The organism is Pseudoalteromonas sp. MMG006 (assembly GCF_018101025.1).
Taxonomy (GTDB): domain Bacteria; phylum Pseudomonadota; class Gammaproteobacteria; order Enterobacterales; family Alteromonadaceae; genus Pseudoalteromonas.
In genome coordinates this window covers 1-115,343 of record NZ_JAGJEJ010000009.1, presented here as the reverse complement: position 1 = coordinate 115,343, position 115,343 = coordinate 1, and the positions used below count along the sequence as shown (strand labels likewise).

The 115,343-nt window shown below is 39.1% G+C and carries 99 protein-coding genes, 1 tRNA gene, 2 pseudogenes and 1 riboswitch (1 of these 103 running past the window's edge); of the genes and pseudogenes, 71 read left to right on the top strand and 31 right to left on the bottom strand.

The window, feature by feature from the left end:
* The 7 genes from folK to J8L73_RS10855 form a co-directional block, all read left to right on the top strand.
* Positions 1-306 carry the 3' portion of a 2-amino-4-hydroxy-6-hydroxymethyldihydropteridine diphosphokinase gene (gene folK / locus J8L73_RS10885; RefSeq protein WP_211017012.1) on the top strand. It extends 183 nt beyond the left edge of the window, so 306 of the gene's 489 nt are visible here — the last part of the coding sequence; its start codon lies off the left edge, out of view; its stop codon occupies positions 304-306.
* Positions 303-1,103 (top strand): undecaprenyl-diphosphate phosphatase, encoded by an 801-nt coding sequence (locus J8L73_RS10880; RefSeq protein ID WP_211017010.1) that lies wholly within the window; start codon positions 303-305, stop codon positions 1,101-1,103. Before folK ends, J8L73_RS10880 begins: the two co-directional genes overlap by 4 nt.
* A gap of 173 nt (positions 1,104-1,276) precedes the next feature.
* On the top strand, positions 1,277-2,632 hold the full coding sequence (gene mpl / locus J8L73_RS10875; RefSeq protein WP_211017009.1) for a UDP-N-acetylmuramate:L-alanyl-gamma-D-glutamyl-meso-diaminopimelate ligase: 1,356 nt from the start codon (positions 1,277-1,279) through the stop codon (positions 2,630-2,632).
* Position 2,633: 1 nt separating this feature from the next.
* The gene (locus tag J8L73_RS10870) at positions 2,634-3,254 is read left to right on the top strand and encodes a flavin prenyltransferase UbiX (protein WP_211000880.1); all 621 of its coding nucleotides are present in this window, start codon (positions 2,634-2,636) and stop codon (positions 3,252-3,254) included.
* On the top strand, positions 3,254-4,183 hold the full coding sequence (locus J8L73_RS10865; protein WP_211017007.1) for an ABC transporter ATP-binding protein: 930 nt from the start codon (positions 3,254-3,256) through the stop codon (positions 4,181-4,183). Before J8L73_RS10870 ends, J8L73_RS10865 begins: the two co-directional genes overlap by 1 nt.
* On the top strand, positions 4,184-4,951 hold the full coding sequence (locus J8L73_RS10860) for an ABC transporter permease (RefSeq protein ID WP_058548677.1): 768 nt from the start codon (positions 4,184-4,186) through the stop codon (positions 4,949-4,951). It abuts the gene before it with no gap.
* Positions 4,951-5,616, top strand: coding sequence for an SAM-dependent methyltransferase (locus J8L73_RS10855; protein ID WP_211017005.1), 666 nt, complete (start codon positions 4,951-4,953; stop codon positions 5,614-5,616). Before J8L73_RS10860 ends, J8L73_RS10855 begins: the two co-directional genes overlap by 1 nt.
* Here the strand turns inward: J8L73_RS10855 and J8L73_RS10850 are convergent.
* Positions 5,613-7,496, bottom strand: a complete 1,884-nt coding sequence (locus J8L73_RS10850; protein WP_211017003.1) for a GGDEF domain-containing protein — start codon at positions 7,494-7,496, stop codon at positions 5,613-5,615. The two genes, J8L73_RS10855 and J8L73_RS10850, sit on opposite strands and share 4 nt — an antisense overlap.
* 266 nt (positions 7,497-7,762) lie before the next feature.
* Between J8L73_RS10850 and panP the strand changes: the two genes are divergently transcribed.
* Positions 7,763-9,391 carry a pyridoxal-dependent aspartate 1-decarboxylase PanP gene (gene panP / locus J8L73_RS10845; protein ID WP_211017001.1) on the top strand — a complete coding sequence of 543 codons (1,629 nt, stop codon included), beginning with the start codon at positions 7,763-7,765 and terminating at the stop codon, positions 9,389-9,391.
* Between the two features lie 65 nt (positions 9,392-9,456).
* On the opposite strand, the gene argE is transcribed toward panP, so the two are convergent.
* Positions 9,457-10,608 (bottom strand): acetylornithine deacetylase, encoded by a 1,152-nt coding sequence (argE, locus tag J8L73_RS10840; protein WP_211016993.1) that lies wholly within the window; start codon positions 10,606-10,608, stop codon positions 9,457-9,459.
* 224 nt (positions 10,609-10,832) lie between these two features.
* Here argE and argC point away from each other — a divergent pair, with 224 nt between their 5' ends.
* The 9 genes from argC to J8L73_RS19335 all read left to right on the top strand — a co-directional run bounded on the left by argC (position 10,833) and on the right by J8L73_RS19335 (position 20,679).
* Positions 10,833-11,843, top strand: coding sequence for an N-acetyl-gamma-glutamyl-phosphate reductase (gene argC, locus J8L73_RS10835; RefSeq protein ID WP_211016991.1), 1,011 nt, complete (start codon positions 10,833-10,835; stop codon positions 11,841-11,843).
* Positions 11,844-12,611, top strand: a complete 768-nt coding sequence (gene argB, locus J8L73_RS10830; protein ID WP_211000873.1) for an acetylglutamate kinase — start codon at positions 11,844-11,846, stop codon at positions 12,609-12,611.
* 7 nt (positions 12,612-12,618) lie between these two features.
* On the top strand, positions 12,619-13,551 hold the full coding sequence (locus tag J8L73_RS10825) for an ornithine carbamoyltransferase (RefSeq protein WP_211000872.1): 933 nt from the start codon (positions 12,619-12,621) through the stop codon (positions 13,549-13,551).
* Positions 13,548-14,750, top strand: a complete 1,203-nt coding sequence (locus tag J8L73_RS10820) for an argininosuccinate synthase (RefSeq protein ID WP_211016989.1) — start codon at positions 13,548-13,550, stop codon at positions 14,748-14,750. Before J8L73_RS10825 ends, J8L73_RS10820 begins: the two co-directional genes overlap by 4 nt.
* A gap of 51 nt (positions 14,751-14,801) precedes the next feature.
* Positions 14,802-16,667 (top strand): argininosuccinate lyase, encoded by a 1,866-nt coding sequence (gene argH, locus J8L73_RS10815; protein WP_211016987.1) that lies wholly within the window; start codon positions 14,802-14,804, stop codon positions 16,665-16,667.
* Between the two features lie 289 nt (positions 16,668-16,956).
* The gene (locus J8L73_RS10810; RefSeq protein WP_211016985.1) at positions 16,957-17,157 is read left to right on the top strand and encodes a hypothetical protein; all 201 of its coding nucleotides are present in this window, start codon (positions 16,957-16,959) and stop codon (positions 17,155-17,157) included.
* A 1,751-nt stretch (positions 17,158-18,908) separates the two neighbouring features.
* Positions 18,909-19,352, top strand: coding sequence for a hypothetical protein (locus J8L73_RS10805; RefSeq protein ID WP_211016983.1), 444 nt, complete (start codon positions 18,909-18,911; stop codon positions 19,350-19,352).
* Positions 19,352-19,864 (top strand): hypothetical protein, encoded by a 513-nt coding sequence (locus J8L73_RS10800; RefSeq protein WP_211016982.1) that lies wholly within the window; start codon positions 19,352-19,354, stop codon positions 19,862-19,864. The genes J8L73_RS10805 and J8L73_RS10800 overlap by 1 nt, the downstream gene beginning before the upstream one ends.
* Before the next feature lie 599 nt (positions 19,865-20,463).
* Positions 20,464-20,679 (top strand): hypothetical protein, encoded by a 216-nt coding sequence (locus J8L73_RS19335; protein ID WP_247659630.1) that lies wholly within the window; start codon positions 20,464-20,466, stop codon positions 20,677-20,679.
* Positions 20,680-21,000: 321 nt separating this feature from the next.
* Here the strand turns inward: J8L73_RS19335 and coaD are convergent, their stop codons facing one another.
* Positions 21,001-21,492, bottom strand: a complete 492-nt coding sequence (coaD, locus tag J8L73_RS10790) for a pantetheine-phosphate adenylyltransferase (protein ID WP_211016980.1) — start codon at positions 21,490-21,492, stop codon at positions 21,001-21,003.
* Positions 21,493-21,666: 174 nt separating this feature from the next.
* On the opposite strand from coaD, the gene J8L73_RS10785 reads away from it, so the two are divergent.
* Both J8L73_RS10785 and thiI read left to right on the top strand, forming a co-directional pair.
* Positions 21,667-22,320: a TetR/AcrR family transcriptional regulator gene (locus J8L73_RS10785; RefSeq protein WP_211000865.1), complete on the top strand. Its 654-nt coding sequence runs from the start codon at positions 21,667-21,669 to the stop codon at positions 22,318-22,320.
* Between the two features lie 97 nt (positions 22,321-22,417).
* Positions 22,418-23,875, top strand: a complete 1,458-nt coding sequence (gene thiI / locus J8L73_RS10780) for a tRNA uracil 4-sulfurtransferase ThiI (protein ID WP_211016971.1) — start codon at positions 22,418-22,420, stop codon at positions 23,873-23,875.
* Between the two features lie 38 nt (positions 23,876-23,913).
* Here the strand turns inward: thiI and J8L73_RS10775 are convergent, their stop codons facing one another.
* Together J8L73_RS10775 and J8L73_RS10770 are read right to left on the bottom strand one after the other, a co-directional pair.
* Positions 23,914-24,816, bottom strand: a complete 903-nt coding sequence (locus J8L73_RS10775; protein ID WP_211000863.1) for a 2-dehydropantoate 2-reductase — start codon at positions 24,814-24,816, stop codon at positions 23,914-23,916.
* On the bottom strand, positions 24,809-25,162 hold the full coding sequence (locus tag J8L73_RS10770) for a VanZ family protein (RefSeq protein WP_211016969.1): 354 nt from the start codon (positions 25,160-25,162) through the stop codon (positions 24,809-24,811). The genes J8L73_RS10775 and J8L73_RS10770 overlap by 8 nt, the downstream gene beginning before the upstream one ends.
* A gap of 151 nt (positions 25,163-25,313) precedes the next feature.
* On the opposite strand from J8L73_RS10770, the gene J8L73_RS10765 reads away from it, so the two are divergent.
* From J8L73_RS10765 to J8L73_RS10755, 3 genes are all read left to right on the top strand, one after another.
* Positions 25,314-25,796, top strand: a complete 483-nt coding sequence (locus tag J8L73_RS10765; protein WP_004588518.1) for a YajQ family cyclic di-GMP-binding protein — start codon at positions 25,314-25,316, stop codon at positions 25,794-25,796.
* A 169-nt stretch (positions 25,797-25,965) separates the two neighbouring features.
* Positions 25,966-26,754: an ABC transporter substrate-binding protein gene (locus J8L73_RS10760; RefSeq protein ID WP_211016967.1), complete on the top strand. Its 789-nt coding sequence runs from the start codon at positions 25,966-25,968 to the stop codon at positions 26,752-26,754.
* A gap of 88 nt (positions 26,755-26,842) precedes the next feature.
* A riboswitch (cobalamin riboswitch) is annotated at positions 26,843-27,009 on the top strand.
* A gap of 36 nt (positions 27,010-27,045) precedes the next feature.
* On the top strand, positions 27,046-28,875 hold the full coding sequence (locus J8L73_RS10755; protein WP_211016965.1) for a TonB-dependent receptor: 1,830 nt from the start codon (positions 27,046-27,048) through the stop codon (positions 28,873-28,875).
* A 125-nt stretch (positions 28,876-29,000) separates the two neighbouring features.
* Here J8L73_RS10755 and msrA read toward each other — a convergent pair whose 3' ends face one another.
* From msrA to J8L73_RS10740, 3 genes are all read right to left on the bottom strand, one after another.
* The gene (gene msrA, locus J8L73_RS10750; protein ID WP_211016963.1) at positions 29,001-29,537 is read right to left on the bottom strand and encodes a peptide-methionine (S)-S-oxide reductase MsrA; all 537 of its coding nucleotides are present in this window, start codon (positions 29,535-29,537) and stop codon (positions 29,001-29,003) included.
* A gap of 85 nt (positions 29,538-29,622) precedes the next feature.
* Positions 29,623-32,721 carry an efflux RND transporter permease subunit gene (locus J8L73_RS10745; protein WP_211016961.1) on the bottom strand — a complete coding sequence of 1,033 codons (3,099 nt, stop codon included), beginning with the start codon at positions 32,719-32,721 and terminating at the stop codon, positions 29,623-29,625.
* Between the two features lie 3 nt (positions 32,722-32,724).
* Positions 32,725-33,777, bottom strand: coding sequence for an efflux RND transporter periplasmic adaptor subunit (locus tag J8L73_RS10740; protein ID WP_211016960.1), 1,053 nt, complete (start codon positions 33,775-33,777; stop codon positions 32,725-32,727).
* 246 nt (positions 33,778-34,023) lie between these two features.
* Between J8L73_RS10740 and J8L73_RS10735 the strand changes: the two genes are divergently transcribed.
* The 6 genes from J8L73_RS10735 (at position 34,024) to J8L73_RS10710 (ending at position 39,509) form a co-directional block, all read left to right on the top strand.
* Positions 34,024-34,728 carry a DUF2982 domain-containing protein gene (locus J8L73_RS10735; RefSeq protein WP_211016957.1) on the top strand — a complete coding sequence of 235 codons (705 nt, stop codon included), beginning with the start codon at positions 34,024-34,026 and terminating at the stop codon, positions 34,726-34,728.
* A 21-nt stretch (positions 34,729-34,749) separates the two neighbouring features.
* On the top strand, positions 34,750-35,082 hold the full coding sequence (locus tag J8L73_RS10730; RefSeq protein ID WP_211000855.1) for a hypothetical protein: 333 nt from the start codon (positions 34,750-34,752) through the stop codon (positions 35,080-35,082).
* Between the two features lie 68 nt (positions 35,083-35,150).
* Entirely contained in the window at positions 35,151-36,803 is a 1,653-nt protein-coding gene (locus J8L73_RS10725) for a DUF1566 domain-containing protein (protein ID WP_211016955.1), read from the top strand.
* A gap of 9 nt (positions 36,804-36,812) precedes the next feature.
* Positions 36,813-37,331 (top strand): DUF1566 domain-containing protein, encoded by a 519-nt coding sequence (locus J8L73_RS10720; RefSeq protein ID WP_211000909.1) that lies wholly within the window; start codon positions 36,813-36,815, stop codon positions 37,329-37,331.
* Positions 37,332-37,515: 184 nt separating this feature from the next.
* Positions 37,516-38,433, top strand: a complete 918-nt coding sequence (locus J8L73_RS10715) for an AAA family ATPase (RefSeq protein ID WP_211016953.1) — start codon at positions 37,516-37,518, stop codon at positions 38,431-38,433.
* Positions 38,434-38,444: 11 nt separating this feature from the next.
* Positions 38,445-39,509, top strand: coding sequence for a general secretion pathway protein GspB (locus tag J8L73_RS10710; RefSeq protein ID WP_211016951.1), 1,065 nt, complete (start codon positions 38,445-38,447; stop codon positions 39,507-39,509).
* Between the two features lie 67 nt (positions 39,510-39,576).
* Here the strand turns inward: J8L73_RS10710 and J8L73_RS10705 are convergent, their stop codons facing one another.
* Together J8L73_RS10705 and putA are read right to left on the bottom strand one after the other, a co-directional pair.
* The gene (locus tag J8L73_RS10705) at positions 39,577-40,770 is read right to left on the bottom strand and encodes an HD-GYP domain-containing protein (protein ID WP_211016949.1); all 1,194 of its coding nucleotides are present in this window, start codon (positions 40,768-40,770) and stop codon (positions 39,577-39,579) included.
* A gap of 118 nt (positions 40,771-40,888) precedes the next feature.
* Entirely contained in the window at positions 40,889-44,692 is a 3,804-nt protein-coding gene (gene putA / locus J8L73_RS10700) for a bifunctional proline dehydrogenase/L-glutamate gamma-semialdehyde dehydrogenase PutA (RefSeq protein WP_211016947.1), read from the bottom strand.
* Positions 44,693-44,861: 169 nt separating this feature from the next.
* Here putA and J8L73_RS10695 point away from each other — a divergent pair, with 169 nt between their 5' ends.
* Positions 44,862-45,344 (top strand): winged helix-turn-helix transcriptional regulator, encoded by a 483-nt coding sequence (locus tag J8L73_RS10695; protein WP_211000849.1) that lies wholly within the window; start codon positions 44,862-44,864, stop codon positions 45,342-45,344.
* Positions 45,345-45,397: 53 nt separating this feature from the next.
* Here J8L73_RS10695 and J8L73_RS10690 read toward each other — a convergent pair whose 3' ends face one another.
* From J8L73_RS10690 to J8L73_RS10675, 4 genes and pseudogenes are all read right to left on the bottom strand, one after another.
* Positions 45,398-46,228: a mechanosensitive ion channel family protein gene (locus tag J8L73_RS10690; RefSeq protein ID WP_211016938.1), complete on the bottom strand. Its 831-nt coding sequence runs from the start codon at positions 46,226-46,228 to the stop codon at positions 45,398-45,400.
* A gap of 39 nt (positions 46,229-46,267) precedes the next feature.
* Positions 46,268-46,987 carry an LrgB family protein gene (locus J8L73_RS10685; RefSeq protein WP_211016936.1) on the bottom strand — a complete coding sequence of 240 codons (720 nt, stop codon included), beginning with the start codon at positions 46,985-46,987 and terminating at the stop codon, positions 46,268-46,270.
* Positions 46,980-47,333 carry a CidA/LrgA family protein gene (locus J8L73_RS10680; protein ID WP_211016934.1) on the bottom strand — a complete coding sequence of 118 codons (354 nt, stop codon included), beginning with the start codon at positions 47,331-47,333 and terminating at the stop codon, positions 46,980-46,982. Before J8L73_RS10680 ends, J8L73_RS10685 begins: the two co-directional genes overlap by 8 nt.
* A 71-nt stretch (positions 47,334-47,404) precedes the next feature.
* Positions 47,405-48,195: pseudogene (locus J8L73_RS10675) on the bottom strand (crotonase/enoyl-CoA hydratase family protein).
* Positions 48,196-48,536: 341 nt separating this feature from the next.
* Here J8L73_RS10675 and J8L73_RS10670 point away from each other — a divergent pair.
* Genes J8L73_RS10670 through J8L73_RS10660 form a run of 3 tightly spaced genes read left to right on the top strand, consistent with a single transcriptional unit; the run spans position 48,537 to position 50,225 of the window.
* Positions 48,537-48,857 carry an HI1450 family dsDNA-mimic protein gene (locus J8L73_RS10670; RefSeq protein ID WP_211000844.1) on the top strand — a complete coding sequence of 107 codons (321 nt, stop codon included), beginning with the start codon at positions 48,537-48,539 and terminating at the stop codon, positions 48,855-48,857.
* Between the two features lie 43 nt (positions 48,858-48,900).
* Positions 48,901-49,713 (top strand): DUF481 domain-containing protein, encoded by an 813-nt coding sequence (locus J8L73_RS10665; RefSeq protein ID WP_211016932.1) that lies wholly within the window; start codon positions 48,901-48,903, stop codon positions 49,711-49,713.
* Positions 49,714-49,736: 23 nt separating this feature from the next.
* Entirely contained in the window at positions 49,737-50,225 is a 489-nt protein-coding gene (locus J8L73_RS10660) for a hypothetical protein (RefSeq protein WP_211000842.1), read from the top strand.
* Positions 50,226-50,262: 37 nt separating this feature from the next.
* Here the strand turns inward: J8L73_RS10660 and J8L73_RS10655 are convergent, their stop codons facing one another.
* Both J8L73_RS10655 and ygfZ read right to left on the bottom strand, forming a co-directional pair.
* Complete coding sequence (locus tag J8L73_RS10655; protein ID WP_211000841.1) at positions 50,263-50,748, bottom strand: peptidylprolyl isomerase; 486 nt, start codon at positions 50,746-50,748, stop codon at positions 50,263-50,265.
* 12 nt (positions 50,749-50,760) lie between these two features.
* The gene (gene ygfZ, locus J8L73_RS10650; RefSeq protein ID WP_211016930.1) at positions 50,761-51,672 is read right to left on the bottom strand and encodes a tRNA-modifying protein YgfZ; all 912 of its coding nucleotides are present in this window, start codon (positions 51,670-51,672) and stop codon (positions 50,761-50,763) included.
* 164 nt (positions 51,673-51,836) lie between these two features.
* On the opposite strand from ygfZ, the gene J8L73_RS10645 reads away from it, so the two are divergent.
* A complete protein-coding gene (locus tag J8L73_RS10645) occupies positions 51,837-52,088 on the top strand; it encodes a succinate dehydrogenase assembly factor 2 (RefSeq protein WP_211016928.1) in 252 nt (83 codons plus the stop codon).
* Positions 52,089-52,474: 386 nt separating this feature from the next.
* Here the strand turns inward: J8L73_RS10645 and nadB are convergent, their stop codons facing one another.
* On the bottom strand, positions 52,475-54,085 hold the full coding sequence (gene nadB, locus J8L73_RS10640) for an L-aspartate oxidase (protein ID WP_211000837.1): 1,611 nt from the start codon (positions 54,083-54,085) through the stop codon (positions 52,475-52,477).
* A 246-nt stretch (positions 54,086-54,331) separates the two neighbouring features.
* Here nadB and rpoE point away from each other — a divergent pair, with 246 nt between their 5' ends.
* From rpoE to pdxJ, 10 genes are all read left to right on the top strand, one after another.
* Positions 54,332-54,913 carry an RNA polymerase sigma factor RpoE gene (gene rpoE / locus J8L73_RS10635; protein WP_058548740.1) on the top strand — a complete coding sequence of 194 codons (582 nt, stop codon included), beginning with the start codon at positions 54,332-54,334 and terminating at the stop codon, positions 54,911-54,913.
* Between the two features lies 1 nt (position 54,914).
* Entirely contained in the window at positions 54,915-55,532 is a 618-nt protein-coding gene (locus tag J8L73_RS10630) for an RseA family anti-sigma factor (RefSeq protein WP_211016919.1), read from the top strand.
* Between the two features lie 4 nt (positions 55,533-55,536).
* Positions 55,537-56,487 (top strand): MucB/RseB C-terminal domain-containing protein, encoded by a 951-nt coding sequence (locus J8L73_RS10625; RefSeq protein ID WP_211016917.1) that lies wholly within the window; start codon positions 55,537-55,539, stop codon positions 56,485-56,487.
* Positions 56,488-56,506: 19 nt separating this feature from the next.
* Entirely contained in the window at positions 56,507-56,956 is a 450-nt protein-coding gene (locus tag J8L73_RS10620; protein WP_211016915.1) for a SoxR reducing system RseC family protein, read from the top strand.
* A 276-nt stretch (positions 56,957-57,232) separates the two neighbouring features.
* Complete coding sequence (lepA, locus tag J8L73_RS10615) at positions 57,233-59,020, top strand: translation elongation factor 4 (RefSeq protein WP_211016912.1); 1,788 nt, start codon at positions 57,233-57,235, stop codon at positions 59,018-59,020.
* A 16-nt stretch (positions 59,021-59,036) separates the two neighbouring features.
* On the top strand, positions 59,037-59,972 hold the full coding sequence (gene lepB, locus J8L73_RS10610) for a signal peptidase I (protein ID WP_211000832.1): 936 nt from the start codon (positions 59,037-59,039) through the stop codon (positions 59,970-59,972).
* A gap of 2 nt (positions 59,973-59,974) precedes the next feature.
* Positions 59,975-60,652 carry a ribonuclease III gene (rnc, locus tag J8L73_RS10605; RefSeq protein WP_211000831.1) on the top strand — a complete coding sequence of 226 codons (678 nt, stop codon included), beginning with the start codon at positions 59,975-59,977 and terminating at the stop codon, positions 60,650-60,652.
* Positions 60,642-61,574, top strand: coding sequence for a GTPase Era (gene era / locus J8L73_RS10600; RefSeq protein ID WP_211016903.1), 933 nt, complete (start codon positions 60,642-60,644; stop codon positions 61,572-61,574). The genes rnc and era overlap by 11 nt, the downstream gene beginning before the upstream one ends.
* Before the next feature lie 20 nt (positions 61,575-61,594).
* A complete protein-coding gene (gene recO / locus J8L73_RS10595; protein WP_211016895.1) occupies positions 61,595-62,287 on the top strand; it encodes a DNA repair protein RecO in 693 nt (230 codons plus the stop codon).
* A gap of 22 nt (positions 62,288-62,309) precedes the next feature.
* Entirely contained in the window at positions 62,310-63,041 is a 732-nt protein-coding gene (pdxJ, locus tag J8L73_RS10590; protein WP_211016887.1) for a pyridoxine 5'-phosphate synthase, read from the top strand.
* A 79-nt stretch (positions 63,042-63,120) separates the two neighbouring features.
* Here the strand turns inward: pdxJ and barA are convergent, their stop codons facing one another.
* Positions 63,121-65,895: a two-component sensor histidine kinase BarA gene (barA, locus tag J8L73_RS10585; protein WP_211000828.1), complete on the bottom strand. Its 2,775-nt coding sequence runs from the start codon at positions 65,893-65,895 to the stop codon at positions 63,121-63,123.
* A 110-nt stretch (positions 65,896-66,005) separates the two neighbouring features.
* Here barA and rlmD point away from each other — a divergent pair, with 110 nt between their 5' ends.
* From rlmD to eno, 5 genes are all read left to right on the top strand, one after another.
* On the top strand, positions 66,006-67,331 hold the full coding sequence (gene rlmD / locus J8L73_RS10580; RefSeq protein ID WP_211016879.1) for a 23S rRNA (uracil(1939)-C(5))-methyltransferase RlmD: 1,326 nt from the start codon (positions 66,006-66,008) through the stop codon (positions 67,329-67,331).
* 8 nt (positions 67,332-67,339) lie between these two features.
* Complete coding sequence (gene relA, locus J8L73_RS10575) at positions 67,340-69,496, top strand: GTP diphosphokinase (protein WP_211016871.1); 2,157 nt, start codon at positions 67,340-67,342, stop codon at positions 69,494-69,496.
* Between the two features lie 2 nt (positions 69,497-69,498).
* Positions 69,499-70,296 (top strand): nucleoside triphosphate pyrophosphohydrolase, encoded by a 798-nt coding sequence (mazG, locus tag J8L73_RS10570; protein WP_211016869.1) that lies wholly within the window; start codon positions 69,499-69,501, stop codon positions 70,294-70,296.
* A 162-nt stretch (positions 70,297-70,458) separates the two neighbouring features.
* A complete protein-coding gene (locus J8L73_RS10565) occupies positions 70,459-72,093 on the top strand; it encodes a CTP synthase (RefSeq protein WP_211000824.1) in 1,635 nt (544 codons plus the stop codon).
* A gap of 275 nt (positions 72,094-72,368) precedes the next feature.
* Complete coding sequence (gene eno / locus J8L73_RS10560; protein ID WP_058548611.1) at positions 72,369-73,667, top strand: phosphopyruvate hydratase; 1,299 nt, start codon at positions 72,369-72,371, stop codon at positions 73,665-73,667.
* 693 nt (positions 73,668-74,360) lie between these two features.
* Here the strand turns inward: eno and J8L73_RS10550 are convergent.
* The 3 genes from J8L73_RS10550 to mutH all read right to left on the bottom strand — a co-directional run bounded on the left by J8L73_RS10550 (position 74,361) and on the right by mutH (position 76,079).
* Positions 74,361-74,762, bottom strand: a complete 402-nt coding sequence (locus tag J8L73_RS10550) for a hypothetical protein (protein ID WP_211016867.1) — start codon at positions 74,760-74,762, stop codon at positions 74,361-74,363.
* Between the two features lie 296 nt (positions 74,763-75,058).
* Entirely contained in the window at positions 75,059-75,241 is a 183-nt protein-coding gene (locus J8L73_RS10545; protein WP_211016865.1) for a hypothetical protein, read from the bottom strand.
* Between the two features lie 166 nt (positions 75,242-75,407).
* On the bottom strand, positions 75,408-76,079 hold the full coding sequence (gene mutH, locus J8L73_RS10540; RefSeq protein ID WP_058548610.1) for a DNA mismatch repair endonuclease MutH: 672 nt from the start codon (positions 76,077-76,079) through the stop codon (positions 75,408-75,410).
* 530 nt (positions 76,080-76,609) lie between these two features.
* Here mutH and rppH point away from each other — a divergent pair.
* From rppH to J8L73_RS19325, 18 genes and pseudogenes are all read left to right on the top strand, one after another.
* On the top strand, positions 76,610-77,128 hold the full coding sequence (gene rppH / locus J8L73_RS10535) for an RNA pyrophosphohydrolase (RefSeq protein WP_002958704.1): 519 nt from the start codon (positions 76,610-76,612) through the stop codon (positions 77,126-77,128).
* Between the two features lie 30 nt (positions 77,129-77,158).
* A complete protein-coding gene (gene ptsP, locus J8L73_RS10530) occupies positions 77,159-79,423 on the top strand; it encodes a phosphoenolpyruvate--protein phosphotransferase (protein WP_211016863.1) in 2,265 nt (754 codons plus the stop codon).
* A gap of 71 nt (positions 79,424-79,494) precedes the next feature.
* A complete protein-coding gene (locus J8L73_RS10525; RefSeq protein WP_211016861.1) occupies positions 79,495-80,304 on the top strand; it encodes a sulfite exporter TauE/SafE family protein in 810 nt (269 codons plus the stop codon).
* A 13-nt stretch (positions 80,305-80,317) separates the two neighbouring features.
* Complete coding sequence (gene lgt / locus J8L73_RS10520; RefSeq protein WP_211016859.1) at positions 80,318-81,121, top strand: prolipoprotein diacylglyceryl transferase; 804 nt, start codon at positions 80,318-80,320, stop codon at positions 81,119-81,121.
* A gap of 9 nt (positions 81,122-81,130) precedes the next feature.
* Positions 81,131-81,982 (top strand): thymidylate synthase, encoded by an 852-nt coding sequence (locus tag J8L73_RS10515; protein ID WP_211016857.1) that lies wholly within the window; start codon positions 81,131-81,133, stop codon positions 81,980-81,982.
* A gap of 20 nt (positions 81,983-82,002) precedes the next feature.
* Positions 82,003-82,881 (top strand): UTP--glucose-1-phosphate uridylyltransferase GalU, encoded by an 879-nt coding sequence (galU, locus tag J8L73_RS10510; protein WP_211000817.1) that lies wholly within the window; start codon positions 82,003-82,005, stop codon positions 82,879-82,881.
* 346 nt (positions 82,882-83,227) lie between these two features.
* The gene (locus tag J8L73_RS10505) at positions 83,228-83,902 is read left to right on the top strand and encodes an SPOR domain-containing protein (protein ID WP_211016856.1); all 675 of its coding nucleotides are present in this window, start codon (positions 83,228-83,230) and stop codon (positions 83,900-83,902) included.
* Between the two features lie 60 nt (positions 83,903-83,962).
* On the top strand, positions 83,963-84,556 hold the full coding sequence (locus tag J8L73_RS10500) for an SPOR domain-containing protein (RefSeq protein ID WP_247659629.1): 594 nt from the start codon (positions 83,963-83,965) through the stop codon (positions 84,554-84,556).
* 129 nt (positions 84,557-84,685) lie between these two features.
* Positions 84,686-85,276 (top strand): DUF4402 domain-containing protein, encoded by a 591-nt coding sequence (locus tag J8L73_RS10495; RefSeq protein WP_211016854.1) that lies wholly within the window; start codon positions 84,686-84,688, stop codon positions 85,274-85,276.
* Positions 85,277-85,313: 37 nt separating this feature from the next.
* A complete protein-coding gene (locus J8L73_RS10490) occupies positions 85,314-85,763 on the top strand; it encodes a DUF4402 domain-containing protein (RefSeq protein WP_211016852.1) in 450 nt (149 codons plus the stop codon).
* A 21-nt stretch (positions 85,764-85,784) separates the two neighbouring features.
* Positions 85,785-86,609 (top strand): fimbria/pilus periplasmic chaperone, encoded by an 825-nt coding sequence (locus tag J8L73_RS10485; RefSeq protein WP_211016850.1) that lies wholly within the window; start codon positions 85,785-85,787, stop codon positions 86,607-86,609.
* Between the two features lie 24 nt (positions 86,610-86,633).
* Positions 86,634-89,606 carry an MSCRAMM family adhesin SdrC gene (locus J8L73_RS10480; RefSeq protein WP_247659628.1) on the top strand — a complete coding sequence of 991 codons (2,973 nt, stop codon included), beginning with the start codon at positions 86,634-86,636 and terminating at the stop codon, positions 89,604-89,606.
* A gap of 18 nt (positions 89,607-89,624) precedes the next feature.
* Positions 89,625-90,359 carry an SPOR domain-containing protein gene (locus tag J8L73_RS10475; RefSeq protein ID WP_211016840.1) on the top strand — a complete coding sequence of 245 codons (735 nt, stop codon included), beginning with the start codon at positions 89,625-89,627 and terminating at the stop codon, positions 90,357-90,359.
* A 48-nt stretch (positions 90,360-90,407) separates the two neighbouring features.
* Entirely contained in the window at positions 90,408-91,001 is a 594-nt protein-coding gene (locus J8L73_RS10470) for a FlgO family outer membrane protein (RefSeq protein ID WP_211000810.1), read from the top strand.
* Between the two features lie 13 nt (positions 91,002-91,014).
* A complete protein-coding gene (locus J8L73_RS10465) occupies positions 91,015-91,707 on the top strand; it encodes a FlgO family outer membrane protein (RefSeq protein WP_211016838.1) in 693 nt (230 codons plus the stop codon).
* Positions 91,708-91,714: 7 nt separating this feature from the next.
* Positions 91,715-92,383 carry a FlgO family outer membrane protein gene (locus tag J8L73_RS10460; RefSeq protein ID WP_211016836.1) on the top strand — a complete coding sequence of 223 codons (669 nt, stop codon included), beginning with the start codon at positions 91,715-91,717 and terminating at the stop codon, positions 92,381-92,383.
* 71 nt (positions 92,384-92,454) lie between these two features.
* Positions 92,455-92,529, top strand: a tRNA-Arg gene (locus J8L73_RS10455).
* A gap of 294 nt (positions 92,530-92,823) precedes the next feature.
* Positions 92,824-93,194: pseudogene (locus J8L73_RS19325) on the top strand (transposase); the annotation flags it as partial.
* 35 nt (positions 93,195-93,229) lie between these two features.
* Here J8L73_RS19325 and J8L73_RS10445 read toward each other — a convergent pair.
* The 5 genes from J8L73_RS10445 to J8L73_RS10425 form a co-directional block, all read right to left on the bottom strand.
* Positions 93,230-93,385, bottom strand: a complete 156-nt coding sequence (locus J8L73_RS10445) for a hypothetical protein (protein ID WP_211000806.1) — start codon at positions 93,383-93,385, stop codon at positions 93,230-93,232.
* 60 nt (positions 93,386-93,445) lie between these two features.
* On the bottom strand, positions 93,446-93,868 hold the full coding sequence (locus J8L73_RS10440; RefSeq protein ID WP_211000805.1) for a hypothetical protein: 423 nt from the start codon (positions 93,866-93,868) through the stop codon (positions 93,446-93,448).
* A 371-nt stretch (positions 93,869-94,239) separates the two neighbouring features.
* Entirely contained in the window at positions 94,240-95,172 is a 933-nt protein-coding gene (locus tag J8L73_RS10435) for an exopolyphosphatase (RefSeq protein ID WP_211016832.1), read from the bottom strand.
* A gap of 315 nt (positions 95,173-95,487) precedes the next feature.
* Positions 95,488-96,936, bottom strand: a complete 1,449-nt coding sequence (locus J8L73_RS10430; protein WP_211016830.1) for a dihydrolipoyl dehydrogenase — start codon at positions 96,934-96,936, stop codon at positions 95,488-95,490.
* An 81-nt stretch (positions 96,937-97,017) separates the two neighbouring features.
* Complete coding sequence (locus tag J8L73_RS10425; RefSeq protein WP_211016828.1) at positions 97,018-97,746, bottom strand: glutathione peroxidase; 729 nt, start codon at positions 97,744-97,746, stop codon at positions 97,018-97,020.
* 109 nt (positions 97,747-97,855) lie between these two features.
* Here J8L73_RS10425 and J8L73_RS10420 point away from each other — a divergent pair, with 109 nt between their 5' ends.
* The gene (locus tag J8L73_RS10420) at positions 97,856-98,758 is read left to right on the top strand and encodes a LysR substrate-binding domain-containing protein (RefSeq protein ID WP_211016826.1); all 903 of its coding nucleotides are present in this window, start codon (positions 97,856-97,858) and stop codon (positions 98,756-98,758) included.
* A gap of 5 nt (positions 98,759-98,763) precedes the next feature.
* Here the strand turns inward: J8L73_RS10420 and J8L73_RS10415 are convergent, their stop codons facing one another.
* Positions 98,764-99,957: a flagellar assembly protein T N-terminal domain-containing protein gene (locus J8L73_RS10415; protein WP_211016824.1), complete on the bottom strand. Its 1,194-nt coding sequence runs from the start codon at positions 99,955-99,957 to the stop codon at positions 98,764-98,766.
* A 144-nt stretch (positions 99,958-100,101) separates the two neighbouring features.
* On the opposite strand from J8L73_RS10415, the gene J8L73_RS10410 reads away from it, so the two are divergent.
* From J8L73_RS10410 to J8L73_RS10400, 3 genes are all read left to right on the top strand, one after another.
* Positions 100,102-100,560, top strand: a complete 459-nt coding sequence (locus tag J8L73_RS10410) for an LPP20 family lipoprotein (protein WP_211016822.1) — start codon at positions 100,102-100,104, stop codon at positions 100,558-100,560.
* A gap of 196 nt (positions 100,561-100,756) precedes the next feature.
* The gene (locus tag J8L73_RS10405; protein ID WP_247659627.1) at positions 100,757-101,407 is read left to right on the top strand and encodes a transglutaminase-like cysteine peptidase; all 651 of its coding nucleotides are present in this window, start codon (positions 100,757-100,759) and stop codon (positions 101,405-101,407) included.
* Positions 101,407-103,368 (top strand): LapD/MoxY N-terminal periplasmic domain-containing protein, encoded by a 1,962-nt coding sequence (locus tag J8L73_RS10400; protein ID WP_211016818.1) that lies wholly within the window; start codon positions 101,407-101,409, stop codon positions 103,366-103,368. Before J8L73_RS10405 ends, J8L73_RS10400 begins: the two co-directional genes overlap by 1 nt.
* A gap of 2 nt (positions 103,369-103,370) precedes the next feature.
* On the opposite strand, the gene J8L73_RS10395 is transcribed toward J8L73_RS10400, so the two are convergent.
* The 4 genes from J8L73_RS10395 to J8L73_RS10380 form a co-directional block, all read right to left on the bottom strand.
* The gene (locus J8L73_RS10395; protein ID WP_211016815.1) at positions 103,371-103,958 is read right to left on the bottom strand and encodes a response regulator transcription factor; all 588 of its coding nucleotides are present in this window, start codon (positions 103,956-103,958) and stop codon (positions 103,371-103,373) included.
* A 24-nt stretch (positions 103,959-103,982) separates the two neighbouring features.
* Positions 103,983-105,404: an HlyD family type I secretion periplasmic adaptor subunit gene (locus J8L73_RS10390; protein WP_211000795.1), complete on the bottom strand. Its 1,422-nt coding sequence runs from the start codon at positions 105,402-105,404 to the stop codon at positions 103,983-103,985.
* Positions 105,401-107,539 (bottom strand): type I secretion system permease/ATPase, encoded by a 2,139-nt coding sequence (locus J8L73_RS10385; protein WP_211016813.1) that lies wholly within the window; start codon positions 107,537-107,539, stop codon positions 105,401-105,403. Before J8L73_RS10385 ends, J8L73_RS10390 begins: the two co-directional genes overlap by 4 nt.
* A 140-nt stretch (positions 107,540-107,679) precedes the next feature.
* Complete coding sequence (locus J8L73_RS10380; RefSeq protein ID WP_211016812.1) at positions 107,680-109,659, bottom strand: TolC family outer membrane protein; 1,980 nt, start codon at positions 109,657-109,659, stop codon at positions 107,680-107,682.
* A gap of 239 nt (positions 109,660-109,898) precedes the next feature.
* On the opposite strand from J8L73_RS10380, the gene J8L73_RS10375 reads away from it, so the two are divergent.
* Positions 109,899-115,343: retention module-containing protein (locus J8L73_RS10375; RefSeq protein WP_211016810.1), on the top strand; the 5,445-nt coding region annotated here is incomplete at its 3' end.

The following is a 115,343-nucleotide window of genomic DNA, read 5'->3' as shown; positions in this document are numbered from 1 at the left end:
CCACTTGAAAATGTATGTAAGTTATTAAAGCAAATAGAGCGAGATAATGGGCGTAACGCGCATGATAAAAAGTTTAGCCCTCGTACTCTCGATTTAGACTTATTATTTTACGATGATGTTATTTGCGACTCTCCAGCACAATTACCACGTGACGAAATTACAAAAAATGCATTTGTTCTTCAGCCATTGTCTGAAGTGGCGCCAAACTTTTATCACCCTGTAGCTAAGCAAACCATAGCCAAGCTTTGGAGTGAGTATAACAACCCTAAACAAAGGCTATGGAAGGTGGAGTTTTCTAACCCATGAGTATTATAGAAATAATTGTTTTAGCCCTGATACAAGGGTTTACTGAGTTTTTACCTATCTCAAGCTCAGCACATTTAATTTTACCTTCGCAAATATTAGGCTGGGAAGATCAAGGTTTAGCTTTTGATGTGGCAGTACATGTAGGTACATTAATCGCCGTAGTCATTTATTTTAGAAAAGAAGTTGCCGATATACTGGGTGCTTGGTTTAAATCGTTTGGTGAACAAGGTACTACAGATGATAGTAAGTTAGGTTGGTGGATTATTCTTGGTACTATTCCTGCTGCTATATTGGGCTTGCTTTTAAAAGACTTTGTTGAGCTTTATCTTCGCAGTGCTTGGGTAATAGCAACCACCACAATCGTATTTGGTTTATTGCTTTGGTACGCAGATGCTAAGGGCAAGCAAATTAAAACGATTTATCAGCTTAACTGGAAAACGGCACTTATTATCGGCTTTGCACAAGCTGTTGCCATGATCCCAGGAACTTCTCGCTCAGGTATCACCATGACTGCTGGTTTAATGCTAGGCATGAATAAGCAAAGCGCCGCGCGCTTTTCATTTTTATTAGCAATACCTATTATTTCTATGATGGGCCTTTATTACACTGCTGAGCTTGCGCTAGGTGACCACGTAGTTGATTGGAGCACATTATTACTAGGTGTAGTGCTTTCGTTTTTATCAGCTTATGCATGTATATTTATGTTTTTAAAAGTAATTGAGCGAATGGGAATGTTGCCATTTGTGATTTACAGGTTGTTACTTGGTGTAGGGTTAATTGTATTTTTAACGCTGTAGTTTAGCTTAAAAGTAAAAGCCCTCTTTGTTAAGAGGGCTTTTTTATTTCTAATTAGCCGTATTTAGGCATTAGTGAATTGTGTATACGTGCATAGTAACTAAGCGCGAAATTTGGCATTATAGCGCCATTAAATTTGCAGATGTGCAAAGCAGTGAAGGATTAAATAAAAGTTATGCATATACATATTTTAGGCATTTGCGGCACCTTTATGGGCGGTATAGCAGCTATAGCTAAATCACTTGGCCATAAGGTAACTGGGTCGGATCAAAATGTTTATCCGCCAATGAGCACGCAACTTGAAGAGTTAGGTATTGAGCTGACTCAAGGTTACAACGTAAACCAGTTAGAGCCCAAGCCAGATATGGTGGTAATTGGTAATGCAATGAGCCGTGGTAACCCGTGTGTAGAGTATGTGTTAGATAATGGCCTACCTTACACATCAGGACCTGAGTGGCTTAAGCATAACTTACTGCAAGACTCTTGGGTGCTTGCGGTTGCTGGTACGCATGGCAAAACTACGACAGCGAGTATGCTGGCGTGGATACTTGAATATGCAGGTTTAAAACCAGGTTTTTTAATTGGTGGCATAGTTCAAAATTTTGGTGTGTCGGCCAAAGTGGGCGAAACTCCGTTTTTTGTAATTGAAGCCGATGAATACGATACCGCCTTTTTTGATAAGCGTAGTAAGTTTGTTCATTATTTACCGCGTACGCTAATTTTAAATAATCTAGAATTTGATCACGCAGATATTTTTGAAAATTTAAATGCAATTAAAAAACAATTTCATCACTTAATGCGTACATTACCCCAAAGCGGCAAAGTTATTTGGCCACAGCAAGATATAGCACTGAGCGATGTTATTAATCAAGGCTTGTGGAGTGAAAGTGAAACACTTGATGGCGATTGGACGTACGAGTTATTAAAAGCTGACGGTAGTGAATTTAATGTACTGTTAAATAACGAAAGCCAGGGCACTGTTAATTGGCAGGCAATTGGCGAGCATAATGTAAAAAATGCGATTATGGCTATCGCTGCTGCGCGCCATGTAGGTATTGCTATAGAGAATAGTATTGCTGCGCTTGGGGAGTTTATTAGCCCTAAAAGGCGAATGGAGCTCAAAGCAGATATAAGTAACATTAAAGTTTACGATGATTTTGCGCATCACCCAACAGCCATTAAAACCACACTTGCTGGGCTTCGAGCAAAAGTGGGCGATGAAAAAATTATCGCTATTTTAGAGCCCCGTTCAAATACCATGAAAATGGGCGTGCATCAGCATACATTGCTAGATTCGCTACGCGATGCTGACGATGTGCTTTTATTTGAGCCAGATAACTTAAGCTGGTCACTGAAAGAGCAAGCTGATAAGGCTGGTATGCAATGCATTAACAGCACAAAAGCAATTGTTGATATAGCGCTTGAAAACATACAGCCTAATCAACACATTTTAATTATGAGTAACGGCGGTTTTAATGGTTTACATCAACAACTAGTTGACGGTTTATCCAATAAATTCAGCGGAGAATAGTGTGCAATTTAAAGATAAAATTACCCTCGCATTTAGTGGTGCCTCAGGTGCCCCTTACGGTTTAAAATTGTTAGAAGTATTGATTGAACAGCAATTTCAAGTATATGTACTCATATCAAGTGCAGCGCGAGTGGTACTTGATACTGAATCAAACATTAAATTATCAGGCAACGAAGACAAAGCAACAGAGCAGCTAAGCACGTTATTTAACGCTAAAGCTGAGCAATTAAAAGTATTTGGTAAAGATAACTGGTTTAGTCCGGTAGCCTCCGGCTCTGCTGCACCTAAAAAAATGGTAGTATGCCCATGTAGTGCAGGCTCTGTTTCGGCAATTGCAGTAGGCGCATCAGATAACTTATTAGAGCGTGCTGCCGATGTGGTTATTAAAGAACGCGGACAGCTAATTTTAGTACCTCGCGAAACGCCATTCAACGAGATCCATTTGGAAAATATGCTTAAGTTATCTCGTTTAGGAGTGACTATTATGCCCGCTGCGCCTGGTTTCTATCATAAACCGCAAAGCATTGAAGATTTAGTTGATTTTATGGTGGCGCGAATTTTAGATCATTTAAACATTGAACATAACCTAACAAAACGTTGGGGTTATGGTGAGGGTAAATAATGAGTAAGCAAAATATTGCTTTAAATATAGAAGGCCTGACCAAGGTTTATAAAAATGGCGTAGAGGCTATTAAAGGGGTTGATTTACAAGTTAATGAGGGCGATTTTTTTGCTTTATTAGGCCCCAATGGCGCGGGTAAATCGACCACCATAGGTGTTATATCGTCTTTGGTTAATAAAACAAAAGGCAAGGTTGAAGTATTTGGGCACAATATTGATACAGACTTAGAGGCAGCTAAAGCGCATTTAGGGCTTGTTCCGCAAGAGTTTAACTTTAGCCAGTTTGAAACGTTAGGCCAAATACTGGTTAACCAAGCCGGTTATTACGGTGTTACTCGCAGCGAGGCGCACAAACGCGCTGATAAGTATTTAAAGCAACTAGGTTTACTTGAGAAAAAAGACAAGCAGGCACGCACGCTTTCAGGTGGCATGAAGCGCCGATTAATGATTGCTCGCGCACTTATGCACGAGCCAAAGCTACTTATACTTGATGAACCAACAGCAGGGGTAGATATAGAGCTTCGTCGTTCAATGTGGGAATTTTTACGTCAAATTAATGAGCAAGGCGTTACCATTATCTTAACAACCCATTACCTTGAAGAGGCAGAGTTGTTGTGTAAAAACATTGCCATTATTGATACTGGTCGCATTGTTGAAAACACGACGATTAAAGCGCTGCTTGCAAAGCTTGATAAAGAAACCTTTATTTTAGATTTAAAAATGCCAGCCAACCCAGTAACGCTTGCAGGTTATAAATTTACAATGACGGACGATCATACAATTGAAGTCGAAGTAGCTAAGTCACAAGGCTTAAATGCAGTATTTAGTGCGCTTACTGAGCAAGGTAATACGGTATTAAGCATGCGTAACAAAGCAAACAGATTAGAAGAGTTATTTGTAGGATTACTAGAGCAAGGGCGGGGCGAATAAATGTTTAAATATGGCGTAGCGCTAAAAAGTTTATGGATTAAAGAGTGTATTCGTTTTTTACGTATTTGGGTGCAAACCCTAGTACCGCCAGCAATTACGATGAGCTTGTACTTTGTTATTTTTGGTAATTTAATTGGCTCACGCATTGGCGACATGGGCGGTTTTAGCTACATGGAGTTTATTGTACCTGGGCTTATAATGATGTCGGTCATAACTAACTCCTACTCCAATGTGGCCTCTAGTTTTTACTCCACTAAATTTCAAAAAAGTATAGAAGAGCTACTTGTTGCACCTGTACCTAATTATATTATTGTACTTGGCTATATGGGCGGTGGTATGACACGGGGCATGATGGTTGGCTTTATAGTGACCTGTGTATCGCTGTTATTTGTTGATATTCAAATACACAATATATTCGTAATTATGGCGACGGTTATTTTAACGTCAGCTGTATTTGCATTAGGTGGGTTAATTAACGCGATTTACGCAAATAGTTTTGATGATATCAGCATTATCCCCACCTTCATACTAACGCCATTAACTTACTTAGGCGGTGTATTTTATTCGATTACACTATTGCCTGAATTTTGGCAAAATGTGTCACAAATCAACCCCATTATATACATGGTTAATGCGTTTCGTTACGGTTTTTTAGGTGTGTCAGATGTTGATTTAAGCGTAGCACTTGGGGTTATTTTAGTGTTTATTACGGTGTTATTTACTTTAGCGCTTACTTTAATTAAAAAAGGTGTGGGGCTAAGACACTAATGAGCGATGCAAATTCACGCAGTATTGTATCTAACCAAGCGGGTATTCACGAGAAGCTTGATGAAATAGTAAATAAACATTTAAACGCTGAGTTTAAAAAGCCAATTGCTGAGCACACACAAAAAGCGTTTGATGAAGTAAACGCTAAAGTGCAGGCCTTTAATGGCCCGCTTATTTTAGACTCGTGTTGTGGAGTAGGTGAAAGTAGTGCGAATTTAGCTAAGCGTCACCCCGATGCATTGGTTATTGGTATTGATAAATCGTCACACCGACTTGATAAACACGACGTAGAATACAAGCAAACAGATAGCGGGCAGTATATTTTAGTGCAAGCCGATTTAAACGACTTTTGGCGTTTAGCGGTTGCAGCTAACTGGCAGCCTACACATCATTATTTGCTATACCCTAACCCATGGCCTAAATCTAAGCATATCCAGCGTAGGTGGCATGGTGCAGCTATTTTTCCGTTTATTGTTAAACTAGGCGGACAATTAGAAGTACGCAGTAACTGGGATATTTATGTTAAAGAATTTGCAAGGGCCCTGGCATTAACTGGCAACCCTTGCGATGTAACATTGTATGAGTCAGATGATGCAATTACACCCTTTGAGCGTAAATACTGGGCCAGTGGCCAACAAAGTCACCGCTTAGTTATTAGCCTTTAGAGTATTGTTTCTTCTTCCGTTATAGTATTAACGTGTGGCGCTGGTTGAGCAAAGTAATTACCTTGCATCAGCGTCACATTTGCTTTTTTAAGTGCTGTGACTATCGTGGTGTTTTCAACAGACTCAGCGACTAGTTTTAGCCCTAATTTGTTTGCAAAACTTGCTATATGCTCGATAAATAAGTAAATATCTTTATCGTTCACTATTTGTTTTATTAATGCACCGTCTAACTTAATGCCATCTACTTCAAGTTTTAGTACGTTTGATATATTTGAATAGCCGCTACCAAAGTCATCAATAATTACTTTTACACCTTTTGCTTTAACCATACCAATAAACGCTTTTACTTCTGAAAAGTTAGCAATAGCTTGGGTTTCTAAAAGCTCTAGGGTGATATTGTTTGGATGCGGATAACGTTTAAGTTCATAAGCAATGAATTCGCTTAAATTGGGGTCAAGCATATCTTGCGCGGTTATATTTAGGCTCCAGCAAATGTTGGTTTTTCTAAAGCGGCTTATGCACTGAGAAAATATAGTACGAGTTAGTAAGCCATCCATTCTTGAGCGAGTGACCACATTCAAAAATGCATCTGGTTTTAGTATTTCTCCCTGCGCCGTTACCATGCGTGCTAAACATTCATATTGGATAACTTTATCTGTAGTTGTATCAACTATTGGCTGAAAGTGCGGCACTATACGGTTGTTATCAAATGCTTCGCGTACTTCTTTTGCCATTTCTACATTGTACTGATATTGAGTTTTTACATCGTGCAGGGCTTTTGAGTAATTAACGATACTGTGTCGGCCCTGTTTAGCTTGAAGTGCTGCAATATGGGCATTTTCAAGTAGTAATGATTTGTTACCGCTGGCGATCCCTGCACATAAAGTTATATAAATAAAAGGGTCGGTTAAAACGGGCGTATTAAAGTTATAGGTTTTAACAAATTCAGTGAACTCGTCATTGCTCATCTCTTTAGGCGCAAGTAGTACAATTTTATTGGTAGCTAAACGATATATATAGCAATTTACAGAGCTGCGCAGTTTAAAGTGAGTGAGCAAGTTTTTCATCACTCTATCACCCACTTCAGTGCCGTAAAAACTATTTATATCTTCTATTTCATTAACCCAAATTACGGCTAATTGCATGTGATGAGCATTGCTTTTTTTTATGTAGTATTCAAGCGCTATATGGTTTGAAAAGCCAGTACTTGAATCCGTCGCTAGCGAGCGTTTAAGTAAATAAACATATATAGCGGCCACTAAAATAGCGATAAAAAAGAAAAAACTCGCCATAGCAGCGGCCTTCGATACACTTTCTTTAAGTTGTTGGTTTAAGTTATAGATAGTTATATCGGCACCGGTCAGGTAGGTTTTGCCGTTAACTGGGTCAACAAAAGGGATAAAAATGGTTTTGAAATGTCCCCACTGGTCGCTCGAAATTTCAAACACGGGTTCAGTAGAATAAAAAGCGCTAATGTTAGCGTCGGTAGCTTCAGGGTAGAGATCTAAAAGTTGAGTTACTTTGCCGTCATTTTGATCGTCTTGGGTATAGCTTGATGAGCTAAAATATACTTTGCCGTCTTTTAGTATCATTGAATAAACATAGGCAATATCAAGTGCGCGAGAAAATTCAGAAAGCTGTTTACTTTTAGTTTGGTACTCAGCAAAACTTATATTAGCACCTTCGTTTACAGCTATTAAGTATTCTTCGCCTAGAATATGTTTAACGCTGGTGGCTGCATTTAGTAAACGATTATCGACCGATTGCATTATTTCAGCACGTGTAGTTTGGTAGGTGTAGTAAACATAGGTAAGCAAGCTTATTAAAAATAAGCTAAACCCGGCCATAATCCAACTAACTTTCACTCTTCCTTTAAGCATACGTGTCCCTTTTTTGTTATCAAATTTATTATACGCAAAATGAAAAAATGCCCAATAAATAATTCGCTTTAGTAGGATATTAATTAAATTATCATTTTTTTACCTCCGCTTTGATTGCTTTTATGGGTTTAAACGAGACATTTTAGTTATATTGCAGTAAAGTTAGCGCAATTTTTAAAGAAACACTGTTGCTTAAAATAACGTCTTAGTTTGACATTTTTAATAGGTAAACACGTGTTTTAGCTACACACACACTAGGTATAAAGATGGATCAAAAGCGTTGTGCCGTCGCCTCTAAAGAAAGCCTTAAGCGTATATTTACTGTACCTGAAGCGCCAGACTCAACTTTAAGCAAAATTGAGCTTGAAATTTCGAGTAATTTAGCAGGATTTCTAAACGAAAATATTGCGGCAATTGAGAAACCATTACACGAGATTGAAAAAGACTTTCAATCGGCAGTGATCCCAGAAGATCCAACGTTTGTCTCTGCCTATGCACAAGACATTATGGAGCAATTAGTTGCCCATTCTGTGCATACGGCTGCGCCAAGCTTTATTGGGCATATGACCTCGGCATTGCCGCACTTTTTATTGCCCCTTTCAAAATTAATGGTTGGTCTTAATCAAAATTTAGTAAAAATAGAAACTTCAAAAGCGTTTACACCGCTTGAACGACAAGTACTTGGGATGATGCACCATTTAGCTTACGGCCAAGATGATAGTTTTTATTCTAAATGGATGCACAGCGCTAAAACATCCTTAGGCGCTTTTTGTTCTGGTGGCACAGTAGCTAACATTACAGCGCTTTGGATTGCACGAAATCGCTTATTAAAGCCTGAAGGTGATTTTAAAGGAATTGGTGCGCAGGGCTTAATTGCTGGCATGTTACATTATGGTTATAAAGGGTTAGCTGTATTAATTTCTGAACGTGGGCATTACTCACTTGGTAAGTCTGTAGATTTACTAGGAATTGGCCGTGAAAACTTAATCGGTATTAAAACCTGTAAAAATAACAAAGTCGATGTTGCTGCTATGCGTGAAAAAGCCTTAGAGCTTGAAGCGCAAGGTATTAAAGTCATGGCTATTATTGGTGTTGCGGGTACTACCGAAACAGGCAATATAGATCCACTCGACGATATGGCCGACTTAGCACAAGAAATTAATTGCCACTTTCATGTGGACGCTGCTTGGGGTGGGGCGACTCTTTTATCGCAAACACACCGCCCACTTTTAAAAGGGGTTGAGCGCGCAGACTCTATTACCATAGATGCACACAAACAAATGTATGTACCAATGGGCGCGGGTTTAGTGCTGTTTAAAGACCCTGCGGCTACCGATGCAATTGAGCATCACGCTGAGTATATATTGCGTAAAGGCTCAAAAGATTTAGGTAGCCATACGCTTGAAGGTAGCCGACCAGGTATGGCTATGTTAGTGCATGCTTGCTTACGCGTTATTGGCCGTAAAGGCTATGAAATGCTAATTGATCGCAGTATTAAAAAAGCGCATAACTTTGCTGATTTAATAAAAGCTGATGAAGATTTTGAGCTTATTTCAGAGCCAGAACTGTGCTTATTAACCTATCGTTATGTGCCTAAAAAAATAAAGCAAGCCATTACACAGGCTGATGAAAAAACACGGATTGATATTTTTGCATCGCTCAATCGTTTTACTGCTAGTATGCAAAAACGCCAGCGTGAATCGGGTCGCTCGTTTGTATCGAGAACGCGTTTAACACCCGCTCAATACGATAATCAGCCTACAGTTGTATTTAGGGTGGTACTTGCTAACCCACTTACCTCAGGCAAAATTTTGAAAGAAATTTTAGCTGAGCAAAAAGAGTTAGCAAAATCAGATCCGGTATTTAAAAAGTACCTAAGCAAATATATGCAGTAACTTTTAGAAGTTGCTAAAACAAAGGCGCCAATTGGCGCCTTTGTTATTTTTAAAGCGTAATTATTTTAATCGTTAAAGCAATTAGCCTTTATAATATCGGTAATAATCTTTTGCGATGGGTTTATTTTTTCCATTGCTAAAAACTCATCAGGTTGATGGGCTTGATTAATTGAGCCCGGCCCCATAACGATTGTTTCACAGCCAAGTTGTTGTATAAAAGGTGCTTCAGTACAATAGTTTACTGCAACCGCTTTTTGTCCCGCTATTTTTTCTGCCATTTTAACTAGGGCGCTGTCGGTGCTGCCGCTAAATGCAGGTATAGGATCGTGTAAATCTATAACGCTCACTGCATTAGGGTATTGATCATTAATCTCTTTAGTTGCATCTATAAGCAGTGCTTGTAAGTCTTTTATACTTAACCCTGGGAGCGGACGCATGTCTATGTGCATTTCGCAGCAGCCACAAATTCTGTTGGCGTTATCGCCACCGTGTATATGACCTAAATTTAATGTAGGGTAAGGGATTTCGAAGTGCTCAACTGAATATTTATTCTTTAATTGCTCTTTTAAGTTTAGTAATTTTGTAGTTACTTTATGCATGACTTCGATGGCGTTGAGACCACGTTCAGGATCGGAGCTATGACCAGAGCGTCCAACCACTCTTATTGCAGTACTCATATGCCCCTTGTGTGTAAATACTGGCGTCATATCAGTAGGTTCGCCAATTATACAGCGTGCAGGTTTTAAATTAGGGTGCTTACAAATTTGCTGTGCCCCTGCCATTGTCGTTTCTTCATCGGCAGTGGCAAGTATCAAAATTGGCTGTGTTTGTTGCTTTTCATCAAGTTCACTAATCGCTTGCAGGACGAAAGCAAAAAAACCTTTCATATCAATACTGCCTAGTCCATACAGTTTATTATTATGCTCTGTTAATTTAAATGGATCGTGGTTCCAGCGGCTGTCATCAAACGGTACTGTATCGGTGTGTCCTGCAAGCATTAAACCGCCATCACCTTGTCCGCGTTTGGCTAATAAGTTATAGCGACCTTTACCACCTTCTAACTCTATAATTTCACAAGTAAAGCCTAAGCTTTCACACCACTGTGCAAGCAGTTCAATTACGTTTTTATTACTCATACAAAGCGTATCTTCTATTGCGCTAATAGAGGGAGCTGCAATGAGCTGTTGGTACATAGAAATAAACGAAGGCAAAGGCATAAAAAAAATCCAAAATTATTATTCAATTTAATTGCATAACAATATAAAAGTATTTATGATGAATATCAATTCACTTTTTAAGCATAAATATATTAAAGTAACGCCATGATAATAATGCGACGATAACCTACAAATTCATTAAATTAAGTCTTAATTTAGCGTCTAAGCTAATTTAAGCGAACAACATATTTATTAATCACACATTTTAAAATAACGAGTAATCAATGAATGTAGTAATTATTGGCGCAAGCGGTTACAGCGGCGCAGAGTTAGCAAGCTTAGTTGCTAATCACCCACATCTTAAATTAGCAGGTTGTTATGTATCTGAAGGTAGTTTAGATAAAAATAAACTACTAAGCGATCTTTATCCTGAGCACCTAGGTTTACTCGATAAGCCTTTACTTCCTCTTAGCGCTTCAGCATTTGATGACATTAATAATAGCGCTGACTATGTCTGTTTATGTACAGATCATAAGGTTAGTGTAGATTTAGCGCCAAAATTTTTAGCGATGGATAAAAAGGTATTTGATTTATCAGGTGGCTATCGCCTTGCAAGCAACGACGATTACGTTACTTACTATGGTTTTGAGCATCAACATCCTGAACTACTAAACGAAGCGGCCTACGGCTTAGCGGAATGGAATAGTGATGCTATAGCAAATGCACAACTCGTTGCAGTTGCAGGTTGCTATCCAACTGCGGCACTTAATGCACTAAAGCCTCTTAAACAAGCCGATTTATTAAGTGATGAAAATATTATTATTAATGCTGTATCAGGGGTAACGGGAGCAGGGCGTAAAGCAAGCGTAGGCACTCACTTTTGTGAAGTATCACTTGCTCCTTATGGGTTATTCAACCACCGCCATGGTCCAGAGATTGAACAGCACTTAGGTCATAAAGTGTTATTTACTCCGCATTTAGGTAATTTCCCGCGCGGTATTTTAGAAACTATTTATGTACAACTTAAGCCAAACGTTACCAAGGAAAACGTTTTAGACGCTTATAAAGTACTTGCTGATGAGCCATTAATTCGTTTGTTAGGCGATAAAATACCGTCTATTAAAGGTGTTGCAAAACAACCGTATGTGGATATTGGTTGGCAACAACAAGGAACGCAGTTAATCGTTATGTCTGCTATTGATAATTTATTAAAAGGCGCAGCAGGCCAAGCATTACAGTGCATCAACTTATCAATGAATTTAAAACATACTACTGGTTTAAAAGGAGCGTTTTAAATGAGCAAAAAAACGTGGGTAATTAAATTGGGTGGTGCTGTACTTAATATAGAAAATGCAGCTAAAGCTTTATTTGATGTTTTAAATGAACAGCAAAATGATGAGTTTGTCATTGTGCATGGAGGCGGCTCTTTAGTTGATACATGGCTAAAGCAGGCAGGCTTTGCTAGTGCAAAACATCAGGGCCTGCGTATTAGCCCAAAAGAGCAAATGCCGTACATTGTAGGCGCACTTGCTGGCTGTGCTAATAAACAACTTGTAAGCCAAGCAATAAATGCTGGGCACAAACCAGTTGGGCTAAGTCTTTATGAAGCTGGGGTTATGGCCTCGCAAAAGTTAAAAGCACTTGGCCAAGTAGGCAAATGTAAAAGTAATGATGATTCTATCGTTACCGATTTACTCAAAGTTGGCCGTCTACCTATTGTGAGCTCAATCGGATTTGACGAGCAAGGTAATTGGTACAACGTGAATGCCGATGAAGCTGCAGCAGCGATTGCCAGCAACTTAAACGCAGAACTTATATTTATGACAGATGTAGAAGCAGTGCTTGATAAAAATAAGCAGCCGTTACATCAACTTGACACAAAACACATTGATACTTTAATTAATGAAGGAGTAATTTTGGGCGGAATGGAGGTCAAAGTGAAGACCAGCCTACACGCTGCCCAACATTTACGACGAGGTGTGTATATTTCCAGTTGGCAAAAGCCAGAAAACTTAACTGCTTTGCTACAAGGCGAGCATGTCGGAACAAAGATTACACCATAGGGTTACCATGTTAGATAATTTTTTAACGGGTCTAGAATTAGACCAAGAAGGCGCACTTAACTTACTAAAGCTAGCGCGTGATTTAAAAGCAAATCCAGAAAAATACAGCCAAGTATTAGCGGGCAAGTCAGTTGTTACGTTATTTGAAAAACAAAGTTTACGTACGCGTTTATCGTTTGATATTGGTATTAATCGTTTAGGTGGTCACGCTGTATATTTAGATCAGCAAAACGGCGCTATGGGCGCACGTGAGTCTGTAAAAGATTTCGCACTTAATATTTCTACATGGGCTGATGGTATTGTAGCGCGTGTTAATCAGCACAGCACGTTAACAACACTAGGTGAATACTCTTCTGTACCTGTGGTTAATAGCTTATGTGATTTATATCACCCATGCCAAGCATTGGCTGATTTTTTAACGCTTCAAGAAGTACATGGCGATGTGAGCGAGCTTAAAGTCGCTTATTTAGGTGAGGGCAATAATGTAACTCACTCACTTATGCTATTAGCGGCAACGCTTGGTACTGATTTTGTGGCAGTAACGCCAAAAGGCAGCTCGCCTGATTCGCAAATTCTTAAAAAGGCTGAACAAATAGCAGCAATGAATGGCGCATCAGTAATGGTAAGCGACCGAGTTGAAGCGGCTGTTGGCGCAAACGTTGTTTACGCCGATACGTGGGTTTCAATGGGGGATGACACGCCACTTGAGCTTGTAAAAGAAAAGTACATGCCTTATCAGTTAAACCAAGCATTGCTAGATCAAACAGGTGCGACTACGGTATTACATTGCCAACCGGCACACCGTGAGTTTGAAATTACCTCTGAGGTAATGGATGGCCCAGCATCTAAAATTATTCAACAAGCAGAAAATCGCATGCATGCGCAAAATGCTCTGCTAGTTACATTACTAAATCCAAATTTTGTTAAGGAACACCTATGAGTTCAATTAAAAAAGTCGTTTTAGCCTATTCAGGTGGTCTTGATACGTCGGCTATCGTGCCATGGTTAAAAGAAAACTACGGCTGTGAAGTAATCGCGTTTGTTGCTGATGTAGGCCAAGGCGCTGAAGAGCTTGAAGGCGTAGAAGCTAAAGCAATCGCATCAGGTGCATCTGAGTGTTACGTGGTTGACTTAAAAGATGAAATGGTAAGTGAGTACATTTACCCAACACTTAAAACCGGCTCAATTTACGAAGGTACTTATTTATTGGGTACCTCTATGGCGCGTCCAATCATTGCTAAAGCGCAAGTTGAAATTGCACGTAAAGTAGGTGCCGATGCCCTTTCTCATGGTTGTACTGGTAAAGGTAACGACCAAGTACGTTTTGAATCGTGCTTTGCAGCGCTTGCACCCGATTTAAAAGTAATTGCGCCATGGCGTGAGTGGGACTTATCGAGTCGTGAATCATTACTAGATTACTTAGCTGAGCGTGATATTCCGTGCTCTGCTTCTGCAACAAAAATATACAGCCGTGATGCTAACGCATGGCATATTTCTCACGAAGGTGGTGAGCTTGAAGACCCATGGTGTGAGCCGAGCGACCAAGTATGGACTTGGACTAACTCTCCAGAGCAAGCACCTGATAAAGCAGAGCATGTAACGCTTACTGTTATTGAAGGTGAAGTGGTTGCGGTAAATGGTGAAGAGCTTAAACCTTACGACTGTTTAGTTAAATTAAACGACATTGCTGCACCTCATGGTGTTGGCCGTGTAGATATTGTAGAAAATCGTTTAGTCGGCATGAAATCGCGCGGTTGTTACGAAACACCAGGTGGCACCGTTATTATGGCGGCACTGCAAGCCATTGACGAGCTAGTACTTGATAAATCTAGCCGTAAGTGGAAAGAAGTACTGGGCGGTGAGTTTTCACACTTAGTTTATGATGGTCGTTGGTTTACACCTCTTAAAGATTCTATTTTAGCGGGCGCAGAAGCACTGTCTACACTAGCAACGGGTGAAGTTGTACTTAAGCTTTACAAAGGCCAAGTGACAGCTGTCCAGAAAAAATCACCTAATAGCTTATACAGCGAAGACTTTGCTACCTTTGGTGAAGATGATGTGTATGACCAATCGCACGCTGAAGGCTTTATTCGTTTATTCTCGCTTTCGAGCAGAATTTCAGCAATGGCTAAAAAGTAAATTATTTATAGCCCCTTGTAAAAGGGGCATTACAGGGTTTGGAGAGATTTCATGGCATTATGGGGCGGACGTTTTTCTACGGGTCCAGATGAGGCGTTTAAACAATTTAACGACTCACTTCCGTTCGATTACCAGTTAGCAGAGCAAGATATTATTGGCTCTGTGGCATGGGCAGGCGCACTTGAGCAAGTTAATGTGCTTTCAAGTGACGAGCATACAAAATTAGTAGCAGCATTAAACGAACTACTTGAAGAAGTAAAAGCAGATCCACAAGCTGTAGCAACCTCAGGTGCTGAGGATATTCACTCGCACGTTGAAGCTGCACTAATCGAAAAAGTAGGCGATTTAGCTAAAAAGCTACACACAGGCCGAAGCCGTAATGACCAAGTAGCCACCGACTTTAGATTATGGTGCCGCGATACTGCCGATCATTTGCTTGGTGCTATTGCCGGATTAAAAGCTGAATTTGTTGCCCTTGCAGAGCGTGAACTGGGTACTATTTTGCCTGGCTACACTCACTTGCAACGTGCTCAACCTGTATTGTTTAGTCATTGGTGTATGGCCTACGTAGAAATGCTTGAACGTGATGAAAGCCGCCTACAAGATGCCAAAGCACGTTTTAATTTTTGCCCGCTTGGCAGTGGTGCATTAGCCGGTACAGCTTACCCAATTGATCGCCAAGCTTTAGCGCATGGCTTAGGTTTTACAGGCGCGACGAAAAATAGCCTTGATGGTGTATCTGATCGAGACTTTGTAGTCGAGCTTTTAAGTTGTGCGTCTATTTCGATGATTCATTTATCACGTATGTCTGAAGATTTAATATTTTATAACTCGGGTGAAGCCGGCTTTATTGAGCTTGCAGATAATGTTACCTCAGGCTCATCTTTAATGCCGCAGAAAAAGAATCCAGATGCATTAGAGCTTATTCGTGGTAAAACTGGCCGTGTATTTGGCGCTTTTAGTGCCATGATGATGACGTTAAAAGCGCTGCCACTTGCGTACAATAAAGATATGCAAGAAGACAAAGAAGGCCTATTTGATGCTATGCCAACATGGCTTGCGTGTATTCATATGGCACAAGCGTGTATTAAAGGCGTAAAAGTAAACGGCGATAAAACGTTAGCCGCGGCAAAAGGTGGCCACGCTAATGCAACAGAACTCGCTGACTACTTGGTTGCTAAAGGTGTGCCCTTTAGAGAAGGTCATCACATTGTTGGTGTGCTGGTGCAACTTGCCATTAGTGAAGGTAAAACCTTAGAGGAGCTTTCACTTGAGCAGTACAAATCGGTTAATGACGTATTTGAAGATGACGTTTACCCAGTACTTGAAATAGATGCCTGTATTAAAGCACGTCAAGCGCTTGGCGGTACCTCTATTGAACAAGTAACGAATGCTGTTAAAGAAGCCAAAAAAAAACAGCAAATAACGGTTCGTGATGCAAATTTAGATGATGTTGAAGATATTGCTAGGCTTATACAGCACTGGGCAACCGTAGGTGAAAACCTACCTCGCGCTAAAAGCGACATGGTGCACTCTATTAACGAGTTTGCGGTAACTGAAATAAATGGAAAGGTGTCTGGCTGTGCGTCGTTATATATTTACGACACTGGCCTTGCTGAAATACGCTCTTTAGGTATAGACCCTAAAAGTGCTGTATCTGGGCAGGGCAGGCAGCTTGTAGATCACTTATTAACAAAAGCCAAAAAATTGGCGCTTAATCGCGTGATTGTATTAACGCGAGTGCCAGACTTTTTTGAGCAGCAACGTTTTACTTTCTGTAGCAAAGAATCATTACCTGAAAAAGTAATGAAAGATTGCGAGCTTTGCCTTCGTAAAGAAAACTGTGACGAAGTTGCGATGGAATATATTTTGAAGCCAAGTACACGTGCGGAGATCCCGTGTAAATACGTGGCTTAAACTCCCTGGATACAAAAACGTACGGTTACCCCTGTGCGTTTTTTTATGTGTATAACGCGTTGGTCAGATTGGATTGGGGTTTAATTAAGGTTTTAGATTAGTTTTAATAAATGGATGTTATTAGCGTGTTTTTTTAGATGTCAAAAAATATTGGCACGTTGGTTGCTTTTTATTAAGTAGATAGCAAAAAATAGCTATCACCGCTTAAAACAGGTAATGCAATTACCTACATGATGGCGTGACTATAAGTTGCACCAAAAGATATTAAAAATTTATAAGGAACAATTACATGCAAATTTCAGCTAATAACCAACTACAAATGCAAGCATACAATAAAACACAACAATTACAGCCTGCAACGGAACAAACTGCTAGCCCTAAAACACTACAATCTGATACAGTAAGCTTCTCTCAAGAGGCGATGACGGCAAGCGGAGCGGAGCTTCAGCGCATAGGAGTGATTCACCCAGATCACCCAAAGCCAAAATGATTTTAAGGTTGTAAATGTTTATTACTGAGTTTTTTGGTTTTTTTTCTCTTTCCGCATTTGCTATGTGGGGATTTCTAATGGCGTTTTTTTTTAATGTGTTTGTTTTTAGCTTAAACATTAAGAGGAATACGACCTTATTGCTCAGTTCATTAATTATGATGGTTTCTTACACCACTTCTGACTATTTTTATACTTGGCTTTCGATACACAACACAACTTATCTTGATTGGGCTTTTTACGACCTCACAACAATTTTTTCGTTGTGGCTCTGTTCAATGTTTATAAAGATAAAAACTCCGTCTTTTCTATATCTAATTGTTGGGTTGACTATTAATTCAATTTTCTTTGTGTTTATGCATCTAGATATGTATCTTCTAAAGAATTACGAGCCTTGGCTTTTTTGGGATATATACACATTTACCGTTAATTTTATTGATTTCGTTATGATTGTTTCTTTAATTGTAGATAGGGACTTTTTAGGTCTTCACAAGCTAAAAAATAAACTGCTTGGTTTGTTTAAGTCTCAAAAACCGCAGCCTACAACTTAGTTTAAATGTATTTTTCCGAAGCCCTAATGGATTATGTAGCGGCTTTTTCCCAGTGGGGCTTTTTAATGGCCTTCCTTTACTGTTTAGTTTCTAGCATAAACAAAGTAAATAAGTCCCCTGTTTACCTATCTGCGTTAATGCTCTGCTCATATATTTTTGGCAGCTACATAAGATTGTTAGATAACCTATATCTTAATTGGGCTTTCTACGATTTTATTACAATTTTAGCGCTGTTCACATTACAGTATCTCTGCTTATTTAAACGTACTAAAATTCTCCTATTCCTCGTTCTGGCGCTAATAACTAATGCTTCACTGACGTTGCTTTTGTACTATGACTTGTATGTTCTATATAACTTTGAACCATGGTGGTATTGGAGTGTTTACTCCATTGGCGTAAATGTTATTGATGTTTTAATGATGCTTTCACTAGTGCTCAATCAACTAAAGAGTAATCAATTTAGTGAAAACTAAAAGTGTGGTTGAGCTCTAATAACATGACTATTTTTGATGTAATCTTTAACTTCGATTTCGCTTATGTATTAAGCGTCATTTGCAGTGGGGGGGTCTTATGGCCTTTTATACTCATTCGTATCCTCAATTAATAAACCCTTCAAAGGCTTTGTTTTACTTTCGAGTATAATGACGGTAGGTTATTTACCTTAGGTATTAACGAATTTTCAAACGGCTACTTACTTAGATTTCCCCTTTTAGATATCGCTATTTTATCCGCGGTGTATGTAACCCTGCGTTATTTTATCAAAGAGAAACCGACAGCTTATACCTACTTAATCATCGACCTTAGTGTTAAAGCCTTTTTAGCTCTTAGCATGTATCTAGTTATCAATATTCTATATAATTACACCTGCTGGTGGTTTTGGCGCTTTTATTCATCGGTCGTTATGTTTTTTGATTGGTGTATGATTGACGTACTAATCATTAATAGGGACTTTTTAGGCTTAATTAAGTTTAAAAGGTGGCTTTTCCAGCGAGCTTTATAAAGTCGGATTATTGATACGTTTATGGTAATGAACGTTTTGTTTCAATAAGTAAAATACTAAGCTAGATGTTCAGCTAACGGTGTTGTTTATTATTTTTGAGGTGCTTATTATTAGCGTTTATTTTTAAGATGGGTATCACCTCTTTTTTATTAGATGTGAGAATTGCTCATATAATCGGTGTGGTAATGCAATGGGGGTTCCTCATGGCATTTTTATATTCTTTAGTCTCATCTATCAATTCACGCTCTAAAGCATTCGTTATACTTTCATCGATTATGGCTATTTCGTATTTTCCAGGTGTTTTGTTCAACTACCAAACCATTACTAACCTTGACCTCGCTATATTAGACGCTATTACCATAGTGTTTTTAATTATTGCTCAATATTTTTATATCAAAGAGAAAACGGTTGCATTTATGTATCTTATGCTTGGGCTGAGTATCAATATATGCTTTGCTTTAATTATGTCTTTTGACTCTTACATTTTAGAAAATTACACCTATTGGTGGCTTGGGGGGTTGTATTCATCAGTTGTGACCATCTCTGGCTTAATCATGATTTTAGTGCTGTTTATAAATAAAGATTTTTTAAAAATTATTTATTTCAAAAACTTTATCCGCTTACTATGTGCTGATGAATTACACTGATGGATAATCTTTTAATCCCCCCAGAAGTATCAATCTATATCGGTGTGTTTGTGCAGTGGAGTTTTTTAATGGCTTTTTTGTATTCATTAGCCACTAGCATAAATAATCCACAAAAACAGGCTGTGTGGTTATCTTTAGTTATGGTGGTTTCTTACTGCTTAAGTACTATTATAGATATTTACAATTTTAGTTACATAGAGCTATTTTGCTATGATGTAATCACTTTATTTTTTATTTTATTCCTGCGGTATTATCTACCTGAAAAGCGCATATCTACTTACTTATTATTTGGCTTGAGTATCAATTCGTTGTTGTTTTTAGCTATGCATATAGATGTGTTTGTACGTGGTAATTACGAACCTTGGTGGTTTTGGTCTTTATACACAGTCGTTATCAATATTATGGATATCATCATGGTTAGTATTTTTTTCATAAAAAAGGATTTTTTAAGGTTTGTGTATGTTATTGATAAATTAGCAGGCTTTATTATGAGGGCGAAGCAAGGTGGCTGATATCCTTTGGGGACTTGTTGATTTAGGATACAACGTAGGTATTTTATTTACGTGGTTTTTTCTTATTGCCTTTTTGTACAACTTATCGGCAAGTATCAATAAGCCAGATAAAAGTAGGGCACAGCTTTCATTTATTATGATGGTATCTTACATAGCTAGTTTGTTTATGGACACATATACTGCAACACCGCACTTAAATTATTTTTATTATGATGCTGTAACTATCCTTGTTTTACTTCTGTGGCGTAATTTTATCGCACAGGCTATACCTACGCCCTTTTATTATTTAATTGTAGGGCTAAGCTTTAATGCTTGCTTATTTTTAGGTATGCATTACGACATTGTTATACAGGGTACACTTTACTATTGGTGGTTTTGGACCGTATATATTTTTGGCATGTATTTTAGCGATTTCACAATGGCACTTGTGCTAATTATAAATAAAGATATTTTAGGTTTACTTAGGCTTAGGAGATATTTGACATTATTTATAGAAAGGCTGAGGGAGTGAGTGAAATTAATTATTGTTTTGTGGTATTCCCTACGCCTTGAAAGTGTAGATAGCTGTACAATTGTTACTTTTCAGGCGTTAAGGTTTCATGATTGATTTAATGTTAAATACCAATATAACCTTCTACATAGGTGTATTTGTACAATGGGGCTTTTTAATGGCTTTTTTGTATTCACCTGCCAGCTCAATAAATAACGCTGATAAGAGCAAAGTTTGGTTAACATCAATCATGGCTCTTTCATATTCATCTAGCTTATTTATTGATATGGATTCGATAACCTACTTTGATTTTTTTCTTATTTGATGCTGTAACACTAGCTTCAATTGCTTTATGTGGTTTTTTATAAAAACTTGCACCTTGTACATTTATTTAATTGTTGGGTTAAGTATTAATACTTCTTTATTTTTTACTATGTACATAGACAACGATATTATGCATCACCAATGAGTATTGGTGGTTTTGGGATATTTATTTTGTAGGTGTTAATTTTATCGATTTACTTATGATTACAGTAAGCCTTTTAAACAAAGATGTTTTAGGTTTAGTAAAGCTTAAACATGGCCTATTTAGTCGCAATGAATTACAAGCTATGGGCGCACCTAAAAGTGCGCTTATTATGTTTAATTAGCTTATGTCGCCGCCTAGCTTTTCTTTTAAAGCATCAACTACAAGTGGGCTTACAAATTCGCTCACATCGCCATTATGGCGGGCCACTTCTTTAACCAGTGTTGACGATATAAATGAATTACGCTCTGAAGGTGTTAAAAACACACTCTCTAAATCTGGATTTAGGCGACGGTTCATGTTCGCGAGCTGAAACTCGTAATCAAAGTCAGACACTGCTCTAATACCACGAATAAGCACGTCAGCTTTATGATCGAAGGCTAGATCAGCAAGCAACCCCGAAAAACCAATTACTTTTACGTTATTTAAATGACCTAAAATGTTGTTGGCTAAATTCACTCGCTCTTCAAGGCTAAAACATGGTTGTTTAGATGGATTGTGAGCAATTGCTACAATCACAGTGCTAAACATTTTAGCTGCGCGCTGAATAAGGTCAGTGTGGCCATTAGTTAAAGGATCGAATGTGCCAGGATAAATTGCCGTAACGTTCATAAGTTTCACTAACTATTATTTTTTCAGTAGTCTATCAGTGTTTGCAGTACAAATCAGCTTAGCTCGTTTTTAAAATAGTAAATTATGATGGTATTTAAACCAGCCCGATTTGTTTATACTGCAAAGATTGTATTTATCGTAATGTAGTTTATAAGTTAATTTGAGTAATCGTATATGAATACTAAGGAAAAAATAATACACACCAGTATTTCATTGTTTAATGAACATGGTGAGCGTGCAATATCAACAAATCATATTGCATCGCATTTAGGGATGAGCCCAGGTAACCTTTACTATCATTTTAAAAATAAAGAAGACATTATCCGTCATATCTTTGCACTTTACAGCGAGCATTTAAATACTCACTTTAAACCGATACATGCAAACGATGATGCGTTTGAGCACTTAACAGCGTATTTAGACTCGTTATTTGAATTGATGTGGCGTTATCATTTTTTTTACGACAACTTGGGCGATATTCTCTCAAGGGATGATAGCTTAAAACAAGCGTATATTGGTTTTCAGTCAGCATTATTAGAGCAGGTTCGCCAAGTTATACTGGGCCTGCGTGATAACGAAATGATAGCAATAGAGGAGCAAGATGCGTTAGAGCTTGCCCATACTCTCAAACTTACCGTGAGTTTTTGGACACCTTACATCAAAGCGCGTAGACCTAGTGGCGCACTTGCCGAGCAAGATATCTACCATGGTATTTTAAAAGTGCTGACTTTATTCAGAGCTTATAGTACTGATAAAAGTCTTAATAAAATGAATCAACTGCGTGAAAAGTACACCGAACTTGCACAACACGCCCCAAGTGTTGCTTAGCGCTATTTTTCTGGTTAGTTCCTAGACGCAAAATTTTTTGATATAATCGCGCGCCCAATGCCTGGGAGCGCGAATTCCCGCAGTCTAAGAGTGAACTATGCTTAAATTTATCGTCAAACTACATCCTGAAATTGCCATTAAAAGCCGTTCGGTACGTAAACGCTTTACTAAAGTGTTAGAAAATAACATTAAAATTGTATTGCGCCGTGTTGACGAAAAAGTACAAGTTAGAAATAACTGGGATAACATTTCAGTTGTTACTAAATTGGTAGATGAGCAAACACGCCTAGACTTTATTGACAGCCTCCAACGTATTCCTGGAATTGTGCAGTTTATTGAAGTGACCGAAACTGACTTCACTACGCTTGACGATATCTATAAAAAAACCATAGACCTAGTAGGGCATACCATTGTTGGCAAAACATTTTGTGTTCGCGCTAAACGTATCGGGCAACATGATTTTACTTCAACAGATTTAGAGCGTTATGTGGGTGGTGGTTTAAACCAGCACGTGGAAGGTGCGCGCGTTAAGCTAAGCCGCCCAGAAGTTACTATTCGCCTAGAAGTAAAAGATGATAAAGCTTACATAGTTACGCAAACCCATCTGGGTATGGCGGGCTTCCCACTGCCAACTCAAGAAGACGTGCTTTCGCTTATGTCGGGCGGTTTTGACTCTGGTGTAGCAAGTTATCAAATGATCCGTAAAGGCGCTCGTACGCACTTTTTATTCTTTAATTTAGGTGGTGCAGCCCACGAAATTGGTGTTAAGCAAGCAAGTTACTATTTATGGAAAAAGTTTAGCTCTACTCATAAAGTTAAATTTGTAACTGTTGATTTTGAACCTGTTGTTGCTGAGATTTTAGAAAACGTCGAAAACAGCCAAATGGGTGTTGTACTAAAACGTATGATGATGCGTGCAGGCAGCCAAGTGGCTGAAAAACTAAACATTCAGGCACTTGTAACAGGTGAAAGTATTGGTCAGGTTTCAAGTCAAACACTGGCTAACTTAAGTGTGATTGACCGCGTAACCGAAACGCTTATTTTGCGCCCGTTAATTCAGCATGATAAACAAGAAATTATTAATATTGCGCGCCAAATTGGTACCGCAGAAATGGCCGAAACGATGCCAGAGTACTGTGGCGTAATTTCTAAAAAGCCAACGGTTAAAGCTAAAATTGATGTTATTAAAGGCGAAGAAGAAAAGTTCGACTTTGATGTGTTAAATACCGTAGTAGAAAATGCCCGTATTATGGATGTGCGCGACATTGACGTAGAGGCTAAGCAGGAGCTTAAAGAAGCTGAGTCGGTTGCTGATTTACCAGCTGGCGCAGTGGTTGTTGATATTCGTTCTCCAGAAGAGGAAGACGCAGCACCACTTGAAGTTGATGGCATTGAAGTTGTGCATTTACCGTTTTTCCGACTAGCGACTAAATTTGGTGATTTACCAAAAGACAAAGATTACTACCTATATTGCGATAGAGGTGTAATGAGCCAGTTACAAGCGCTTATTTTGCATGAGCAAGGCTTTGACACAGTTAAAGTTTATCGCCCATAAACAACAAACCTTAAGTAAAATATTTATGTAGGCGTGGTTTATACCACGCTTTTTTTTGCCTCAATTTTAGCAAGTAGCTCATTATTATAAGGTGTTTTAATATTATAAAGTTTGCCTTGCTGAGCGATATAGCCACAAATGGCTCTAATTTCGGTTGTTCTGTTATGAACAACATCTTGTTGCATAGATGAGTAATTATCGCAGGTTAGCTCCATTATTTTATAAGCGGTGTTTAAAGCTTTAATTAATGGAATATTAAGACCTTGGGCCCTAGCTATGTTGCAAGCTTCATTGAGAGCGTTAAAAATTACAGCATTGAATTTGGGTGCACGTAACTCACCATTTTTTACATTGTTTAGGGCGCTCAGGGGATTAATCGCAATATTAACAAGTAGTTTTTCAAAACGAAGCTGATGAATGTTATCAGTCCATTTAACGTTAGGTACTGCTTTGAATGCATTAGTGATGACTTCGTTATCTTGAAGCGCTAGGTTATTACAACCGCCAATAATACTTTGCCCCTCACCGGTATGTTGCACAATATACTGGTTAGATTTATACCCAGCCATGCTGGTGGTTAAAAAGTAGAGTGCTTGGTTACTATTGAGCTGATTACTTATTTCGTCAACATTTCCCATTCCATTATGCGAAAGAACGACAGAGCAACCTTTAGGTAAAAAAGGTTTTACTTGAGCAAAGGCATCGGGTACCTGAAAGGCTTTAACCGTAAATAATACAAGATCAAATTCACTGTTTTTATTTAGCTGATTTAAAGAAATAAACTGTGCGTTGATTTTTTTAGACGCATTATTGCCACGGCTATAAAAACGTGTGTTTGTAGAGGGGTTACGAGTTAACACCGTTATACGGTTAGATGCGCTTAAAAAATGGCTCAGTAATAAGCCTATAGCGCCATCACCAACAATTAAAATATTAGCCATAAGGATTCTTTTTTCGAGGGGTAAAAATAATACGAATTAAAAAGTAGCTAGCGGCACCAGCGAAGTCAGCTAAAAAATCTCCCAGTGATGCTTGCCTGTAGGGAAGGGCATCTTGCATAATTTCTATAGCAGCACCATAACCCGCCAATAGCATTATTTGGACGTATAAAGGCAGTTTAAACGCTTTATCCATAATGATCGCTAAAACGAAAAAAATCCCGAAGTGGGCGACTTTATCAACATGTGGAAATAAATTAACTACTCCCCCTTTTACTTCCTTTGCAAATAAAAAAGTAAAAGCCACTATGCTGATTAGAAAAATTGCTTGATAAACACGCCTTGTCACGACAGATCCTAAAATCGCTTAAAAAAGAATCGCCAGTATATCAAACTAAATTAGTATCGCACCTGAACAACACGCAGAAAAATGTAAAGATTTATAATTTTAGCGTTATAATTGCCGCATTAAATTAAGATTAAATAGTTAGGAGAAATCAATGCCTTCATTTGATATTGTATCTGAAGTAGAAATGAACGAAGCAAAAAATGCGGTTGACAATGCCAATCGAGAGCTAGAAACGCGTTTTGATTTTAGAGGCGTAGACGCATCAATAGAGCTAAATGACAAAACAATCAAACTAAAAGCAGAAGCTGATTCACAAGTTATGCAATTGTTTGATATTTTAGCCGGTAAAATATCTAAACGTGGCATGGATGTAGCGAGCTTAGAGCTTCAAGATATTACACGTGCGGGTAAGAATGTTTTTCGTAACGTTGCCCTAAAGCAAGGTATTGAAAAAGACATGGCAAAAAAAGTAGTTAAAGCCATCAAAGATTCTAAAGTAAAAGTACAAGCTGCAATTCAAGGTGAAGAAGTACGTGTAACAGGTAAAAAGCGCGACGATTTACAAGCAGCTATGCAAGTAGTACGTACTGCTGATTTAGGTCAGCCTTTTCAGTTTAAAAACTTCCGTGACTAATTATTTAAAACGTTTTTGTTATAAATAAATCCTTTCTAACCTGAGCTAAATATAAGCTCAGGTTAAACAAACTTTTAAAATTTCTCTAAAGCCCTTAAAAACCTACTGTTATAAACAATTAAGTGACTATACTTATTAGTATTATTAATGTTTTGGTTTGGATGTATTGATGAATTGTTACAAATTTTTCTTATTTATTGTTTTTGTACTTTTTAGCAATTCGAGCCTAAGTAAAGCAATTGATGTAAACGTATTAGTTGAAGATGGCTACTTTCCTGTCATTATTAATGCTGAAAAACAGCAAGGACTGGCGCCAGAGTTTATTAAAATATTAAATAGCACGCAAAATGATTACAACTTTGTACTCACGTCATTACCTGTAAAGAGGTTAAGCAAGTCAGTTGAACAAAGTAAATTTGATGTTTTATTTTTAATGGCACTGCAATGGCTTCCGCCAGAGGCTCGAGAGGGGGTTACTCAAAGCAAGTTTTATGTCATTACTAAAAATGAATTATATGCACTTAAAAAAAACGCAAAAGATCAAAGCTACTTTGATGATTTACAGTCATTATCTAAAGCGGGTGTATTAGGCTATTCGTATCATTTTGCAAAGTACAATACCGATGCATATTACTTAAGCCAAGAGCATAATGTTAGCCTCACAGTCGATGAATTCAATGTAGTAAAAATGCTGTTATTGCAGCGATCAGATGTCGGTGTTTTAAATAATATTGCTTATCAATATTTTAAAAATAAAAAAATCTTCGATATGAGTTTGTTATATAAAAGCGAAACACCCGACGCCGTGTTTGACACTCATTTTTTAGTAAGTCGCAAGCAAAGCAAAATATCTGCATCTAAAATAGATTCAATACTTAATTCAGCAGCTACACAGCCCCGCATTATTGAGTTACTAAATAAATATTCTGTATCCTCTAGTATTAATGCATCCCAATAATAATTGTTTTTAGCTATATAGACGTCCGTTGACATTTGTAAACAAAATGCTCACAATAGCGGCATATTTTTAAGGTGCTTGCTTAGTGCTTATGCATTGGTTTTAAGGTATTGAAACTAACAGCAAGATAATCGGGAAGTTGGTGCGTATTTATGACAAAAACAATCCCAACACTGCCCCCGCAACGGTAAAGTACTTACACTTTTTAAAGGTGTTTACTGAGTCCGGAGACCGGCCTTAAAGTAATCTTAATTACTTAAATCTTTGCGGTGGGCAAAGATAGGGAACATCATGCTAAATAAAACTACTTTGGGCGTTGCTATTACTGCTGCGCTGTCATTTTCTGTGTCTGGTGCAGAACAATCAATTGAAAAAATTACCGTTACCGCCAATAAATTTGAGCAATCAATCAATGATGTTTTAGCAAGCGTAAATGTTATTGATCGTGCTGAAATAGATGCAAGCAACATACGCGACTTACCAACACTGTTAAGCAAACAGGTTGGTTTTCAGATTAACCCTAATGGTGGTTTTGGCCAAAACACGGGTGTATCTTTACGTGGTACAGGTTCTGGTGATACGTTAATTTTAATTGATGGTGTAAGAACAGGCTCCGCAACACTTGGCCAAAAAGCACTAAGTAACGTTCCTTTAAATAGCATTGAGCGTATCGAAATTATTAAAGGCTCACGTGCTGCTGTTTATGGCTCAGACGCACTAGCGGGTGTTATTAATATAATTACGCGAGAAGCTGATAATTTATCTTTAGATGCTACTTTTGGCTCAGACGCATACCAAAACTATCAAGTTGCGGGTTCTGTTAAATCGGCTGATGTGACCACCGCTTTTAATGCAGGTTTTGAAAAAACAGATGGCTTTGATGCATTACAAGGTGTAGCGCCCGATGACGATGGCTATGAAAATAAAAACCTTGGTTTTAAAGTAAATTACGCCGACGCGCATTACGGCGACTTTAAGTTGCTTGGTCAATACAGCGAAGGTTACGCAGATTACGATAGCCGCTTTAGCCCTGCAACGAGTACTGTGGAAACTAGTGATTTTAAAAATTATCAGCTTTCTGCTGGTTGGAATAAAAACTACATTAGTCAATCACACAGTATTGATATTGCTATTTCAACAGATGATTCACACGATATTTCAGCATATGGCGAAAATGATTTTATAACTAAGCGTGTGCAATTGGATTATAACGGTCAGTATAATTTATCAGAAGTACTTAATATTAGTGGCGGTGTTAACTGGTATAATGATGATGTAAGCCACAGTTCAACACAATATGATGTACAAGAACGTGATGTGTTAGCTGTATTTATTGGTGCATATTACAACGCTGAGAAAGTGTTAGCTAATTTAACTGTACGCCAAGATGATGATGAGCAATTTGGTGACGAAACGACTTACACTGTGGCAGCCGGATATCACTTATCTGAAGATGCAACCTTTAGAATAAGTCAAAGTACTGGTTTTAAAGCGCCTACCTTTAACGATTTATATTTTCCAGCCTTTCCAGGTTTTCCACCTTCATCTAACCCTGATTTAGAGCCTGAAAAATCATTAAATCGAGAGATCGGATTAAATGTAGATTTTGATGTAGCAAGTGTTGACGTTGCTATTTTTAGAAATGATATTGAGGATAAAATTTCTTTAGACACTAATTTCTTTCCTATTAACTTAAACGAAGCACGCTATGAAGGGGTTGAGTTTAGCCTTTCTCAGCAGTTTTATGGGTTTGATAGCAATATTAACTTTGCTTACTTAAGTGCAGAAAACAAAGAAACAGGCGCAGAATTACGTAACGTTGCTAAACGTACATTCAATTGGGAAGTAGCAAAACAGTTTGGTGCATTTGATGCAACACTAGATATGCAATACCGTAGTGACCGCCAAGGCGCTGTGACACGTTTAGGTTCTTACACACTTTGGAACTTAGCGGGTAATTACCAAGTAAATGAGCACATTGAAGTATCACTTCGTGTAGAAAATTTATTTGATAAAGAATACAACGCGGTTGATTCAAATGCTGATTTTACAACGGGTGAAGTGTATTACTACAACACACCAGAGCGTCGTTTTTTTGCAGGCGCAAGCTACCAGTTTTAGTCGTCTTTAATAACCTTTGTAGTTAAAGGTTTTTTAAGTTGATCTGAAAATACAAAAGCCCGATTTAAATCGGGCTTTTTAATGTGTAGCTAAATTTAACTACTTAAATTAACTGCTTAAATTAGTTACTCAGTTAAAAACTCTTTAAATACGGTTTCAAACTTGTGTAATTTAGGCGCAATTAAGATACTACAGTAACCCTGCTGTGGGTTTTCGTTGTAGTAATCTTGATGATAATGCTCTGCGGGGTAATACGTTGTAGCTGGGCTAACCTCTGTCACTATTGGCTTGCTAACATGGTCTTGTAGCTGGGCTATCATATTATTGGTTTGCTTTAACTGTGCGTCGCTATGGTAATAAACAACGCTTCTGTATTGGGTGCCTATATCGTTACCTTGGCGATTTAATTGCGTTGCATCATGCAAGGTAAAAAACATTGCTAAAAGTGTTTCAAAGCTCACTATAGCGCTGTCAAATTCAATCTTAACAACTTCTGCATGCCCGGTAGTACCTGTACAAACTGATTGGTAAGTTGGCGTGTTTGTTTCGCCGCCAGTGTACCCAGAGCTTACGCTTAATACGCCATTTACACGTCTAAATGCAGCATCTATACACCAAAAACAGCCGCCACCAAATGTTGCTACTTGCTTTGCTGAGCTCATAAATTATTCCTAAATGTGTATGGAGTTTAAAGGCGAGCATAAAATGAATGCGCCGTAACAACAAGGTTACGGCGCAATTAAGTGGTTAGATCTCTTCTAAAGGTTTAGCTAGTGCTTGTTTATCAAGTTTTTGTTGTAAAAACTCTGGTGATTGCGTGTTACGTGCTAATGCATAATATGCAGCTGGCACTACAAAAAGCGTTAATAGCGTTGATACTATAACGCCGGTAAATACAACAACACCAATTACCATTCGGCTTTCAGCACCAGGACCTGAGGCAAGTACTAAAGGTACTGAACTCATAACCGTGGTTAGCGAGGTCATAATAATAGGACGTAAGCGCTGAGTTGCTGCTTGCAAAATAGCTTCGCTAAACTCAACGCCTTTATCACGCAGTTGGTTAGTAAACTCGACTATTAAAATACCGTTTTTAGCGCTTAAACCTATGAGCATTACAATACCAATTTGGCTGTAAATATTCAGTGTAAGCCCTGTAGACCATAAGCCAAACATCGCACCCATTAAGCCAAGCGGTACAGTTAGCATAATTACAAACGGGTGCATAAAGCTTTCAAATTGCGCTGCCAGTACTAAAAAAGTAACCGTAAGAGCAAGTATAAATACGTAAGTCATCGCGGATGCACCTTCGTAATAAAGCTGGGATTCGCCTTTATAATCTATTGCGCCATCAATATCATTTTCTTGCGCAGCAACTTCATTTAAAAAATTAAGTGCTTCTTCTAATGTGTAGCCTTCAGCTAAATTAGCGCTCAATGTAATAGCACGCATACGGTTATAGCGGTTCAAACGCGATGCAGTTGCTTCTTCTTTTAAACTAATCAGGCTATCTAATGGCACGAGCTCATCGCTTCGCGATTTCAGATAAATATTTGAAATATCTGTAGGATTTGTAAAGTCTTCTTTAGTACCCTTTAAGATTACATCGTATTCTTCACCACGGTCAATAAAGGTGGTAACACGACGCTGACCGAGCATCGTTTCAAGGGTTGTGCCTACATCAGACACCGATACGCCTAAATCAGCCGCCTTATTTTTATCAATACTGACTAAAAACTGTGGAAATGTTTCTTTATAGTCGTGATCGAGTTTTAGTAACCCAGGGTTTTGTTCTGCACGTTTAATAATACGGTCGCGCCAATCAGCAAGTTGCTCGTAGTCATTGCCTTGTAATACAAATTCAATTGGCTGAGATATGCCTCTGCCGCCAATACCACGTCGCATAATGGCAAATGCGCGTACATCGGTAACTTCTTGCATTTTACCGCTTATTTCATCCATTACTTCCCAGGTAGAGCGTTTGCGTTTATCCCAATCAGCCATACCAACAATTGCGACACCACCGCTGCTACCAAAACCGGGTACTCGAACAAGTACACGGCTTAGTTCACCTGCTTCAGAATAGGGCATTAAGCGTTCTTCAATTTTTGCCATGTTAGCGGCATTGTTTTCGTAGCTTGCACCCTCTGGACCATTCATAAGTACAAAGAAAGTTCCACGGTCTTCTTTAGGTGTAAGCTCAGAAGGAACTTGTAAAAATAACGAGTAACTTACAAAGCCTGCTAATAATAGGCTTACCATTAAGCCCCATTTACGGGTTATATTGGTAGATAACGATTTGCGATAGCTAGCCTCTATTTTTGTAAACTGACGGTCCACCCATAAGTTAAATTTATTTGGTTTGTCAGATACTTTAAGTACTTTAGAGCAAAGGGCAGGGGCAAGTGTTAACGCGGTCACACTTGAGAAAAACACAGCTGCACTTACTGCCATTGCAAACTCTGTAAATAAAGCACCTATACGGCCATCCATAAATACCAGTGGCACAAACACCGATATAAGTACTAACGTGGTTGCTATAATTGCAAAACCTACTTCACGCGCACCTCTAAATGCAGCCAATAATGGTGGTTCACCAAGTTCGATACGGCGGTGAATGTTTTCAAGCATTACGATGGCGTCATCTACCACTAAACCAATTGCCAATACTAATGCAAGTAGGGTTAGTAGGTTGATTGAATAACCCATCGCAAGTAAAAACATAAAACTACCAACTAGTGCAACAGGTACAGTTACCGCCGGAATAAGTGTTGCTCTTATATTGCCTAAAAACAAAAATATAACCAGTACAACTAGCCCCATAGATATAGCTAGTGTGCTGTAAACTTCACTAATTGATTCTTTAATAAATACAGACGAGTCGTAGCTGTCCTGAATAGTTGTACCTTCGGGTAAATTACGCTTTATTTTTTCAAGCTCGCTGCGCGCATTATCAACTACTGTTAATGTATTTGCTTTGGCTTGTTTTACAATGCCTAAGCCAATCATGTTGCGACCATTACCGCGAAACAAGCTCTCGTCATCTTCAGCTTCTAGTTGTACGTCAGCAACTTCACCTAAACGTACTAAGTAACCTTCTTCACCGCGTTTTATTACAAGATTTTTAAAGTCGCGTTGATCTTTATAACTACGCGCAGTACGCACGGTAAAGTCGCGATCTATCGATTCAATTTCACCTGCTGGAAGTTCAACGTTTTCAGTACGTAGCGTATCTTCAATGTCGCTTGAGGTAATGCCGCGTGCAGCCATAGCTTGGCGATTTAGCCATATTTTCATGGCGTATTTACGTTCACCACCAATACGTACATTTGAAACACCATCAACTACAGCTAAGCGGTCAACAATAAATCGTTGTGCGTAATCAGATAGCTGCAATGAGTCCATTGAGTCACTGTTTAATACAAACCATACAATTGGGCTTTCGTCACTATTTGACTTAGATACCTCTGGTGGACGAACTTGATCAGGTAAGCTATCTAGTGCGCGCGCAACACGCTCACGTACATCGTTAGATGCAGCATCTATGTCGCGATTAATATCAAATTCAATTGTAATGTTTGAGCTTCCATTACGACTCGATGAATTAATACTTTTTATACCTTCAATGCCTGATATACGGTTTTCAATAATTTGCGTTATTTTAGTTTCTACGATTTCAGCGGAAGCACCTGTGTACTCAGTACTAATATTTACAATAGGGGTTTCAATATCGGGGTACTCTCGAAGTGGCAGCATAGAAAAAGCAACCAAGCCAAAAGTTAACAGCAGTAAGTTAATTACAATGGCAAAAACGGGGCGTTTAACGCTTGTATCAGTAATCTTCACGCATTACCCCTTTATGCTTACTTTACTACCAGAGCGAATTTTTATTAGCCCTTCAGTAACAATTTGCTCGCCATCGGTTAAGCCTTCGTCGATAGCCACCCAGCCATTGTTTCTACCGGCAACATGTACTTCAACTCGATTAGCTACACCATCAGTAATTTGAAATACAAAATGCTTATCTTGAAGTGGTATCACGGCTTTTTCTGGTACCATTAATGCTTGATTACTACTCAACTCAAGAGCTGTGTTAAGTAACATACCCGGTCTAAGCAGACCTGATTTGTTTGCAAAGCTTGCTGTAACTTCAACGCTGCGTGTTACAGAATCAATACGCGAGCTAATATGGGTTACTTTTCCCGTAAAAGCTTGATCCGGGTAGGCATCATTTTGAGTAAGTACTTTCATACCTACGTTAAGTTGAGATAAATATTTTTCTGGTACTTTAAAATCAACCTTAATGATACTGATATCATCAAGAGTGGTAATAATCGTATCGTTATTTACATACGCACCCACTGATATTTCACGTTTACCTAGTAAACCTGAAAAAGGCGCTGTGATTGTCATTTCGTTTAGTTTAGTTTTTGCGCTTTCTAGCTGTGCTTGTGTGGCATCAACACGAGAAAGCTGCTCTTCTAATAATGACTTCGCTGTAGATTGCGTACGTGAGAGTTCTGTGAGACGGTCCAATTGGCGTTTTTCTTCACGCAGGTTTATACCAAGCTCTTTAACTGCAAGTTGTTCTTGTTGGTTTTGTAGTTGTACTAATTTTTGACTTTTACTGACTAAGTCACCATCTTTAAAGTATATATCTGTAACATAGTCGTTTTGTGCACTTTTGATATAAATAGCTTGGTTTGCACGAGCACTACCAATAGCTTCTATCATCACTGCGTTTTCTTGAGAGGTAACTGTGTGCGCTGTTACCTGAGTTGACATTTTTGATAAATCGGCCTGTTCACCGTGGCTAGCGGGTAAATATAAGTAAACGCTAAATATTAAAAGTAGAGTAATAATAAATGGAAAGAGAGCTTTGCCTGATTGTCTTGAGTGCATTGATTTCATACCTGAAAATGAATTGTAAGTATTGTACGAAATAAGACCGGGAAAAGACGGTTATGTATCTCATAAATTTGTGCGTTAAGCGTAAAAATAAATAAGATTTATTCACTGTTCCTATTTTGTTTTGAAAAAACGGTAAATCTATGAAATTTAAAACCACTTGTAGTTTTTGTTTAACCACCAGAAAGGTCATTCTTTGGGCCGTTATTATGTTTGTATTTTATATGGTGTTTTATCAATATGGCTAAACCTAATAAAGCAATTAAATATCGTGCTCAGGGCGCCCGATATGCAATAGAAATTCTTATAGTAGGCGCAGTAGGGCTTGCCTTTATTATGCTGTTTAATTTGTTGCGGCCGGGCGAAATTAGCATACTTGAAATATTTTTAGTCAGTTTGTGTATAGCAGCTATTTTTGTTGGTTTCTTAAAGACTCAAGAGCCTTATTATAGCCTTGTTTTAAGTGACTCTGAGCTAACATATCACCATAAATATGGTCAGTGGAGTATGTCTTGGGGTAACTTTCATCACAGTGGGATCCCAAAGGTCGAGGATGGGATTGATTACTTAGAGCTTAATGCTGTTGGCGTTAAAGTAAACGATATAGATGAGTTTTTATCAAACATAGCCCCGCGAATTGCAGGCAAACTATTAATAGAACAGCGCAATTTATTTATGCAAGTTGTTCAAAAGCATTGCAAAAATGGCAATTGCCCGTCAGAATGGTTGATAGAGGATACACATTATATTTCCTTAAAGGGAAAGAGCTATACTGGACTTATAGCTATGTTTGCTAATAGAACTAAGCACCTTCAACTGTTAACAGGTTATGATTTATTATTACCTGCCAGTGTTTTAGATAGAGATATTTGGGCATTTAGTGCTAACTTAAATAAATGGAAGCGCCAGCCAAGTCAGTTTATAGCGTCGCAAATTAATAATTAAATTGCGAGTGTAGGAAAGAAGATGAGCCAAGACAGAGCCTTTTTAAAAAGTGGTCGAAATACCATTATACATAAAGACAAAAAACTTGATTTAGTCGTAGTTAACTCTGAGATACACCCTAAAATCAAAGTTACTCAAAGTGGCCTAGAGCCGTTTAAAGAGGAGCTTCCTAAAAATCGTCGGGATGCAAAAGACCGCTATCTCGAAATGGTTTATGTAGGAAGCCCCGATGTCTTTGGTGAAGAAAAACAGCTGCTTTTTATTCAGGCTTTAGATGGGCGAGAGTATAAAGTAGATTACAGTAAAATAGGCACTAAGCTATTTGTGCGTATCCATCAGGATACTTATATGTAGCTATTTAATGGCATCTTTATTGCTTACGATTACACTATAGTAATTATTTGACACAAAAGGTGCTTTGTATGAAAGCGTTTGCTTTAATCCCTCTCATTTCTTGCAGTTTATTGAGTGCATGTGGAGGTGGTGGTGGTAGCGATGATACCGGTATAGAGTCATCTGTAAATGCCGGTTCTGATTTACAAATTATTGAAAAAACTGAATTTACTGTTACAGCTCAGGGCTCTCCTGCAGACGGTACATTTACGTGGCAACAAGTAAGCGGTCCAAGCTTAGATGGGTTCCCGCTAGATGGCGCCGAGCAAACTCTTACTGCACCCGATGTTAAAGGTGACAGCGATATTATTTTAAGAGTTAGCTATCAAAGCACAGGAAGTAGTGCTGTTAGTGACGATATTACAATTTCTGTTAGTTCTAATAATCAGTTACCTCTTGTGGTAGTTACACAAACCTTGCCTGAAACACTTCCCTCCGTTTACAAAGATACAATCACTCTTAGTGCGCTTGAATCCACCGATCCTGATGACAATGGCCAAATAGATACTTATTTATGGGAGCAGTTAACAGGTCCAGATCTTGATATAACAAGTTTTGATGAATCAACGCTCAGCTTTTCTCATCCGTTACTTGAAAGTAATACAAATTTATCTTGGAAATTAACAATTACTGACGATGAAGGTGGGCAAGCAAGTACGCAATACGATATGACACTCAACAAAACAAATGAGCTGGTGGATGCCAATGCTGGGGATGATCGAACTGTGGAAGAGTTTGAGTTAGTTACCTTAGATGCAACTAGCAGTGAAACAGTGACAGATACGTATGCGTGTAGCTGGCAACAACTTACCGGTAATGCCGAAACGCTTAGTAGCACCAGCCAATGCACAACCACATTTACTGCATCTGATGTAGATACAGATACGACATTAAGCTTTGAAGTGACAGTAACAGATTCAAAAGGGCGTACCGATACTGACTCTTTATTTGTTGATGTAACACCTAAAGCGCTAGGACTTATAAACGATAGCGGTGTAGGTGAGTGTTATAACAATACCCAACGAATAAACTGCGCCAGTGACGACTTCCCAGAGCAAGATGCTGAGCTCGGTCGCGATAGTTACGCTAATAGGCTGGATAAAGTTGGAAAAGGTAATCTGGCATTTGATTATACTAAGCTGAATAAGTTTGCCGATGAAGTCGCTGATGACAGCAGTGACTTTACCTGTGTTCGCGATAATGTGACCGGTCTAGTGTGGGAAGTAAAAAGTGCGCCTTCAGGTGTTGTGCCAGACACCTCATTGCGAGATGGGCAAAATCATTACTTTTGGGATATAGGAGAAACTACTTTTACAGATACAAGTACGGCCAATAGCACGTGTCCTAACGATACAAGTTGTGGTGTTCAAAGTTATATAAACGAAGTGAATGCGTTAGATTTTTGTGGTGGTACTAATTGGCGCTTACCAACGTACACTGAGCTTTTAGGTTTAATTGACTATGGCAAGCAAGGACAAAGGGTACTGATAGACGAATCGTTATTTCCTTACATTCCTCAAGCGGGCGAGATAGAAGATGTAGATTTACCTTATTGGACATCGCAAACAGCCGCTGATGGGACAAGTCTATCGCAAGCTTATATTATCGATATGAGTAGCGGGAATGACCTTGCTTACCCTAAAGAAAACACCGCTTATGTACGCTTAGTTAGAAGCCGTTAGGAGAAAATGATGAAATTAAAATTACTCTATGTACTCGCTGCTACCGCGCTTAGCTTTAATGTTGTAGCTGAGCAAACATGTTACGCAGGTGCAGACACAACCACCGCAACAGATAGGTTCACTATAAATACAGACGGTACAGTTTCTGACAGTGAAACAGGCTTAATGTGGCAACGATGTAGTTACTCGCAAACTTATAACGCAGAGAATGAACTTTGCGAAGGGTCGACACCTTCAATTACTTGGCAAGAGGCACTTCGTGGTGCAAAAAATGATACAACTGCTGATTACGATGATTGGCAAGTGCCTAATATTAAAGAGTTGGCCAGTATTTTAGAACACAGCTGTACAGAGCCCAGTATTAATGAAGAAGTCTTTTTAGGCACTGAGTTACAAAACTATTGGTCTAATACATCAGGTGTAAGCACAATGAGCTCAGCGTGGGTATATCAGTTTGATAGCGGGTTAAATAGTTTACATGCTAAAACAAGCAACGTGTATTTACGCTTAGTTCGTTACGAAAAATAATATAAACCACTATTTAAATGATGTAGTATTTGCTGCTACTGTAATAAAAAGCACAGCTTTAACGCTGTGCTTTTTTGTTTTACATAAATTTACGTTATTTCACCAATAAAGTGCTTATAAGATTGTTACTTAGCGTGTTTTTTTGCCATTATAGGCCGTGATTTAATTACGAAGGAACATCACGGTGTATTTAAGCTATTTTGGCCTTAGCGAAAAACCTTTTTCGATCTCGCCTAACCCTCATTACTTATTTTTAAGTGAACGCCACAAAGAAGCATTAGCACACCTAACCTATGGATTGGGTGAAGATGGCGGCTTTGTATTATTAACGGGCGAAGTAGGCACAGGTAAAACTACAATTACGCGCAGTATGTTAGAGCAGCTGCCAGAAAATACGCAGGTAGCAATGATCCATAACCCTGCGTTATCAGAGCTTGAACTTTTAGCGAGTATTTGTGATGAGCTAAAAATTAATTACGACTCGCAAAATGCCACACTAAAAAGCCTAACCGATATTATTAAACGCCATTTAGAAATGAATAATAAAGCGGGTGGCCACACCATACTTATTATTGATGAAGCCCAATTATTAGCACCTGATGTACTAGAGCAGCTGCGGTTATTAACTAACATCGAAACTGATCATAAAAAGTTACTGCAAATAGTGCTCGTAGGCCAACCTGAGTTGCAAGAGCTATTAAAACGAAATGAATTAAGGCAACTAGCTCAGCGTATTACTGCTCGATATCACTTATTACCGTTAACGCCAGGGCAAACGGTGGCCTATATTAAGCACCGTTTACATATTGCAGGCTGTGATAAAGGAATATTTTCAATGGATGCCATGCAAACAGTCCATCAGTTAACTGGCGGAGTACCTCGATTGATGAACTTAGTATGTGAGCGGGCATTAGTAGGAGCTTTTGCAAAGCAAAAGCTAATAGTTGATAGCGATATAATAAAAAAATCAGCGCAAGAATCATTACCTATGGATTTTATAGCAACTGATAATAACGCTTCAAAACCAAGTGGATACACCTCTTACGGCTTTGCCTTTGTTGCATTGTTTGCAGCAGGTGTTGGCCTTTCATTTATTATATAGTTAGGTGATTAATGTCTTATTTATTAGATGCATTAAAGCAATCACAGCAAGCAGATATGAGCGCTGAGCAGTACGACATGCAATCAGAGCAATTAAAACAACAAAAAGCACTCAAGCGCTATCGTAAAATAGCTTGGGTACTAGGTAGTAGTATTGTTGCTTTTATAGCTGTCGCTGGTGGGTTTGTCAGTGGTAAGTGGCTACAAAGTAGCACTTTGCTTGAAAAGCCGGTACTTAGCGAAGCTATGAAAACGAAAGCGGATATTAAAGCGCCTGTAAAAGTAAGCGAAGAAGAGCAAACCGCATCTTTGAACTCAGTAAATAAATCGGCACCTTCGGAGTCTACTAAAACTTCAGACGGCACTAATAAGGCGTCTATTGAAGGTCAGCTTGTATATGTACAAACACAAACTGGTGTGCAAAAAATGTTGCTGACCCCACAAGGGCAGTATATTCCAATGATTGACAGCCCAGTACAAGCTCAGCAAGGTTATAATGTTCAAATGCCTTTAAATGCAAATGGATATAGTCTAAATACGTTTAATCAGCCTGTACAGAACTACAACCCCAATGCATATAATGCACAAGGACAAAGCTCATCGTTTATGCAGCCCCAAGCGCCTAATACAAGCTCTGCAGGGCTCGATATGAGCAAATACAAAGTACTAGGTAAACCTGTTAATAGTAATGCAGGGCAAAATACATCAACGGCTCAAAGCGATCCCGAGTTAGATGCGGTACCTACTAAATTAAAAGACGCGTTTGCACAAGCAATAAAAGATTCTGAACAGGAACAAGACTACGAAGTAACTCAGGGCTCACGTACATCTTCTCGCGTTGACCCTATAGAGTTGTTACCTGATGGGCTGCAAGCGATGCTGCCAAGTATAAAATACCAAGCCCACATTTATTCTTCAAGCGCGGATAAGCGCTGGATAAAGTTAAATGGTCGAGAGCTTTATGAAGGTGAAAGTATTGGCGCTCTAACCGTTAGGGAGATCACGCCAGAGCAAAGTGTCCTTGATTTTGACGGGTATGAATTTAGTTTAAAAGCACTTCAGGATTGGCCTCAATAATGTGAGGTTTGTAAGTATAAAGCCGCATAATGCGGCTTTATATTTGATTAGTTAAAATTTAGACGCTTTAAGGTAAAATAGAATTTTTATAGAAACGTTCTAAATCAATATTATATTCTTTTGGTTTTATGGCCGACTCCAAGGTGTCAGACGTTTTTTTATTCGATAAATCTATATCTTGCACTTCGGTATAACGGCCGTGTTTAGCACTATAAAATGTTTTAACTATAGGTTTTAATGGTGTTTCGGGATTACTTTCGGTTACTAAGCCCACTTTTTGGCTCGATAACCGAACAAGTGTGCCTACCGGGTGAACGCCAATACATTGGATAAACTTAGTTAATAGCTCAGCATCAAAGCTATCAGGGCATCCGTCTTTAAGTATTTTAAAAGCTTTAATTGGCTCCATCCCCGATTTGTAGACTCGCTCTGCGGTTAGTGCATCATATACGTCAACAATAGAAGCCATGCGAACGTATAAGCTGATTTCGTCGCCTTTCTTGCCAAACGGGTAACCTTTGCCATCTAATCTCTCGTGATGCATACCTGCTATATCTACAGCAATACCTGTTAGCCCAGCCTCTTCTAGTATTTGCTTAGAATGGAGCGCATGCAACTTCATCACTTCAAATTCAGCTTCTGTCAAACGCCCAGGCTTATTGAGCACTTCATCAGGAGTTTTTATCTTTCCAATATCGTGCAATAGTGCACCAGTGGTTAGTTCAACGATAATATCTTTGTCTATACCTAAGTGTTTCGCAAAAATACCCATTAAAATAGACACATTTATTGAGTGCTCGAGTAGGTAGGCATCTTTTTGGCGCATCTGTGTTAAGCATGCAAGAGAGTCTTGGTTTCTGAAAACAGAATCCATAAAGCCACTAGCGAGCTCCCTAAATGGCGCTATATCTATATCGCGACCCGCTTTTATCTCTTTAAATGCTTTTAACTGTAAAGTTTTAGCTTCATCGTAAAGCTTTTTGGCTTTACCCATCTCTTGTTCACTGCTGTGGGTTTTTTGCCAAGGATTACGTTTTTTTGCTACAGAAGGGGAAGCTGATGATTCCTTTTCAGGTACTGATTCAACAAGGGTCTTATCCGGATCTATTTCGACTTCTAAAATACCGGCTTTTTTAAGTTTATCAATACCGACCTGAGTTTTAACCCAGCCTTGGTTTTTGATTTTTATCCGTCCAGTTTGCTTAGTAACGCTTTGTACAAACATACCTGGGAGCAGCTTTGAAATGGGGATAATTTTCAATTTTAAGACTTCTATTGTTAACCTTTAAATAAATTAGCAAATATATACGTCACTGACTAATAAAAAAGGCACTTTACAGTGCCTTTATTTTATTACTTACTGAAAAAGTATGTGTTAATTATTCATCATCTTCAACAAGCGTCATAAGTGAGGTATTACCACCAGAAGCAGTTGTATCAACACTAATGGTCTTTTCAGTAATCAAGCGTTTAATTAATGTATCGTAATACTCAGAACTGATTACCGGCAAAATAGCGCCTTTACGCTGTGCAAGTTGTTGGCTGAAGTAGCCTAAACGAGACGAGCGAGCTGCAACTACGGCACCTGCTAAATGAGGATGCGCCAAAATAGCTTGTAACTGGTTAGGTTTAGCTACTTGGAATACGCCTTCAGCAACACCTGTAGAGATAAACTTATCTTTAAAGGCAACAGCTTCATCATAAAACAGTTCAGACGCTACAGTAATTACTGTATTACCGGCTGCAATAGCTGTAATTATTGAAAGAGCCCAAAAGTTAAATGAAGTACTCTTATCGGCGTAGCATACTACACAACCACGTGCTTCTAGGTGAAGGGTATTTGATTCACCTGTTGGCCCCGGAAGGGTAGTAAATTTACGCATGTGTTTTTCAAGGCGATTCAGCTGAGCGCGCGCTTCTGATAGAGTTAATGCTAAATCATCAGCTAAATCATCAATAATTTCTACTGTTGCGACTTTAGCTAACAGCTGACGCACAGCCGAAACTCTGTCATTTAATGGTGTTGCACGCCAAATTTTTTCATCGCGCATTGAATTAGCCATTAGCTTTTTAACTTGCTCATTTGCACCACTGTAATGGTGTAAATCAAGCTCGTCTGGCGTCAGGTTAGTCATTTGCACGTTATCTGGCGATGCTTTTTCTTTCACTAAACGTTGAAGGTAGTTAGGACCACCTGCTTTAGGACCCGTACCTGATAAACCACGGCCACCAAATGGTTGCACACCAACAATAGCGCCAATCATGTTACGGTTTACGTACACATTACCTGCGCGTGACATTTTGGCTAGGTACTCACAGCGCTCTTCAATGCGTGAATGTACACCCATTGTTAAGCCGTAACCTGTGTTATTTATTTGGTCAATTACGTTATCAATATCGTTTGATTTAAAACGTACAATATGAACACATGGTCCAAATACTTCACGCTTAAGTACTGATAAATCTTCAATCTCGTATAAACGAGGCGCGAAGAAGTAAGCACCATTTTGCGTGTTATCCGGAATTTTACACTCGTAATGAAGTATAGAATTACCTTTTAAGTACTCAACGTGGTCGTTTAAGTTTTTAAGCGCTTTTTCGTCAATTACTGGGCCAACATCAGTTGAAAGTAATGAAGGATCGCCAATGTGTAACTCAGCTAATGCGCCTTTAAGCATTTCAATAATGCCATCAGCTACGTCATCTTGAATAAACAGCACACGAAGAGCAGAACAACGTTGTCCAGCACTTTGGAAACCCGAACTAATCACATCATCAACAACTTGCTCAGGGAGCGCTGTTGAGTCAACAATCATACAGTTTTGGCCGCCTGTTTCTGCAATTAACGGTACTTGAATATCGTTACGTGCAGCAAGTGTTTGAGAAATAAGTGTGCCTGTTTCTGTAGAGCCGGTAAACATAACAGCTTGAATACGCTCATCAGGAACAATTGTTTTACCCACTTCTGAACCACGTGCGATAACAGGTTGCACAACATGCTCAGGCAAGCCAACAGATAACATTAGCTCTATAGCGCGAAGCGCAATTAAGCTTGTTTGCTCAGCTGGTTTTGCAATGACAGTGTTACCAGTAACAATCGCAGCAGCCACTTGGCCTAAGAAAATCGCTAGAGGGAAGTTCCACGGGCTAATACATAAAATTACGCCACGGGCTTCAAAACGCTCATCTTGAGAAAGCTCTTCAGCGCGGGCTGCGTAGTAACGACAAAAATCAACGGCTTCGCGTACTTCATCAATACCGTCTTGCGCAATTTTACCCGCTTCTTTAATACAAATAGCCACAAGCTCATCGTGGTGACGTTCTAAAATATCAGCAACACGACGTAATAAATTAGCACGCTCTTTTACTGATGTTTGCGACCATGACTCAAATGCAGCTTCTGCATTTGCTAGTATATCTTTCATTTCATCGCCGGACTGTAACTTAACGTGGCCAATGATTTCTTGATGGTTTGCAGGGTTTTTAACTGCAAGTGAGCCTTCAGGTACTTGGCTTTGCTCAATTAGATGTTCATTGAACCAGCTTTCAAGATTTTCTTTGAATGGAGTAATAACGTTTATATCCGTTAAATCCATACCTTTAGAGTTAGCACGCTCTTCGCCGTATAAGTCAATTGGCATTTTAATTTGCGTATTGTACTTATTTCGTAGGCCTTGTAGCGTCTCAACAGGGTCAGGTAATAAAGATTCAACCGGTTTCGTTGTGTCTACTATTGCATTCACAAATGACGAGTTAGCGCCATTTTCTAATAAACGACGAACAAGATATGCAAGTAAGTCTTCGTGCTGACCTACGGGGGCATATACGCGACACTGAATTTTTTCTTCATTTACGATTTGGTCAAATAAAGATTCACCCATACCGTGCAGGCGCTGAAATTCAAAGCCTGTGTTATCGCCTTTGGCTACTTCTAAAATAGTCGCTGCGGTGTAAGCATTGTGAGTAGCAAATTGCGGGTATAGTACATCGCGAGCTTCAAGCATTCTAATCGCACACGCTTTGTAAGAAACATCGGTTGTTGCTTTACGCGTAAATACTGGGTAGTGGTCCAAACCATCTTGTTGAGTGGTTTTTATTTCTGTATCCCAATAAGCGCCTTTTACTAGGCGAACCATCATCTTACGCCCTACACGGGTAGCAAGTTCGGTAACCCACTCAATGACGAAAATAGCACGCTTTTGATAAGCTTGAACCGCTAAGCCAAAACCTTGCCAGTTACCTAATTCTTCATCGCTAAATACGGCTTCAATAACATCTAAAGAAATATCTAAACGGTCTGCTTCCTCAGCATCTACTGTAAAACCGATATCGTACTTTTTAGCTGCCAGCGCAAGTTCTTTAAGTTTAGGTACAATTTCTGCCATTACACGTTCTTTATGAGTGAACTCATAACGAGGATGAATAGCAGATAGTTTAACTGAAATGCCTGGACTTTTTATTGGACCACGGCCATTTGCTGCTTTACCAATAGAATGTATGGCGTTCATGTAGCTGTCGAAGTAACGCTTAGCATCTTTCATAGTGCGCGCACCTTCGCCTAGCATATCGTAAGAATATACATAGCCTTTTTGCTCTGTCTCGGCAGCACGTTCAATGGCTTCGTCAATGGTACGGCCCATTACGAATTGCTTACCCATAATTTTCATAGCAAAGTTTACAGATTTACGAATAACAGGCTCGCCTAAGCGACCAATGGTCTTTTTAAGCATGCCAAACTGTTGTTCTTTCGTTTTGTCTGTGTAGTTAACCATTTTACCGGTAACTAATAATCCCCAAGAAGATGCGTTTACAAATAATGAATCGCTGCTTCCTAAGTGAGAGCTCCAATCGCCTTTAGCTAGCTTGTCGCGAATAAGCACATCTTGAGTTGCTTTATCTGGTACGCGAAGCAATGCTTCGGCCAAACACATTAGTACAACGCCTTCTTCACTTGAAAGTGAAAATTCGTTTAAAAGTGCATCAACACCGCTTTGACCATCTTGGTCTTTACGTATGTTTAAAACAATCTGACGGGCCCTTTCCCACGCACGGCTTCGTGCTTTTACGCCAACCTCAGCAAGCGGTAAAATATGATCAATAACCGCATTTTCATCGATGCGGTAAAAGTCACGGATTCTTTGTCTAATAGGACAAGTCGTTGTTAAATCGCCGTTGAATAACATAAGCAACCCTCAGGAGTGTTAAGATTTAAAGTAAAGTTAATTACCAATAAATTACCAGTGATATTGTGAGTGCATTCTAAATAAAATTCAGCAGAATATGCTGGTTAAATTTCACGATTTACGATAATTTACAGGGTATAAATTTAACTTATCCGCATAAAATTCTGTTATGAGCATTCCAAATAGATTACGCATGCTTGATCGTATCGATTTAGCAATATTAGACGTTCTTCAAAAGAACGGCAGAATTTCTAATGTTAACCTTGCAAAACAGGTTAATTTAAGTGCCAGCCCATGCCTTGATCGTGTAAAGCGTTTAGAGCAAGAAGGCTATATTGAAGGCTACTATGCTAAGCTTAGCGAAGCGAAGCTTAATCAGAGCTTAGTGGCCCATGTTCAAGTATCACTTGTCGCTTCAAATACTCCTGTATTTAAAGTATTCAGAGAACATATATTAAAGATAGAGCAAGTCGTCGAGTGTGACATGGTTGCTGGGGGCTATGACTACCTTTTAAAAATTCGTGTGTCGAACATGGAAGAGTACAGGCAAGTACTAGGTGACTTAGTTGATATACCAGGAGTAGGGACTCATCACACATATATGGTTATCGAAAAGATCAAAAAAGATAAAGGCTTAATAATAGACTTATAAGCCTCATAAATAAAAAACCGCTAAATGCGGTTTTTTATTATCAGCATTTTAAGCTAAATATCGTTTTGATTTATGGTTACTACGCGTTGTGGGAACGGTATTTCAATATCAGCGTTATTAATAGCTTTATAAACCCCGCCGTTAATAGCGAGCTTTGTTTCTATTATTTTTGTGGTAGGCACCCAGTAGCGGTAGCTAATAGTGACGCCGCTATCAGCAAAGCGCTCTATACCTATTTGAGAATGAGGGTTTTTAGCTACTAATTCATGTGCCTTAAGTACGTCTTCAATAAGGCTAATTGCAGTATCAGCACATGCACTATAGGCAATATCTATCTCACCTTTAACTAACGAATAACTAAATGAGTTATGAATTATCTCGCCCATTATATGTTTATTAGGAATAGTGATCTCTACTTTTTCTTCATCTATTAAAATGGTGTAACCAAGCTCTATGGTTTTAACTTGGCCACTTACATTTTTAACTTCAATGGTATCGCCAACCACAAAAGGGCGTGTGGCTATAATGGCAAGACCAGCACCATAGTTTGATAGCATGCCTTGCAAAGCTAAACCTGCGCCTAAAGAGGCCGCACCTATTGCAGCTACAAACGGGGTAACACTTATCCCTATTTTGCCAAGCGCTATAATAACGACCATTACTATAAGTAAAACTTTAACAACATTGCTTACGAAGTTAGTTAACGTGACGTCAATATTATGGCGAGTCATTAAACTCGCAACCACATTAGCTATTTTTTTTGCTATCCAAAGGCCTAATAATAATATAAAAATAGCGCCTACAATTTGCATACTGTAGGTAACTAAATACTCGGTGAGCATGGTGTAGTATTTTTCAAATTGTTCTATTTCAGAACTGATCATAATAGGCTCTTTAAATATAGGTAATGCGATTTTTGCTAACTATAGCAAAGTGTTGACTAAAAAAGGATACAGTAGAGGGACTATAATCGCTGTTAGTAAGGCGCTTAGCGCCATAGCAACAGACGAAAATGCGCCTGTCTTTGGGTGTTCAGCAAGTGCGGCTGCGGTTCCAATTGCATGACATGCGGTACCCATTGCAACACCTTGTGCTTCGTGATTATAAATTGTAGCCAGTTTAAATAGCATAAAACCAAACAAGCCTCCAAGTAAGCCTATAAAAATAACTAGGGCGGCGGCGAGTGAACTTATTCCTCCTAAGGAGTCCGTCACGATTAAAGAGATGGGCGTTGTAACACTTAAAGCTGCAACCGATGCACTCAAGTGGGTAGGTGCGTCGAATAATATACTCAGAACAAATGCAACCACCGTGGCGTTAACAATCCCTAAACTGCAGGTACTCACTATGAGTAGTAAGTTTTTTCGTACATGAACAAATTGTTGATAGAGAGGCAGTGCTAAGGCAACGATTGCAGGCTCTAACAACCAGCTAAGTAGTTGACTGTGAGAAGCAAATTGAGAGTAGGGTAGATTTAAATTAACGAGCAGCAAAGCAATAATAGCAATACTTAAAAATACTGGGTTAGTAAGTGATTTTAAAACACCATTTTGTACTTTCTTGTTAAAGGCTCTAAGCACTAAGAACAAGACAACAATAAAGGGGATGCTCAACCACCATAAATCAGGGGTTAGTTCAGTCATTATTTTCTTTGCCTTTAAAGTAAGCCATAACCGCACTTACCAGCAGTAAAGTACTAGCAGGGACAAGTAATACAACAGAGGCTAAAAAAGGCCAGTTTGACTTTATAAGGCCTATATGCTCAATAAAGCCGACGCCAGCCGGAATGAAAAATATTGGCATAATATTCAATATGGGTGATGCGCAAGGTTTTACATGATGCTCTTTTAAAACGCCAGAGAGTAATAAAATAAGTAAAATAACCATTGCAAGAAGTGGCGCAGGAAAGCTGCCACCAATAAAATGTATAACTAATTTTGCTAATGCTAAACACAGTAAAATAATAGCGCTGCTGAGTAAGTACTTCATTTAAGTAACTTAAAATAAAATGAGGATATAACTTTAACAAATTTTTGTATGCGGTGCATAGAGCATTAGTATTACCAAGGCTTGGCATTATTGTAGGTTATATCCGCTTTACCCTTAGCTTTAGCTATTGCTTTTTTAGTGTTGGGGCTTAGCAGTAATCGCACTTGGCTAAATGTTTCTTTAGCTAATATTTTACGTTGATTAAGCTTATAGCTTTGCTGTGTTATACGTTTAATTGCAGCTAATGTATCTGGCGAGCGCTCAAGCAATGTGTTTAACATATTGTGTGTTGTTGCGTGTGTATCGTCGGTGAGTTGAGTAACTAACCCTAATTGTTTCGCTTGTTGAGCACTAATAGGGTTTGCATGACTTGCAAGCCATTGCGCCTGATCGCGTTTTACAAGCCCGCTTAGTACTACATTTGCGCCCATATCAGGGCAAAGTCCCCAACGAGCTTCCATAATTGCCAGTTTTGCATTGTAATTAACAATTCTGTAGTCGGCTCCTAAGGCTATTTGTAATCCCCCTCCTAAGCAGTTGCCATCAATTTGAGCAATAACCGGGACACTTAACGACTGCCAGCCAAGGGTGACCTTTTGCGCTAAATTTTGATTCCCCGGCAGCCACTTAAATAGTAGTTTTACAATGTTAAAGGGAGATGCCATAACAGCAGTTACATCAAGCCCTGCACAAAAGTGGTCACCTTCGCCTTTAATAACTACAGCTCTAATACTGCGATCTTGTTTGATGTTATTGATTATTTTTTTAACTGTACAAACATCTCAAAGCTTAGAGCATTTTGTTTATCTGCTCTGCAAAGTGTGACAGTCGCAATATTATTCTGCTTTTCTAATTTTATCATCGTGTACTCCTCTGACCTCTTTTGAGCTTAAGTTGTTATAAACGCTAAGTACATATTTATAAAAATTAAATTGAATTATTTAGTAATCTTTTAGTCATAATGAGCTGATTTAGCATGTATTAATTTTTTACCGAGACCAGAGTTAATAGGTTACTGTTAACAATAAATATAGTTAACGTGTTTATTCAAAGGCTTAGCAGATTCACCAAGTGGTGAAGTTGTTAGATACTGAATTAAGTATGACTCGGTAACAAAAAAAACTGTTTTTTAAGCGTATTTTTCTCAAACTTGTTTCTAGTTTTGATATTATGACACCACTTTAAAGCTTAAGGTTAAGCACTATGTCGGGTCCACGTTTATATACAGAAGAAGAAGCTACTCACCAAGCCTATGATATTTTTTTAGAGTTGGCGCCAAATAACCTTAGCGATAAAGACGTTGAGGACTTTAACGAATACCGAGAAGAGCTTGGTTTCATTGAAGAAGGTGAACCTGACGAACAATGGCAAGACTTTGTAGCACTTGAAATAGAGCCTGAACACTTTATTCAAGTATTAGTGGGTTTAGAGTTTGAAGCCGACGATGTGCTATTTGCAAAAATTTTAATCAGCCGTGATAAAGATGCACCGTTTTGTCATATTTTATGGAAAGAAACAATGTAAGCATTACGCTTACTTGTTCTAATTGTGTATCAGAGAGAGTTCTGTGCGTAAGTATTTACTTTTAATTCTTTTGATGATTAGTAGCTCAAGTTGGGCGGTTGATCCATTTGAGGATTTTAATGAATATGGCAAGCTTTCAGATGAAGAAATTCATGAGTTACACAAAGGTGAAATGTTTTATGGTGATACCGAATTTGGCTTAATTTTGAGCAAAGGTAATATCAACTCTACAAGCTTTAAATTCAAAGGTAATTTATACCAAGACTTTAAGAAGTGGCGAAATCAATTCAAAATAGATTCCCTTTACAAACGCGATGATAATGACGAAACGGGCGAGACAGATGTTACTGCAAACCGTATATTTGTATCAGCTCAAGGTAATTACAAAGTAGGCGTAAAAAACTCTTCACTTTTTATTTATGGTGATTACGAAGAAGATGAATTTAGTGGCCTTGATTTTAAAAGCACGCTAGCGACCGGGTACGGTGCTCGAGTATATCAAGGGGTTAAAAACAAAGTTGATATTGATATTGGTCCTGGCTTGTATCGCTCAGTTGCTGATGATGAGTCGCAAGTGAGCGAAGATGAAAAAAATAAGACCGGTTATCTGGTGCGGGTAGCAATGCAATGGGAAAGGTTAGTTTCCAAACGTACTCGTTTTAACCAATACTTGAGTATTGAACAATCACTTTCTGGGTTAAACTCACGTTTAAAATCAGAAACCTCACTGATTAGCCAAGTGATTGGTGCCGTATCACTTAAATTTGCCTATATGTATCGTTATAATTCAAAACCAGAAGACGATAACCTCAAGTACGATACTGAGTTGAGCGCTACCTTAGTATACAGCTTTTAATATTTTTTAATTTAGAGATAATTATGTATCAGCATAAGCAGTACGCAGTGTTTATATTTTTTGTATTGGCGTGGATTGGTGGTTTTGTTTCACTGGCATGGAATTTAATAGGGGCTGATGCTCCTTTAATGATATTTGCCGGTATATTAGTGCTGGTGGGTTTTTTATTTCATGGCTTAACAATTAAAGTAAATGATAACGCTATTAGTTGGGCGTTTGGCCCAGGCGTTGCAGGGCAAAGTGTTCAGTTGAGCGAAATTATAGAAGCGAAAGCAGTTCAAAATTCTTACAGACATGGTATTGGTATGCGTATTACGCACGACGGCTGGGTATATTCTGTGTCGGGGTTTAGTGCAGTACAATTAACGCTTAAAGATGGCACTATGTATCGTTTAGGAACTAACGATCAACAAGGTTTATTAAGTGCCCTTAAACAAAATAATGTATCAATGGCAGAGCCTAAAAAGCAACAAAGCGAGCCCAAAGTGGTCAAGCGTAATAATATGATATAAAAAAAGCGCCTTAGGCGCTTTTTTTATAGGTGTTTATCTAGTGGTCGTGACCACAGCCACCTTCACCATGAACGTGTCCATGTGATAATTCTTCTTCACTTGCATCACGTACTTCTAAAATCTCTACATCAAAGTTAAGTGTAATACCTGCAAGCGGGTTGTTACCATCTACAATCACTTCTTCATCTTGAATATCGATGATCATTACAGATTGGTCGCCATCATCAGTTGATGCACGAAATTGCATACCTACTTCAATTTCCATGCCTTCAAACATTGACTTAGGTACTGCTTGCATTAAGTGGTCGTGGCGCTCGCCGTAACCATCTTCTGGTTCTACTTTTACGCTTAGCGTATCGCCAGCTTGTTTACCTTGTAACGCGTTTTCTAGGCCTGAAATTAAGTAGCCAGTGCCAACAATAAAAACTAACGGTTCACCACCGAACGAGTTATCAATACTATTGCCATCATTATCCATTACTGAGTAATGCATTTTTACTACTTTATTTGCCGCAACGATCATAGTCATTCCTATTTATTCATCTTCAAGAGAGTATGGTAGAGGCAGAATGCTTAGCTCTACCTGAGGTGTGTGTTTTGCACGAAGTACCTGAGTTACATCGGTATCGTTAGGCAACACAACAAGGCCCGTTAATTTATTAGATTGCTCATCAAAGCTTTGTGCAATCAGTTTACCTGCACGGCGCCAATTTTCACCTAATTGAGTTTCTAAATCTGGCTCATCCAGTAAGCCTTCGCTCTTCCCAGAAACGATATACATAGCACGTTTGTTTTTACCTAAGTATTTCATACGGGCTACGGTTTCTTGGCCTGTGTAACAACCTTTTTTAAAACTAATACCGTCAATAGCTTGTAAGTTCACCATTTGTGGTACGTACTCACCTACCGCGTCACTGCTTAATTGAGGCTCGCCAGCGAGCATTGCTGCTTGCTGCCAAAGTGCCTCGTTATCAAGGGTTGATACGCTATCAGGCATGCTAAATTGGCTATCTACCATTAACAACACACGATTAGTTTCTAATTTAAGTGCTTTACCGTTATCAAAATCGCATGCGTTCGCATCGCCTTCAAAATGAATACCAAGCTGTGTAAGTATATTGGTAAGGTCATCGCCAATTAAACCAATTAAGCGTTTAGAGCATTCGCTAATTTCGACTTTAGCAAACACAGCGTACTTTTTAAGTTCAGCTAACGATTTTTCTACTTCGGCTTCGCTACCAGCTAGGTAATAACTATCTTGATAAGAAAATAATTTAAATACGCCCCAAAGTTTACCTTTAGCGCTGCAATGGCCAGCCCATAAATAGTTATTGCTGGTTAATTTATTGAGATCTTGAGTGATTTGCCCGTGCAAATAAGATAATTTATCAGCACCTGTAAGGCTAATAAGCTGATGAGATAACGGACATGCATAAACGCTCGACATAAAAACCTTCTTTGCAATACAAATGAAGTGACATAATAACGCAGTTGTTACGTATGGTACAGGCAAGCAACTATAACGATTAGTTTATTATTTAATGAATGATTAATAGCTGCTAAGTACACCTGATTTTGGTAAACTCAGGTTAATTAAGTATGAGGTTTAAAATGGTTGAAATTCATAGTAAAGCACGTATTCGTTGGGCTTGTCGTCGTGGCATGTTGGAGCTAGATGTTTTGTTTATGCCGTTTGTAGAAGAAGCATACGACTCGCTGAATGCAAAACAACAAGCTATTTTTCAGCGTTTACTAACGCAAGAAGACCCTGATTTATTTGCATGGTTTATGGGCCACGAAGAATGCAAAGATGAAGAGCTTAACAGCATGGTTACTCTTATCTTAGACCGAGTTCGTGTATAGGTTTTTAGTTACAGATAATAAAGCAGACCACAAACCGATTGTGGTCTTTTTTTGCGTGCTCACTTTACTATTTTGTTTGTTTTTAGACACGGTATTAGCAGTACTGTTTTGTGTGATTATAAACGCGATGGCTGCTTATATTTTTTGGCGAAAAATTTTAGAGATACACCCTATAAACGGTGTAATAATTTTAGAACCTAAGGTTTTTAGGTTTGAAGGCGAAACGCTAAAAGTGCAGGGTGAAATAACTCAAAAGAGTCGTTTTTATGGTAATAGTATATGGCTGCATATAAAGGGTTTTAATGAACATCATTGGCTTGTGATTTCAGCCAATGGTGTTGATAAGCAAAGTTATGCGCGTTTAAAACGCGCTACTTTAAGCGCAATTAATTGCGCTTTGGAGTCAAAATAGTGGGTGTTGGGCTTTCATTTTGTTCAGGGTAGTCGATTGTATAGTGAAGGCCTCGGCTTTCTTTTCGCTCCATTGCACTTCTAATGATAAGTTCAGACACTTGCACCAAGTTACGAAGTTCAAGTAAGTTGTTACTTACTCTAAAGTTTGCGTAGTAATCGTGGATTTCTTGTTGTAGTAACTCAACTCGGTGCAGCGCTCGCTCTAAACGTTTAGTTGAGCGCACAATACCTACATAATCCCACATAAATAAACGCAGTTCATGCCAGTTATGCGTTATCACTATTTCTTCATCAGAGTTACTAACGCGGCTTTCATCCCAGCTAGGAAGCGCCACAGGTTCTGGTGCTGTTTTAATTTTACTTAAAATATCTTTGGCAGCAGCATGGGCAAATACAATACACTCTAATAACGAGTTACTTGCCATACGGTTTGCGCCATGAAGGCCAGTGTAGGCAACTTCGCCCACAGCATATAAGTTATCGAGGTCGGTTTTACCGTTAAAGTCGGTCATTACACCGCCACAAGTATAATGCGCTGCAGGTACAACTGGAATTGCCTCTTTAGTTATATCAAGGCCAACACTTAAACATTTTGCGTAAATAGTTGGAAAGTGCTCAATAATAAAGTCTTTGTCTTTGTGGCTTATATCTAAATAAACACAATTAGCACCAAGGCGCTTCATTTCAAAATCGATTGCACGAGCGACTATATCGCGAGGGGCAAGCTCTTCACGCTCATCAAAGTCTTTCATAAAACGGGTGCCGTCAGGGCGTTTTAAATAAGCACCTTCGCCGCGCATGGCTTCGGTGATTAAAAAGTTTTGTAGCTCAGGATGATAAAGGCTAGTTGGGTGAAATTGGTTAAACTCCATATTGGCTACTTTACAGCCCGCGCGCCATGCCATTGCAATACCATCACCGCTTGAAACATCTGGGTTAGAGGTATATAGGTATACTTTACTTGCACCACCGGTAGCTAAAGCCACAAATTTAGCCGAAATAGTTTCTACTTTTTTAGCTTTTTTGTTCCATACATACATGCCATGGATATGCGACCCTGGTTTATTGGCGCTTTTATCAGTAATTAAATCAATCGCATTATATTGTTCAAGCAATGTTATATTTTTATGCGCTTTTACTTGGCTAATAAGGGTGGTTTGCACTGCTTTACCCGTTGCGTCGGCTGCATGCAAAATACGGCGATGACTATGACCGCCTTCGCGAGTTAAATGAAATCGCTCTTTGCCTTTACTGTCAAACTCCATATCAAAAGGCACGCCTTGGTCTATTAACCATTGAAGGCAGTCGTGTGCGTTGCTTGCTGTGTAATGAACAGCATCGCGATCACACAGGCCGCCGCCAGCGTCGAGAGTATCTTCTACATGGGATTCTATACTGTCATTTTGTTTATCAAAAACCGCGGCTATACCGCCTTGAGCATATAAGGTAGAACCTTCGGTAAGTGCTCCTTTACTGATCACGGTAACGTTACAATAATTAGCTAAAGACAATGCAAGTGATAAGCCTGCTGCGCCGCTACCGATAATAGCGACATCTGCAATGTGATGTTTATTTTGGTTCATGTCAGAGGTACTTTGCGGTTACAATGCTCAAATAGAGCAATATTTGTTTTTAATATCTGTAGTTGTATCATATTTGTCATATTACTACGTAGTGATTTTAAAGGCTTTGCGCCGTTATTTATCAACTATTTTATAAAAAAATAATATTAAGCAGAACTTTTTATTCATAAAGGGGTCAGAGTATTTGTGAACAATGACGACAATATGAATAACAAGCAAAAATCAGACATAGGAGTACCGGCTCGAATGAGCGAGCAGGAATTAGATTTAGTGCTAGTAAAAAGGGTCCAGCAAGGAGATAAAAACGCCTTCAACCTATTAGTAAAGAAGTATCAAAACAAAATTGCAGGTTTGATCTCACGTTATGTATCTAACCAAGGTGATATTGCAGATGTAGCACAAGAAGCGTTTATTAAAGCTTACCGTGCACTTCCTAATTTTAGAGGGGACAGCGCCTTTTATACGTGGTTATACCGTATTGCCGTTAATTGTGCTAAAAATTACTTAGTAGCCCAGGGGCGTAAGCCGCCAGCAAATGATATAGACGCCGAAGATGCCGAGTTTTACGATGGTGCAGATTCAATGCGTTCTAATGCATCTCCTGAAAACCTACTTTTAAGCGAAGAAGTACGCGCTGTTATTTTTAATACGATTGATAGTTTGCCTGAAGACCTTAAAACCGCGATTACCCTAAGAGAAATTGAAGGGATGAGCTATGAAGAAATAGCCGTGGTAATGGATTGCCCCGTTGGCACTGTACGTTCGCGTATATTTAGAGCCCGTGAAGCAATAGATAACAAATTAAACCCATTAATAGGCGAGTCTTAGTATGACAAAAGCACACGTTAGCAAGTTAGATAACGAAGCGTTATCAGCATTACTTGACGGCGAGCAACATTTAGCTGATGCAACAATTGCAGAGCAAGATGTAACTACGTTCGGTCGTTATGCGTTAATTGGTGATGCGATGCGTGCTCAAAAAAATAACAACGACATCCATATTGATATTAGCGAACGCGTTGCACTAGCGCTAGAAAGTGAGCCTGTATACGCTGATTTTTCTCAGTCTAAAGCAGCAAATAAGCCGCAAAGCGTAACCGAAAAAGACAACAACGTAGTTGCTTTTAATTGGCGTAAACCTGTTGCACAACTTGCTATTGCAGCAAGTGTAGCGATGTTTGCCATTGTAGGTGTAAACACCTTGCCACAAAGCAATAACGAGCAACAAAGTGAAATTCCATTACTGCAAACGACTCCGTTAACAGGTATGGCATCTCCGGTAAGTTACTCATCAGAGCCTGCTTTAGAAAATGCAGAGCAAGGTTTACGTGAGTTACAACAGCAACGTATTGGCGCGTTAGTTTTAGAGCACCAACGCCAAGCTCGAGTTGCGAATTCTTTAGAAACAGCGCAAACTAGCACCAAAGCGTCTGAGGAAAAAAACTAATTAAATGAAAGTAATCACTTTTGTTCTGTCGTTGGTCGTAAGCGTAAATGCCTTTGCCAACGACACAAATCCTGCCAAAGATTTATTACTTAAAATGGCGAATGCCGTTCACACCCGTAATTTTGACGCCTCGTTTGTGGTTGTTAAAGGTAAAGCAATGGAACCCTACCGATGGGTACATGCGCTTCAGGGCGAAACAGAACTTGAGCATTTAAGTTTGCTTAACGGCGCCGGCCTCGAAATGGTTCGTGTTGATAACCAAGTGACTTACTTTGAGCCGCAATCTCAGCCTTACTCTTTAAAAACAGACTCAATAGCGGGTCCAATTCCTGAAGTATTATTCAAAGATATCGAGCGTTTAAGTGCGCATTATGACTTTGTTTTAGGTGGAAAAGGGCGAATAGCTGGGCGTGCTGCGCAGCTAGTGCGAATAGAATCTAAAGACGAGTATAAATATAACTATTGGATTTGGCTTGATATGGAGTCGTCGCTTTTATTAAAAGCAGCGTACGTTAATCATGAAGGCGAAGCACTTGAGCAGTTGCAGCTTACGCATATAAGCGTAACAGAGCAGCCTGCGGCTATATTACTTGAAGTCCTTAATCGTAATTTTCCAACGCCTTTGCCAAATGATGCATTGACTAACAACGATAGTACGGCCACAAACTGGAAAATTAGTTGGTTGCCAGATGGTTTTGAACTTTTAAAATCAGATCGACATAAGCTCGATTTAAATAACGAACTAACAGACTATTACCTGTTCTCAGATGGCTTTGTTGAAGTGTCGGTATTTATACAGCGCCCATTACCGGGCAAGCGCTTAAGCGGTGCATTAACTTCTGGTGCAACGACTGTATATGTGCATAATGGCGGTAATTTCGATGTATCCGTTGTTGGTAATGTGCCAAGTATGACCGCAAAAGCAATAGCTGAGTCAGTAACCCGCGCATTATAAACGATTCGTAAGGATTGTTATGATAGAACAGACCCTCACAGTTGTGGCCCTCGATGGCCACACCGCGCATTTAGAAGCCCAGCAAAAACAAGCTTGCGAAGGCTGCAACGGACGTTGTGGTTCACAAGTATTTGGTAAGCTTTTTGGCACGGCTAAAAAAACATTCCCCTTTAAATTCGAATCTCCCGTAGAGGTCGGTCAAAAAGTCACTCTCTCTCTTGATGATAGCCATATGGTTAAACATGCTTTTGCTGTTTACATGCTACCGTTATTATTAAGTCTGATTTTTGCCTTTATTGCAGCTCAGTTATTTATGGCTAATGAAGGCTGGCAAATTTTAGCTGCAGCTTTAGGTGGGATAAGTGGCTATTTTATTGCTAAAACACGTGTTAAATCTCTTAAGCACGATATAAAAGTTATAAAAATTCATCCAATTAGTATTCCTTTAACGCAAATAGATGGTGATTGACGCCAATTAAATGTAAAATTGCCGTTTTATGCCAAAGTAACTTGGAAATACAAGGAGCCGTGGTTTTTATAATTGTTTTACGCGAGGAAAGTTATTTAGGCTATTTTGCTCTAAATCAATGTTATTCAAGCAATAAAATAATTTTAACCCACCTTAAAAAGCGTAAGTTTAGTGTGAAAGTTATAAACTAAACTTGTGACATCCTAAAGCAAGTATTTTCAAGTCACTTAGGTGTATGTACTTAGTCCATTAAAATAGAAGTTTAGAATCCAGTTTATGAAGCATATCCGTAATTTTTCGATCATCGCCCACATTGACCATGGTAAATCGACCCTTTCTGACCGTTTGATCCAAGTTTGTGGCGGTTTAACCGACCGTGAAATGCAGAAGCAGGTTTTGGATTCAATGGACATTGAGCGCGAACGTGGTATTACCATTAAAGCGCAAAGTGTGACGTTGAACTACAAAGCAAATGATGGTGAAACATACCAACTTAACTTCATCGACACGCCAGGGCATGTTGATTTTACTTATGAAGTATCTCGTTCATTAGCCGCGTGTGAAGGCGCATTATTAGTAGTAGATGCAGGTCAAGGCGTAGAAGCGCAAACATTAGCAAACTGTTATACCGCTATCGAAATAGACCTAGAAGTAATTCCTGTACTTAACAAAATTGATTTACCGCAAGCCGATCCGCTTCGTGTAGCTGAAGAAATTGAAGATATTATTGGCATCGATGCCCTAGACGCTGTGCAATGTAGTGCTAAAACAGGTGTAGGTATTGCCGAAGTACTTGAAATGATAGTTAAAGATGTTCCGCCACCAGAAGGCGACAAAGAGGCACCTTTACAAGCGCTTATTATTGACTCGTGGTTTGACCCATACCAAGGTGTTGTATCACTTGTACGTATTAAACATGGTGAACTACGCGCGGGCGACAAAATAAAAATAATGTCAAACGAACACGTTCATACAGCTGACCATGTTGGTATTTTTACTCCTAAGCAAACAAACACCGGTATTTTACGTACTGGCGAAGTAGGTTTTGTTATTGCGGGTATTAAAGAAATACACGGCGCGCCAGTGGGCGATACAATTACTCATAATAAAAATGCAGCGCCAGAGCGTTTACCGGGCTTTCAAAAGATTAAGCCACAGGTTTATGCAGGTATGTTCCCAATTGCATCTGATGAATATGAATCGTTCCGTGATGCACTGAATAAATTGAGCTTAAACGATGCGTCGTTATTCTTTGAACCAGAGAATTCGACTGCACTTGGCTTTGGTTTCCGTTGTGGCTTTTTAGGCATGCTACACATGGAAATTATTCAAGAACGTTTAGAGCGCGAATACGATATTGATTTAATAACTACGGCACCTACTGTAATCTACGAAGTAGTTACCAAAGAAGGTACTACTCAGATTGATAACCCATCTGATCTACCAGCGGTAAACGATATTTTAGAAATACGTGAGCCAGTAGTAGAGGCAAATATTCTTGTTCCTCAAGAGTATTTAGGTAGTGTTATTACGTTATGTGTTGATAAACGTGGTGTACAAACCAAAATGAGTTACCACGGTAAGCAAGTAGCAGTGACGTATGAGCTACCGATGGCTGAAGTGGTAATGGACTTTTTTGATAAGTTAAAATCAACAAGTCGTGGTTTTGCCTCACTTGATTATAACTTTAAGCACTTTCAAACCTCAGACATGGTACGCGTAGATATACTTATTAACGGTGAGCGTGTTGATGCGTTAGCAATTATTGTACACAGAGATAGTGCGCAATCACGTGGTCGTCAGCTTGCTGATGCGCTTAAAGAGCTCATCCCGCGTCAAATGTTTGATATTGCGATTCAAGCAGCTATCGGACAGCATGTTATTGCGCGTACAACGGTTAAGCAGTTACGTAAAAACGTAATAGCTAAATGTTACGGTGGTGACGTGAGTCGTAAGAAAAAGCTACTGCAAAAGCAAAAAGATGGTAAAAAACGAATGAAGCAACTAGGTAATGTTGAAGTGCCTCAAGAAGCGTTTTTAGCTATTTTGAAAGTTGGTAAATAAAAACAAAGGATTATAGATGGCTGGTTACTTTTCAGTTTTATTGGTGTTATTAACCTTAGGCTCAGGTTTAATATGGTTAATAGATCACCTGTTGTATGCACCAAAAAGGCAAGAGCGTTTGGCTGTAGCACAAGCCTCTGCTGGCAGCCAGCTAGATGAAGAAACAGCTGCACTAATAGCACCCGAACCAGTAATAACTGAAACTGCAAAGTCGATTTTTCCGATGATTGCAGCTATTACTATTTTCAGGTCATTTATTTTTGAACCGTTTCAGATTCCATCGGGTTCAATGATGCCAACTTTATTAGTTGGTGACTTTATTTTAGTGCAAAAATATTCTTACGGAATTAAAGACCCAGTTTGGCGTACTCAATTAGTTGATATGAGTGAGCCAGAGCGTGGTGATATTGTTGTTTTTAAATATCCGTTAGATGAAAGAGTTGATTATATTAAACGCGCAATTGGTTTACCGGGCGATAAAATTGTTTATCGCGATAAGCGTTTATATATTCAGCCAAACTGTAAAGAAGGTGAAACCCAACAGGGTGAACTTCTATGTAACGAATTCAATAAAATTGATTTTAAACTAATTAATGATAACGAATTTAAACAAGGCCAAATGTCGCTTGCACGTGTAAACGAAAATTTAACTACACTTAAGCACGATATTTTAATCAACCCACGCGCACCTGAAAGAAAAGGGCGTTACTATCAGCAACCAGGCACACCTTCAGATGAATGGACTGTACCTGCTGATCATTATTTTATGATGGGTGATAACCGCGATAACAGCCAAGATAGTCGCTTTTGGGGCTTTGTACCAAAAGAAAACTTGGTGGGTAAAGCTGTCTTTATATGGATGAGTTTTGAATTTGAAAATGGCCCAGATGATGTTTTACCAGGATGGGTTCCAACTGGTGTTCGTTTTGAACGCCTAGGTAATATTCAGTAACAATGAAAAAAAATGTAACAGAATTATATAACAGAATAGGCTATGTATTTGCTGATCAAGGTTTACTTGAACAAGCAATGACGCACCGCAGCCACAAAGGTCAACATAATGAGCGACTCGAATTTTTAGGCGACTCAATATTAAGCTTTGTAATTGCTAATGCACTTTATGCTAAATTTCCAAAAGCACGCGAAGGCGATTTAAGCCGTATGCGTTCTACGCTTGTGCGTGGCCAAACTCTTGCTGAATTTGGTCTCGAATTTGGCTTAGGTGATTACTTGCGCTTAGGGCCGGGTGAGCTTAAAAGTGGAGGTTTCCGCCGTGAGTCTACACTTGCTGATGCAGTTGAAGCCATTATTGGCGCAGTATTTTTAGATTCAGATATTGATCGCTGCGGAGAACTAATTTTAGCGTGGTACGAGTCTCGACTTGATGCTATTTCACCAGGGCTTAATCAAAAAGATCCGAAGACCCTGCTGCAAGAGTATCTACAAGCCCGTAAATTATCTTTACCGGGCTACACTGTTGTTGACACTAAAGGCCAAGCACATAATCAAACATTCACGGTTGAATGTATTGTTGATGGAATGGATAGCATAATTTCTGTTGGTAGCTCGCGCCGTAAAGCCGAACAAAAAGCTGCCGAAAAAGCATTGAAGATACTTAAAAATGAACCTTGATACCTTAATACAACCTCATGAAGGTGATGTAGATACATTTTGTGGAATGGTTGCCATTGTTGGTCGCCCAAATGTAGGTAAATCAACTTTACTTAATGAAATCATTGAGCAAAAAGTAAGTATTACCTCGCGCAAACCGCAAACTACACGCCACCGTATTATGGGTATTCATACCGAAGATAAACATCAAGCGGTATACATAGATACACCAGGCCTTCACGTTGAAGAAAAGCGTGCTATTAACCGTTTAATGAACCGTGCAGCGTCTAGTTCAATTGGTGATGTAGAGCTTATTATTTTTGTTGTTGAAGGCACTCATTGGAATGTTGATGACGAAATGGTGCTTAATAAAGTATCGCAAAGTGGTAAGCCGGTATTATTGGTTATAAATAAAATTGACCAAGTTAAAAACCGCGATTTAGTGCTACCTCACATGAAAGAGCTTGGTGACAAGTTTGATTTTGTTGGCATTATGCCAGTATCGGCAACACAAGGTAAAAATGTTGATTTGATCAAAGCTGAAGTAACTAAACGCTTACCTCCGTGTGAGTTTTACTTCCCTGAAGATTACGTTACCGATCGTTCTATGCGCTTTATGGCGGCAGAGGTTATTCGTGAAAAACTAATGCGCTTCATGGGTGAGGAACTTCCATATTCTGTAACTGTTGAAATAGAGCAGTTTAAATGGCAAGAAAACGGTGTATGGCATATCAACGGATTAATACTTGTTGAGCGTGAAACACAAAAGCGCATGGTAATCGGTAATAAAGGCGAAAAGCTAAAAACGATTGGCCGTGAATCCCGTAAAGACATTGAAGAAATGCTCGACAACAAAGTATTTTTAGAACTTTGGGTAAAAGTTAAATCTGGTTGGGCTGATGACGAACGAGCACTAAGAAGCTTAGGTTACGGTGAAGACTAAACCAATAAGTAGCTTAATGAATGGATAGCGACTTCTACACAGCGTATTTGTTACATCGGCGTCCTTATAGTGACTCCCAAGTAATGCTTGATATGCTGGTAGAGGGCGTGGGCCAGTTAAGAATGCTGGCGCGAATTAGTGGTCGCCAGGCCACTAAGCATAAAGCACAACTTCAGCCGTTTCAGGCATTACTTGTTCACTACAGCGGCAAGTATGATTTAAAATATATTAATAAATTTGAATTACATGGTAACCCGCATTATTTAAAAGGTGACGAGTTATACTGTGGTTTTTATTTAAATGAATTAACTAATCGTATTGTGCCTGTTAATGAACCCATTGAACAAGTATTTGAACTTTACAAATCTCACCTTGGTAACCTTAATAGCGGTGCTAATTTGCAAGCGGTACTGCGCTCATATGAGTTTCAATTGTTAGAGCTTTTAGGCTACGGTGTTGATTTTAGTTTTGACGCAAGCGGTGAGCCAATAGACGAAGCACTTACGTATAGCTATTTCCCTGAGCTTGGTTTTTTAATGCAAGACGATGTACGCTCAGGATTTAGTGGTAAACAGCTTAATGCAATTGCAAATCATGACTTTAGCCAAAGCGATGTGCTATATATGGCAAAGCAATTAAGTCGCTATTTATTAAAACCCTTATTAGGTAGTAAACCATTAAAAAGCCGTGAGCTATTTTTGGCCTCTCAATAAACGTAATTTTACAGGTAGAACAATGAAAGATATTCTTTTGGGTGTAAACGTAGATCATATTGCAACACTTCGCCAAGCACGTGGAACTAACTACCCAGATCCGGCCCACGCAGCCAGTGTAGCTGAGCACGCAGGTGCTGATGGCATTACGATTCATTTACGTGAAGACAGACGCCATATTCAAGACCGTGACGTTTATGTAATGGCTAAAACGATTCAAACTCGTATGAATCTTGAAACCGCTGTTACCGATGAAATGATAAAAATAGCGCTTGATGTAAAACCTGAATATGTGTGTTTAGTACCTGAAAAACGTGAAGAGCTAACGACTGAGGGTGGCTTAGATGTAGCTGGCAATATAGATAAAATTAAAGCTGCGACTAAAACTCTTAGTGATGCGGGTATTAAAGTATCGCTATTTATTGACGCAGATAAAGCGCAGTTAGACGCAGCAAAAGAATGTGGCGCTCCGTTTGTTGAAATACATACAGGTGCATATGCCGACGCTAATAATGACACTGACTTACATAAAGAGCTTGAGCACATTCGCGAAGGTGTTAAATATGCAGCAAGCATAGGCTTAATTGTAAATGCAGGACATGGCCTTCATTATCATAACGTTAAGCCAATTGCTGAAATGCCCGAAATATACGAGCTAAACATTGGCCACGCTATTATTGCTCGTGCAGCGATAGATGGGCTCGATAAAGCTGTTCGTGACATGAAACGATTAATGATTGAAGCAAGAATGTAATACGAATCTACATAAGTATTTAAAAAAGCTTAATAGAAAACGCGGTAAATACCGCGTTTTTTATATCTAACATTTAAGCTTATCTTTGTAGTTCAGTCACATTTGCATCAGTAAGTAGGTTTTCAAGCTCATCCTGTAACTCAAATAACTCAGGCTCAATATTCTCTAGTATGCATTCACTTTTAAGTGACGTTTCAATAGTTTCTGCAAGTGATTTAAGCTTAGGTACGCCAGTGTAACAACATGCACCATGAAACTTATGCACTATGCTAAGTATTTGCTTACAATTATTACTTTCAATAGCTTTAGCAAGGAGAGTGAGTGTTTCAGGCACACTTAGCAGTAGCATATTAAGCATCTCGAGTGCTAACTCGCTTTTGCCACCAGCACGTTGCAATGCCTGCGCCCAGTCAATTCGAGTACTCTGAAATGGAGCAGGGCTTTGTGGTGTATCTATTTTAGCTTTATCACGGTTTATAGGTGTTTGTGGGCTATGATCGCAAATAATTTGGCTCAGCATATCCTCATCAATAGGCTTAGTTAAATAGCCTTTAAAACCATCTTTTAAAAGTTGTTCTTTTTCACTGTGAAGCGCATGAGCTGTTACAGCAATAATAGGTGTGTCTTCATTTAGTGATGATTCACGAATAAGCTTACATGCGGTAATGCCATCCATTATTGGCATTTGTATATCCATAAATATCACATCGTACTTATGACTTTTACTTAAGCTGTATGCTTGAGAGCCATTATGAGCGGTTTCTACTACCTCTACTTGCTCTTTTAATAACGTACAAATAAGTTTTAAGTTAGCGTCGTTATCGTCAACAACAAGCACCTTTAATGGTAACAAAGCTTGCTCATTTTGCTCAATATTATGAGTCGGATGATCAAGCCTATAAGGCGCAGCAAGTACTTCACATAACTTACGGTGATTAAGCGGTTTACTCAAACAAGCGTCAGCACCACTGCCTATAAACGCTTCTCGCATGTTGTGCGATACAGTATTAAGCATTAAATATAAGTAGTCGGTTGATTCGCGTACGGCTTTTACATAGCTTTTTAGCTGCTGCATATCATCAACAGACGCCATATGGCCAATTAAACAAATATCATATTTATATTCGCTATTTTTTATAGCATCTAAAAAGCTAGTCTCGTTAAAGCACGCTGTTACGCTTGATTGCCATTGAGTTAATAATGAAAGCACTGCATGGTGTGTATGTTCATGCGGCTCTAAATATAAAATACGCTTACCAATGAGCGATTTAGATGGTAAGTCGTTAGTAAATATATGATCAGGTAAATTAAATACGCTATTAAATGTAAAACAGGTGCCGTTACCTGGTGCTGAGTTGAGGGTTATGCGACCGCTCATCGCCTCAACTATATGCTTGGTAATAATAAGCCCCAGGCCTGTGCCACCAAATTTACGTGTAATACTTGAATCTGCTTGGCCAAAAGGGGTAAACAGTGAATCTTGTTTATCCATAGGGATGCCCACACCAGTATCGGTTACCGAAACCAATAAAGAAGCGCGCTCGTCATCAAGCAATCGATGGCTTATATCAACTTTAATTGAGCCTTTTTCAGTAAACTTAATTGCGTTGCTTAAAAGGTTTATTAATATTTGTTTAAGGCGCGTTGGGTCGCCGGTCAAGTCATCTGGCACGTGCTGGTTTATGTATATAGATAACTCTAATTGCTTTTCATGCGCGCTAGGTGCTAGTAATGTCATTACCTCATTAACAGCATCACGCAGTTGAAACTGAATTGACTCAAGCTCCATTGCTCCTGCTTCAAGTTTAGAAAAATCTAAAATATCGCTAATGATAGTCATCAAACTATTTGCCGAGAGCATAATTGTATCAAGGTAATCTTTTTGATTTTTATTAAGTGGCGTTTTATAAAGTTGGCGGGTAAAGCCAATAACACCATTAAGAGGAGTGCGCAGCTCGTGACTCATTTTTGCTAAAAAATCTGATTTAACACGGTTAGCATCTTGCGCTTCTTTTTTAGCAAATGAGAGTTCTATATTTGAAGTCTCATATTGCTCTAGTGTTTCACGGTAGTCACTGGTTGCTTGGTCGATATTTTTTTGCATTTCATCTTTTTGCATCACCATAGTATGAGCAATGGTGTTTAAACCTTCTCGTAACAGCTCAAATTCACCAATCATGCTGTCGGTTAAGCCTGTGTTTCTTTTTCCTTCAACAAGTTTGTCGGTGGCAAGTACTAACTTATTAAGCGGATTCATAAACATGCGGCTAAGTCTTAATGCTAAAATAGCGGCAAATACCAGCGATAAAATAATAACAATACCGCTAATTAACAGTGCTTGTTGTTGGCCTATAACGGCTTGGTCTTTATTTAATTGTAAAACAACAGTCCCTAGGGATGACTGAAAAGCTGAAGGGGCCCATTTGGAGTCATGACTTGTATGGTTAACTATAGGGGTAAAGAATGTAACTAGCTCATCTGACTTTTGCACATGGGTTGTTTTTAAGTTTTGTAATGTTTGCTGGTTAATGAGCTTTTTAAATGAACGATGATAATTACTGGTCATCAACAGCTCATTATTTTTATTAAAAATGGTTATAGATTTAATGGTTGGGGAATGTTTATTGTGCGTATAGCTAATAAGGCGGTTTAGTAATTGTTTATTTTTTTCGAGCATTGGCTGCTCAAGTGCAATAGCAAGCGGCTCAGAAATAGTTGCGCCTTGCTGATATAAAATTTCATCAAGCTCAATGTAACGATTTATTGTAAAATAGCCACCAAGTAGTAATCCTATGATCACCGTGGGGATCAGGGTCAGTGTTAAAACAGAATCGCGTAAGCCTAATTTGGTCATAATGGGAGCGTTATTATCATTATTAGTATGATTTGAGTATATACGGTTCAACTCGCATTCTAAAGCATCTAAAGATAGGTGCATTACAAATAAAGTGAAGGTAATGCCTAATGGCGCAAATTTTTAAAGCGAAAAAAAAACCGCTTAAGCAACAAACACTAGAATTAAATATCACAGGTATGGACCATCAAGGACGTGGTATTGCTAAGCATAAAAATAAAGTGTGTTTTGTAAGTGGTGCATTACCTAATGAAATGGTTAAAGCAACACTTGTTGAAGATAAAGCTAAATACAGTAGTGCTAAAGTAATAAAAGTAATAAACGCCAGTGAATTTAGAACAGATGCATATTGCGAACATTATAACCATTGTGGTGGTTGCCAGTTACAGCACCTAGAAGTTGCTCAGCAAGTTATTGAAAAGCAAACAGCGGTTACTCAATTATTTAATAAATTTGCTAAATTAAAAGAGCTGAATTGGCAAACACCGCTATTGAGTAAATCAACTCATTACAGGCGCAGTGCTCGGATTGCCGTTATGTTTGATAAAGCCGCTAAAAAAATGCGTGTAGGCTACAGAGCCAGTGGCTCTAAAAACATTGTAAGTATTAATAAATGCGCGGTACTTAATGATGTTTTTGCAAATGTATTTACTCTTTTTGATGAGTTAATTAATCAGCATAAAGCGCTTCACAGTATAAGCCACCTGCAGTTATGCCAAAGTGATGAGCAAAACTTTGTGGTTATTCGTCACACAAAAACAATTAACGATGAATATAAGGCAATAGTTGAGCAAGCTGCATTTAACCAGCAATATACTATTGTATGGCAAAGCGAGAGTGACGTTATTGATCACTCGCATTTAGCGATGCCATTTTATTACCTTCAAGACTTAGATCTAAAATTTGAATTTGGTTTAAGTAATTTTATTCAGGTTAATGCGCAAGTTAACCAAGCTATGTTAAAGCAAGCTGCAAATTGGCTTAATTTAAATGGGGACGAAAATCTCTTAGATTTGTTTTGTGGTATTGGTAATTTCTCATTAGTGTTGGCAAAACAAGCTAAATCGGTAGTTGGCGTTGAAGGCGTCACTTCAGCTGTTGCAATGGCTGCTCAAAATGCGCAAACTAACCAAATTACTAATACGCAGTTTCATAGTTTTGATTTAACGCAAAATATGCAAAACGCGCCGTGGTTTAGTAAAGATTTAGACGTACTTGTGCTTGACCCTTCTCGTACAGGTGCAATGGCTGTTTTGGAGCAATTACCACTGAGGCAGTTTAAAACTATTTTATATGTGTCTTGTGACCCTGTTACTTTAGCCCGTGACAGTGCAATTATTTCGCAAGCTGGCTTTGATCTTAATAAAATTGGGCTAATGAATATGTTCCCTCATACTGGGCATATCGAAACTATGGCGTTATTTCAACGGAGGTAAAACGCACTATGGTAGCTACACGACAATCACATCAACAAGATGAAAGTACGGACTTTAGCACGCGGCTTTCGTTACTTGGCTTGTCTGAGGAAAAAACAGAGCTACTAAATCAAGCCCAGGCCCTGTGCGGTAAATGTGATAACCAAAGCAGGCAAAACACAGCAATCGAAATGGTAGAAATTTTAGCTGAGCTAAATCTTGACCCTGAATCGTTAGCTACTGCGTATTTAACACCGTATTTTTTAAATGATCTTATATCGCTTGAAACCATAGAAGAGCAGCTAGGTAACAACATTGCTATGCTGCTAACGGGTGTAGCGCAAATGGCCACCATTAGTACTTTATCGCACCAAGGTAAAGGCACTATGCAGGTCGATAATATCCGAAAAATGCTATTAACCATGGTTGAAGACGTACGCGCTGTTGTTATTAAACTTGCTGAGCAGGTATGTCATTTACGTAATGTAAAGGATGCCGACGAAGAAGAGCGAGTGATTACGGCAAAAGAAACAGCCGATATTTTTGCACCGCTTGCAAACCGTTTAGGGATAGGGCAATTGAAATGGGAGCTTGAAGATTTATCGTTCAGGTATTTACACCCAGATACCTACAAAGGCATAGCCAAACAGTTAGATGATAAACGACTTGCTCGCGAAGCCTATATGGAAGATATGGTTGAGCAGGTAAAAAACCGCTTAAGTGAAGCCGGTATAGAAGCGCAAGTGTACGGGCGACCTAAACATATCTACAGCATTTTTAAAAAAATGCAGCAGAAAAATTACGAGTTTGATCAGCTTTTTGATATTCGCGCAATGCGTATTGTGGTTGAGCGCCTACAAGATTGTTACGGCGCGCTTGGCATAGTACATACAAACTGGCGTCATCTTAATAAAGAATTTGATGACTACGTTGCCACACCAAAGCAAAATGGCTATCAGTCTATTCATACTGTGGTATTTGGCCCTGAAGGTAAAACAGTTGAAATACAAATTCGCACCAGCGATATGCATCAAGATGCTGAGTTAGGTGTCGCTGCGCACTGGATGTATAAAGAAGGCGCATTACCTGGACGAGGCTCAGGTTACGAGCAAAAAATTAGTTGGCTGCGTAAATTACTGCAATGGCAAGAAGAAGTGGTTGATGGTGGCGATTTAGCCGAAGAGCTAAAAAACCAAGTAGTCGAAGACCGTGTGTACATTTTTACCCCAAGTGGCGATATTATTGATTTACCATTAGGTGCTACACCGCTTGATTTTGCCTACTACATTCACTCAAACGTAGGTCACAGGTGCATAGGCGCTAAAGTATTTGGCAAAATAGTGCCGTTTACACATCAGTTATCAACGGGTGATCAAGTAGAGATACTGACTCAAAAGCAACCTAATCCAAGCCGAGACTGGCTAAATCCATCATTGGGTTATATTAAATCATCACGTGCAAGAGCTAAAATACATCACTGGTTTAAGCAGCTCGACCGCGATAAAAATCTAAGTGCGGGTAAAGAAATACTTGACAGCGAGCTTCAAAAGCTTGATTTATCCTACAAAGATTTAGATCCCGCCATTAAGCGCTTTAATTTTAAAGAGCTCGATGACTTAATGGTTGCCATTGGCGCAGGTGATGTACGGTTAAACCAAATGCTTAACTTTGTTAGCGATCGTACAGAAGATGAGCCAGTTATTCGCTTTAAAGCACCAAGTAAAGTAACGGGCGATAAAAACGGCATTGTAGTGGATGGTGTAGGTAGCTTAATGAGCCATGTAGCTAAGTGTTGTCGTCCTGTACCGGGCGATCAAATAATTGGCTATATAACGCAAGGCCGTGGTATTGGTGTTCATAAAGATGACTGCGACTCATTTAATAACTTAAAAACACAGCATCCAGAACGCGTGATCTCAGTAAGTTGGTCTGACGATATTAATGGCTCTTATGCACTGAGCATAAAAATTGAAGCCAGCGACCGGTCTGGGTTAATCCGCGATATAAGCTCTGTGCTTGCTAATGAAAAAGTGAACGTATTAAACATGAACGTCAATACGGTTGGCGCAGATCAGCTTGCCGTATTTACTATGCAAATAGAAGTTCATGACTTATCAGGTACTAATCGTGTACTTTCAAAACTACTTCAGATTGAAGGTGTTCACGATGCTAAGCGCAGCCAATAAACATGACAGATAAAAACGCATTAACTGAGCTTTTAAATATTATGCAAACCTTGCGAGATCCTAACGGCGGGTGCCCATGGGATCTTAAGCAAGATTTCAAATCAATTGTTCCTCATACCCTAGAAGAAGCGTACGAGGTTGCCGATTGCATAGAGACTAATAATTTAGGTGAGCTTAAAAGTGAGCTTGGCGATTTACTTTTTCAAATTGTGTTTTATGCCCAGTTAGCTAAAGAGAAAAATTTATTTGATTTTGATGATGTTATAAAGCAGCTCAGCGCTAAACTTGTGCGCCGCCACCCTCATGTATTTAACGAGCAACAAGCGTTAACTGACGAGCAGTTAGCAAAGCAGTGGCAAGCAATTAAAGCACAAGAACGTGCTGAAAAAGCTTCATCGGTTAATACTTCGCTTTGGCAAGATATTCCGGCAAATATGCCAAGCCTTAGTAAAGCTAAAAAAATTCAGCAACGTGTTGCTGGCTTAGGGTTTGATTGGCCAAGCTATCATGGCGCACTTGATAAAGTGAGCGAAGAAGTATTAGAAGTAAAAGAGGCGCTCGAACACGATCCTCGATCTGAGCATACAGCAGAAGAAATAGGCGACTTACTGTTTGCCACAGTTAATGTTGCTCGCCACGTTAAACGCGATCCAGAACAACTTTTAAGACAAGCAAATGATAAGTTTTCAGCGCGGTTTGAAAAGGTACAAGCGTACTTAATTGCTCAAGGCAAAAGTTTGGATACTGCAAGCCTAGAAGAAATGGACAACGCGTGGGATGCCATTAAAAAAGTGAAATAGGTTTAATGTTAAAAAGTGCACATTTTTTGTGCGCGCTTTTACTATTTTTAGCTGGATTGCGCTGGCGTGTTTTGGTACAATTTTGCCCCGTCTTGATGATATACCCAGAGTCTCTTTCTCGGGTGTTATATTCCTTTTAATTCCTGATATTCTAGGGTTCGCATGAGTACAAAATTTATCTTCGTTACTGGCGGGGTTGTTTCTTCGTTGGGTAAAGGTATTGCAGCAGCATCACTAGCCGCTATTTTAGAGGCCCGTGGTTTAGACGTTACCATTTTAAAGCTGGATCCTTACATCAACGTTGACCCAGGCACAATGAGCCCAATTCAACACGGTGAAGTATACGTTACAGAAGACGGCGCAGAAACTGATCTTGACTTAGGTCACTACGAGCGTTTTATTCGTACCAAAATGACTAGTCGTAATAACTTTACACAAGGGCGTGTATACGAAGACGTGTTACGTCGTGAGCGCCGTGGTGAATACCTAGGTGCAACTATTCAGGTTATTCCACATATTACAAATGACATTAAGCAACGCGTATACGACGGTGCTGAAGGTCATGAAATCGCGATTGTAGAAATTGGCGGTACAGTAGGTGATATTGAATCACAACCGTTTATTGAAGCAATTCGTCAAATGGGTACTGAAATTGGCCGCGAACGCGCGCTATTTATTCACTTAACGCTAGTGCCATTTTTAGGCCCTGCGGGTGAAGTGAAAACAAAACCAACTCAGCATTCTGTTAAAGAGTTGCGCTCTGTAGGTATTCAGCCAGATATTCTTATTTGTCGTTCAGACCGTAAACTGCCTAACAACGAGCGTGCAAAAATTGCATTGTTCACTAATGTTGAAGAGAAAGCGGTTATTTCACTACCAGACGTAGACAGCATTTATAAAATTCCTGCGCTATTAAAATCTCAAGAATTAGATAACTTTGTATGTCGTCGTTTTCATTTAGATGCGCCAGAAGCTGATCTTGCTGAGTGGGAACAAGTACTTTATCAAGAGTCTAATCCTACTGGTGAAGTAACAATTGGTATGGTTGGTAAGTACATTGAATTACCAGATGCATACAAATCAGTTAACGAAGCACTAAAGCATGCGGGTCTTAAAAATCGTTTAACAATTAATATTGAATACGTAGACTCACAAGATTTAGAAAGCAAAGGCGTAGAACTACTATCTCATTTAGATGCTATTTTAGTTCCAGGCGGGTTTGGCGGACGTGGTGTTGAAGGTAAAATTTTAGCGGCTAAATACGCACGTGAAAACAAAGTTCCATACCTAGGTATTTGTTTAGGTATGCAAGTAGCACTTATTGAATACGCACGTAATGTTGCAGGTTTAACTGATGCAAACTCTACAGAATTTAACGCCAACTCAGAAGCGCCTGTCGTTGGTTTAATTACTGAATGGTTAGATGCTGAAGGTAAGGTTGAAGTACGTGATGAAAAATCTGATTTAGGTGGCACTATGCGTTTAGGCGCACAAAAATGTCATTTAACACTAGGTTCTAAAGTACATGAAGTATACGGTAATGCTGAAATTGTTGAACGTCATCGTCATCGCTACGAAGTAAACAACAATTTTGTAGAAGCGCTTGAAAAAGCAGGCTTGAGCTTTACTGGTTTATCAGAAGATAAAAAATTAGTAGAAATTATCGAAAATAAAGATCACCCATGGTTTATTGCCGCGCAATTCCACCCGGAATTCACGTCAACCCCACGTGATGGTCACCCGCTATTTGAAGGGTTTGTAGCTGCGGCTCACATTCACCAAAAAGCTAATTCGTAATTTTAAAAGCCGTGCATATTGCACGGCTTTTTTGTTTTAAGGGCTGACTGATACCCATTTTATTAAAAATATGGGCATTGTATCGGATTAAGTAACTCACTAACTGCGTTAAAAATTACTCATATAGAACAACTATATGTCATAATTTGTGCCTTATTATTGAGTTGTTTTCTTAGCGTTATGATAGCTCACTAATTAAATGCAATTGGTATAAACTATACAAAACGTAGTAAAGTTAGCTGAACTCACCATTTTGGGAATATAGAGGAATCAAGATGTCAGAAATCGTAAAAGTAATCGGTCGCGAAATTATGGACTCGCGTGGTAACCCAACTGTTGAAGCAGACGTACATTTAGCAGATGGTTCTTGGGGTCGTGCAGCTGCACCTTCAGGCGCATCTACTGGTACTCGCGAAGCATTAGAGTTACGCGACGGTGATAAGTCACGTTACTTAGGTAAAGGCGTATTAAACGCTGTTGGTTTTATTAATAATGAAATCGCAGATGCGCTTAAAGGCCAAAATGCATTAGAGCAAAGTGCTGTTGATAAAGTAATGCTAGATTTAGACGGCACTGAAAACAAAGAAAAACTAGGTGCAAACGCAATCTTAGCAGTATCACTTGCAACTGCAAAAGCAGCTGCACAGTCTAAAAAAGTAGAGCTTTACGAGCACATTGCTGATTTAAACGGCACACCGGGTGTTTACTCTATGCCACTTCCAATGATGAACATCATCAATGGTGGTGAGCACGCAGATAACTCTGTAGATATTCAAGAGTTTATGATCCAACCTGTTGGCGCTGCAAACTTCCGCGAAGGCCTACGTATGGGCGCAGAGGTATTTCATAGCCTTGCAAAAGTACTTAAAGCAGACGGTCATTCAACAGCGGTTGGCGATGAAGGTGGCTTTGCGCCAAACCTTGCATCTAACGAAGCGGCACTTGCAGCAATTAAAGTTGCGGTAGCAAACGCAGGTTACGAGTTAGGTAAAGATATTACTTTAGCGATGGATTGTGCTGCATCTGAGTTTTACGACAAAGAAGCAAATATTTACGATCTTAAAGGTGAAGGCAAAAAATTCACTTCAGAAGAATTTAACTTCTTCTTACAAGAGCTTACTGAGCAATATCCAATTGTGTCTATTGAAGATGGCTTAGATGAGTCAGATTGGGATGGCTTTGCACACCAAACTAAACTAATGGGTGATAAAATCCAATTAGTAGGTGATGACTTATTCGTAACAAATACTAAGATTTTAAAACGTGGTATCGACAACGGTATTGCTAACTCAATCTTAATTAAGTTTAACCAAATTGGTTCACTAACTGAAACGTTAGCTGCAATCAAAATGGCAAAAGATGCAGGCTTTACAGTTGTTATTTCTCACCGCTCTGGCGAGACAGAAGATTCAACAATTGCTGATTTAGCGGTAGGTACTGCTGCAGGTCAAATCAAAACAGGTTCATTGAGCCGTTCTGACCGTGTAGCTAAGTACAACCAACTTCTTCGTATTGAAGAAGCGCTAGGTTCAAAAGCACCTTACAATGGTCTTAAAGAAGTTAAAGGCCAGTAATTACTGCTCTTTAATTTAAGATTATAAGATCCTCGCTCAGGCGGGGATTTTTTATATTAGATACTTTTATCCAAAGAGTTGGGAGCAAGGTACGAAGTTTGTTAATGCGTACACTTGGCCAACAGCATGACTATAAAAACCTTATGCTTAACGCTTATTACCATATAGTACAATTATAGATTTGCTAGTCGACCCTTTAACTTACTCCCAGTGATGCAATTAACTCATTTTTAGGTGGATTACAGCGGTGTTCCCCAGCCATGTTTATTCAATGAGTCTGTGCAATTCGTTATTGGCGCCTGTATGGCAAGGCCTCTAGGTTAATACGACAGTGTAAACTAGCGTGACGCAGCATCTATTTTAATGTGGGATAAAAAATACTCACTTTTTTGTTTATTGGTTTACGGTTAAGCGAAAGTATTTGGGGTTTTACACCCATCCCTCGATATGAACCTTAGTTGATGTAAGTCTAGTTCAGAGTAAATATATCTATGGGGTACTTTATGCATTGATATACATAACTGCAATCTGGGAAAAACAGTCACAGGTTGGCTTTATTATTTTAATTTTTATGGCCCACACCAAGGTAATTTCTTAGTTTCATCAAGCTTAATTTCGTCTCCTAGTTACTGGAACGATTCAATTTACATTCAATAAATTTATAATGTTAAAGCATAAATTAATACATTGTATTTATGCTTCAACATTGATTTTAGGGGATAATTGATATCCATCATATTCATGAAGTACATCAAGGAAATCTGACCATTGCTTTTCTGATTTTGTATCTCCTATACTTTTTGCAAAATCTCGACTGTTTTTTATTTGAGCAATGAAATCTTTACTCTCCACACCAACGAATGAGCCGTTTTCAAATTTAAAGCTATCATATGGGAGAACAAGCAATCGACCATCACCAGTTTCTTTGATAAGTGCGTTTAATTCATCCATCCCAATGTTGTGCATGTCTACAGTTCTTGGTTCAGTATTTTTTCCTGTGACGTCAGGCAGTTCATTGCCGCCTTTTTGGGGGGCTTTGGGCTGTTGAGCTGACTGGTATTGACTGTAGGTAGCTGTTTGATTGCCGATAATCATAATTAACATCCATTTGCTAGTTCTAAGTCTACAAAATTTGCAATAAGGATGCCGTTTTTAAGAAGAATAGCTCTAAAGTAGAGTTTTTATAATTATCCGAAGTTAAAGCAAAGCTTTTAAATAAACTATATTAAAGTGAAATACTGGGAGCGAGATTGATACAAATATGAGGGATATAGAAATTAATATCCATTTAAATTTTTTGAGACCTTTTGAGTGATTGGCACTTTTAAGCGATTCATTTAGCCGCTGAATATTTAATTCAACTTCGCGTATAGTTTCCTAAGTGACATGGGCTAAACTTTCAATGCTATAACAGGGCTTTTTAAATTTCTCTCTGTTGCTAGTATATGGGTATCAACGCCCTCACTTTCCAGTGATCTCTTCACATATTCAGATATAGAAATACCTTGCTTTTGCGCCCCACTATTTAGAGACTCTTTTAATTTATCGTAAATTCGGATGCTTAGAATGGCCATTCTAAAATTCCCCTATTGTATACGGGTGTAAGCAAAGCGTATACGCCTACAAATCCGGGAGACGGAGAGGTGCTAATTACTGTTGCAAAGCCTGTTTGGATGAACCAAAGACAGAGGTAAAGGTTTCGCTAAACTACTTATGAGTTAGAGTTTAACCCTTGCGTACTTAAAGCTGAAACTGCTGTTTTAAAATCTCACCCGTAAAACTGGTTTTTAAATAAAAACCACGTGGTAAGGTTTTGATAATTTGACCATGTGGACCAATAGCATCAGTAACAACTTTGCTGTTTGCTGCCTTGGGCCTAATTTGTATAGCATCCCCTAAATGGCCTGATATTTCATCTACTCGCCCCAGTGCGATTAACTCCATTTGTTCTTCCCAGTCACGCTGTAATAGCGCATCTTGCTCAGGTGTTGGTTGCCACAAAAAGCCGCTACCTATCGTTCTGTCAAACGGGGCTATATCTCGCTCACTTAGTATGGGTAACCATAAAACATGATTTAGCTTTTTACGCACAGAGCTTGTATGCCACGTCATACCGGTGACGTTTATTAAAGGTGTTACCGATACAAACGTAGTCTCTAGTGGCTTACCTTTGTAAGAAATGGGGAGTGTTTTTAGCTCTATCCCTAAATCTTCAAAATCGGGTAGGGGTTTTGAACCTGCTGTAGCCCCTAGTACATATTCAATTAGTTGCCCGGTCCAGCCTTTTTCACGAAGTAAATCATCAGGTGTTTTAAAATGGTACTGGTTTGCAAGTTGGCCAAGTGTTAATCCGGCAATGTTATTCACGCGCTGCATTAGATCGTTAATTGAGTGTGGTTTTGATGGTCGCATACTATTAATTTCGGTTGAATAAATACCATAGCCATGATAGCAAATTGGCTAAGCCGTGGATATCTTTAGGGTTGTTCGTTTTTTGATCGCTTGTTGTTTGGGTTAATTTTGTACATGTATAAAATTGGGCGGTTTACTTTAAGTTACTGAGCTAGCTGGTTTTTTTTAATTTATGCATTCAGTTTTGATTAAGGCTGTTAAAAGTTGCTGGGATAAATACAACTATATGAACATGTTTATCCACAGATTCTGTGGAGAACACGAGTTTTTAGATCTTATATTGTGGATTTGTTTGCAAAATGAGCGTGTTTTATAAAAGTTATGCACAAACTGTGAGTAAGTAGAGTAAAACAATAACCGCAATAGCTTTGGTGGATTATTTTTAAAATTTTTACTCACACTTCATTATTTTATGGGGTATGCAAAAGCGTAAACTTAGCTTACAAATTAGCTTGGCTATAATAGTGTTTGCCGTATTGCAGCTAATGTGGAACAATCATTAAAAATCGACTTACAAATGAGGCACTAAGGTGATTGATGCCGAAGGTTTTCGTGCCAATGTCGGAATTGTAATTTGCAATAATCAGGGACAGGTTTTTTGGGCTAGACGTTATGGTCAGCATTCTTGGCAATTTCCCCAAGGTGGTGTTGATGATGGCGAGACAGCAGAACAAACCATGTACCGCGAGTTACACGAGGAAGTAGGGCTGCGACCTGAAGATGTAGAAATAGTCGCAAGCTCAAAACATTGGTTACGCTATAAATTACCCAAACGATTAATTCGCCGCGACTCTAGTCCGGTGTGTATTGGGCAAAAACAAAAATGGTTTTTATTAAAACTGCGTTGTAAAGATGAAGATGTAAACTTGCTTAAAACCCATCATCCAGAGTTTGATGATTGGCGCTGGGTAAGTTACTGGTATCCTGTAAGACAGGTAGTATCGTTTAAACGGGATGTTTATCGACGTGTAATGAAGGAGTTTGCTCCCTTCGCCATGCCTTTTAATAAAAGAGAACAACATAAAGATCATTGGCGAAGTAAAAGGTAGAAATTTCTCGATAGAATAAAGGAGCAGGACATGCTGGCTACACTTAGGTCTATTGCTGAGTCTGTATCGCAACAAGCGAATTTAGACAGTGCTTTAGTGTGCTTTGTGCAAATGGTTAAAGATGCCATGAAAACCCAGTGCTGCTCCATTTATTTTGCAGATTACAGCCAAGATAATTTTGTACTTATGGCTACCGAAGGGTTAAATCCTGATGCGGTGGGTAAGTTTAGAATTGGCTTTACCGAAGGATTAGTAGGCTTAGTTGCCCAGCGCGAAGAGCCAATTAATATAGCATTTGCTAAATCACACCCGCGATTTAAACTCTCCCCCGAAGTGAATGAAGAAGGCTACAATGCTTTTTTGTCAGTGCCAGTGGTGCATCAAAAAAAAGTATTAGGCGTTATTGTTGTTCAGCAAAAAATGGCCCGTGTTTTTAGCCAAGATGAAGAATCGTTTTTAATTACGCTCTCTGCACAACTTGCATCACAATTAGCGCATGCTGAAATAAAAGAAGTACTGCGACAAGATGAATCATCTCATCAAACATCTGTTTTAAAAGGGGTATCGAGTGCGCCGGGCATAGGAATTGGCCAAGCATTTGTAGTGCTGCCAAAGCTTGATTTTAAGTCTATAGAGCTTTTAAAAGACAGTGATGTAACAGAGCAACGCCGCTTGTTTACGCAAGCCGTAGCCGCGACCCGAAAAGAATTTAATACGCTTTCTATGACGCTAAGTGACTCGATACCGCATGAAGCGTTGGCTGTATTTGATGTTTACCAACAATTACTTGATGCAAAAAGCTTAGGCCATAATGTTGAGGTACAGTTACAAGAAGGTTGGTGCGCTAAAAGTGCATTAAAAATTGTAATAGAGCGCTTAATCTCTCAATTTAATGCCATGCAAGACCCATATATAAAGGAGCGTGCGGTTGATGTTAAAGACATTGGTTTACGTGTACTACATCATTTAGTAAACACCGAACACGCTATAAAAGATTACCCACCAAATACTATTTTAATTGCTAATACATTAACTCCGGCCATGCTTGCAGAAGTGCCAAAAGGGCATTTAGCGGGTGTAGTTAGTGTTAATGGTTCAGCTAATAGCCATGCGTCTATTTTAACGCGTGCAATGGGTATTCCTGCTATTTGGGGTATTGAAGATTTACCACTATTACAGTTTGAGGGTAAACCGCTCATTCTGGATGCATTTTCTGGGCGTTTATATATTTCTCCATCGCAAATGCTAATAGATGAGTACACCGAGCTTCAGTACCAAGATGGCTTATTGAATAACCGTTTTTTAGCCGAGCAAGCATCAGAATCAATAACGCTTGATGGTGAGCATATTAGCTTGCTGTTAAATGCCGGGCTTGAGCTAAATACAGAACAGAGCAGTTCACATATTTGCGATGGCGTAGGGCTTTACAGAACAGAGGCTTGGTTTATGCAAAAAGGCCAGTTTCCTTCGCAATTAGAGCAAGAAAACTGGTACCGCGAAGTACTTACTAGCTACCACCCAAACCCTGTGGTTATGCGTACGTTGGATATTGGTGGGGATAAAGTTTTAGATTATTTTAATATTACCGAAGAAAATCCCTTTTTAGGATGGCGTGGTATTCGTATTAGTCTTGATCACCCAGAGCTGTTTTTAGATCAGCTTAAAGCAATGTTAAAAGCAAATATTGGTTTAGGCAATTTAAAGATTATGCTGCCAATGATCAGTGGCACCGATGAAGTAGATGAATCTTTAGCATTATTTGAGCAAGCGTATTATGAGCTAAGTGAAAAGTACCCAGAGCAAAGTATAGAAAGACCTGATATTGGTATAATGCTTGAGGTGCCTTCGAGCGTATTTATGTTGCCTGAATGGTCAAAAAAAGTCGATTTTTGCTCAGTCGGTAGTAACGATTTAACGCAGTACCTATTAGCTGTAGATAGAGCTAATGCACGTGTTGCTGAGCTGTTTAACCCTTATCACCCAGGCGTATTAAGAGTGTTAAATAAAGTGGCTTGTGAATGTGAGCAGTACGAATTGCCTTTTAGTTTATGTGGTGAACTTGGTGGCGATCCCGAAGGTGCGATTTTACTTATTGCAATGGGGTATAGGCGCTTAAGTATGAATCTATCATCACTTAATAAAGTTAAGTGGGTGATCAGGCGCTTAAATGTGAGTGACATGGAGCAGCTATTTAGTGAGTGTTTAACTCAATCCACCGCTAAGCAAGTGTTACGCTTAACACGAAACTTTATGATAGAGCATCGATTAGGCGATTTGTTTTACACGCCCAAATAGTATCAATCCGCAGATGCTATTGGCTTTATAATCCTTTAATATACACACATTAATAGGTATTTGAGATAACTATGTATGACTTAGGGCTGTTAGTGGCAAGCTGCGCACTACTAGGCTGCATTGTCGGTTTTTTAGCAGGATTATTAGGTATTGGTGGCGGTTTAATTATTGTCCCTGTGCTTAGTACGTTACTGTTATCGTTTGACGTTACATCTCCAAGCCACGTTTTAGTGATTGCTATAGCAACCTCACTTGCTTCTATTTTATTTACTTCAACCTCTTCAGCGTTAGCTCATCATAAAAATGATAATGTGCCGTGGGAAATCGCTCCTTGGGTTATGTCGGGTGTTGCGTTAGGGGCATTAATTAGTGGCTTTGCTGCAAGCCTCATTCCTGAGCAAATTTTACGAACTGTGTTCGCTATCAGCGTCGTGTTTATTGCAACGAGAATGGTGTTGTCGACCCGCAAAAAATCAGTTGTGGAGCAACCTTTACCAGCAGGCCCTATCTTGGGAGCTATATCGGCTCTAATGGGTGGCCTATCTGGTTTAATTGGCATTGGTGGTGGGGCGCTTATTGTTCCAATGCTTAATTATTTTTCGGTAGATATAAAAAAAGCCATAGGTTGCGCCGCTGCTTGCGGCATTGTTATCGCCTTATTTGGTTCTATTGGGTATATTAGTGCAGGTTGGCAAGTTACCGATTTAGAACATGGTTTTGCAGGGTTTGTTTATTTACCTGCGTTATTTGGAATTGTTATTACATCATGGTTTGTTGCGCCTATAGGCGCTAAAGCAACTCATTATTTACCTGTTAATACAATAAAGAAAGTTTTCGCGGTATTGCTTGTTGTTATCGCACTTAAAATGGTTTTTAGCTAAAGGTTTATTTTTTATGGCACTTGAGTTTCCTCAAATTGATCCAATAATTTTTTCTGTTGGGCCGCTAAGCGTACGTTGGTACGGGTTAATGTATTTAATTGGTTTTGCGTTTGCGATGTGGTTCGCTAATCGCCAAGCTGCAAAACCTAATTCAGGTTGGACAAAAGAGCAGGTAAGTGACTTACTATTTTATGGCATGCTAGGGGTAATTCTTGGTGGGCGTATTGGTTATGTATTGTTTTATCAGTTTAGTTACTTTATAGAAAACCCGCTTTATTTATTTAGAATAGATCAAGGTGGTATGTCTTTCCATGGCGGCACGCTAGGAGTTATAACAGCGGTAGCCATTTTCTCGTGGACACGCAAAAAATCATTGCTTCAAGTAGGCGATTTTGTTGCTCCGCTTGTACCTGTTGGTTTATTAGCTGGAAGAATAGGTAACTTTATTAATGGCGAGCTGTGGGGTCGAGTGACCGATGTGCCTTGGGCTATGGTATTTCCTACAGGCGGGCCACTTGCGCGTCATCCATCACAATTATATGAAGCATTTTTTGAAGGCCTAGTACTCTTTTTAATCCTGCAATGGTTTATTAAAAAACCGCGTCCAGCGGGTAGTGTAGCAGGTGTATTTTTACTAGGTTATGGCGTATTTAGGTTCTGCATTGAGTACTTTCGCCAACCAGATGCGCAACTAGGGCTGTTTGCAGACTTTATTTCGATGGGGCAAATATTATCACTTCCTATGATTGTGGGTGGTTTAGGTTTATTAGTTTGGGCATACAAACAACCACAACAAGTTAAAGCAGCTAAGGCATAATAAAACAGCATGAAACAATATTTAGAATTATGTCAGCGTATTGTTGACGAAGGCCAGTGGGTAGAAAATAAACGTACAGGTACGCGTTGTTTAACGGTTATAAACGCTGATTTAGAGTACGACGTAGCGAATAATAAGTTTCCTATGATCACCACACGTAAAAGCTACTACAAAGCAGCGATTGCTGAGTTATTAGGGTATTTACGTGGTTACGATAGTGCAGAGCAGTTTCGTAATATTGGTTGTAAAACTTGGGATGCAAATGCTAACGACAACGGCGCATGGCTTAATAACCTTAACCGTAAAGGTGAAGACGACATGGGCCGCGTCTATGGCGTGCAAGGCCGCGGATGGCAGCGACCAGATGGTTCAACGCTCGATCAGCTTGCTAAAGTTATTAATAACTTAAAAAATGGTATTGATGATAGAGGGGAAATCGTTACTTTTTATAACCCCGGCGAATTTGAGCTTGGTTGTTTGCGCCCATGTATGCACACACATACTTTTTCCCTGCTTGGTGACACGCTATATTTAACATCGTATCAGCGCAGCTGTGATGTGCCACTGGGCTTGAATTTCAATCAAATTCAGTGTTTTGTTTTACTTGCATTGGTAGCTCAAATTACCGGCCATAAAGCAGGTAAGGCGTATCATAAAATTGCTAACGCTCATATTTACGAAAACCAACTAGAACTAATGCGAGACGTGCAATTAAAGCGCGAACCGTTCGAATCGCCTAAACTAGCAATTAACCCAAAAATAAAAACGTTAGAAGATATAGAAACGTGGGTAACGCGTGACGACTTTGAAGTAACGGGCTATCAAAGCCACGAACCGATTCAGTATCCATTTTCAGTATAAAAAGATTAAGGAAAACTAAAATGAAAGCAGTGATCCCAGTAGCGGGCTTAGGTACTCGTATGTTACCTGCCACAAAAGCAATCCCTAAAGAAATGCTACCAATAGTAGACCGTCCACTTATTCAATATGTAGTAAATGAAGCGGTAGCAGCAGGTATTAAAGAAATAGTACTTGTAACTCACTCAAGTAAAAACTCTATCGAAAACCATTTTGATACAAGCTTTGAGCTAGAAGCTACATTAGAAAAACGTGTTAAGCGGCAATTACTTGCCGAAGTGCAGGCTATTTGCCCTAAAGACGTCACTATTATTCACGTACGCCAAGGTGAAGCTAAAGGCTTAGGCCACGCAATTAACTGTGCGGCGCCAATTATTGGTAACGAGCCGTTTGTTGTAATCTTGCCAGATGTAATTATTGATGACGTTGAAAGCGACCTAAAAAAAGACAACCTAGCTGAAATGATTGCGCATTTTGAGCAAACAAAGCACAGCCAAATAATGGTTGAGCCAGTGCCTATGGATGAAGTAGACAAATTTGGTGTAGTTGATTTAGGTGATGTTGACTTACAACAAGGTGAAAGCTCACCTATTACAGACATGGTAGAAAAACCGCCTGTTGATCAAGCTCCTTCTAACTTAGCTGTTGTAGGGCGTTACGTACTAAGTGAAAATATTTGGCCATTACTTGCAAAAACACCTCAAGGTGCAGGCAACGAAATTCAGCTAACTGATGCCATTGCAATGCTAATGGAGCATGAAAAAGTTGATGCTTATGCAATTAAAGGCCGTAGTCACGATTGTGGTAGTAAAATAGGTTACTTAAAAGCAACGATTGAATTTGCACTACGCCGCGATGAATTTGCCGGTGAACTCAAATCATTTATTAAAACACTAATTTAATTAGTTATTTTATTTAATACCTTAAGGCGCCTATTTGGCGCCTTTTATCTATTTATTCATTAAAATAAATACACATTAATAAGAAAGTTCAAAATCAGAAATGTTTTAGGGACATTACAGACATATTGTAATTCATGTTGTAAATTTTAAGTTAATTGGCATTAATTTTGTATTAAATAATGCTCTCAAGGAAGGAGGAATATGCAACATTGTGTTTTTATGAAACATGAAAAAGCATACTAAGAGCTAAGTTAATAGCTTAAAGCTAATAAAGTTAAACGCTTTCTTGTGAGAATGTTTAACTGAAATGTAAGTGTAAAGGCACTACTTTCAGGACAACAAATACATGCTTATACGTAAAAAAAATAACATTGGGCTAATACTTAGCTTGCTAATGCTTTTATTTGGAACAGCATGTAGTGTTGCGCCCAAAATAGAGACAAGCAACGTATCGCAAACTAACGCGCCAGACTACGTATCTATAACAGCCCTTGAGTTTGCTCAACTAAAAGATGCCGCCATGCAATGGCAACAAGCTCGAGCAGGTATTGAGCGCATCTTAAAATTAGAAAAAGAAATAACCTACCTAGTAAACCATATAGTCATTATAAATAGTAAAGCGATAGCTCAGTCTAACCAAGGCTATAGCATTAAAACAGCCCGCTCTCCACGTATTACGCAATCCCGTCTGCGACAGGTTAAGCAAAATTACAGTAATAAAAAGCAAGTCGTTACATTACGCGCGCCTAAACATGTATTTGCATTACAGGTTGCGTCTGTTGGCTCGCAAAACGGTGTAGTAAAAGCATGGAAAGAGCTAAATACTAAAGCAGCCCCATTATTTAGAGACAAAATACTGACAAATGTTGAAACCGCAAAAATAAATAATAAAATATTTTACAGGCTAAAGTTAGGCTCTTACCAAAACTTTAAAAATGCAAAAGCCGACTGTGATGTATTTAAACTGTATAAGCTCGATTGCATCGTAAGTAACTACACAGATAAGCCTATAAAACTATAGTTGAATATTTGGCTTAATTATTGCTTTGAAATTAAAGTTGTTTTTTATGGATGTCTAAAATTGAAACCTAGATTCGGAATATTACTTTTGTTATTGATGTTAGCTGCTTGTAGTAACCAGCAAGCACCGGTTTCGTCGCCTAATGAAAAGTTTGTGCTTGTAGAAGATATAAAACCTTATTTAGAGCAATGGGATAACAGTAAAGAAAAAATAGCTAGTTTAAGCGACATGGAAGAGGATTTGCTATTATTGATTCAGGCTCTTTCTGCACAAACCGATATTGATGCAGTACCCGATCCACTTAAAGGTGATGTTAAGCAGATAAAGTACGGAAGTGAAAACAAGGCTTCATTATCAGCAGAATCCACAGAAAGCAAAAGCATTATTGATTCGAAAAAAATAAGCTACACGATTCAAATTGCTAGGTATATGAGTGCGAAAAGGGCTGAAGCACAAATACAGCGTTTACAAGAGCAATACCCGCAATTAAGTACAATTTTGCACTATCAAATAAATGCACAAACTAAAAATTCAGTTACGCTTTATAATCTGGTAGCAGGGCCCGTTGAGACTCAAAAGCAAGCAGTGCAGCTGTGCATGTTTTTTTCCAAACTAGGTAACAAGTGTAGATTGACCACTTTTAAAGAAGGTTAAATTACAAAAATAGTTTACTGGCTCAGAGTATTTAATAAAAAATGTATTTTTTCTAAATATTTCATGGACTCGGCCGATACTTAATGTAACCTGACTAAGGGTTAATTAAATATATTTAAGGGATAAATTATGAACAACTTTTTTACTAAAGCAGCTTTGGTAGTATCTATAGCTACACTTTCTTTTGGTGCTGTTGCTGAAACAACTTCATTTCAAGCAGGTGTGACAGTTCAAAATGCATTTACATTGACTAATGATGCAGCTCTAGATTTTGGAACAATTCGTGCCTCAGCTGATTTAAGCGGCGCACAAACTGCTTCACTAGAATTAGCGGCAAACCCTGCTACATCTGCTATTACTACTTCAACTGATGCAACAGCGGCTGAAATCGCAATTTTAGTAGCAGGTACACCAGCCTCATTCTCTGTTTCTGGGGTGTCTCCATTTGGTACATTGACCATTACAGATCCGACTGAAACTGCAATTTCACCTGATGCAGCACCTGCGGGTACTGCAGCATTTACTTTGGGTACTCCAACGTATTATGTGTTAACTGGTGCGGCGGCTAATAGTGTAGCTACAACGACCATTCAGGTTGATTCAAATGGCGAAGCGACATTTAATGTTGGTGCAACATTAACCACAACAGCGGTTGCTGCAACTAGTGATTATATCGATGGATCATACAGTGGCACGTTTACATTAGAATTAAATTACTAATGGGCAAAGCCTGCTTTATTATAAAGTAGGCTACTTTATGAAATTAATTTTATTCATACTAGCAGCTTTCTTAACTACGGATTTATACGCCCAAGTTACAGCGCTTGAGCAATTGAATTTTGGTAAAATTGTTATTAGTGATAATCAAAGTGTTAGCTCTATAACTTTGTTACCTAGTAATACAAACACCTTAACTAACAGCATATATTTACTTGAAAAAGGCCATGCCGCCGAATTGTTGCTCGAAGGGTATCCTGCGCGTATTCAAGTAAATGTGAGTGATTTTATAAACGACCAACCTTTAAATAACATTTTCGGTGGTGCATCACTGATTTTAAATCAGCTCATATACAATGCGACCATTACAACCGATACCACAGGGACTGCGTTATTGAGAGTGGGGGGGCAATTAAGTACCTCCGGTGACGGAAATACTTATAAAGATGGCATCTTTGATACTACAATTGAAGTGACGTTAAATTATTAGACAACTAGAGATGTTGATTAAATGACAATAATAAAAATCTTTTTTATCTTAGTAAGCTTTATTTTAACTAGCTTCCATTCTTATGCAAACTTACTCATTTCTCCAACAAGAATCAATTTTGATGAGCGTCAACGTGTTGCTAAAGTCATTGTTGTTAATAACTCTAATGAACCTAAAACTTATAGGTTGGAGTGGCAAGAAAAAGTTGCACTTGCTGGTGGAGGGTATTCTAATTTAGCGGCGACTCAAGAAAGTTCAACTTCACTTAAAAATATGGTCAGGATCAGTCCGTCGCAAGTTAGATTAGCACCAGGAGAAAGGCAAATTGTTAAGCTTGCTATTCGAAAGCCGAAAAGTTTAGCAAAGCAGGAGTACCGTTCTCATTTAGCTTTTAAAGCACTCCCTAATGAAACTCAAGCTCAGCAACAGAGACTGGGTATTAAGATAAACTTACTCTTAAGCTACACTATTCCTGTTATTTTGCGACATGGCGCTGAAAAGCCTAATGTTAGTATTAGCAATTTACAGCTTATACACAGCGCAGAAAAAAAAGCGTTTGAGATTGAAATTAAGCGAGAGGGTGGCTTTAGCTCTTTTGGCAAGTTAGAAGTTTTTTTTAAGCAAAAAGGAACGGATACGGAGAAAAAGATCGCTATGTTAAACGATTTTAGTATTTACCCAGAGCTAACAAAAACAATAGCGACGATACCAATATTTGCAGAACAAAAGAGCCCGGAAAATGGCCAAGTTCGTGTAACTTACACTGGGCTTAAAGAATATCGCAATACTATTTTTAGTGAAAAGTTAGCGCCAGTCAATAATGCAATTATCGGTAAATTGAAATAGCCGATGCACTACTTTAAGCGGTTTATGTGGTTGCTGATCATTTTTTTATCATTTAATTCATTATCAGCAGTAGAAGAGCCTGACACTCAGGCTATTTTTGCGAGCATAAAAAAAATAGATAAAAAATGGCAGCAATACAACATTGATCAGACTGTAAATGAGAGAGCCGAGTCTAAGCTTAATGTACAGCAAGGTGAGGGTATCCCCGAAGGGGAATTATTATTTTTTTCATCGTTCGTGAAAAAAAATTACCTAGGTGAAATGCTCGGGGTGAAAAGTAAAACCGGTGTGTTAATAGATTTATTAAGTTTTTCAGAAAACTTGGATTTTGCTATCGATATAAATAGCGATGACTTTATTGCTCAAGGCTGGTTTATTAGTGAAGATAATCAGTTTTATCTAGACTTAAATACAAATACAGCACAAATTAACGGCGCTAGATATTCATTTAGTAGCGAACAAGCTTATGCCGATAACGGCGATATGTTTGTTGATAGTAACTTGTTAGGGCAATGGTTTTCGTTAGATATTGATATTGAGTACTCAGCACTTGAGCTAAATGTAAGCTCCCCCACCAAATTGCCTATAGAATTAAAACGCGAAAGAGAGCAGCGAGAAACTGTAACTAACGGAGAGTCTCGTCAAGCAATATTGCCGTGGAAGGCCAGTCCATACAGTGCAATTTCATCTCCTCTTGCTGATGTGCAGCTTAGTGCAACCAAGAGTAATACGGATTCAGCGATAGGGTACTCTGTATTAGGATCAAATGACTTGGCCTATTTTAATACTCAGTATTTTTTTGCAGGGCGAAAACAAGATTTACTATCAGATTCAAGATTATCATTTAGCCGTCAAAGTAAAGATGCACGGTTATTAGGCCCTTTAAATGCGACAACTGTTCAATTTGGAGATGTACTAGCAACTCAAGTCGGTAAACAATTTAATAGTAGTTACGCCAGAGGAGTAAAAGTGGATAACAAACCACTTTTTAAACAGGTTAATAGTAATCAAATTAACTTAACGGGTGCTATTCAACCAGGATGGGATGTTGAGTTATATCGTAATGATGTACTGCTAGCGCAACAATTTAGTTTAGCTGATGGGCGTTATTTATTTGAAGACATTGATTTATTATTTGGCGCTAATAATTTTGAGCTGATTTTTTATGGTCCACAAGGGCAAGTAGAGCGAAAAACAGAGCAATATTTTATAGATGGTAATAGTTTGTCGGCAGATGAGTCGTTTTATGAGCTGTCAATTACTGAGCAAGGTGAGCAGTTATTCAATCAGTCACTTTATTCGCCAGAGGGTAAAGGTTGGCAGCTAGCGGGTCGTTATGAAACGGGATTAACTGATTATTTATCGGTTTATGCTGGTACATCAATATTAAATAGTAATTCTGGGAACAATGTTAGCAATTATGCCTTTGGTTCAAACCTGAGTATATTTGATAAGGTACTACTTAATTTAGATTATGAAAAAAATAATAACGATGAAGATAAATTAGAAGTAGCTGCTAGAGGTGAGTTAATTGGTCAATCGGTACGGTTAAGCCTGTCTCAAAACAATGAGAAAATAGTGGGTGATACAGAAACAGCGAAAACTCAAAATTATAGACTATATACGGCAGGAAAATTGTTTGATAAATCATTTGGAAGTTTGAGTTATCAAAATACCCTTGGATATAACAACAGAGAATTTAGCGACTCATATTTAAGTGTTGATAATACCTTATCTTACAATTTTGACGGCACTGTTGTTAGTAACAACTTAATTTGGCGAAAATTTGATTCTTTAGAGGATTCAATAACACTTGGCAGTATGCGTCTTCAACATCGGTTTGGTAAAACATACACGCGTTTTAGTGTTGACTACAGCGCAGACTCCGGTTCAACTATATTAGGTTATCAAGCAGAATTAAGTCGTAGTTTATCTCAGAATTTGCAATCTGAATTCACACTAAGAAACTCCCGTATAAATGATTTAGTTTCTATGGAGCTGGGTCTAAATTGGCAAAGCGATAGTTTTAACTTAAATAGCACAATGAGTTACGATGATGATGATAATTGGCGGCTAGGTTTATTTAGTCGCTTTAGTATTGGTTTTGATACGAACACTGATGAGTACTTTTTAAGTAAAAGAAGCCTCGCAAACTCCGGCACTTTAATGGTTAGAGTCTTTCTTGATTCAAATAATAACAATATTCAAGATGATGGAGAAAAGGGAATCGAAGGCGTTAAGGTAAAAGGAGTTCAAAACTATCGCCGAGCTGTAACCAACGAAAATGGTTTAGCTATACTTAAAGGTATGCCAGCAAATAGAACCACCGACATAGTGATTGATTCTGACAGTATTAGTGAGCCTTTTTTAGTTGCCGCCAATGATGGCTTTTCTATAACACCGCGTGCCGGCTTTGTTGAATATATGGAAATACCGCTTAATAATAGTAGCGAGGTTGAGGGTACTATTTATAAACAAGATGAGCAAGGTACCAGTGAGGTGCAGCCGTTCGCCACGATTAAATTACTCGACAAACAAGGTAAACAAGTGGCGCAAACACAAGCTGCTTACGATGGGTACTACTTATTTACAGATTTAAGGCCAGGCCAATATAAAGCGGTAATAGATGATGAGTTCAAAGAGCGAAAATCTTTAAAAAACACACAACAAGTAACTGTAAATTTACCAGCGCAAGGCGAAGTGGTGATGGGCGTAGACTTTGAACTTAAAGAAAAAGCACAAACGCCAGCGTATATTGCTAATGCAGGTGATTTTTCTTCGTTGTCAATTATGAAAGCGTATTACCAATTGATAAAGCGCCATTTGGATGAACAATCAAGGCGTGATGCGTTTTATATCAAAGATAACGAGAAAAATCGTTATACTTTAGCAGTTGCTTATGCCGCTTCAGAGCAAGAAAAACTTGAGCAGGTATGCAATAAATTAACTGCTAAAGGGCTAAACTGTAAAATTCAAGCGCAACTTATCAGCCACTAATACTAACAAGGTTTAACCATGTATCTCATTAGTTTATCTAAACACAATTTAGTAGTTATCACCTCTCTCGTAATGATTGTTTTATCGGGTTGTAGTAGCACAACAAAACCAAGCGAACTAGCAGCGATAAATCAAAAAGATACACGAGTTTCTGCAGACGAATTGGCGCAGTTAAAAGCTTCTTCTCAGCAATGGCAGTCTGCAAAAGCAGGGGTTGAGCGGTTGTTAATAATAGAAGAAGATTTAAGGTTATTAATAAGCCAACTTAATGCAGTGGTAAAGGAAGAATCCAACTCAAATGAGGCAGAGAAAACACCAATAGTTAGTCCGCTAAAAAAAATAGAAAAAACACCCCAAATGCTATCGTCTTCAGTAATAGCACAAGCAGAAAAACCAGTATTAAAAACTGAAGATGATAAAACCAATAAGGTAAAAAAAATAACACCAGCCAGCAGCGGTAAAGCTGAATATATACCTTCGACAGCACGGTACGCACTACAAGTTGCAGCTGTTACAGATAAAACGCGCTTAAAGCAAAGTTTAAATGAAATAAAAAACAAAAGTCCAGAGTTATTTCAGGGTCCATTTATCGCCAATATAGAGAACATCGACATTGGTGGTGTGACCTTTTATCGTTTAAAGCTGGGCGCCTATGAAACCCATGCTAATGCAAAAGTGGGTTGTGATAAACTTAAAAAACAAGAGATTAATTGTGTCGTAAGCCATTACACGCAAGCGCCATTAAATAATTAGGCATAATAATTGCTTCGTCTTAGTTATATTTTAATGAGGACGGCAATTATGCGCCTTTTACTGCCCTTAATCTGTTTAAATTTAGTTGCATGTAACTTGGTTCCACAGCCTGAGCCAAGTGTACCCACTGATGCGACACGTCCAGCTTTAGCACCTTACACAGTGAGTGACTATGTTAGTAACTTAACGGCACAGCTCAACTTTAAAAATGGTGCGTTTAATAGCAATGCCCGTATAGGTGTTAGCAGCTTTTATTATGCAAGTGCGCCTGATACAAAGCTGATCGCAGGGCAAGCCTCAGGTTTAAGCTTACAAGTTCAAGAAAGCTTACTCACCCAGTTTACTCAACTTGGTTATCAAACCGTTGAATACAAACTAGCGAACAGCTTAACGCTATCGACGAATGCTGACAGCATATTAACCCGCGATATCAAAAAGTTAAATAATCGCCAAAATATTGACTTAGTGATCACCGGCACAGTAACTCGCCAGCAGCATGCCTATATAGTAAATGCACGCCTTGTTAATATAGAAAACAAGCAAATACTTTCAGCAGGTACAACCGAGATCCCCATAAACGTAATGTGGGGAAGCGAAAAAATTCAGCAGCGAGACGGCAATCTGTACCGCAGCGAATATTAATCAGGAGCATACAATGAGAAACCTATTAATTACCCTATGTTTACCACTAGGCTTTGGCTGTTCACTAATGGATGATTCAATTGACGCTGAGCCTGAAAAAAACATGCAAGTTAACAATGCGCCACTTATATCAAATCAGCGCACAATTAAATCACCACAAGAGAATATTGATCTTTTTCAGGCTCAACTTAATCAACGGGGCAACTACACTAAAAAAGCCCCAGTAACACGTAGAAACATAAACCACTACGTTCGCGGTATTATGCAAGACATAGTAGATAATTTAGAATATGTAAACGATAAAACGCCACTGGCTGTATCTAGCTTTGTATTTTTAGATGATGACTATAGTGATGGTAGCTTACTTGGCAATCAAATAGCTGAAAGCTTTATGCACGAACTACATAGTTTTGGTGTGCCGGTTATCGATTTTAAAACAACCGATTACATGCGTGTAACACCCGATGGTGACTTTGTATTTAGTCGTGATTACTTGGAGCTAAACCAAGATCAAAACTTTAGTTATGTATTAGCAGGCACGTTAGTAAGCCATCAAGGTGGCGTACTCGTAAATGCGCGTGTAGTGGGCATACAAAGCAAGGCTGTGGTAGGTAGTGCGCAAGGTTTTATTCCACAATCAGTTGTTGATGCATTAAACAGTAGCTATCGCACCGATGGAATAATGCTTAAACAAGCTAGTAAGTGAGGCCAAAATGTATTTTAAATATTTGAATGGCGTAATAGGCTTAGCCTCACTTTTAACTTTAGCAGGTTGCTCAATTATTCAAAATAATGAACCTGTAGAGGCGGTTACATCGGTTGATAACACCCAAAATTACGATTTGACCAGCATGCTACAGTCAATTGAAACTGATAAAAACTCAGAACACCAAGATAGCAGTGCGTTTGTGCCTCTTAAACATCATAAAACGCTTGTTAATTACGTTGAACAAATGGCACTTGATTTAGTCGACACGCTTGAATCTAACGCACAAGATAACAACAGCATTAATATAGCGGTAACAACCATTGTAGATTTAGACGCATCGCTCAATAAAAGTAATCAACTAGGTAATCAAATAGCCGAGAGCTTTATTCATCAACTGCAAAAGTTTGGTTACGGTGTTGTCGACTTTAAAGCTATGAACTCTATTGATGTATCAAATAGAGGTGACTTTGTATTATCTCGCGATATAGAAAAGCTGAGTGAAAGTAGCATGGCCAATTACGTATTAGCTGGCACGTTAATTTACCGTCCAAATGGCGTAGCAGTGAATACCCGCATTATAAACGTGCATAGTAAGCATGTGGTTGCCACTAGTAGAAAGCTCATCCCGCTTTATGTACTAAACAAAGAAGATATATATTTATCAAGCAATTAAGTTAATTTTAGCTTGATATGAAAAACAAGATGCCGTTATAATTTTATTCTCATTTAGTACACCACTTTTGTGGCCTCTTAGTTAAATGGATATAACGGCCCCCTCCTAAGGGGCAGTTGCAGGTTCGATTCCTGCAGGGGCTACCAATTAAATCAAAAACCTAAATTAATATTAATGACTCTTTTTTGCCTGCGTAGGTCGGATAAAAGAAGCGCCATCCGACACAGTAAAGTACCTTACCAATTATTATTAATATTTTATGTTGTCGAGTGGCTAGAGAGTGCCATGTATAGTCTTTGAACCTTAATAATCTATACTTTGAATTGTTGAGGTTATGTGCTCTTTGCTTACGAATCTTGTGCCAGCTTCATTTAATGATCACCGCTTTTCTTTCGAAGAGTAAAGAATACATAACAAATTTCAAAAATCGGAGATTTGGCATGCATACTAAAAATGATAACTTTTCTGCATATGTTGGCCTTGATTGGGCTGATAAAAAACATGATATTTGTGTGCAGGTTAAAGACGAAGAGTCTCGGGCGTTCAGCGTAATTTCTCACTCACCTGAATCAATTAATGATTGGGTTAAGGCATTACATAAAAAAGTAAAGGTAATATTGCTGTTGCAGTTGAGTTAAATAAAGGACCTATAGTATACGCCTTGCAAAAATATAGCTTTGTTACAGTTTATCCTATTCATGGATTAACCCTTGCTCGATACAGACAAGCTATGTTTCCTAACGGTTCAAAAGATGATCCTTCAGGCGCTGAATTAGCATTAGATATGATGCTCAATTATCCAAAGAAGATTACCCCCTAAAACCAAGCAGTGAGAAAACGAGAACATTAGCCCTCGCACAGGCAGGCCTCAAAAGGAATCGTTGAAGGACTAAGCGATACCAAGTACTCACTAAATTGTTGCAGTGTCATCTCATTATTTGCAGAGCTACAAACTTGTATTAATTTATGAGCTAAATCGACACCAATTCTTAACTTATTCATAATTGAACTCCGAAAAATAATTTCTACTTCAATATAGAAGTTGGGAGTCCAATTATCTTGTTAGAGCAATTTTTCTCTATAACTTTGAAGGTTGATCGGCGGTAACTCAAAACATTTTTGATGATACTGATATAAAAACCTGTTTTCAGTGACCTCTGGATTACTGGTTTTGTAAACATCAACAGTAAAGCCTCCATACTCTGAAATAATATGGGAATACCTATTCCAATACTCTTTGAGCTCGTGAGATATATTACTTTTATAACGATCGTAAAAACTATATTTAGCTTTACCTATGTAAAAAATTGGACTACTACCTTTTAATCGAGGAATATCTTTCAGGCACCTCCAAACATAAACTATACCTGACGGCTCTTTCAGCTCCTCTAATAAACTTTCAAATTGAAGTTTAAAGTCATATTCTGTTTTTGCAGAAATAGTTATTTGACTTGAGATTACCTCTTCAACATATTCACAACGCATGATCATCCTTGTTGCTCTAACAACTTTATCAGAGGACACTTTCCCTATTTTTAGCGCTAAAACGTCCTTATTTTATGGACTTATATTAATAGCAAATAGCGTAAACTATTGCCAACTACAAATATCACTCTTCCTGCTGCCTATATAAACATGTAAAAAGAGGAGAGATTCCTCTTATTCTGAGGGATTTAATGACGACCGTCCGTTTATCGCTCAAAGACACCCATAAAAAGCTTAAGATACCAATAATTATTGAGTAAAAGCGTTAAGGAAGCAGTAATTTTTTATAGCTAAAAATTTATAACTAAAGTTAAAAAGCGCGTAAATATAAATCTACTCGCTTTTTAATTTTGATAGCATATAGCTAGTAATTAGCCATCACTCGTAATTGTATCAATCAACTCACTTAGTACTGCTTCGGCTTTACTAGTCTCTACTTGGCAAGTACCTGCATTTAAATGACCGCCACCGCCATACTTAAGGCATAGTTCGCCTACATTGGTATTTGAGCTGCGGTTGGTGATTGATTTACCAATGGCAAATACTACGTTTTGTTTTTTAAGGCCCCACATTTTGTGTATTGATATATTGCAGTCGGGGTACATAGCGTAAATTACAAAGCGGTTGGTGGCGTATATGGTTTCTTCTTGTGTTAAATCCAGTACCACTAGGTTTTTATGTACCATTGCACATTGTGTTATTTGTGCTTTTGCTTTTTCGTTGTGCTCGTTATACAGCGCAACACGTTCGGCTACGTCTTCCATTAGTAGGATTTCTTCGATGCTCTGATCTTTACACGCATCAATGAGTTTCATCATTAATTGGTAGTTTGAAATTTTAAATTCGCGAAAGCGGCCAAGGCCTGTACGTGCATCCATTATAAAGTTCATTAATACCCAATCGGTTGGGTTGAGTATTTCGTCTTTTGAAAACTGTGCGGCATCGCCTTTATCTACTGCGTCCATCATATCAACGCTAATATTTGGGAATTTTTCTGCACCGCCGTAATAATCGTAAACTACGCGCGCAGCAGAGGGGGCTTCTGGGTCAATTACGTGGTTTTTTATGTCGCTTGCGTTACGTACTGTTTCGCTTAAGTGGTGGTCAAATGCAATATGGCAACCTGCAACGTAGGGCAGGTTAGTGGTGATGTCGTTTGCTGTTATGTCTATTTTTCTATCTTGCATATCTTTTGGGTGCACAAATAAGATGTCGTCAATTAGGTCTAAGTCTTTTAACAGTATGGCGCACACTAAGCCGTCAAAATCGCTGCGGGTGACTAGTCTAAATTTATTATTGGGCATAGCTATTCCATCTTTTTTAATTGAGTTATCAATTGAGTGTAACAGCTAAAATTTTTTTTGAGAGATTATACCAATCGAATTAAACATTTATTCATTCTAGCGTGGTAAATAATGTGCTTGCGGTGTTGTTGATTTATTAATTAAAACAAGTGCATACCGAAGTTATGCCTTGTTTTCACTCTATTTGTCTGTCGCTATAAATAACGCATAATTTAACACAATTGGTATTAGCTTAAAAAAACACATAAAAAAGCCAAAACAGATGTTTTGGCTTTTTGTTAGCAAGTATGTATTTGTTTTTGTGCCATATAAACGTTAAGCGCCTGGGCCACATTCCATACAGCTGTTAATAATATCTGGGCCAAATTTTAGTTTGGCGTTTAAATCACGCAGTGCGGTACGTAAGCCTTCTTCAATTACTGGATGGTAAAATGGCATATCTAGCATTTCTGGTACGGTCATTTTATTTTGCACAGCCCATGCCAGTAAGTGGGCTATATGTTCGGCTTGTGGGCCAATAAATTCTGCACCTAAAAATAAGCCTGTGCCTTGCTCTGCATAAACGCGCATATGGCCTTTATTTTTTAGCATTACTCGGCTGCGACCTTGGTTTTCAAAGCTTACTTCGCCTACTTCAAAGCAACCACACTCACCTAGTCGTTCTGTAATTTGCTTGTAGCTTTCACCAACCATTGCTATTTGTGGGTCGCTAAATACAGCTGCAATTTTAGCTCTGCGAAGCCCGATACGTACATCAGGGAAGCGCCCAGCATTTTGACCAGCAATTGTGCCTTGATCAGATGCTTCATGTAGCAATGGGATCATGTTGCTGGCATCGCCCGCTATAAATATATTTGACTCACCACATTGCATTGTATGCGGATCAGCGTGCGGCACACCGCGCTCATCAAGTTCTATACCTGTGTTTTCTAGGCCTAATTTATCTACGTTGGGTACTCGACCTGTGGCTGCAAGTACGTAGTCAAATTGTTCTGTATGCTTAGCACCTTGTTTGTCAGTGTAAGTTAGTTGGGCTTTATCACCCACTTGCATCATGTTAGATACGTTTGAATCGGTATCTACAAAAAATTCTTCTGCAAAAACAGTATTTGCGTAGTCTCTTACTACGGGATCTGTAAGTGGGCCAATTGCGCCGCCTACACCAAATAGTTTTACGTTTACGCCTAGTCGGCTAAGCGCTTGGCCAATTTCAAGGCCTATTACGCCTGGGCCAAATACTGCGACTGATTCTGGTAGGTCGTCCCAGTCAAATACATCGTCGTTAATAATAAGTTTGTCGCCAAAGTTATTAAATACGCCAGGGTATGAAGGGCGAGAGCCTGTGGCAATTACAAAGCGTTTAGCTGTAATAATTGTATCGTCGTCTATTTGTACGCGGTTGGCGTCTAAAAATTGTGCGTAACCACGAATTTTATCAACATCTGGTAGTTCATCTACGGCTTCTACTACAAATCCTGCAAAGCGATCTCGTTCACTTTTAACACGCGCCATTACTGCTTTGCCATCAATTTTAGGTTTTGAGCTATGCACACCAAATGCTGGTGCCATTTCAATTGAATGAGCGGCTTCAGCTGCGGCAATTAATAATTTACTTGGCATACAACCAACACGTGCGCATGTTGTGCCATATGGGCCTGATTCAATCATTAATACGTTTTGTGTGAACTGTTTAGCGTTACGGTATGCACTTAAACCTGCAGTACCAGCACCTATAACAACAACATCGGTTTGCAATTCTTTCATAGCGTTTTTCCTCTAATAAATAGGGGCGTGTATGCCCCTATTTTTACCTACTTCTATTAGGTTTTTTTATTTACTTATTAATTAAGCAAAGAATTTTTCTAAATCGTCTGAGCCGCCAATGTGTTGACCACCAATAAATATTTGTGGAACAGTATCACGGCCAGTGATTGCTTTAAGGCTAGTTAATGTTGCGCCTGCACCCATTACAACTTCTTCAAATGCGTAGCCTTTTTCAGTAAGAAGCTCTTTTGCTTTTTTACAGAATGGGCAACCAGGTTTAGTAAATACTGTCACAGGCTCCGGTTTTGCTTGTTTAGGATTGATGTAATCAAGCATTGTGTCTGCATCAGATACTTCAAACGGGTCACCTGGTAAATCTGGTTCGATGAACATTTTGTCAATCACGCCATCTTTAACCAGCATAGAGTATCTCCAGCTACGCTTACCAAAGCCTAAGTCGTTTTTGTCTACTAACATGCCCATGCCGTCAGTAAATTCGCCGTTGCCATCTGGTAATAATGTAATGTTTTGCGCTTCTTGATGCTCAGCCCATGCATTCATTACAAAGGTATCGTTAACTGATAAACATACAATTTCGTCAACGCCGTTTTGCTTAAGTACGCCAGCTAACTCGTTGTAGCGCGGTAAATGTGTTGATGAACATGTTGGTGTAAATGCACCTGGTAGTGAAAATACGACAACTGTTTTACCTTTAAAAATTTTATCTGTAGTTACCGATTTCCATTCGTCGTTTTGACGAGTTGCAAATGTAACGTTTGGGATTGTTTGGCCTTCAATATTCTTTAACATAGTTTGTTCCTCTTGATTTGTTGGAGCCATTATGGCGAATAAATAAATATAGTTCCAATCGTTTGTTTGTATTAAACTAATAGGCATAACCTATCAGGTGTAGATGAATATGAACTTAAAAGATTTTGAATACGTTAAAGCAATAGCGCACTACAAGCATTTTCGCAAAGCGGCAGATGCGTGTTTTGTAAGCCAACCTACATTAAGCGGACAAGTTAAAAAACTTGAGCAGGAGCTAGGTGTGGTATTGTTTGACCGTTCAACAAAGCAAGTAACGTTAACAGCCAAAGGTGAACGTTTGTTGACACAAATAGAAACTATTTTAGAGCAAACACAAATCCTAAAAGAGCTTGCTGCAACCTCTAACGAGCCGCTACAGGGCAAAATTACTATCGGTATTATTCCGACCATTGCCCCATATCTGCTGCCAGCTTTACTTACTTCAATGAAGGAAGCCTTTAAAGACAGCCAATTTGCGTTTACTGAAATGCAAACGGCAACAATTTTAGAAGCACTTGATAACGGCGAACTCGACTTTGCAATACTGGCCGACGTACCGGAACTTAAAAATTACCATACGATTAATTTGTATAAGGAAGACTTTTTAGTTGCTGTTTCTCACGATAATGCGTTATCTAAACATAAAAAAGTGGCTCTAAGTGATCTACAAAATTACAGCCTACTAATGTTAAGTGATGGCCATTGCTTTAAAGATCAAGCCCAAAAGTTTTGTTTTTCAGCTGGGGTTGATGTATCTAATCAATATCAGGGCAATAGCCTTGAAACTTTATTAGCGCTGGTGGCTATGGATGATGGTATTACATTTGTACCTAAACTTGCATGTACACAGCGCATAGGTATTGATTATTTGCCTATATTTCCTAATCAGCAACGCAATGTAGTGTTTGCATGTAGAAAGCATTACCCACACTTGTCGGGTGTTGAGCAATTAGGTGAGTGGTTAACTAAGCACCCAAATTTAAAAGCTAAATTGAGTAAAAAGCTTAATTAAGTTATTTAAAGCTCTTGGCTGATTATCTCTACAACATCATTAATTTGTACACCAGGTAGTGGTTTTTCATCGATGCTCATTGCAATCGCGCTTTGCTGGTAAAGCTGCTCTACACGAATAGTGTTAAGTGTAGTAATAGTGTGGGGCATGGTATTACCTTGAGCATCTGTTAAGTAGTTATGGTGCGCAATACTTAGCATCTGGCCTTTTTTGAGCCCGTGTGCTTTTCCTAGGTTAACCACTATTTTGCTATTTTCCATGTGCATAATTTTGCCCTGAGTAGGTAAACACGCCATAGCTGCTTGAATATCGTAACTGACTGACTGATTGAGTTCGGTTATGCTTTTCCCATAAGGTGATTGCCAGAACCTATCAGAATTCACATCTACAATCGTGGTTTTTTCAAAGGGCCAAATTGCTTTAGTGTGGTAGCTATTTTGCCAAAGTTGCTCATATGTGGTGCCATCAAATAATACAAATTCTATGTTGTAGCCCCGCTGGTATGTTTCGTCTTGCCAAAATGCGTAATCGTTATTTAGTTTGTCACTGGTTGATAAATCAGTTATTTGGCTAAGTAATACGTATTGAGCGTTACTTCGGGAGGCGATTTCTTCTAGTTGAGCGTTTGAGTAGTCATGTTGCTGTGAAAAGTATTTATCTACACTAATCGCGTTATTGTAATAAGCGACAGGAATAGCACTCATTTTTGATTTTTGCAGTGCGGTAAATATGTTTTTGCTAATTGCTTTATTTACGTCAAATATTTGACCCATCATGGCATGCTCACGATGTACAAGACGGCTTTGAGTGACCGCTATAAATTTATTAAAGCTATTTTGTGGGCATTGCTCAGCTTGAGCAAAAATATCTAAACGTAGGGTAATTGCAAATTTACTACTGTGACGGTCTTCGCTTACTAACTCTATTTTTTGAATTTCCCCATGGCTGCTAATTTTTAGCTGGTCTTGCATTAAAACGCCATCTACCAAGGTTTGCACTGAGCTTACACGAGCACCTGAAAACACAAGAGCTTGTGTTATAGCATCTTTAATAGCGGCTGATTTAGCTGCTGCTATATCGCCGTTTTGTATTTGTGCATGGCCGGTAGATTCGTACCACTGCGCTTGAGTAAAAGCCGAAAACGTTAATAAAGCAGTTGCACTTAAGCCTGCAAATGCCAATGATAAAAACGACTTCATACTCTTACTCCAATTATACTTTTGTTAATGATGACACTATAGCAAGGACTGTACCAATGTTATTTTAGCGCATTCATTGTTTAACTTATAAATGGCATTAAACGTGCATAAGTTGCTGTAACTAGTTTTTAAGGGTCATGTGCTATGCGAGCAATTTCATTATTAATTACACTTGGGTGTTTAAGCTTAAGTGGCTGTAGCAGTATTTTTGATAAACATGTTGAGTATAAGTACGTAGAGCCAAATAACTACCCGGTTTTAAAAGCTGTGGGCTATGCACCTATTAGTTTACAAAGCGGCGCTAATTTATCGCAAAAACAGCTAATGGCTATTAAAGCATCAAAGCTAGAAGCGTACCGAGAGCTTACTGAGCAAGTATACGGGCAAAAAATTACCGCTGGTACCACAGTGGAAGGCTCAATTGCACAAGATGATTATTTACAAAGCCAAGTACAAGGAATTATTAAAGGCGCACAAGTAATTAAAACTTATGCTGTAGATGATACCTACATTACAGAGCTTGAGCTAAATATGAAGCGTGTACACGATTTATATATTGGCGAGGTAAAACCCCGTGAAGTTAAAAAAGTAACTTACTACTAAATCACGACTGCTATTAAAAAACTCCTACAAAATATCTCATCCTCTTATATTGAGTGCTATGCTGTTGTTACGAATAATATTTAAACAAGTAGTGTAGCGCTTAGTGTATGTTTCTAATTTTTTATCCTTTGGCCTGTGAATGACTCTTAGGCCTTTCTTCTGCAACGGTAAACTACTTCTTTGGTGCAAAAATAATTTGCGCTACTTACTGCTGTTTTTTTTACTTTCAAGCGGTGTGTTTGCAAGCCGATTAAACATTCAATTTAATACGTTTATTGAGCTTATGGGGAAAAAATATGGCCCAGCACGAGTAGCTGTTGCCCGAAGCTGGCAAAGCATGTTGGTGCAAACACAAAATAAACCAGAACAACAACAAATACTGATAGTAAACAATTTTTTTGCCCGCAACTTGCGTTATCAAACCGATATTTTACTTTGGAAACAAAATGACTATTGGGCCACACCGCTTGAAACACTAGGACGCGGCTTAGGGGATTGCGAAGATTACGCAATTGCAAAATACATTAGTCTAAGAGCATTAGGTGTAAGCGACGATAAGTTGAGGCTTATTTACGTAAAAGCAAAGCTAGCGGGCTCCAATAAAACACAAGCACACATGGTACTTGGCTATTTTGCTACACCTAACGCTCAGCCACTTATTTTAGACAGTTTAATTACAAAGGTTTTACCTGCTGCAAAACGTGTAGATTTAAGCCCTGTTTTTAGCTTTAACAGCCAAGGTTTATGGGCTAATAATTCAACCAAAAGTGTTGCGAGCCCAACAGCAAGGCTTTCTCGCTGGCGTAAAATTTTGGAGCAGACAACCAATGAAGGAGTTTTGTGGTAATGGCATCATTTTCCTTATCTAACTATTTTAAAAAGCGCAAAATAACGCTTCGGCAAGAGCTTTGGATTGCATTGCTGATTGTTATTTTTGTTGGGTTTGTTAGCAGTGTTTTAATTAGCACCAATTCGGCCAAAAGTTACTTTTCTACTCAGTTGTATTTAAAAAATGTAGATAACGCAAGCTCACTTGCATTGATGATTAGCCAATTAGATAAAGATCCGGTTGAGCTTGAGTTATTGGTATCTGCCACGTTTGATACCGGGCACTATAAACGTATTGAGCTTCAAGACCCTCATGGCGAGGTAATAATTAAACGCACCTTTGCTGATGAGCTGGAAGCGTCTGTGCCAAACTGGTTTAAAGCAATATATGGGTTAAATGTGCAGCCAGGGGTAGGGCAAGTAAATAATGGATGGCAACAGTTTGGTACGTTATTTATAGAAAGCCATAGCCAATACGCAGAGCAAGCCCTGTGGGAAAGTGCACTCAAGCTGTTTTTTAGCTTTTTAATAGTCGCTTTTTTTGCTTGTATAGTGAGTGCTTACTTTTTAAGCAGGATTTTAAAGCCGTTGGATGATGTGGTTTATCAGGCAAATGCATTTGGAGAAAAGCGCTTTATTAAATCAAAGGTGCCGCGCACATTTGAATTTGCTCGATTAGTACAATCAATGAACCAGTTATCCACACGTTTTAGCCGTATTATAAAAGAGGATAGTAAGCGGTTAGAGGAGCTAAGGTTTAAGTCGCAGCATGACGAATTAACCGGTTTGGCCAACCGTGAATATTTTGGCGCCACACTTGAAGCGCATTTACAAAAGTCGAAAGATCATGCGCATGGGGCTTTGTTTTTATTTAGAATTGTAAACTTAGATCAAATAAGTGAGCAAATTGGCCGGGTCGAAATGGTTAATTTTTTACGCCGTTTTTCGGATATGTTAATTGAGTTTTTAGAGTTAAACCAAGAGCATTTTTCTGAAAATTACATTGCGCGCATCTCCCATAGTGACTTTACCGTTTTATTTAGTGATACAGACGATATAGAACTACTAAGTGAAAGAGTTAAAACTTTGCATCAAGCTTTTATTGAAGAGTATAAAAGCGTCAACTTAGCAATACCTCACAGCTGTACATACATATTAAAAGAGGACTCAAGGTTTGATGTATTAAAACGCGTTGATGAATTATTAAAATCAGGCAATACGAAGCAAGTTGCAGTACGTGCTAAAGAGGCTGACAGTAAACAAAAAAGTGAGTTATTTGACGACGCTACAAGTTGGCAAAGTGCAATTGAGTCTGCTTTAGATAACCAAACACTCGAAATAAACACTTTCCCGGTAATGAGTTTTACAGGGCAGTTAATGCAAAATCAGTTAGGGTTGAGTTTAGAGCTTGGCGGGCAGCTGTATCGTGCAAGCTATTATTACCAATGGGCTAACCGTTTAAAACTATTAGCGCGACTAGATTGGGGCTTAATTAAACAACTAGTAAACGAATACAATGTTGAGCCGCCAAGTGAGCTTATTTCGATAGAGCTCTCGGCGCAAACTTTATTAGATGATACGGCAATCGCTTCTATATTGACTTACTTATCTGCATTTCCTGAGTTAGCCTCAAAAATTTGTTTTGATATTCGTGAAAGTATTGCGGTTAGCGAAATCGAAATATTTAAAGATTTTTGTGAGCAAGTTAGGTGCATGGGGGCAAAAGTTGCTTTAAAGTGGGTTGGTCCTGAGTTTACTAAAATTAATAAAATACAAGAGTTTGGCTTAGAAATGATTAAAATTGATAGTGTGTATGGCCACAACATTAGTTACAGCCAAGATAATCAGACCTTTTTACGTGGGGTATGTACACTCGCGCATTCTATTGGTATTAAGGTGGTTGCTCAGGGGGTTACCAGCCAAGATGACTTAGACACACTTGTGAATCTTGGCTTTGATGGGACTATTAAAGAGTCGTAAAGTTAACTTCCTTTAACGACTAACATTAATTGAATTCGGTCGCGTACTTTTAGTTTATTGAATATAGAGCTCATATGCTCTTTAATCGTTCGCTCGGTAATATTTAATGACTCTGCGGCTTGTTTGTTGGTGGCGCCTGTAACAACAATATCAACTACTTGGCGCTCTCGCTTTGTGAGCAATTCAAGGTTGCATGAGTGTTTGTAGTTAAACTGCGTTTGTGACAAAGCACCTACAAGGTTTGACAGTAACTGCCCAGGTAGCCATATGCCTCCTGAGCAGGCAGTCTCTAGTACTTGTTCAATAATAACTTTGGTTGCTAAGGCCTCTACATAACCTCTTGCCCCTGCCTCTAAGGCCGCTCTGAGTTCGTTAATTTCAAGTTCGTTGGTCATAACTATAACGAGTAAACGCTGCTGCGAATATTTTTTTACAAGCTCAAGCCAGTTAGGTGTACCAGCTAAAATCCAAATAACGTTGGATGCGGTTACTCTTTTTGGCTCTTTAGTGCATATTACACAATCCGCAAATGCTGTATGCCAGTGCTTTGACTCAAACTCAGGCTGTGTAATAAAAATACTTTGACGCATTACTTCTCCATTTATATAAATGCTTTAACGCTCTGTCATTGCTTGCGATGTTGCGCGAAGAACTGGCTTTAAAAGGTACTCAAGCACGGTTTTTTTACCGGTAATAATGTCAACTTGTGTGGTCATCCCAGGAATTATCGTTAGTTCTTTCGAAAAGTTATTTTTGGTGGTTTTTAACTGCACTAAATAAAATGTGTTTTCTCTATCATCTGTGATTGTATCTGCACTTATGTGCAGTACTTCAGCTTCTAAGCCGCCATAAACAGCAAAGTCATAGGCGCTAAATTTAATCATTGCGGGCTGACCAGGGCGTAAAAAGGCGATGTCTTTTGGCGGAATTTTTGCCTCTACAACTAATTGGTCGTCCAGTGGTACTATTTCCATCACGTCACTGCCAGGTTGTAAAATACCGCCAACTGTATTGACTAATAAACGTTGTACAGTGCCTTTAACTGGCGAGCGAATTTCAGTTTGAGTAACTTTATCGGCAAGACCAGATTCCGTTTCTTTAATCGACTCTAAGCGAAGAAGTGCCTCAGACAACTCATTGTTCCAGCGGTTTATCATCGCAAGCTCAACTTCGGTAACCTTATTTTTAGCTTCGTTAATTGCCGACAGACTTCGATTAATAACGGCTTTAGTTCGGTTTATTTCACCAGTAATATCAACTATTTCTCGCTCTAACCTAATAATATCTATATCAGATACTGCACCTGTACGAAGTAATGGACGCGTTACTTTAAGCTCTCTATTGGTGAGTCTTAATGCATTGGTATGTTGCTGCAATGCGGCTTTTGCTTCTATATGATCTTGTCGACGTTGCTCAAGTTGGCGCTTGTGAATTGCTACTTGTTGCTCAAGTTCTCGTCGGTTACTTAGGTATATAGATTGCTCATGTAATACGGCTTCTGGTACGTCCTCAGCTAAACCTTCAGGGAAAATAAGTTCTTCTTTTTTAGTTAGTGCGTTTAAGCGTGCAACTTTAGCTGTAAGAGACTGCACCTTTGATTGATTTTCTCTAAAGCTAGAAATAAAACGAGTCGGATCGATTTTAATCAGTACGTCACCTTCACTGACTATTTGACCTTCACGTACATTTATTTTTTCTACCATGCCGCCATCGTAAGATTGAATTAGCTGTAATTTATTAGAAGGAATAACTCGCCCTTCACCACGAGCAACTTCGTCTAAATTAGCAAATCCAGCCCACACAATAAGGCTTATAAAAGCTACGCAAATTAAATAAAGTAAAAATCTTGCGCTAGCTGGCTCTTGCTGCATTTTTTCCCATTGGGCATCAACTACCCAGTCTTGCGTGTTTGGTGGCGAGAGCCATCCACTAAATAATTTATTGAAAACTGATGGCTTGCCTTTTTTTCTGGATTCAATAGCCCTACTTACAGATTCGAAGGAGCGTTGCTCTAGAGGCTTTTTGTCATTACTCATGATGCTTGCTCCACTGTTTTATTATTTAAAGCAGCAATTACTTTTTGCTTAGGGCCGTCGGCAACGACTTTGCCATTGTCTAGTACAATAATACGGTCTACTAATTCAAGTAATGATGAGCGATGTGTCACTACAATTAAGGTTTTATCTTCAGAGCATTTTTTTAAGTTATTAATAATCTTGTTTTCGCTGTTGTGATCAAGTGATGACGTTGGCTCATCTAATAGCAAAATCGGCGGGTCGTTAATTAATGCTCTTGCCATACCAACGGCTTGGCGTTGGCCGCCCGAAAGTTGCCTGCCAAGCTCGCCTACTTGTAAATCAAAGCCGTCAGGGTGTGAATTTATTAAATCGAATAGCTCGCTTCGTTCACACGCTTCTATAATTTGCTCATCTTTGGCATGCCATGCGCTTACGGTTAGATTGTCTTTTAAGGTGCCAAAAAATAATGCAATAGTTTGCGGCACATACCCTATATTGTGGCGAAGTTCGGCAGGGTCTATTTGGTGAATATCGTTATTGTCCACTAAAATGCTGCCTGAATTTGGATCGTAGAGCCCTAAAATAAGTTTTTCTAAGGTGCTTTTACCTGAGCCATTTCTACCTAAGATAGCGACCTTTTCACCCGCTTTTATTTTAAAGCTAACCCCGTTGAGTGCATTATGTGATTCATCAGAGTACTTAAAGCAGACATCTTTAAATTCTATATCGCCTTTTAAAATAGGGTGGCTCAACCAGTGTTTACCAGCAGGGCGCTCTACCTCTTTTTCCATTATTTCGTTAAGAGATTGCATAGCAATAGCTGCATGGTGGTACTGAGCTAAAACTGCAGCAGACTGCCCAATAGGACCCATAGCTCGAGATGAAAGTAAATAGGCCGCTATTAAGCCACCTTGAGTAAGCTCACCTTCAATAACTAAATGAACACCAATTATCATGATGATCACACCCACACATTGTTGTATCCACGATGCAGTATTAGATATTGAACTTGAGACTAAGCGGCTTTGTGCATTTACTTGGGCAATGTATATGGTTGATTTTTCCCACGTGGATTGTGTTTTACATTCAGAGTGAAAGCTTTTTACATCTTCTATGTTTGTTAGGCTCTCTACTAAGACAGCGTTTCGCATTGAACTTGCCTTCATTGTTTGCTCTGAAAGCGCTTCAAGTTTGCGGTGCGCCGCTATGGCATACATTAATAATATTAGTGCGCCTGCAATGATAGGAAGGCTAAGAGGGACGCCAATAATTGCTATAACAACTAAGTATAAAATAACAAAAGGGAGGTCAACTAATGCGACGAGCGTTATTGAGCTAAAAAAGTTTCTTACCGCTTCAAAGGATTGAATGTTGCTAGCAAAAGATCCTGCTGATGACGGGCGATTTTCAAGCTTCATACCTAAAACTCGTTCCATGATCACCGCAGATACTTTTACGTCAATTCTGCTGGCCGCAAGCTCTACAAAATAACCTCTTACTAATCTAAGCGCAAAGTCGGCGGTTAAGGCTATTAAAATACCTATAGCAAGAACCCATAGCGTTTCAGTGGCATGATTAGGTACTACACGGTCATACACGTTCATTACAAATAAAGGCATTGCCACTGAGAGTACACCAAGCGCAATGGCTGAGATAATTACATCTTTATAAAGTGAGCGACACTCTTTAATTACACCCCAAAACCATCCATCTTTAGACAGCTTTTCGAGTACGGGGGTACGATCGTCAAAAATAAATTCGGGTTGAGCGTAAATAACCATATCAGCGCTTGTTAGTGTCAGCTCCTCAATGCTTTGCTCAATAACAGATTCGGTTAACTCTGGGTAAATAACACTCACAAGATTGTTACTAAAATCAATTTTAGTAACAATACATGCTTGATTATCTTTTAATATTAAAATGGCGGGTAACAGTGCTGTATTTATTTTTTGTAGCGGCTTATTAACTACCTTTGATTTAAAACCAATACGTTTAGCCGCACGTGAAAATCCAGATGGCGTGAGATTTCCATCATTTAGTGGTAAGCCATTTAATAGAGCTTCTCTTGAAAAATCTTTACCGTGGTGGCGACATAGTACTGCTAAGCAGTCAACTAATATTCCACCATGATCAAGTACATCATTTAATTCCATAAACCATCCAATGTTATGAAGAACTACAAGCGGTTGTTACAACTTAACTTAAACTTCATAAAAATCTTTAAACAAGTTTTTAAACTAAGTTTAGGTTATTTACATAACGCTAATTGCTTTTGTATATAAACTGGTTGGTGTCAGTTGTCAGTAATAACGGCTTCTATACGTCTATTTTGTGCATTTGCCCTTACTGATATCTCGTTTACTCGAGGTTTATCAGTGCCGTAGCCAAATGACTTAACGCGGTTTGGCTCTATATCAAATTGTTCAATTAGCATTTGTGCAACGCTAAAAGCACGTTGTTCAGATAGTTTTCTGTTGTACTTTTTATCACCATCTAAAGAAGCATGACCTTGAATTTCCACCATTTTATTTGGATTTTGTTTCAAAAAATCAGCTAGCCTTTCGACTTCACGCACATACTCAGAACGAACTTCACTAGAATCAGCTGAAAAAGGGATCCCTATTTCTACAGAGTCTGTTTCGGCGCTGTATAAAGTACATCCAGACAAATCCACATTCGTTGCCGCTGGCGTACTTGGGCAGGTATCTTGCTCATTTGGTACACCATCTGCATCGTCATCTAAGAACTCGCTGCTTGAGGTTGTATTAGTCTCTAGTGGGATATCAAGATAACGAGGCATAGCGGTTACGCTCATGTAGGCATTATCTTGCTTGGCTTTTTTTTCTAAAAAAGCTTTGCGACTAAATGTTGTGGCTACATCGTAAGTAGGGCAAATATTTTTTGCATCGTGAACAATAGGATCGTCGGTTAAATCTTCTATAGAAGGGTATTTATCTGACATTACATTAAGTGCGGGTAGTAGTTTCCCCATTTCTTTGAGCATCGTTAAAATAGCCGATTGACGGTCATATAATGCAACTATGTAAGAACGGGTAGACTGGAACGATTCATTTTCTGCATCTAGTACGTCTAGTAGAGTACGTTGACCTATATCAAACTGGTCTTTGTAAGCTATCTTTACTTTGGTTGAAGAGGCTCTGTGCTGATCTAATGCGGGTAGTTTCTGCTCAAGTATAGTTACATTATGATATGCAATTTGTAAGCTTTGGCGGATATCTACGCACGCTTGATCTCGTTGGTATTTAGCTATATTTACATCTTGGTAGGCTTGTTCAAGATTAGCGCTATCCAACCCGCCGTTGTATAAATTGTAACTTATATCAATACCTACCCGAGCTTCAGTTCGAGTTTCGTTTTGGCCTAATTCATCTCTATCTTGGCTGCCATAGCGAGCTGATAAATCTACATTAGGATGAAACGCTGCTTTTTGTGCTTCAGCATTGGCTTTTTGCGCCTCTATATTATACAAAGATGCATAAAAAGTTGGGCTGTTTTTATATGCTATGCTTAGCGCCTGATTGACAGATATTGGAATATTATCTTCGTTGAGGTCTGCTTGCTTAATCTCTTGCAATGGAAGTTCACCAACAACTCGTAAATAACGAGCGCTTACATCATGCAAATTTGCATACTCAGTGAGTACGTTAGATTGCGCAAGTGACAAACGTCCACTTATTTGCTCTAAATCTGCGGCTCTTGCAACACCTGCGTTAACGCTTTGTTCGATTTGTTGGTATACAGATTCATGCTCTTGCAGATTTGCTTCAGCAAGTTGTACTAACTCTTTAAATTTTTGTACGTCAAGTAGTGCAATTGACGCTTCAAGTGCCGTTTGTTCTGTTTGTGTTATAAGTTCAAAATAGCGAATAAGCTGAATTCGTTTAAAACGATCAACGGTATTAGATGTTCTAAAACCATCGTACAGCATTTGAGTAACGCTTATTTCTGCAGTGTTACGGTTATACTCTTCTTCTACTCCATAATTTCTTCTTTCATATCCTGCGCTGGCAGATACGTCAACACTTGGTAAATAGCCAGAACGTGCAGCATCAACTCCATAAATAGAAGATTTAAATGCGTGCCATGCTTCTTGTACTTCAGGATTATTCTCTATGGCTTTACTAGATACGTAGGTTAGGGGCATAGCTGATTCATTATTAGCATAAGCTATGTTTGGTAGAGTAGCGGTTGAAATCGCCATTGCGATTAACATCGTTCCTTTGCGTTTCTTAAAAGTGTTTTTTGTAATCATTACTTCCCCTTAGATCCCATTACTACCGAAAATACTCCCTTAAATATCTAGTAAAGGAATATCAATTTTGCAAATAATCTTTCCGGGTAGCATAAAATGAGTTTTTTACCATTTTTTGTTGATTATTTTATTTTTAAATTTTTCTTTTAAACCTGTACTTGAGTCCAGTACCCAGATTGATTTTGTGTTCTACCTTTAAGTTATTAGAAGGTAAATTTAAAAAGTTTGAGGGTACCCAAATGGAAGCAAATCAATTATTAGTTACCGATATTCAAGGCTCTGCGGGTGTAGTTTTACAAGATGGCTCAATAAAAGCTTTAAATGTTGGCGATTACATTAATGTTGGAGATTTAGTGGTAACGGCTGTTAAGTCTTCACTGCAAATTGATGTACAAGGTGAAACTCTCTCTATTCCTGCAAATCAAAAGGTAAAAATAACCCCAGATTTATTGGCAAAGGAAGCTAGGGACTCAAGCGAGACAACTATTTTTGATGAAAGCTTAGATGAAGCCATAGCTAGCTTAGATTTAGGTACTGAACAAAATACTACAACCGCTGCTAATTCGGATGTAACCGACTTTTTAGATGCCTTAGAGGGCGATGGTGATATTTTAGATAACTTAGAAGCAACAGCCGCTGGTGGCGGTGGTGCGGCAGGTTCAGGTGGTGGTAATTCGTTTGTACAACTTACTCGTATATCTGAGAGTGTTGATCCAAACAGCGTGGCGTTTGATTCATCACTTGATCAAAGCAATGCTGATGCATTTGACTTACGTGATACATCAGATGGTGTAGTACCAGATGATAACACCGCGTCAATATCGCTAAATGAATTAGGTATAACTAACTCATCTCAACCTACTATTACTGGTACTAGTGAAAACCTAATTGGTGAAACAGTCAATGTAACAGTGACTGACGTAGATGGTAATTCGCAAGTTGTCTCTGCAGTTATTAATCCTGATGGTACATTTGAAATCATCTTACCAGACCCAATAGCTGATGGTCCCGTTAGTGTTGTAGTTGAAGCAACGGATCCTAATGGTAATGCGTTTAACGATACAATTTCTATTGAAGTTGATACTACGGCACCAGTAATTAATATTGACCCAGTTGCTGATTCTGCTTCGCAAACTGTAACGGTAACAGGCTCTGTTGCTGGTTTAAATACTGGTGACAATGTATCTGTCACGCTTATAGATAGCACAGGTACACAGCAAACTGTAGTTACACAAGTTGATGCGCAAGGTAATTGGAGCATTACCACTACATCGCCATTAGCCGAGGGCGAGTTTAGTGTTGATGCTGTTGCAGTTGATGCCGCAGGTAACCAAGCGATAGATCAAGCTCTTGCAAGTGTTGACTTAACAGCTCCTGAAATTGACGTAACGGTAGCTGGGGAGACAAATAATGTAACCCCTCCTTTAACCGGTACTACAAGCGGCGTACCACAAGGTACAGAGGTAACAATAACAGTAACGAATAGTGCGGGAGAGGTTCAACTTTTAACGGCCTTAACCAATGAAGACGGAAGTTGGTCTGTTGATGTGGGGGCAGCATTACCTGAGGGCGACTTTACGGTTGATGCACAAGTGAGTGATAGCGTAGGGAATCAGGCAGTAGCAAGTGATGCTGGCATTATAGATTTAACACTTCCTGTTGTTGAAATTAATACCATTGCAGATACACAAGATACAACGCCTATAATTACAGGTTCTGCTCAAGATGTGCCTGCGGGATCAGTAATTACGGTTGTTATTACTGATATTAATGGCCAAGCTCAAACGCTTTTAACACAAACTAATGAAGACGGTAGCTGGTCTGTTAGCGTATCGACTCCTTTAGCCCAAGGTGAGTTCGATGTTAACGCAACGGTTACAGATAATGCCGGTAACGAAGCACAAGCTATCGAGCAAGGCTTAGTTGACTTAACAAGTCCTGAAATTTCAGTCACAGCAATTGCCGATACTAATGATACAACACCCACATTTGTTGGGCGTGTTGATGGTGCGCCGGAGGGCTCAGAGATTACTGTTTTAGTGACCGACAGTAATGGGAATTTACAAACGTTGACCACAACACTTGAAGCAGATGGTACTTGGAGTGTTGAATCATCAAGCGCAATTTCTGGTGGTGATTTTAACGTTACTGCCACAGTTAGTGACCCTGCAGGTAATGAAGCATCGGCGCAAACAAGTGGTGAGGTAACCTTTGCCCCTATTTCAATCCAAATAAACTCGATTGCTGATACAAACGACACCACACCATTTTTAAGTGGTAACACCGCAAATGTACCTGCAGGTACTACAATAACGCTCACTATTACCGCAAGTGATGGCAGTACCTCTACTATTTTAGCGGTGACCCAAGAGGATGGATCTTGGAGTGCGCAAGTAACTCAGCCTTTACCTGAAGGTGATTTTACAGTAGTTGCAGCAGTGGTAGATGACTCTGGCAATGAGGCGCAAGCAAGCACGGTAGGCAATGTAGATTTAACTGTAAGTATAAACTTTATAATAGATACTAACGACACTACGCCTACAGTTAGCGGCTCCACTCAAGATGTTGATGCGGGGACGGTTGTTACCGTTACCTTTACAGGTAGCGATGGTGCAACAGAAACGGTGCAAGTAACTACAAATGCAGACGGTAGTTGGTCGATCGAAGCGACTAATGAGCTGGTAGAAGGTGAGTTTAGTGTTGTCGCAACAGTTACTGATGCCGCAGGTAATACAGCGTCTGCAAGTGAAATTGGTGAAATTGATTTAACTGATCCTACGATTACTATTAATCCAATTGATGATACAAACGACACTACACCGAGCGTGACGGGAAGTGTTGTTGATGTACCACAAGGCACAGAAATAACACTTGTAGTAACAGATAGTAATGGCAATGAACAAACACTTACCGCAGTCACTAATGCTGATGGAAGCTACAGCGCCAATATACTTAATGAGCTTAGCGAAGGTGACTTTACGGTAACAGCAAGTGTGAGTGATGAGGCTGGAAATAGTAGTACTGCAACTGTTACGGGTACCATCGATTTAATACCGCCTAGCGTTACCATAGATACTTTAGGTGATAACAACGATACAACGCCTGCGATTACAGGCTCAACTCAAGGGTTGCCAGCTGGTAGTGTAGTAACAGTTATTGTTACAGACAGTACAGGTGCTGAACAGCAATTTGTAACGGCAATAAATGGCGATGGCACATGGAGTGTTGATGTGCCACAAGCGCTAGCCGAAGGTGAATTTAGTGTTGTTGCCAATATAACTGATAGTGCAGGGAACACAGCACAAGATTCTCAAACAGGGAACATTGACCTTACTGCTCCAACGATTAGTGTGGATGCTTTCACAGACTCTAACGACACTACACCTAGCTTTAGCGGTACAACCAACGATGTAGAACCGGGAAGTCTGATTACAGTACTCGTTACAGATTCAAACGGCGATTCACAAACTTTAACTGCTGTTGTTGCACTGGATGGCTCTTGGCAAGTAGGTGCCACAGATGACATTGCTGAAGGTGAGTTTACTATTACTGCTACAGCAACAGATTCAGCAGGCAATGAAGCATCGGCTTCAACTACAGGCATTATTGATACTGCTGCGCCAACAGTTACTGTTGACCCTGTAGGAAATACTAATGATGCTACGCCTACAATTTCAGGCACAGCAACGGGTGAGCCAGAAGGTACATTAGTTACGATTACAGTGACTGATGAAGCAGGTAACCCACAAACTATTACCACTGAAGTGCAAGCCGATGGCACTTTTTCGGTTGATGTGCCCAGTGAATTAAGTGAAGGTGAATTCACCGTTGAAGTATCGGTTACCGATACTTCAGGCAATAAATCCACTGCAACCACAACCGGCGAAGTGGATACGGCTGCGCCATCAGTAATAATCGACCCTGTAGGTGATACTAACGATACCACGCCCACAATTTCAGGCAGTGCAACGGGTGAGCCAGAAGGTACCGTTGTTACTATTACAGTCACTGATGAAGCGGGTAACCCACAAACCATTACCACTGAAGTGCAAGCCGATGGCTCCTTCAGTGTAGACGTACCAAATGAGTTAAGTGAAGGTGAATTTACTGTTGAAGTATCCGTTACTGATACTGCGGGCAATGAAACGACTTCAACGACCACGGGTGAAGTGGATACGGCTGCGCCAGAAGTGAACATTGATCCTGTGGGCGATACTAACGACACTACGCCAACTATTTCAGGCACTGCGACGGGTGAGCCAGAGGGCACCGTTGTTACTATTACGGTAACGGATGAAGCGGGTAATCCACAAACCATTACCACTGAAGTACAAGCAGATGGTACTTTTTCGGTTGATGTGCCTAATGAACTAAGTGAAGGTGAATTTACGGTTGAGGTATCGGTTACCGACAGCGCAGGTAATGAAACCACAGCAACCACAACCGGCGAAGTGGATACCACAGCGCCAATAGTGACTATTAACGCGCTAGGTGATACGAGTGATACAACACCGGTCATTTCAGGTACGGTTAGCGGTGAGCCTGCAGGGTCAACAGTTACTTTAACTGTTACTGATGCAGATGGGGTTTTACAAACAATTACAACGCAAGTTATTGCAGATGGGAGTTGGACAGTAGAAGTACCTGCGGCTCTGGCTGAAGGGAGCTACTCTGTAAATGCAAGTATTAGTGATAGCGCTGGTAATGAAGGTACAGCAAATGCCTCAGGTACAATTGATACAAGCGCATTGACTATTACCATAAATGTTATTGGCGAAACCAACGATCAAACACCACAAATCAGCGGTGAAACCTTTAATGCTCAAGCAGGTTCGTCAGTTGAAGTTCAGCTCACTGACTCTGCGGGGGCAATCATCACTTTAACTACAACTGTTGATGAAAACGGACTCTGGAGTGTGACTCCACCTGCCGATTTGGCTGAGGGCACCATTTCAATTAGTGCAACAGTAACAGACCTAGGTGGTGGAATTGCTGATGCAGAGCTTGATGCTGTAATTGATATTACACCTCCAACCATACAAGTAAATGAACTAGGGACAAGTAATGATACAACACCTATTATTTCTGGTAACACGACAGGCGTAGTTTCAGGCACAGTTATAACCTTAACGGTTACTGACTCCCAAGGCGTCGTGCGTTCATTTAGTGCAACAACAGATGCCGATGGTAATTGGAGTGTTGAGCTTTCTCAAGAGCTGGCCTCGGGAGATTACTCTGTAGAAGCTGAAGTGTCTGATGCTGCAGGAAATAGCGCTTCAACTATGGCTACCGGTAACATAGATACATCAGGGCCTAGCTTAACCGTTGACTTTGATACTGTAACCAACGACTCAACGCCTACCATTTCAGGTACTAGTGATGCAGAAGTTGGTACCAGTATCACGGTTGTTATTACAGATGAAAATGGAGTTGAACAAACACTTACCACCACAGTAGATGCAAGTGGTAACTGGGAAGTAACGCCGCAAACAGACTTAAATGAAGGTGATAACACCATAGAAGTAAGTGTGTCTGATGAAGCCGGTAATATAACAACAGTTATAGATACAATTACATTAGACACGCAAGCGCCAACACTTACGATACAAAATGTAGGCGATGTAAACGACCTAACACCGACATTACAAGGCACCAGTAACGAAGTTGGTGGCACAGTCACACTT

Coding starts and splice junctions, on each gene's coding strand:
- J8L73_RS10695 (WP_211000849.1), top strand. CDS start 44,862: ATGAGCATTCCAAATAGATTACGCATGCTTGATCGTATCGATTTAGCA.
- J8L73_RS10725 (WP_211016955.1), top strand. CDS start 35,151: ATGAAAGCGTTTGCTTTAATCCCTCTCATTTCTTGCAGTTTATTGAGT.
- J8L73_RS10440 (WP_211000805.1), bottom strand. CDS start 93,868: ATGCGTTGTGAATATGTTGAAGAGGTAATCTCAAGTCAAATAACTATT.
- relA (WP_211016871.1), top strand. CDS start 67,340: ATGGTAGCTACACGACAATCACATCAACAAGATGAAAGTACGGACTTT.
- J8L73_RS10825 (WP_211000872.1), top strand. CDS start 12,619: ATGTTAGATAATTTTTTAACGGGTCTAGAATTAGACCAAGAAGGCGCA.
- J8L73_RS10465 (WP_211016838.1), top strand. CDS start 91,015: ATGAGAAACCTATTAATTACCCTATGTTTACCACTAGGCTTTGGCTGT.
- J8L73_RS10685 (WP_211016936.1), bottom strand. CDS start 46,987: ATGACTGAACTAACCCCTGATTTATGGTGGTTGAGCATCCCCTTTATT.
- recO (WP_211016895.1), top strand. CDS start 61,595: ATGGATAGCGACTTCTACACAGCGTATTTGTTACATCGGCGTCCTTAT.
- J8L73_RS10390 (WP_211000795.1), bottom strand. CDS start 105,404: ATGAGTAATGACAAAAAGCCTCTAGAGCAACGCTCCTTCGAATCTGTA.
- coaD (WP_211016980.1), bottom strand. CDS start 21,492: ATGAACGTTACGGCAATTTATCCTGGCACATTCGATCCTTTAACTAAT.
- nadB (WP_211000837.1), bottom strand. CDS start 54,085: ATGAACCAAAATAAACATCACATTGCAGATGTCGCTATTATCGGTAGC.
- lgt (WP_211016859.1), top strand. CDS start 80,318: ATGGCACTTGAGTTTCCTCAAATTGATCCAATAATTTTTTCTGTTGGG.
- argE (WP_211016993.1), bottom strand. CDS start 10,608: ATGCCTTTGCCTTCGTTTATTTCTATGTACCAACAGCTCATTGCAGCT.
- ptsP (WP_211016863.1), top strand. CDS start 77,159: ATGCTGGCTACACTTAGGTCTATTGCTGAGTCTGTATCGCAACAAGCG.
- argH (WP_211016987.1), top strand. CDS start 14,802: ATGGCATTATGGGGCGGACGTTTTTCTACGGGTCCAGATGAGGCGTTT.
- J8L73_RS10630 (WP_211016919.1), top strand. CDS start 54,915: ATGACAAAAGCACACGTTAGCAAGTTAGATAACGAAGCGTTATCAGCA.
- eno (WP_058548611.1), top strand. CDS start 72,369: ATGTCAGAAATCGTAAAAGTAATCGGTCGCGAAATTATGGACTCGCGT.
- panP (WP_211017001.1), top strand. CDS start 7,763: ATGGATCAAAAGCGTTGTGCCGTCGCCTCTAAAGAAAGCCTTAAGCGT.
- J8L73_RS10690 (WP_211016938.1), bottom strand. CDS start 46,228: ATGATCAGTTCTGAAATAGAACAATTTGAAAAATACTACACCATGCTC.
- J8L73_RS10410 (WP_211016822.1), top strand. CDS start 100,102: ATGCGAGCAATTTCATTATTAATTACACTTGGGTGTTTAAGCTTAAGT.
- J8L73_RS10645 (WP_211016928.1), top strand. CDS start 51,837: ATGGTTGAAATTCATAGTAAAGCACGTATTCGTTGGGCTTGTCGTCGT.
- J8L73_RS10420 (WP_211016826.1), top strand. CDS start 97,856: ATGAACTTAAAAGATTTTGAATACGTTAAAGCAATAGCGCACTACAAG.
- J8L73_RS10850 (WP_211017003.1), bottom strand. CDS start 7,496: ATGCTTAAAGGAAGAGTGAAAGTTAGTTGGATTATGGCCGGGTTTAGC.
- J8L73_RS10565 (WP_211000824.1), top strand. CDS start 70,459: ATGAGTACAAAATTTATCTTCGTTACTGGCGGGGTTGTTTCTTCGTTG.
- J8L73_RS10860 (WP_058548677.1), top strand. CDS start 4,184: ATGTTTAAATATGGCGTAGCGCTAAAAAGTTTATGGATTAAAGAGTGT.
- J8L73_RS10495 (WP_211016854.1), top strand. CDS start 84,686: ATGAACAACTTTTTTACTAAAGCAGCTTTGGTAGTATCTATAGCTACA.
- J8L73_RS10460 (WP_211016836.1), top strand. CDS start 91,715: ATGTATTTTAAATATTTGAATGGCGTAATAGGCTTAGCCTCACTTTTA.
- J8L73_RS10775 (WP_211000863.1), bottom strand. CDS start 24,816: ATGGCTAATATTTTAATTGTTGGTGATGGCGCTATAGGCTTATTACTG.
- J8L73_RS10680 (WP_211016934.1), bottom strand. CDS start 47,333: ATGAAGTACTTACTCAGCAGCGCTATTATTTTACTGTGTTTAGCATTA.
- putA (WP_211016947.1), bottom strand. CDS start 44,692: ATGTTATTCAACGGCGATTTAACAACGACTTGTCCTATTAGACAAAGA.
- thiI (WP_211016971.1), top strand. CDS start 22,418: ATGCTTAAATTTATCGTCAAACTACATCCTGAAATTGCCATTAAAAGC.
- lepB (WP_211000832.1), top strand. CDS start 59,037: ATGGCTGGTTACTTTTCAGTTTTATTGGTGTTATTAACCTTAGGCTCA.
- J8L73_RS19335 (WP_247659630.1), top strand. CDS start 20,464: ATGATTGATTTAATGTTAAATACCAATATAACCTTCTACATAGGTGTA.
- rlmD (WP_211016879.1), top strand. CDS start 66,006: ATGGCGCAAATTTTTAAAGCGAAAAAAAAACCGCTTAAGCAACAAACA.
- J8L73_RS10755 (WP_211016965.1), top strand. CDS start 27,046: ATGCTAAATAAAACTACTTTGGGCGTTGCTATTACTGCTGCGCTGTCA.
- J8L73_RS10880 (WP_211017010.1), top strand. CDS start 303: ATGAGTATTATAGAAATAATTGTTTTAGCCCTGATACAAGGGTTTACT.
- J8L73_RS10485 (WP_211016850.1), top strand. CDS start 85,785: ATGACAATAATAAAAATCTTTTTTATCTTAGTAAGCTTTATTTTAACT.
- J8L73_RS10480 (WP_247659628.1), top strand. CDS start 86,634: ATGTGGTTGCTGATCATTTTTTTATCATTTAATTCATTATCAGCAGTA.
- J8L73_RS10425 (WP_211016828.1), bottom strand. CDS start 97,746: ATGTTAAAGAATATTGAAGGCCAAACAATCCCAAACGTTACATTTGCA.
- J8L73_RS10385 (WP_211016813.1), bottom strand. CDS start 107,539: ATGGAATTAAATGATGTACTTGATCATGGTGGAATATTAGTTGACTGC.
- J8L73_RS10810 (WP_211016985.1), top strand. CDS start 16,957: ATGCAAATTTCAGCTAATAACCAACTACAAATGCAAGCATACAATAAA.
- pdxJ (WP_211016887.1), top strand. CDS start 62,310: ATGAAAGATATTCTTTTGGGTGTAAACGTAGATCATATTGCAACACTT.
- J8L73_RS10820 (WP_211016989.1), top strand. CDS start 13,548: ATGAGTTCAATTAAAAAAGTCGTTTTAGCCTATTCAGGTGGTCTTGAT.
- J8L73_RS10380 (WP_211016812.1), bottom strand. CDS start 109,659: ATGATTACAAAAAACACTTTTAAGAAACGCAAAGGAACGATGTTAATC.
- J8L73_RS10515 (WP_211016857.1), top strand. CDS start 81,131: ATGAAACAATATTTAGAATTATGTCAGCGTATTGTTGACGAAGGCCAG.
- J8L73_RS10785 (WP_211000865.1), top strand. CDS start 21,667: ATGAATACTAAGGAAAAAATAATACACACCAGTATTTCATTGTTTAAT.
- J8L73_RS10800 (WP_211016982.1), top strand. CDS start 19,352: ATGGATAATCTTTTAATCCCCCCAGAAGTATCAATCTATATCGGTGTG.
- J8L73_RS10445 (WP_211000806.1), bottom strand. CDS start 93,385: ATGAATAAGTTAAGAATTGGTGTCGATTTAGCTCATAAATTAATACAA.
- J8L73_RS10760 (WP_211016967.1), top strand. CDS start 25,966: ATGAATTGTTACAAATTTTTCTTATTTATTGTTTTTGTACTTTTTAGC.
- J8L73_RS10805 (WP_211016983.1), top strand. CDS start 18,909: ATGGCATTTTTATATTCTTTAGTCTCATCTATCAATTCACGCTCTAAA.
- rnc (WP_211000831.1), top strand. CDS start 59,975: ATGAAAAAAAATGTAACAGAATTATATAACAGAATAGGCTATGTATTT.
- argC (WP_211016991.1), top strand. CDS start 10,833: ATGAATGTAGTAATTATTGGCGCAAGCGGTTACAGCGGCGCAGAGTTA.
- mazG (WP_211016869.1), top strand. CDS start 69,499: ATGACAGATAAAAACGCATTAACTGAGCTTTTAAATATTATGCAAACC.
- J8L73_RS10655 (WP_211000841.1), bottom strand. CDS start 50,748: ATGATCGTTGCGGCAAATAAAGTAGTAAAAATGCATTACTCAGTAATG.
- era (WP_211016903.1), top strand. CDS start 60,642: ATGAACCTTGATACCTTAATACAACCTCATGAAGGTGATGTAGATACA.
- J8L73_RS10670 (WP_211000844.1), top strand. CDS start 48,537: ATGTCGGGTCCACGTTTATATACAGAAGAAGAAGCTACTCACCAAGCC.
- J8L73_RS10430 (WP_211016830.1), bottom strand. CDS start 96,936: ATGAAAGAATTGCAAACCGATGTTGTTGTTATAGGTGCTGGTACTGCA.
- J8L73_RS10620 (WP_211016915.1), top strand. CDS start 56,507: ATGATAGAACAGACCCTCACAGTTGTGGCCCTCGATGGCCACACCGCG.
- J8L73_RS10470 (WP_211000810.1), top strand. CDS start 90,408: ATGCGCCTTTTACTGCCCTTAATCTGTTTAAATTTAGTTGCATGTAAC.
- J8L73_RS10720 (WP_211000909.1), top strand. CDS start 36,813: ATGAAATTAAAATTACTCTATGTACTCGCTGCTACCGCGCTTAGCTTT.
- argB (WP_211000873.1), top strand. CDS start 11,844: ATGAGCAAAAAAACGTGGGTAATTAAATTGGGTGGTGCTGTACTTAAT.
- lepA (WP_211016912.1), top strand. CDS start 57,233: ATGAAGCATATCCGTAATTTTTCGATCATCGCCCACATTGACCATGGT.
- J8L73_RS10625 (WP_211016917.1), top strand. CDS start 55,537: ATGAAAGTAATCACTTTTGTTCTGTCGTTGGTCGTAAGCGTAAATGCC.
- J8L73_RS10865 (WP_211017007.1), top strand. CDS start 3,254: ATGAGTAAGCAAAATATTGCTTTAAATATAGAAGGCCTGACCAAGGTT.
- J8L73_RS10395 (WP_211016815.1), bottom strand. CDS start 103,958: ATGCGTCAAAGTATTTTTATTACACAGCCTGAGTTTGAGTCAAAGCAC.
- J8L73_RS10550 (WP_211016867.1), bottom strand. CDS start 74,762: ATGATTATCGGCAATCAAACAGCTACCTACAGTCAATACCAGTCAGCT.
- J8L73_RS10730 (WP_211000855.1), top strand. CDS start 34,750: ATGAGCCAAGACAGAGCCTTTTTAAAAAGTGGTCGAAATACCATTATA.
- J8L73_RS10400 (WP_211016818.1), top strand. CDS start 101,407: ATGGCATCATTTTCCTTATCTAACTATTTTAAAAAGCGCAAAATAACG.
- J8L73_RS10660 (WP_211000842.1), top strand. CDS start 49,737: ATGTATCAGCATAAGCAGTACGCAGTGTTTATATTTTTTGTATTGGCG.
- ygfZ (WP_211016930.1), bottom strand. CDS start 51,672: ATGTCGAGCGTTTATGCATGTCCGTTATCTCATCAGCTTATTAGCCTT.
- J8L73_RS10545 (WP_211016865.1), bottom strand. CDS start 75,241: ATGGCCATTCTAAGCATCCGAATTTACGATAAATTAAAAGAGTCTCTA.
- J8L73_RS10710 (WP_211016951.1), top strand. CDS start 38,445: ATGTCTTATTTATTAGATGCATTAAAGCAATCACAGCAAGCAGATATG.
- rpoE (WP_058548740.1), top strand. CDS start 54,332: ATGAGCGAGCAGGAATTAGATTTAGTGCTAGTAAAAAGGGTCCAGCAA.
- J8L73_RS10435 (WP_211016832.1), bottom strand. CDS start 95,172: ATGCCCAATAATAAATTTAGACTAGTCACCCGCAGCGATTTTGACGGC.
- J8L73_RS10505 (WP_211016856.1), top strand. CDS start 83,228: ATGCTTATACGTAAAAAAAATAACATTGGGCTAATACTTAGCTTGCTA.
- J8L73_RS10525 (WP_211016861.1), top strand. CDS start 79,495: ATGTATGACTTAGGGCTGTTAGTGGCAAGCTGCGCACTACTAGGCTGC.
- J8L73_RS10490 (WP_211016852.1), top strand. CDS start 85,314: ATGAAATTAATTTTATTCATACTAGCAGCTTTCTTAACTACGGATTTA.
- J8L73_RS10475 (WP_211016840.1), top strand. CDS start 89,625: ATGTATCTCATTAGTTTATCTAAACACAATTTAGTAGTTATCACCTCT.
- J8L73_RS10735 (WP_211016957.1), top strand. CDS start 34,024: ATGGCTAAACCTAATAAAGCAATTAAATATCGTGCTCAGGGCGCCCGA.
- J8L73_RS10855 (WP_211017005.1), top strand. CDS start 4,951: ATGAGCGATGCAAATTCACGCAGTATTGTATCTAACCAAGCGGGTATT.
- barA (WP_211000828.1), bottom strand. CDS start 65,895: ATGACCAAATTAGGCTTACGCGATTCTGTTTTAACACTGACCCTGATC.
- galU (WP_211000817.1), top strand. CDS start 82,003: ATGAAAGCAGTGATCCCAGTAGCGGGCTTAGGTACTCGTATGTTACCT.
- J8L73_RS10740 (WP_211016960.1), bottom strand. CDS start 33,777: ATGCACTCAAGACAATCAGGCAAAGCTCTCTTTCCATTTATTATTACT.
- msrA (WP_211016963.1), bottom strand. CDS start 29,537: ATGAGCTCAGCAAAGCAAGTAGCAACATTTGGTGGCGGCTGTTTTTGG.
- J8L73_RS10415 (WP_211016824.1), bottom strand. CDS start 99,957: ATGAAGTCGTTTTTATCATTGGCATTTGCAGGCTTAAGTGCAACTGCT.
- J8L73_RS10765 (WP_004588518.1), top strand. CDS start 25,314: ATGCCTTCATTTGATATTGTATCTGAAGTAGAAATGAACGAAGCAAAA.
- mpl (WP_211017009.1), top strand. CDS start 1,277: ATGCATATACATATTTTAGGCATTTGCGGCACCTTTATGGGCGGTATA.
- mutH (WP_058548610.1), bottom strand. CDS start 76,079: ATGCGACCATCAAAACCACACTCAATTAACGATCTAATGCAGCGCGTG.